Source organism: Acetobacterium sp. K1/6 (genome assembly GCF_034438075.1).
Lineage (GTDB): Bacteria > Bacillota > Clostridia > Eubacteriales > Eubacteriaceae > Acetobacterium > Acetobacterium carbinolicum.
The window spans coordinates 1-87,680 of sequence record NZ_JAXQGA010000015.1; the positions used below are offsets into that span (position 1 = coordinate 1).

75 protein-coding genes are annotated in these 87,680 nt (G+C 42.7%); 55 read left to right on the forward strand and 20 right to left on the reverse strand.

Annotated elements, in window-relative coordinates:
- Positions 1-346 precede the first annotated feature (346 nt).
- Positions 347-760: a hypothetical protein gene (locus U2P91_RS12845; RefSeq protein ID WP_162624533.1), complete on the reverse strand. Its 414-nt coding sequence runs from the start codon at positions 758-760 to the stop codon at positions 347-349.
- 138 nt (positions 761-898) lie between these two features.
- On the opposite strand from U2P91_RS12845, the gene U2P91_RS12850 reads away from it, so the two are divergent.
- The 4 genes from U2P91_RS12850 (at position 899) to U2P91_RS12865 (ending at position 6,319) form a co-directional block, all read left to right on the forward strand.
- A complete protein-coding gene (locus U2P91_RS12850; protein ID WP_204355415.1) occupies positions 899-1,072 on the forward strand; it encodes a hypothetical protein in 174 nt (57 codons plus the stop codon).
- 445 nt (positions 1,073-1,517) lie between these two features.
- Positions 1,518-2,990 (forward strand): ice-binding family protein, encoded by a 1,473-nt coding sequence (locus tag U2P91_RS12855; RefSeq protein WP_322519780.1) that lies wholly within the window; start codon positions 1,518-1,520, stop codon positions 2,988-2,990.
- A 272-nt stretch (positions 2,991-3,262) separates the two neighbouring features.
- Complete coding sequence (locus U2P91_RS12860) at positions 3,263-4,672, forward strand: glutamate decarboxylase (RefSeq protein WP_322519781.1); 1,410 nt, start codon at positions 3,263-3,265, stop codon at positions 4,670-4,672.
- A 180-nt stretch (positions 4,673-4,852) separates the two neighbouring features.
- Positions 4,853-6,319 carry an alpha-amylase gene (locus tag U2P91_RS12865; protein ID WP_322519782.1) on the forward strand — a complete coding sequence of 489 codons (1,467 nt, stop codon included), beginning with the start codon at positions 4,853-4,855 and terminating at the stop codon, positions 6,317-6,319.
- Between the two features lie 77 nt (positions 6,320-6,396).
- Here the strand turns inward: U2P91_RS12865 and U2P91_RS12870 are convergent, their stop codons facing one another.
- Positions 6,397-6,636 carry a CsbD family protein gene (locus U2P91_RS12870; protein ID WP_111888911.1) on the reverse strand — a complete coding sequence of 80 codons (240 nt, stop codon included), beginning with the start codon at positions 6,634-6,636 and terminating at the stop codon, positions 6,397-6,399.
- 395 nt (positions 6,637-7,031) lie between these two features.
- Here U2P91_RS12870 and U2P91_RS12875 point away from each other — a divergent pair, with 395 nt between their 5' ends.
- A complete protein-coding gene (locus U2P91_RS12875; RefSeq protein WP_322519783.1) occupies positions 7,032-8,867 on the forward strand; it encodes an alkaline phosphatase in 1,836 nt (611 codons plus the stop codon).
- 74 nt (positions 8,868-8,941) lie between these two features.
- On the opposite strand, the gene U2P91_RS12880 is transcribed toward U2P91_RS12875, so the two are convergent.
- Positions 8,942-10,855 (reverse strand): diguanylate cyclase, encoded by a 1,914-nt coding sequence (locus U2P91_RS12880; RefSeq protein ID WP_322519784.1) that lies wholly within the window; start codon positions 10,853-10,855, stop codon positions 8,942-8,944.
- Between the two features lie 433 nt (positions 10,856-11,288).
- Here U2P91_RS12880 and U2P91_RS12885 point away from each other — a divergent pair, with 433 nt between their 5' ends.
- From U2P91_RS12885 to U2P91_RS12995, 23 genes are all read left to right on the forward strand, one after another.
- Positions 11,289-11,819, forward strand: a complete 531-nt coding sequence (locus U2P91_RS12885; RefSeq protein WP_111888916.1) for a DUF2284 domain-containing protein — start codon at positions 11,289-11,291, stop codon at positions 11,817-11,819.
- An 85-nt stretch (positions 11,820-11,904) separates the two neighbouring features.
- Positions 11,905-12,390, forward strand: coding sequence for a hypothetical protein (locus tag U2P91_RS12890; protein WP_111888917.1), 486 nt, complete (start codon positions 11,905-11,907; stop codon positions 12,388-12,390).
- 127 nt (positions 12,391-12,517) lie between these two features.
- Complete coding sequence (locus tag U2P91_RS12895; protein WP_111888918.1) at positions 12,518-14,473, forward strand: FAD-dependent oxidoreductase; 1,956 nt, start codon at positions 12,518-12,520, stop codon at positions 14,471-14,473.
- Positions 14,474-14,965: 492 nt separating this feature from the next.
- Entirely contained in the window at positions 14,966-16,087 is a 1,122-nt protein-coding gene (locus U2P91_RS12900) for an ABC transporter ATP-binding protein (RefSeq protein WP_111888919.1), read from the forward strand.
- Positions 16,084-16,716 carry an ABC transporter permease gene (locus U2P91_RS12905; RefSeq protein WP_111888920.1) on the forward strand — a complete coding sequence of 211 codons (633 nt, stop codon included), beginning with the start codon at positions 16,084-16,086 and terminating at the stop codon, positions 16,714-16,716. Before U2P91_RS12900 ends, U2P91_RS12905 begins: the two co-directional genes overlap by 4 nt.
- Positions 16,716-17,321: an ABC transporter permease gene (locus U2P91_RS12910; protein WP_111888921.1), complete on the forward strand. Its 606-nt coding sequence runs from the start codon at positions 16,716-16,718 to the stop codon at positions 17,319-17,321. Before U2P91_RS12905 ends, U2P91_RS12910 begins: the two co-directional genes overlap by 1 nt.
- Positions 17,322-17,400: 79 nt before the next feature.
- Positions 17,401-18,315: a glycine betaine ABC transporter substrate-binding protein gene (locus U2P91_RS12915; RefSeq protein ID WP_111888922.1), complete on the forward strand. Its 915-nt coding sequence runs from the start codon at positions 17,401-17,403 to the stop codon at positions 18,313-18,315.
- Between the two features lie 374 nt (positions 18,316-18,689).
- The gene (locus U2P91_RS12920) at positions 18,690-19,787 is read left to right on the forward strand and encodes an iron-containing alcohol dehydrogenase family protein (protein ID WP_111888923.1); all 1,098 of its coding nucleotides are present in this window, start codon (positions 18,690-18,692) and stop codon (positions 19,785-19,787) included.
- A gap of 22 nt (positions 19,788-19,809) precedes the next feature.
- Positions 19,810-20,805: an ABC transporter substrate-binding protein gene (locus U2P91_RS12925; protein ID WP_111889787.1), complete on the forward strand. Its 996-nt coding sequence runs from the start codon at positions 19,810-19,812 to the stop codon at positions 20,803-20,805.
- 35 nt (positions 20,806-20,840) lie between these two features.
- Positions 20,841-21,740, forward strand: a complete 900-nt coding sequence (locus U2P91_RS12930; RefSeq protein ID WP_111888924.1) for an ABC transporter permease — start codon at positions 20,841-20,843, stop codon at positions 21,738-21,740.
- Positions 21,733-22,494 (forward strand): ABC transporter ATP-binding protein, encoded by a 762-nt coding sequence (locus U2P91_RS12935; RefSeq protein WP_111888925.1) that lies wholly within the window; start codon positions 21,733-21,735, stop codon positions 22,492-22,494. The genes U2P91_RS12930 and U2P91_RS12935 overlap by 8 nt, the downstream gene beginning before the upstream one ends.
- A 5-nt stretch (positions 22,495-22,499) precedes the next feature.
- Complete coding sequence (locus tag U2P91_RS12940) at positions 22,500-22,799, forward strand: cupin domain-containing protein (protein WP_111888926.1); 300 nt, start codon at positions 22,500-22,502, stop codon at positions 22,797-22,799.
- A 74-nt stretch (positions 22,800-22,873) separates the two neighbouring features.
- Positions 22,874-23,083, forward strand: coding sequence for a TOBE domain-containing protein (locus U2P91_RS12945; RefSeq protein WP_111888927.1), 210 nt, complete (start codon positions 22,874-22,876; stop codon positions 23,081-23,083).
- Positions 23,084-23,619: 536 nt separating this feature from the next.
- Positions 23,620-23,769: a hypothetical protein gene (locus tag U2P91_RS12950; protein WP_162624536.1), complete on the forward strand. Its 150-nt coding sequence runs from the start codon at positions 23,620-23,622 to the stop codon at positions 23,767-23,769.
- 30 nt (positions 23,770-23,799) lie between these two features.
- Positions 23,800-24,777 (forward strand): helix-turn-helix transcriptional regulator, encoded by a 978-nt coding sequence (locus U2P91_RS12955; RefSeq protein WP_111888928.1) that lies wholly within the window; start codon positions 23,800-23,802, stop codon positions 24,775-24,777.
- A gap of 27 nt (positions 24,778-24,804) precedes the next feature.
- Complete coding sequence (locus tag U2P91_RS12960; RefSeq protein ID WP_111888929.1) at positions 24,805-26,805, forward strand: dynamin family protein; 2,001 nt, start codon at positions 24,805-24,807, stop codon at positions 26,803-26,805.
- Positions 26,806-26,835: 30 nt separating this feature from the next.
- Positions 26,836-29,169: a dynamin family protein gene (locus U2P91_RS12965; protein ID WP_111888930.1), complete on the forward strand. Its 2,334-nt coding sequence runs from the start codon at positions 26,836-26,838 to the stop codon at positions 29,167-29,169.
- Between the two features lie 10 nt (positions 29,170-29,179).
- Entirely contained in the window at positions 29,180-29,734 is a 555-nt protein-coding gene (locus U2P91_RS12970; protein ID WP_111888931.1) for a hypothetical protein, read from the forward strand.
- A 109-nt stretch (positions 29,735-29,843) separates the two neighbouring features.
- On the forward strand, positions 29,844-32,981 hold the full coding sequence (locus U2P91_RS12975; RefSeq protein ID WP_111888932.1) for a helicase HerA domain-containing protein: 3,138 nt from the start codon (positions 29,844-29,846) through the stop codon (positions 32,979-32,981).
- Positions 32,978-33,580 carry an HNH endonuclease gene (locus tag U2P91_RS12980; RefSeq protein ID WP_162624537.1) on the forward strand — a complete coding sequence of 201 codons (603 nt, stop codon included), beginning with the start codon at positions 32,978-32,980 and terminating at the stop codon, positions 33,578-33,580. The genes U2P91_RS12975 and U2P91_RS12980 overlap by 4 nt, the downstream gene beginning before the upstream one ends.
- An 11-nt stretch (positions 33,581-33,591) precedes the next feature.
- On the forward strand, positions 33,592-33,999 hold the full coding sequence (locus U2P91_RS12985) for an SMI1/KNR4 family protein (protein WP_111888934.1): 408 nt from the start codon (positions 33,592-33,594) through the stop codon (positions 33,997-33,999).
- Positions 34,000-34,245: 246 nt separating this feature from the next.
- Complete coding sequence (locus U2P91_RS12990; RefSeq protein ID WP_111888935.1) at positions 34,246-34,548, forward strand: hypothetical protein; 303 nt, start codon at positions 34,246-34,248, stop codon at positions 34,546-34,548.
- Between the two features lie 48 nt (positions 34,549-34,596).
- Complete coding sequence (locus tag U2P91_RS12995) at positions 34,597-35,763, forward strand: GTPase (protein ID WP_111888936.1); 1,167 nt, start codon at positions 34,597-34,599, stop codon at positions 35,761-35,763.
- A 45-nt stretch (positions 35,764-35,808) separates the two neighbouring features.
- Here the strand turns inward: U2P91_RS12995 and U2P91_RS13000 are convergent, their stop codons facing one another.
- From U2P91_RS13000 to U2P91_RS13025, 6 genes are all read right to left on the reverse strand, one after another.
- Positions 35,809-36,330, reverse strand: coding sequence for a nucleotidyl transferase AbiEii/AbiGii toxin family protein (locus U2P91_RS13000; RefSeq protein ID WP_162624538.1), 522 nt, complete (start codon positions 36,328-36,330; stop codon positions 35,809-35,811).
- Positions 36,308-36,724, reverse strand: coding sequence for a nucleotidyl transferase AbiEii/AbiGii toxin family protein (locus tag U2P91_RS13005; protein ID WP_111888938.1), 417 nt, complete (start codon positions 36,722-36,724; stop codon positions 36,308-36,310). The genes U2P91_RS13000 and U2P91_RS13005 overlap by 23 nt, the downstream gene beginning before the upstream one ends.
- On the reverse strand, positions 36,711-37,325 hold the full coding sequence (locus U2P91_RS13010) for a DUF6088 family protein (RefSeq protein ID WP_111888939.1): 615 nt from the start codon (positions 37,323-37,325) through the stop codon (positions 36,711-36,713). The genes U2P91_RS13005 and U2P91_RS13010 overlap by 14 nt, the downstream gene beginning before the upstream one ends.
- Before the next feature lie 277 nt (positions 37,326-37,602).
- Positions 37,603-38,769, reverse strand: a complete 1,167-nt coding sequence (locus tag U2P91_RS13015) for an ABC transporter permease (protein WP_111888940.1) — start codon at positions 38,767-38,769, stop codon at positions 37,603-37,605.
- On the reverse strand, positions 38,756-39,883 hold the full coding sequence (locus tag U2P91_RS13020) for an ABC transporter permease (protein WP_111888941.1): 1,128 nt from the start codon (positions 39,881-39,883) through the stop codon (positions 38,756-38,758). Before U2P91_RS13020 ends, U2P91_RS13015 begins: the two co-directional genes overlap by 14 nt.
- Positions 39,884-39,892: 9 nt before the next feature.
- On the reverse strand, positions 39,893-40,825 hold the full coding sequence (locus U2P91_RS13025; RefSeq protein ID WP_111888942.1) for an ABC transporter ATP-binding protein: 933 nt from the start codon (positions 40,823-40,825) through the stop codon (positions 39,893-39,895).
- Positions 40,826-41,038: 213 nt separating this feature from the next.
- Here U2P91_RS13025 and U2P91_RS13030 point away from each other — a divergent pair, with 213 nt between their 5' ends.
- Both U2P91_RS13030 and U2P91_RS13035 read left to right on the forward strand, forming a co-directional pair.
- Positions 41,039-42,106, forward strand: coding sequence for a sensor histidine kinase (locus U2P91_RS13030; RefSeq protein WP_242988517.1), 1,068 nt, complete (start codon positions 41,039-41,041; stop codon positions 42,104-42,106).
- Positions 42,107-42,213: 107 nt separating this feature from the next.
- Positions 42,214-42,834, forward strand: a complete 621-nt coding sequence (locus U2P91_RS13035) for a response regulator transcription factor (RefSeq protein ID WP_111888943.1) — start codon at positions 42,214-42,216, stop codon at positions 42,832-42,834.
- Positions 42,835-42,937: 103 nt separating this feature from the next.
- Here the strand turns inward: U2P91_RS13035 and U2P91_RS13040 are convergent, their stop codons facing one another.
- Genes U2P91_RS13040 through U2P91_RS13050 form a run of 3 tightly spaced genes read right to left on the reverse strand, consistent with a single transcriptional unit; the run spans position 42,938 to position 45,046 of the window.
- Complete coding sequence (locus tag U2P91_RS13040; RefSeq protein WP_111888944.1) at positions 42,938-43,411, reverse strand: hypothetical protein; 474 nt, start codon at positions 43,409-43,411, stop codon at positions 42,938-42,940.
- A complete protein-coding gene (locus U2P91_RS13045; protein WP_111888945.1) occupies positions 43,411-44,028 on the reverse strand; it encodes a GTP-binding protein in 618 nt (205 codons plus the stop codon). The genes U2P91_RS13040 and U2P91_RS13045 overlap by 1 nt, the downstream gene beginning before the upstream one ends.
- Before the next feature lies 1 nt (position 44,029).
- Positions 44,030-45,046 (reverse strand): uroporphyrinogen decarboxylase family protein, encoded by a 1,017-nt coding sequence (locus tag U2P91_RS13050; protein WP_111888946.1) that lies wholly within the window; start codon positions 45,044-45,046, stop codon positions 44,030-44,032.
- A 379-nt stretch (positions 45,047-45,425) separates the two neighbouring features.
- Here U2P91_RS13050 and cls point away from each other — a divergent pair, with 379 nt between their 5' ends.
- The 16 genes from cls to U2P91_RS13130 all read left to right on the forward strand — a co-directional run bounded on the left by cls (position 45,426) and on the right by U2P91_RS13130 (position 63,883).
- Positions 45,426-46,952: a cardiolipin synthase gene (gene cls, locus U2P91_RS13055; RefSeq protein WP_162624539.1), complete on the forward strand. Its 1,527-nt coding sequence runs from the start codon at positions 45,426-45,428 to the stop codon at positions 46,950-46,952.
- A gap of 23 nt (positions 46,953-46,975) precedes the next feature.
- Positions 46,976-47,764 (forward strand): carbon-nitrogen family hydrolase, encoded by a 789-nt coding sequence (locus U2P91_RS13060; protein WP_111888948.1) that lies wholly within the window; start codon positions 46,976-46,978, stop codon positions 47,762-47,764.
- A gap of 126 nt (positions 47,765-47,890) precedes the next feature.
- Complete coding sequence (locus tag U2P91_RS13065) at positions 47,891-49,360, forward strand: helix-turn-helix domain-containing protein (RefSeq protein WP_111888949.1); 1,470 nt, start codon at positions 47,891-47,893, stop codon at positions 49,358-49,360.
- A gap of 275 nt (positions 49,361-49,635) precedes the next feature.
- Complete coding sequence (locus U2P91_RS13070) at positions 49,636-51,051, forward strand: APC family permease (RefSeq protein ID WP_111888950.1); 1,416 nt, start codon at positions 49,636-49,638, stop codon at positions 51,049-51,051.
- Positions 51,052-51,070: 19 nt separating this feature from the next.
- Complete coding sequence (locus U2P91_RS13075; RefSeq protein WP_111888951.1) at positions 51,071-52,435, forward strand: glutamine synthetase family protein; 1,365 nt, start codon at positions 51,071-51,073, stop codon at positions 52,433-52,435.
- A gap of 62 nt (positions 52,436-52,497) precedes the next feature.
- Positions 52,498-53,394, forward strand: a complete 897-nt coding sequence (locus U2P91_RS13080; RefSeq protein WP_111888952.1) for a glutamine amidotransferase — start codon at positions 52,498-52,500, stop codon at positions 53,392-53,394.
- Positions 53,382-54,104, forward strand: coding sequence for a glutamate synthase (locus tag U2P91_RS13085; RefSeq protein WP_111888953.1), 723 nt, complete (start codon positions 53,382-53,384; stop codon positions 54,102-54,104). The genes U2P91_RS13080 and U2P91_RS13085 overlap by 13 nt, the downstream gene beginning before the upstream one ends.
- Positions 54,105-54,109: 5 nt before the next feature.
- Entirely contained in the window at positions 54,110-55,414 is a 1,305-nt protein-coding gene (locus tag U2P91_RS13090; RefSeq protein WP_111888954.1) for an FMN-binding glutamate synthase family protein, read from the forward strand.
- A gap of 24 nt (positions 55,415-55,438) precedes the next feature.
- Positions 55,439-55,753, forward strand: coding sequence for a (2Fe-2S)-binding protein (locus U2P91_RS13095; RefSeq protein ID WP_111888955.1), 315 nt, complete (start codon positions 55,439-55,441; stop codon positions 55,751-55,753).
- Between the two features lie 12 nt (positions 55,754-55,765).
- On the forward strand, positions 55,766-57,352 hold the full coding sequence (locus U2P91_RS13100; RefSeq protein ID WP_111888956.1) for an FAD-dependent oxidoreductase: 1,587 nt from the start codon (positions 55,766-55,768) through the stop codon (positions 57,350-57,352).
- Positions 57,353-57,357: 5 nt separating this feature from the next.
- Positions 57,358-57,714 carry a (2Fe-2S)-binding protein gene (locus tag U2P91_RS13105; protein WP_111888957.1) on the forward strand — a complete coding sequence of 119 codons (357 nt, stop codon included), beginning with the start codon at positions 57,358-57,360 and terminating at the stop codon, positions 57,712-57,714.
- Positions 57,707-58,831 (forward strand): NAD(P)/FAD-dependent oxidoreductase, encoded by a 1,125-nt coding sequence (locus U2P91_RS13110; RefSeq protein ID WP_111888958.1) that lies wholly within the window; start codon positions 57,707-57,709, stop codon positions 58,829-58,831. The genes U2P91_RS13105 and U2P91_RS13110 overlap by 8 nt, the downstream gene beginning before the upstream one ends.
- A gap of 10 nt (positions 58,832-58,841) precedes the next feature.
- Positions 58,842-59,243 carry a Rid family hydrolase gene (locus tag U2P91_RS13115; protein ID WP_111888959.1) on the forward strand — a complete coding sequence of 134 codons (402 nt, stop codon included), beginning with the start codon at positions 58,842-58,844 and terminating at the stop codon, positions 59,241-59,243.
- Between the two features lie 151 nt (positions 59,244-59,394).
- The gene (locus U2P91_RS13120) at positions 59,395-60,312 is read left to right on the forward strand and encodes a gamma-glutamylcyclotransferase family protein (RefSeq protein WP_111888960.1); all 918 of its coding nucleotides are present in this window, start codon (positions 59,395-59,397) and stop codon (positions 60,310-60,312) included.
- A 141-nt stretch (positions 60,313-60,453) separates the two neighbouring features.
- A complete protein-coding gene (locus U2P91_RS13125) occupies positions 60,454-61,704 on the forward strand; it encodes a hypothetical protein (RefSeq protein ID WP_204355417.1) in 1,251 nt (416 codons plus the stop codon).
- Between the two features lie 379 nt (positions 61,705-62,083).
- The gene (locus tag U2P91_RS13130) at positions 62,084-63,883 is read left to right on the forward strand and encodes a PocR ligand-binding domain-containing protein (RefSeq protein ID WP_111888961.1); all 1,800 of its coding nucleotides are present in this window, start codon (positions 62,084-62,086) and stop codon (positions 63,881-63,883) included.
- A 79-nt stretch (positions 63,884-63,962) separates the two neighbouring features.
- On the opposite strand, the gene U2P91_RS13135 is transcribed toward U2P91_RS13130, so the two are convergent.
- Positions 63,963-64,889, reverse strand: coding sequence for a polysaccharide deacetylase family protein (locus tag U2P91_RS13135; RefSeq protein WP_111888962.1), 927 nt, complete (start codon positions 64,887-64,889; stop codon positions 63,963-63,965).
- A 291-nt stretch (positions 64,890-65,180) separates the two neighbouring features.
- On the opposite strand from U2P91_RS13135, the gene U2P91_RS13140 reads away from it, so the two are divergent.
- From U2P91_RS13140 to U2P91_RS13155, 4 genes are all read left to right on the forward strand, one after another.
- On the forward strand, positions 65,181-66,098 hold the full coding sequence (locus tag U2P91_RS13140; RefSeq protein WP_111888963.1) for an AEC family transporter: 918 nt from the start codon (positions 65,181-65,183) through the stop codon (positions 66,096-66,098).
- A 173-nt stretch (positions 66,099-66,271) separates the two neighbouring features.
- Complete coding sequence (locus U2P91_RS13145; RefSeq protein ID WP_111888964.1) at positions 66,272-66,808, forward strand: DUF2284 domain-containing protein; 537 nt, start codon at positions 66,272-66,274, stop codon at positions 66,806-66,808.
- A 462-nt stretch (positions 66,809-67,270) separates the two neighbouring features.
- Positions 67,271-67,900 carry a corrinoid protein gene (locus U2P91_RS13150; RefSeq protein WP_111888965.1) on the forward strand — a complete coding sequence of 210 codons (630 nt, stop codon included), beginning with the start codon at positions 67,271-67,273 and terminating at the stop codon, positions 67,898-67,900.
- A 67-nt stretch (positions 67,901-67,967) separates the two neighbouring features.
- Positions 67,968-68,945, forward strand: a complete 978-nt coding sequence (locus U2P91_RS13155) for a uroporphyrinogen decarboxylase family protein (RefSeq protein WP_111888966.1) — start codon at positions 67,968-67,970, stop codon at positions 68,943-68,945.
- A gap of 88 nt (positions 68,946-69,033) precedes the next feature.
- Here U2P91_RS13155 and U2P91_RS13160 read toward each other — a convergent pair whose 3' ends face one another.
- Positions 69,034-69,444, reverse strand: coding sequence for a hypothetical protein (locus U2P91_RS13160; protein WP_111888967.1), 411 nt, complete (start codon positions 69,442-69,444; stop codon positions 69,034-69,036).
- Between the two features lie 189 nt (positions 69,445-69,633).
- Between U2P91_RS13160 and U2P91_RS13165 the strand changes: the two genes are divergently transcribed.
- The 4 genes from U2P91_RS13165 (at position 69,634) to U2P91_RS13180 (ending at position 74,828) form a co-directional block, all read left to right on the forward strand.
- Positions 69,634-70,365, forward strand: coding sequence for a LytR/AlgR family response regulator transcription factor (locus U2P91_RS13165; protein ID WP_162624540.1), 732 nt, complete (start codon positions 69,634-69,636; stop codon positions 70,363-70,365).
- Positions 70,355-71,740, forward strand: coding sequence for a sensor histidine kinase (locus U2P91_RS13170; protein ID WP_111888969.1), 1,386 nt, complete (start codon positions 70,355-70,357; stop codon positions 71,738-71,740). Before U2P91_RS13165 ends, U2P91_RS13170 begins: the two co-directional genes overlap by 11 nt.
- A gap of 138 nt (positions 71,741-71,878) precedes the next feature.
- Positions 71,879-72,907, forward strand: a complete 1,029-nt coding sequence (locus U2P91_RS13175) for a 3-deoxy-7-phosphoheptulonate synthase (protein WP_111888970.1) — start codon at positions 71,879-71,881, stop codon at positions 72,905-72,907.
- A gap of 265 nt (positions 72,908-73,172) precedes the next feature.
- Entirely contained in the window at positions 73,173-74,828 is a 1,656-nt protein-coding gene (locus U2P91_RS13180) for an HD domain-containing phosphohydrolase (protein WP_162624541.1), read from the forward strand.
- A gap of 120 nt (positions 74,829-74,948) precedes the next feature.
- On the opposite strand, the gene U2P91_RS13185 is transcribed toward U2P91_RS13180, so the two are convergent.
- Positions 74,949-75,734, reverse strand: coding sequence for an alpha/beta fold hydrolase (locus tag U2P91_RS13185; RefSeq protein ID WP_111888972.1), 786 nt, complete (start codon positions 75,732-75,734; stop codon positions 74,949-74,951).
- Positions 75,735-76,786: 1,052 nt separating this feature from the next.
- Here U2P91_RS13185 and U2P91_RS13190 point away from each other — a divergent pair.
- On the forward strand, positions 76,787-77,833 hold the full coding sequence (locus U2P91_RS13190) for a DUF389 domain-containing protein (protein WP_204355418.1): 1,047 nt from the start codon (positions 76,787-76,789) through the stop codon (positions 77,831-77,833).
- A gap of 134 nt (positions 77,834-77,967) precedes the next feature.
- Here U2P91_RS13190 and U2P91_RS13195 read toward each other — a convergent pair whose 3' ends face one another.
- The 5 genes from U2P91_RS13195 to U2P91_RS13215 form a co-directional block, all read right to left on the reverse strand.
- Positions 77,968-79,443 carry a glutamate synthase subunit beta gene (locus U2P91_RS13195; RefSeq protein ID WP_111888973.1) on the reverse strand — a complete coding sequence of 492 codons (1,476 nt, stop codon included), beginning with the start codon at positions 79,441-79,443 and terminating at the stop codon, positions 77,968-77,970.
- 17 nt (positions 79,444-79,460) lie between these two features.
- On the reverse strand, positions 79,461-84,044 hold the full coding sequence (gene gltB, locus U2P91_RS13200) for a glutamate synthase large subunit (protein ID WP_204355522.1): 4,584 nt from the start codon (positions 84,042-84,044) through the stop codon (positions 79,461-79,463).
- A gap of 580 nt (positions 84,045-84,624) precedes the next feature.
- A complete protein-coding gene (locus U2P91_RS13205; protein ID WP_111888975.1) occupies positions 84,625-85,608 on the reverse strand; it encodes a uroporphyrinogen decarboxylase family protein in 984 nt (327 codons plus the stop codon).
- Positions 85,609-85,689: 81 nt separating this feature from the next.
- Positions 85,690-86,319 (reverse strand): corrinoid protein, encoded by a 630-nt coding sequence (locus tag U2P91_RS13210; protein WP_111888976.1) that lies wholly within the window; start codon positions 86,317-86,319, stop codon positions 85,690-85,692.
- Positions 86,320-86,681: 362 nt separating this feature from the next.
- The gene (locus tag U2P91_RS13215) at positions 86,682-87,374 is read right to left on the reverse strand and encodes a TetR/AcrR family transcriptional regulator (protein WP_111888977.1); all 693 of its coding nucleotides are present in this window, start codon (positions 87,372-87,374) and stop codon (positions 86,682-86,684) included.
- Positions 87,375-87,680: the final 306 nt, after the last annotated feature.

The window sequence follows — 87,680 nt, forward strand, 5'->3', positions numbered from 1 at the left end:
AAACTATGGATTTTCCATAATGCAACATTCTGTATTTTTAACTTGCAACTTTCTGCAAAAAGTACTTGCAAAAAACAATCACACTCTCCTTCAAACAAATGTTTGTATATATCATTTGATTTTATGTTTTTTGCAAGGCCCCCTCAACGAATATATCTTATGTAAATAATGGGATAAAGACTCAGTTTGGGATCTTGGATATAGGATATTCCTAGATTAAAGACTGCAATTACAGCACCTGTTTCCTGCCTAAAAGAGCCTTTTTTCTTTTAAGATACAATAGGTACCATCAGAACTTTCTAAGAATTTACTGGCTAGACCAGAAGATACGGTTGTTTGATGGACATCAAGCAAGTAGGCTCTTCACTTTGCCGCCGTTTAATCGAGCCAGAAGATACTCGATGTAAATTCGAGAATCGCTTAGCTGATCGGAACTTCTGCAGATAAACTGATATTCCCAATTTTTGATATGTCTTAGACCATAATATTGAATGGATTTTTCAATAAACATTTTAAAATTATCGCTGTAGAGTTCATAGCGCATCGCATCCATCCGAATAGTGATAATCAAATCCAGTTCCAATTCAGTAACTTTATCGATAAACAAATCGATGGCGCTCCACTCCGGCAGTTTTTCATTATTATCAGTCAAATTTTCCTGTGAAAATAAGTCGAATACGACAGCCATGGTGTTTTTGTCGTCACTTCTGAGCTCAAGCTCTTTAAGCAAAAAATACTGTTCGTATATCCGTGAATTCAACTTAATATCGGACAAATATGTTCTTAAAAATGATTCATTACGGTTATTTTAACACAAATTAATTTATTGTTCCAGAGAAATACTCAAAGTGTCACCTGGAATGAAACGATAGATAACGAACAATGATAGAGGCAAATTGTGAAAAAAGATAATAAATTAAAAAAAGACTCAATACTTGCTTCTGTTTATGTCATTCTTGAAGTTATAATGGAAGTCATTATTCCATTATTAATGGCATCGATTATTGATAACGGGGTAGAAAAGGGGGACATTTCCGATGTTGTTATCATGGGCTGTCGGATATGTTTTTAAATATTGCAAAATTGATTGTGTGGCGCTTTTAGTACTCATTGTTGTATCTGCTTTGACCCATGGAGCGGGAACGCTGTTCATGATATAGTAGTGCATTGGAACAGGATTAACAGGTAAGAAGCAAGCTGGGATCGAGAGAAACCAGCTTGCTTTTTTACCAAAGATTTCACTTTTAGTAAATGCTGTGTAAAGAAAGAAACAAAGTGAGCCGCTTGGTAGGCATTAGTTTGTTTAGGTCGAGGTTTCTTTAATGTTAATGGTGTTTATGGATTATTTTCAATAAAAATGAAATTCCGTTAATTTGCATGATATGATACATGGTATCGAAAGGAGAAAAATAAACAGTATTCGAAGAAGTTAAGATAGTTTTCTATCAAAAAAATGGTATCTTTACTGTCTTTTCGAGTTTCAAAAGACAAAAATATAAAAAACTAAGGAGTACAAAATGAAAAATTTCAAAAAAACGAAAGCATTATTATTAGCATCGTTCCTTTTATTTACTAGTTTCTTTCTAGCTGGAAACGTTTTCGCACAAGAAGATCAGCTTACCACCGAGGCTGCGAGTGACGTTGGTGTAACGTATCAAACTCATGTACAAAATCAAGGTTGGGACCAAGGCTGGGTCTCTGATGGAGAACTGTCTGGGACAGAAGGTCAGGGACTTCGGATGGAGGCTTTAAAAATTGAGTTGGTTAATGCTCCTGCCGAGGCTAGGATCGAATATAATGTCCATGTACAAAATCAGGGAGACCAGGCCGTTCGAAAAAATGGCGAACTGGCAGGTACTGAAGGTCAGGGTTTGCGTTTGGAAGCAGTCACCATGAATCTGCTCAACATGCCCGGATACTCAGTTGAGTACCGTGTCCATATTGAAAATCAGGGTTGGGCCCAGGGTTGGGTCCCTGATGGAGCATTAGCAGGCACCAGTGAACAGGGCTTAAGATTAGAAGCATTAGAAATTAGAATCATAAAAACAGATGAGGTTGTTCATCCGGTATCTGTAAGCCTGGATAAAGAAACGGCAAGTCTTTTAGTTGATGAGACACAAGCACTTACAGCAACCGTCTTACCAGTGGATACCACCAATAAAACCGTCACCTGGTCATCCGACAATACGGCTATCGCTACCGTCGATGAAAACGGCATCGTTACCGGTGTCAGTGCTGGAATTGCTACGATTATGGTAACAACAGTCGATGGCAATATGACAGACAGTTGTGTCGTAACCGTTTCGGCACCAAACCCAACCGTTACTGAACCGGTCAACCTTGGGACATCGGCTAATTATGCGATCCTGGCAAAAACAGGCATTTCAACCGTGCCAGATTCGGCAATTACCGGCGATATCGGCGTTAGCCCAATAGCTGCGTCAGCCATTACAGGATTCTCGCTGACAGCTGATGCGACGAATGTGTTTGCAACTTCATCTCAAGTTACAGGTAAAGTATATGCGTCAGACTACGCTGCTCCAACAGATGTTAACCTTACCACAGCGGTAAGTGATATGGAAACAGCATACGTTGATGCAGCTGGAAGAGCTGTCGATTATACAAACGAGTTTACTGGAGATTTAAGTGGTCAAACTCTAACCCCTGGCGTTTACAGCTGGGATAATGAGGTTTTAATCAATTCGGATGTTACCCTTAATGGTGGTCCTGATGATATCTTCATCTTCCAAATCGCAAAAGGAATCACTCAAGCCAGTGATACAAAGGTCATTCTAGCTGGTGGCGTACAAGCCAAAAATATATTCTGGCAAGCCGCAGAAACCGTTTCAATTGGAACGGGTGCCCATTTTGAAGGAATTGTACTTGGCAACACAAACATCGGTCTGGGAGATCAAGCATCGATCAATGGTCGTTTACTGACCCAGACAGCAGTTACTTTAATTCAGAGCACCGTTGTAGCTCCTTTATAAATCAGATCTAGATTCACTGATTTAGAAAAAAAACAATGCGTTAAATAATTAGTAAATGTAAGAAGGCTCCCTTCGTCACCGACAGCTAAAAACTGTCGGAAGCGAAGGGAGTATTATTTTTTGGATGATACCTGACTACTTTTCTGTGAGCGTTTGTATTAGAAGAATCGCTTCTTATTATTCCAGATTTCTGCTACAATTAATACTAAAAGTGAACGACTTTGAAATGAAAATAAAAAATAGGAACAGAAATATTTCACGAGGAGGGAAAAATGTTAGTTTCAAAAAAATCCAAAGAGGATCAACGAAAAAATGTTTATATCACCCCGGTTCTTGGTGCCGAAGCCTGTGACGAACCGATTCCGCAATTTTCTTTACCGGAAAATCCCTTAGACCCGGAAATCGCGTATCAATTGATTAAAGATGACTTAATTGATGAAGGGAATGCACGACAGAATTTAGCTACATTTTGCCAATCGTACATGGAGCCGGAGGCGGTGAAAATTATGTCGGAGACGTTGGAGAAAAATGCCATCGACAAATCGGAATACCCGCAAACAGCCGATTTGGAAAACCGCTGTGTTAACATCATTGCAGATTTATGGAATGCTTCTGATGCGGATGATTTCATCGGCACCTCAACGGTGGGCTCTTCCGAGGCCTGTATGCTGGGCGGTATGGCGATGAAGTTTGCCTGGCGAAAACGAGCACAAGAAAAGGGGCTGGATATTTATACAAAAAAGCCGAATCTTGTTATCTCTTCCGGCTATCAGGTCTGCTGGGAAAAATTCTGTGTGTATTGGGATATCGAAATGCGTTTGGTACCCTTGGATGAAAACCATATGAGTCTTAACTTAGACCTGGTATTAGATTGTGTCGATGATTATACCATCGGTGTTGTTGCTATCATGGGGATCACATATACTGGCAAATACGATGATGTAGAAGGTCTTGATCGCCTCCTTGAAGAATATAACAAAAGTCACGATCTACCGGTATATATTCATGTTGATGGAGCATCCGGCGGTATGTTTGCACCGTTTATTCATCCCCATTTGAAATGGGATTTTAGGCTAAAGAATGTCGTTTCCATAAATACTTCTGGGCACAAATATGGTTTGGTTTATCCTGGTGTCGGTTGGATTATCTGGAAGGATAAAAAGTATTTACCTTCGGAACTGATTTTTAACGTCAGCTATCTCGGCGGAAGCATGCCGACGATGGCCATAAATTTTTCGCGTTCCGCCAGTCAAATCATCGGACAATATTTTAATTTCCTTCGTTGTGGGCGTCAGGGATATATCAGTATTCATCAAAGAACCCAGGATGTGGCAGTCTATATTGGCAAAGAAATTGAAGATACGGGACTCTTTGAAATCTACAATGATGGTAAAAACATACCGATTGTTTGCTGGAAGTTAAAGGCAAACAAAGAATGGAGTCTGTATGATTTAGCGGATCGGGTCAGAATGAATGGCTGGCAGGTTCCAGCCTACCCATTGCCGGATAATTTAGCGAATGTCATCATTCAGCGGGTGGTTGTTCGTCAGGATCTGAATATGCAAAGTGCGATTCAATTTATCACCGACTTCAAGCATGCCATTAAGGAACTTGATTCGGCACATATTTTAATTCATGGCAAAGCGATGCAAAATAAAGGACCATCGGGATTCACGCATTAAGAAATTAAATGCCCCATCGATTGATTTAGGATCTTTTACCCTTAAAATTCTTGCAAGTTATTATTCGCTGTTGTTTTGGGTAATAAATAACAGTAGCAAAAATACAAAAATAAAAGGCAAGAATTCTTATAGATGGATATTAATTCGACATACATTTAATAAGAATGAGAGGGTTTTAAAATGGGCAAAAACGGAACAATGATACAGTATTTTGAATGGTATCTACCAGATGATGGTAACCTTTGGCAAAGACTGAAAGAGGATGCAAAACACTTAAAGGAAATCGGCATTAGTTTGGTGTGGATGCCCCCGGCAACAAAAGCAACGGGAACCAATGACGCGGGTTATGGTATTTATGACCTATACGATTTGGGGGAATTTGATCAAAAGGGGGCGGTGCGGACAAAATACGGAACCAAGGAAGAATATCTGGCCGCGATTAAGGCGTTGCATGATCAGGGCATTTTAGCAATTGCCGATATTGTCTTAAATCATAAGGCGGGAGCCGATGAATCCGAACGGTTTCCGGCCTACGAAGTCGACCCCAATAATCGACAAAATAAAGTTACGGATGACTATGAGATAGAAGGCTGGACCAAATTTACATTTCCCGGGAGACAGGGCAAATACTCTGAATTCCAATGGAACTGGAGCCATTTTTCAGGCGTCGATTTTAATCAGGAAAATGGTAAAAAAGCGATCTATATGATTAAGGGAATCGCTAAAGGATGGGCGGAAAATACCGAGGTTGACACTGAGTATGGGAATTATGATTACCTGATGAATGCCGATCTGGATTATGATCACCCCGATGTAAAAGACGAGATAAAACGTTGGAGTGAATGGTATATAAGCGAAACCGGCGTTGATGGTTTTCGGTTGGATGCGGTCAAACATATTGAAGGCGAATTTATTGATGAGTTTATCAAAAACATCCGTGCAAAAAAAGGTGATGACTTTTATACAGTAGGTGAATATTGGAAACAGAACTACGCAACATTGGAAGATTATATTGAGGATACCGGATGCAATGTGGATTTGTTCGATGTTTCTTTGCATATGAATTTTTCGAAGGCAAGTCAATCCGGAGATAGTTTTGACATGAGTAAAATATTTCACAATACCTTGATGGAGAAAAACCCCACAATCGCGGTAACCTTTGTCGATAATCATGATTCACAACCATCACAAGCCCTCGAATCATGGGTTGATGACTGGTTTAAGCCACTGGCTTATGGCATGATATTATTGCGCGAAAGTGGGTTGCCATGCATTTTTTATGGTGACTACTATGGGATTGCCGGAGAAAATCCGATTCAGGGCAAACAGGATCTAATCGACAAATTGTTATCGTTACGGATTGATTCTGCTTATGGTAAACAAAACGATTATTTGGATCATTCTAACTGTATCGGCTGGACCCGGGAAGGCGATAAAGAACATCCTGGTGGTATGGCAGTTTTGCTGACAAACAGTGAACAAGGGTATAAAGATATGTACATTGGCAAGCAACATGCCAGAAAAGATTATGTCGATTACTTAGGTAATCGTGAAGACACCGTGACAATTAATGAGGATGGAATAGGCAGATTTTTATGTGCACCAGGATCCATTTCGGTCTGGACAGAATTGGTGATAAAGCCATAAGCAGGAGTTAACAAAAACAGTGCCGCAAACCAGCGATTTGCTGGATTACGGCACTGTTTTTTTAATTGGTGTTGATCTTATTTGTCTTTATCGATGGCATCATTGATGGCATCATTGATGTTTTCGGCGACATCTTCGGTAAATTCTTCGGCCTTATCAACCATGTGTATTGCTTTTTCTTCCAATTCACCCTTCTTAGCCTGAATTTTACCCTTTAGTTCCAGCTTTTCGTTGCCGGTAACTTTTCCGACTTTTTCCTTGACTCCGCCCACCAGTTTATCTTTGGTAGACTCGATTTTAACTTTTGGATTTGACATAATTAAAGCCTCCTCTTTGATTTTATTTTGTTTTAAACCTCATTGCGTTATCATGAATTGTTTTTGCAATTACCATGTATAAAACGGATTTCAGATCAGAAAACAGCATCCCTTTTTAATAAATATACCCTGGATAACGCGTTCTAAACAACAATAGATTAACAATGATTGAGAAAATATAGATTATAATAAGACTTCGTCTTAAAATAAATCGGAATGCCCGGATTGATTAACGGAACATTAACGCTCTTTTAACAGAATCAACAATTACGCGGATAATTAGTGAGATATACTATACCATAGAGTGAAGATAATATAGATTGCGTAAGACCCATTGAGGGCAAGGGGTCGGGCACGTCGCAAATGCCGAAAAAACGATGGTGAAAAGGAGAGTTATGAACAAAAAAATGAAGCGGGGTATTGCAGTTTTATCAATGGCTGCAATGTTGGGGATGCAGATGACCACCGGGGTGTTGGCCGAGGAAGTAACGACCAATGCGAGTGGGGTACCTCTGGTATTTGAAGGAAATTGCAGTTATCAGACCCAGATTCAAAATGTTGGTTGGCAGGATTGGAAGTCAAAAGAATCACTTAGCGGCACTACTGGAAAATCGTTACGATTAGAAGGGATAAAAGTTAATATCAGCGACATCAAGAATTTGGGGGTTACGTATCAAACTCATGTTCAAAATGAAGGCTGGCAGGATTGGGTAACCGACGGAAATATCAGCGGAACCGAAGGTCAGTCATTGAGACTGGAAGCCATCCGAATTAAACTTACCGGAACAGAAGCACAAAACTATGATGTTTATTATCAGGTTCATGTTGAAAATACCGGCTGGATGAACTGGGTGAAAAACGGTGAATTGTCAGGAACAGAAGGAAAATCCTATCGTCTCGAAGGGATCAAGGTTGTCGTCTTACCGAAAGGCTCACCCGCCCCAGTTAATACCGGATCAATTAAAAATGTGATCTTAATGATCTCCGATGGTTGTGGATCCAATGAGATTCTGGCGACGAATTATTATACTGAGGGAAAAGCGGTAGCTCAGGTTTATGAACAATTTCCGACCAGTGTCAATATGAGTACCTATTCGCACAACGAATTGGGCATGGATGATGATTTAGCTAGTGTTTATGATCCGGCAACCATTTGGGACAGCTTTGATTTGTTGAAAAATCTTCCTACCGATTCAGCGGCAGCCGCTACGGCGATGGCGTCTGGAACTAAAACTTATAATGCCGCCATTGGTGTGGATGAAAACGAGCAGAATCTGGTTAATCTCAGCGAAGATTTTAAGGCTCTGAATCGGTCAACCGGGGTAATCAGTTCCGTTGAATTCAGTCACGCAACCCCGGCTGGGTTTGTCGCTCATAACGCCAGCCGACAAAATTATAGTGAAATTGCCAATGAAATGATTAATGACAGCAAAACCGATGTCATTATGGGAGCTGGACATCCGCTGTATGACAATAATGGCGAACGCCAAACAACGGTTGAGGACAAAAACTATCGTTATGTCGGCGGAAAAGATACCTGGGATAACCTGGTCGCTGGAAATCTGGGGAATGATGCGGATGACGATGGCGTAGTCGAAAACTGGAACCTCATTCAGACAAAAGAAGCGTTTGAAAGTCTCCAGACAGGAAATACACCAGAGCGAGTCATTGGCGTACCGGAAGTGTACGAGACCTTACAGTATAACCGCTCAGGTGATTTAGCAGCAGAACCATTTGCCGTAGCTGTCAATGACAATGTGCCAACCCTGGACGTGATGACAAAGGGCGCGCTAAATGTTTTGGACAACAATGAAGAGGGTTTCTTCCTGATGGTTGAAGGTGGTGCCATTGACTGGGCCGGTCATGGTAATTCTGGTGGACGATTGATTGAGGAAGAAATTGATTTTAACAACTCGGTAGAAGCTGTTTGTAACTGGGTTGAAACCAACAGCAACTGGTCGGAAACCCTGGTGATCGTTACCGGCGATCATGAAACCGGATATCTTACCGGTACTGCCGGTGTCTATGATGCGGTTGTAAATAATGGCAAAGGTGTAATGCCCACCTTAGCCTGGAACAGCCAGGATCATACCAACCAGCTGGTTCCTTTCTTTGCTAAAGGACCAGGAGCAGAGTTGCTTAAGAGCTATGCTAATGGGTCAGATCCTGTAAAGGGTGCTTACCTGGATAACACCGAAATAGCTCTGGCGATTCGGAACTTGATTAATTAGAACGAGAATTAAAAGAAGAATCCTCCGGGATTACAATAAAGAGACCCTGCCGGAAAATCGGCAGGGTCTTTTGGTTATTTATCCAGATAAACAACCTGGTTGCGGCCCGTTGATTTAGCAAGATAGAGGGCTTTGTCGGCAATTTTGACCAGATCTTCATGGTGACAATGATGATCGGGAAGAAGGGTGGCAACGCCGATGCTGATGGTGATACAATTTTTGATGATAGATCCCTCATGGAGAATCGCGAGCGCTTCAATTTTTTTACGTAAGCGATTGGCATTTTTGATGGCTTCATCTTTTTTGATTTCCGAAAGAAGCACGATAAACTCTTCGCCACCGTAACGAACGACCATATCAGTGGGACGGGACAAGGCTGTCCGAAGGGTATCACCGATTTTAATCAGGGTTGCATCGCCGGCCACATGGCCATATAAATCGTTATAGTTTTTAAAATAATCCACGTCAATAAACAGTAACGAAATGGGTCGTTGTTGTCTTAAGCAGCGCTGCCATTCCAGGACAATGGTTTCATCATATTTTCGTCGGTTCCATAGTTCCGTCAGGGGATCGCGTAGGGAAAGTCGCTGCAATTCGTGATTGATCTGCTCCAGTTCGAAATTCTGCTGTTCTACTTTTTGATTGGCAGTGGTCAACTCTCGGGTTCGTGTTGCGACCAGATCATCCAGATGATCATTTATTTCGCTGAGTTTTTCACCCATGCTGGTTCGATATTCCAGGGATTCTGAAAAGTTTTTAGCTAACAACAAGGAGTAAAGAACAGCAAAGATTAATTGTCCGGTGGAAGAGTTAGCATCGCCCTGGAAAATCATCATTAACAAGGGTGGCCAACTGTCATTAATCCAGGGACTTAGGGTAATGGTATCAATAAGAACGGTGGTGATCATGATCAGACCACCTAATACAATTAGGATACTATTTTTTTCTTTGTGCCCGGCGATTTTTAATAGCATGGCAAAGAGATAGATAATCAGAATAATGGTCCAGATCTGGTACAATGGGTTGATGGCAGTATAAATATTGGTGGGTGCCATGATTACGACTGCGGTATAGGCAATACTCAGAATCATCACCGTTTTGATAATTCTGAGATCGAAATAGTCGGGTAAAATGGCTCTGAAAAACAATAAAATCAGGGGTGCTCCCAAATAGTAGGTCAGAGTCTGTATTTTGCGCGCAATTACAAAGTCAAGATTGGGCATGGCAAAATAAAGAAAAGACTCACCAATCATTAGGGTACGGATTGCCACCAGTAGGCAGAACAGCCCGAAATACAGGGGTGCCCGATCCTTTTTGCGGAAGAAAAACAAAGCCAGATGATAAACACCCATCATCATCAGGGCTCCAAAAAGGAAAAGATTATAGGCAAGGCCATTATAGCGGAGAGCCAGCAGTGGTGCTTCACCACCAAGAAGGATACTATTAAGCAGCCCGCCGCTGGACATATAAAAATTGGACATCTGAAGAACAATCTCATTATCACCTGGAAGCGCCGCAAAGGAGACGATCTGGGGTAGATATTGTGGCACCATGGCATTCTGGCTTATCCCTAAGGTTCCGGCAGTAGCGATCAGGTTGCCATTGACAAAGAGTCGATAGGCGGTACGGACCTTGGGAATCTTAAGTGCCAGGATTTCATTTTCGGAAGCGGTAAAGGTCAGTTGGTAGGTTGCATATCCAGCGCCGGGAATATTTTTATCATCGATTTCATATTTATTCCAGGACGATGGAAAGGCGAAATAACCATCAAGGGCACCTTTTTCAATGCTGTTTGGCTCCAGAAGCTGGTTCCAGTAAAAGGCCCAGTCGCCATCCAGCGGAATGATTTGATTTTTTAGATCGTATTGCGTTAAATCAAGCAGTCCGTTTTCAGCTTTTTTTCCGATTTCAGTTGGTTGTGCAGAGCAGCCTCCCAGCAAAAAAAGCATGAGGATGATCGTCGGTAATAAGAGACGAGCTTTAATCATGAGAGGACTCCTTTCTAATGGCGATAAAGTGAAATGGATGTAAAAGTCAGATGGAGTCGTGATGGTCACGCCTCCATTTTTATAGCTACACACGTTTTGTTCGATCTGATGCCATGGCATTATCATCGGATGGATTATGTTCATGATTATTCCATTATACTATGCGGCGCGTAATCCCGTCAAATGAGACTTAGGGTAAGAAAAAGAACAAACGGATGAAGTTCTGTCAGGTGAAACAGGATCACAATCAAATTAAGTCAGACAATCAAGAGCTGGCAAATATCTTGCGCAGAAAAGAAATAATTGATAAGATAGATAATAGTTATAATGTTAAAACAAAAGATCACACAATAAAATAGAGTCGCAAAAAATCGGTTGCGATGCGTAACTGTTTTTTTTTAGGGAATAAATTAAATTGTAGAGGTAAACAAAAATGACAAAAGAAGATATCGAAAAGAAAATCTCTGCATATCCAATATTTGAATATGCGTTTTTAGACCCGTCAGAAATCAATTTTTATCAGGCGGTGCGTACCATTTGTGAGTTGGAATGCCCCCAATACGGCAAATCCTGGTCCTGTCCACCCGCAGTTGGGACGCTGGAAGAATGCAAACAGCGGTGCCTGAGCTATGATCATGGTTTTATTTTTAGCACCATCTCCGAAGTCAGTGACATTCTCAATATGGACGAAATGCTGGCGACCCGATGTGAGCATTTAGAAATTGTGGAGGAGATTAAGAATAATGTTTTTGGTGAGTATGATGACAAGCTAATTCTAACGGCTGAATCCTGTGCCATCTGTGAGACGTGCGCTTATCCTGATGCGAGCTGTAAGCATCAGGATAAAATGTATCCCTGCGTGGAAAGCCATGCCATCTCGGTGACCGATATTTGCGAGCAGCATAATTTGTCGTTTTTAAACGGCTATAATGTGATTACCTGGTTTGGGATGGTCTTTTTTTAACACCGGGCTTTTCGTGTTTAGCTAAATGGAAAGAACCTGATTGTCAGGTATGTTTAATAGGAGTAATCAAGAAAGCAGGAAAACGATGGATTTATCATTTTTAGGGACGATAACCAATCCGATCACGATTTTTACGCAAGCAGATAAGGCCGTTTATTTAAAAAATCCCGATGACATTGATGATGGCATCCGGGAACTGGTGGATGCTATTAATGCCGTTACGGTATTTTTTACCATGAGCGCTTGTCAGGGATTTTTGATTGAAGAGCAACGGGAGGCGCATTGCCCGGAAACCTATGTAGACTTTTATGTGACTGACGAACAGTATCCACTGGCCAGGCTGTTGCTGGGATCATTGGCCAGCAAGTTTAGTGCGAGCATCGATTGTAAGGTTGTTTATGAAGCGGATTTTGACATTACTGCAGCAGACGAAATCGTGGCCAATGGTATGGTCAAGCTGCGACACAGCATCGAACTCTATGAGTTACCGCCGGAATTAATGAAAAGCACCTATAGGGAGATGGTCGATCATATCCGCAAATTCGCGGAAGCGATAAATAAAACAATTTAAGAATGGTTTGAGGTGTCCACTTAACGACCGTAACAATTGTTAGTACGGGAATGTCCTTTTTAGCAGAATCGGTTTTATTTAGTTTATGAAGTTTGTAATTATCTGAAAATGAGAAAGCAGGGAGAAAATGGATAAAAAATTCAGTGCCCTATTTGAGCCATTCACAATCAATGAGATGGGACTTAAGAATCGACTGTTTATGCCAGCCATGGGAATTCCGACCGTCACTGAAAATGGTGCTTATACCAAAGAGGCGATTGCCTTTTATGCGGCCCGATCTAAAGGCGGGGTTGGTCTGATCATTACGGGTGCCAATGAAGTGAAAAATATAGGGGAAATAAAGACCGTTTGTACCAATCCGGTGCCATGGTTTAACCCCGATGCCTATATTTGTGCGGGGTTGGAAATGACCGAGGAAATCCATGCCGATGGTTGCAAAATAGTTGTTCAGTTGGCTGCCGGTTTGGATAATTTGACGAAAGACGCCCGGATCGAACAAATTAAGCACTGCCAGGCGATGACTACAGCGGAAATCCGGTTACTGGTGGAGTCTTTTGCCTACTCGGCCAAAATTGTCAAAGCCGCCGGTTATGACGGTGTGGAAATCCAGTCCGGCGAGTTGCTGGATGGTTTTACCCTGGCCCTTTTTAATCAGCGAAAGGATTGCTACGGTGGCGATCTTAAAAACAGATTTAGGATCGTGACGGAAATCATTGCTGCCATCAAGGAAGCCTGTGGTAGCGACTTCCCGGTGATTCTACGTTTGGCAATGAAAACGTATTTAAAAGCCGGGAGAGGGCAGGCTCTGCCCGACGAAGAATTTAAAGAACAGGGGCGTGATCTGGATGAAGCCCTGGCTGCGGCGCTTATGCTGGAAGCGGCGGGCTGTGACGGTTTTGACGTGGCGGCTGGCATCAGCACATTTGAGAAAGCTTCCTATTGGAAATACCCACCGGCCTATTTCGACAAAGGGGTTTATCTGAATCTCAGCGAGGCCCTGAAAAAAGTCGTTCAGGTACCGGTATTGGCAGCCGGAAAAATGGACGATCCGGATTTATCGGCAGATGCGCTTGAAAAAGGGCTGTTGGATGCGGTGGGACTAGGTCGGCCTTTGCTGGCTGATCCCGATCTTCCTCAAAAGTTAATAAACGGCCAGGTTGAAGCGATCCGGCCTTGTCTGGGTTGTAATGATGGCTGTCTGGCTAATAAAATCGCCGGGGGCGAAGCCTCTTGTACCGTTAACCCGGCTTGCAATCGGGAACTGTTGTTAAAAAGTGAAGCAGCCAAAACGCCTCAAAAAGTGGTCGTGGTGGGCGGCGGTCCGGCAGGAATGGAAGCCGCCCGAGTCAGCGCTTTGCGGGGACATCAGGTTATCCTGTTTGAAAAAAGCTATCGCCTGGGCGGCAAGCTTAAATACAGCAGCAAACGGATCTTAAAAACGGCAGACGATCGGCTGATTCATTGGTATGAAGCAGAGCTGGAAAACTTAAAGGTCGAAGTCCGCCTCGATGAACCGGCAACCCTCGAAAAAATAGCGACCATCAAACCGGATATTGTTTTTATTGCCCAGGGTTCAGAGGCCCGGAAGCTTACATTTCCGGGAATGGATAGCGAAAAGGTGACCAATGCGATCGATGTGATTAGTGATAAAACCTATGTCGGACCCCGGTGTCCAGCCATTGGCGGCGGTCTGGCAGGGTGTGAGGCGGCTCTTCATCTGGCCATGCATCGTCATAAAATGACCATCGTGGATGCCGCCCCGGATATTCTAACTGCCGGCATTCCCCTGGCCCCGGCCAACAAACAAATGCTTAAGGACCTGCTGGCTTTTTATCATAGCGAAATTATCACTAACGCAACACTCAAGGCAGTCACCGAAGAAGGTGCCGTCATTGAAGCAAAGGGTCAGCAACACCTTATCCCGGCCCATCATGTGATGATTGCGGTGGGATTTGAACCAGCACCTTCTTTATATGAGGAATTAAGAAACGACTACCAGGTATACAATATTGGCGACAGTCAGGTGATAAAAAATATCCGCGGCGCCATCTGGGCTGCCAACGAGGTAGCAGCTTTGATCTAAATAAACGTGATAAAAAAGTGATTTAATAGAAGAACAAAAAATAGCTAAAGACCATTGAAAAAGCAACCAGAGTGTTGAGTTTAGGTTTGCAATGTCTGCAAACAGAATCAACAGATAAAAAAATGATGTGAAGTTTAGTTACATAACAAAATTTGACAACTACGGAATAATAGGTTAGGATTAATAAATAATAATGGTTAAATTTGTTTTCAATGCAAAAAAAATATGTTTGGAACAGATAGATTGTGACAGTGCGAAATTCAGATACAGCGGGATTGAAGTAAATTAGCATTTAAACATTGAAATTATATTTTTTAGCAATAATTTTAATTTTCCACTAAAAAGCAATGTCATAAATGATGTTGGAAGAGATAGAAACACTCGTTGGTTCTAGCAATGACAACAACAGATAAGAGTTGCTTTTTTTTTAAAAATTTTTATCGATGTACATCGAAGCAAAACCGACGATCAAGAAAAGAGAGGTTCTATCTAATGATACGTTTTGAAAGCGTAAAAAAGAAATATGGAAATACCGTTATCCTGGACGATTTAAGTTTTAACATTGAACCCGGAGAATTTGTGGTGCTGATTGGTCCAAGTGGTTGTGGAAAAACGACGACTTTAAAATCGATTAACCGTTTGATTAAGCCGGAGCAGGGAAAAATATTCGTTAATGGTGAGGAAATTTCGCAAGTCAATCCCGTTAAATTAAGACGAAAGATTGGTTATGTCATTCAGCAAATTGGTTTATTCCCGAATATGACCATTGAACAGAATATCGGTGTTGTGCCGAAACGGCTGAAATACAGCAAACAAGAGATAAAAAAAATTACTAAAGAGCTGATGGAAATGGTTGATATGTCCTATGAGGAATATGCCCATAAGTATCCACCTGAACTGTCGGGTGGTCAGCAGCAGCGAATCGGTGTTTTAAGGGCTTTAGCCGCATCACCGCCGATCGTTTTAATGGATGAGCCCTTTGGTGCGCTGGATCCGATGACGCGAGCGACGCTTCAGAAGGAGATTGTGAAGCTGCATAAAAAACTTAAAAAAACCATTGTCTTTGTGACTCATGATATGAATGAGGCCCTGGACTTGGCGGATAAAATTATTTTTATGGAGCATGGAAAAATTATTCAGATGGCGACACCAGAGGAGATGCTGGCAAATCCGGCGAGTCCGTTGATTCGTGATTTTATGCGAAAATCATCGCTGGCAACAGACCCTTTAAATCTAACAGCAGCTGATTTTATGAGTGAGAATGTGATCAGCGTTCAAAAGAAAAAGAGCATTCGTGAATGTACCGACTTAATGGCACGACAGCATATCGACTCGTTAGTCATCAAGAATGAAGATGAGACCTATGCTGGCGTTGTAACCATTAAGGATATCAAAAAGCATGGTAAATCCTCAGGTAGCATTGGTGAAATCGAACCGTATCAAAATATCACCTCCGACATTTTAGAAAATGCCAAGGATTCGTTTGATAAACTTTATAATTCTGGTGACAATTATGTGGTCGTTTTGAACAGTGACCAAACCGTTGCAGGAATCATTTCAAAGACTAGCATGGCAACCGCCATGGCTGATACTTTGTGGGGTGATATGCAATGATTTTTCTCGAAACATATGGTGATCGCCTGATTACCGCTTTTCAAGTTCATTTATTTTACGTCCTTACTTCAGTGACTATCGGCTTTGTGATCGCATTGGTACTGGGCATTCTGCTATCTCGTGTTCCTCAATATGCAAAGATCGTAATGCCGCTACTTTCGGTATTTCAGACAATTCCTGGAATTGTGTTTATTGGAATCCTTTTTCTATACCTCGGGATGATTCCCGCAACGGTGATTTCTGCGCTGGCGGTTTACGCCATTTTTCCAATTCTTAAAAATACCTATACCGGCTTACTTGATGTCAAAAAGGAATACATTGAAGCTGCCAAAGGGTGTGGGATGTCGCCATTTCAGATCCTGATTGAAGTTGAACTGCCGTTAGCTTCGCCTTCTATTATTGCCGGATTAAGGATGTCAACCATCTACACTGTCAGTTGGGCGGTTTTAGCGGCAATGATTGGACTGGGGGGATTAGGTGAATTTATTTATATCGGCATTGCCTCGAATAATGATCAGTTGATTCTGGCAGGTGCCATTCCATCGGCAATTATGGCGATTGTCCTTAGTCTGCTAATTGATGTGCTTCGCCGTGTCGTTGTGCCCAAAGGAATAAGGAGTGTGAAATAATGGATGCATCAATTATACTGGAACACCTCTATCTTGTTATAATGACAGTAATATTTTCAGTTGTGGTGGGCTTGCCGATCGGTGTTTTGGCTTATTTAAAACCATCAGGAAGGAAAATCGTCTTATGGTCGGTTGAAATATTACAGACAATACCAGCCTTGGCGCTGTTAGGGTTGATCATCATTGCTTTGGGTCCGGGAAAAATGACCGTGATCTCAGGTCTGGTGCTGTATTCACTGTTGCCGATTGTTCATAATACCTGTGTCGGTTTGGAAAATGTTGATAACGGGATTAAGGAGGCCGGAAAAGGCATGGGATTGACGCAATTAGATCGTCTGATTTCAGTCGAAATTCCGCTGGCTTTCCCAATGATTTTTACTGGAATCAGGATTGCAACAGTGACCACGGTAGGGGTCGCGGTCTTTGCAACTTCAGTTGGAGGAGGTGGGTTGGGCAAAGTAATTTACCAGGGGATTCGAACGCAAAATATGAATTTAATCGTCTCAGGGACATTGTCACTGATGATCATGGCGGTACTATTTGATGTATTGATGATCGTGATTAATCGACGTTTAACAAAGGGAACCAACAATAAAGTATTTTAAAAAAGCATTTTAGCTGTTGGTATGTTGTGATGAGTGGAAAGAAAAATAGAATTTTTAGAAATGAAAGGAAAAGAAAAAAATGAAAAAGATAATGAGTTTACTGGTTGTTTTATTGTTGACAATGTCCGTTGCCGGTTGTAGTTCGGGAAAAGAAGAGGCCTCGATCATCATATATGATGGAACCTTTTCGGAAATGAAAATTATCAATCAGATGGTTAAAATGGTGGTTGAAAATCATACCGATGCAACGGTGGATATTCGCGATGAAATGGATGAGGTAAATACGTTTAAAGAAATGGTTGCCGGGAATGTTGATATTTTAAATTCATATGATGGGACCCTGCTGACCACCTATTTGAAGTTAGATACCACGAACATTCCAGAAGGCATGACCTTATATGATTATGCCAATGAAGTGGCCTCAACTGAAAAAGGTGTGCATATGTTGGATAAAATAGGATCTGAAAATACCTATGCCATCGGGGTACTTCCGGAAACGGCACAAAAGTATAATTTAAAAACCATTTCTGATCTCGCCGCTGTTTCTGATCAGTTGGTCTTTGGTGCCGAACATGGTTTCTATACCGAAGAAGGAAGTATGAAATATGGCCCATTTACCGAATTTTACGGTCTGAATTTTAAAGAGAACAAACCCCTTGATATGGCCTTGAAGTATTCCGCAATTGAAAGTGGTAATATTGATGTTACGATTGTTTATACAACCGATGGCATGAATAAAAAAACCGGACTGGTTGTTTTAGATGATGATCGAAATTTCTTCCCGGAATACAATGATGCTCTACTCGTCAGAAACGATTTGTTTGAACGATACAATGAAATTGCGCCTGATCTTGAAGCGGTATTAAACTCTTTAGGGGGACAGTTTACAAATGAAATAATGACAGACCTGACATATGAAGTGGACGTAAATGGTCGAACACCAGAAGATGTTGCTCATGAATTTTTGCTTAGTAAAGGTTTGATCTCAGAATAATTAAAAAAGAATCGATAGTTGAGACTTTACAAAAGCTATTTGAATATGGTATCATCTTAGACAACAGAAATAAACCTTTGATTGAAAGTAGTACCTATTGGAAAGATGCTAAAGTGAGTTGCAGATAGTGAGAATGCAGCAGTTATCGCAATCGGGAATGGATTCATGAGGGTGAAAAGAACGGCCGATGGCTTAGTAATGTTCAACGGGGATTCCGTCCGTTATCAAAGGAAAGCGTATGATTGTACGTATTAAAGTGGATGGATCTCAACTTGGTTTGAGGACATCAATTTAGGTGGCACCGCAGGAATTTAAACTCTTGTCCTATGTAAGGACAGGAGTTTTTTGTTTTTTAGAAAAAAAGGAGATACCAGATGACATACAGTGTTAATTTATCAAATTATACCGTTGGGCAGTCAAGTTATGATCACATTGATGCGATCTGCTCCCACTATGGTAAAAAGGTGGTGCTGATTGTCGGGGATCACGGCTATCAAGCGGCTAGAAACGTTCTCGATGCGGCGATTGACAAGAGTCGTCTTGAAGTGGTAAAAACCCTTCACTATGGTGGTGAGTGTACCTATGAAAATGTCGAAAAGCTGAAAAAAGAAATCGCTGCTACGGATGCCCAGATGATTTTTGCCATCGGCGGCGGACGGGTGCTGGATACCGGAAAATTTGTGGCCGAACAGGTGGCTAAGCCGGTTTTTTCATTCCCCACCATCGCCTCCAATTGTTCTGCCTGTACCAGTGTTTCAATTATGTATGGTTCGGATGGCGGCTTTTTAAGACCCGAGTTTTTAAAAGAACCGCCCAAACATGCCTTTATCCAAACCCAGGTGCTGGCTGAGGCACCAGTAAAATACCTCTGGGCCGGTTTGGGAGATACCTATGCCAAATATTATGAGGCCAGTATTTCCGCCCGAGGCGAAGCACTGAACCACGCCCTGACCATGGGCGTAAACATCAGTAGTCAATGTGCCGACGGAATCATCACGCACGGGGTTTTGGCACTCCATGCCAATCAGGAAAAAGTCGTCAATGAAGCTTTTGAGCAGGCTGTCCTGATCGTTATTGTCACCACTGCGCTGGTATCCATTCTGGTCACCCTGGATCATACCCCGGATTACAACAGTGGTCTGGCCCATGCCATCTATTATACCCTCACCACGATTCCCGGCTTTGATAATGAAACCCACCTTCATGGTGAGATTGTTGCCTTTGGTATTTTGATTTTGCTGCTGGTGGATGGCCAACGGGAAGAATTTGAGCGGGTTTATCATTTTAACTGTGAAACCGGGCTGCCCCATGCTCTGGCCGATCTCGATCTAAATTATAAACAGTTAGAACCTTATCTGGAATCCATCACCCAAATGGCTGATATCCGCCACAACCCCTACGAGATCACGCTGGAAATGCTAAAAGCAGCGTTTTTGGAGCTGGAAAATGTCAATAAAAACACCAATAAATAACACAAAAAAAGGAGAAAAAGAAATGAAAAAGAATGTTTTTAAGAAAATGACCGCAGTCGTTTTAACCCTGGCGATGACCCTGTCGTTAGCCGCCTGTGCATCATCGGGAACGGGCAGCACGACTGAGGATAAGAAATTAAAGGTTGGCGTGATTCAAATGATTGAAAACGGCGCCTTTGATGCCATGCGTGACGGCTTTATCAAACAGCTTCGGGATCAGGGATACACCGAAGATGACATGGAAATCGTGGTAAAAAATGCCCAGGGTGATACCTCGGCTCTTAATACGATTGCTCAGGAAATGTCCGACGGCAGTTATGATCTAGTCGCCACGGTGGCCACACCGGCATCCCAGGCTTTTGTCAACATGAAGTCCGAAACACCACAGGTGTTTATTGCGGTATCCGACCCGGTTAAAGCCGGGATTGTCACCACCATGGAAAAACCCGATCACAACGCCACCGGAACCTCCAATCCCATCCCAGTAGACAAAATTGTAGACCTGTCAAAAACGCTGACCCCGGGCGTTAAAACGTTTGGGATTATTTATAACACCAGCGAGGTCAATTCCGTCAGTACGGTTAACAAGGCCAAAGACTATATGACTGCCCAGGGTTATGAAATCAAAGAAGCCGTGGTCACCAATTCATCCGAAGTTAAACAGGCCATTGACAGCTTGTTAAGTCAGGTGGATGCGATCTTTATTCCTAACGACTCAGTGATTCAGAATGCCATGCCAACCGTTGCCGAAGCAGCCAAAACGGCTAAAAAACCAGTCTACGGCAGCTCCACTGTGATGGTAAACACTGGCGCGCTGGCCACTGTTGCCATTGGCGATACGGCTATTGGCGCCGCCTCAGCCGATATGGCCATTGAAATATTAAACGGCAAAACCCCGGCTGATATTCCGGCAGTAGCAGTAGAAGCGACCGAAACCGTGATCAACCAAACCACTTCCGACGCGATCGGCATTAAGCTACCGACTGATCTTAGCAATACCGCTGTGATTGTGAAATAACATTTAGACCGCCTGACCTTTAAAGGAGAAACATTATGTCATTAGCCATCGGTTCCCTGCAACTGGGCCTTATTTATAGTCTCATTGCCATGGGCATCTACATTAGTTTTAGAGTACTTAACACCCCGGATTTAACTGCCGAAGGAAGCTTTGTCTTTGGCATGGCCGTCATGACCATCTCAGCGGTGAACGGACATCCTGTTTTAGGGATTCTTCTTTCCCTGCTGGCTGGCGGACTGGCCGGTCTGGTCACGGCCCTGCTGCAGACCAAGCTCCGCATTCCTGCTATTCTCTCCGGGATTCTGACGATGACGGGCCTCTACACCATCAACCTGATGGTGATGCAGGGGTCTTCCAATCTGACCCTGTTAGGAGTCACCACTATTTTTGATCTGCTTGGTGGGCGATTGCCCATGGATTTCGATATGGCTAAGATTGTCATATCACTGACTTTTGTGGTGATTGCCATGGTGGTGCTGGTACTGTTTTTCAAAACAAATAGCGGCCTTTGTATCCGTGCCATCGGTGACAATGAAATGATGGCACGGTCCTCATCCATGAGTGTTGATCGTTATAAGATCCTTGGTTTGATGATCAGCAATGGCCTGATTGCCTTATGTGGGGGGCTGGTGGCCTGTGATCAGGGCTATGCCGATATGACCTCCGGTGCCGGAATGCTGGTTGTCGGTCTGGCTGCCGTGATTATCGGCGAAGCCTTTATTCGTCGCCGGACTATTTTGGCCGGGATGCTCAGTTGTCTGCTGGGTTCAGTGATCTACCGCTTTATCCTGGCCCTTGCCATCAGCACCCGGATCTTCCCAGCCTATGCCATGAAACTATTATCAGCCGTGATCGTCACCATTGCCCTGTCGATTCCGGCGTATCAGTATTACAAGGAAAACTATCAATTGAAAAAGAGGAACCGCCATGCTTAAGATTATCGACTTGAAAAAGAAGTTTACCATCGACAATGGGGTGGATAATCATATTCTAAATGGTCTTAACCTGAGCGTCGATGACAGCGAATTTGTCACGATTTTAGGCAATAATGGTGCCGGTAAGTCCACCCTCTTCAATTTGATCAGTGGTGCTATCCTGCCTAACGATGGCACGATCTACCTGGATGAGAAAGACATCACCTTTATGCCGGAACACAAGCGTTCCAAATTCATTGGCCGAGTTTTTCAGAGCCCGATGCGGGGAACCGCCCCCAACCTGACCGTGGCCGAAAACCTGGCTCTGGCCTATGGCCGACAAAACCGCAAGAATTTTAACTGGGCCTTAACCAAAAGCCTGAAAGCAATCTTCCGGGACAAACTGGCCGAGGCGGAGATGGGTCTGGAAAATAAGCTGGATTCCAAAATAAAAAACCTCTCCGGCGGACAGTGCCAGGTGGTGGCTCTGATTATGTGTACCATCAAACCCCCGGAACTGATTCTGCTGGATGAACATACTGCTGCACTGGACCCCAAGACTGCCGAAGACGTAATGTCTTTTACCAAACGGATTGTCGAGAAGGATCATCTGACGGCACTGATGATCACGCATCATCTGGAAGACGCCATTGCCTATGGCGATCGGTTAATTATGATGGATCGGGGTGTGGTGGCCCATGAGTTTACCGGAGTTGAGAAAACCAATCTCACGTCAGAAGAGCTGCGAACCCTCTATCATTTAAAAGAAGGCTGAGCGAGATGAAAATGAAATTGCCCCCAACCGTAATAAGAGAGATTCAGGTTTCTGAAAGCGAATGCGCACTGGTACGGATGACGGTGAAAGCCGGCACCATCCCACCCCTTCATGCCCACCCCCAGGCCCAGATCGACTACATGATCAGTGGCTGTGCTGATGTCAGCGTCGACGGAATCATCACCCATCTGGAGCCGGGAGACGCTATTTATATCCCGGGTGGCGTCACCCATGGTTTTCTGGTCAGTGAAGAAGATCAGGAATTTCTGGAGTTTTTTACGCCGGGGCGAGATGATTTAGAATGAATATTGTGGCGGTTGACTTTATAGCAGTAAAGTAATATAATAAATTTGAAATTTAAACCATAAGGAGGAAAAAAATGAAACTAAGTGCGAGAAACCAATTAAAAGGCAAAATTGCCAGTATTGAAGAAGGTGCAGTGAATGCGATTGTAAAAGTGGACATCGGAAACGGAAATATTGTTACTTCTTCTATTTCAATGGGAGCGGTTAAAGATTTGGGATTAACTGTTGGCGGTGAAGCAACTGCAGTGGTTAAGGCCACTTCAGTCATGATTATGGTTGACTAATAAATTAAGAAGAACTTCGCAAGAGGTTCTTTTTTTGATTTAAAAATTTTTCAGGCACACAATTTGCCATATCTTGAAATTTTCTAAGAGTCGTGGATGATAAAAGAGGCGAAGATAGTGTGGCGGTTGAGTCATAGAATATTCAAATGTTTGACATATGTAAAAGATTTATAAATAGTGATAAAAAGGCATAACTTTACACTAGAAAAGTTTTGAAATCGTTATAAAAAGGCGTATAATGAAAAAAGTATGGTTAATTGTAGAATAAAAATCAGCTCAACACTTGAAGAGTTTTATTAAAAAAAGAAGTTGCTTATAAATATCAGGGGCTTATTGGTTGTTTAATTCTACATTAAAGAAAGTTGATAATGGAATAATATCTATAGCGGGTAGCTGATCAATAGGGGACAAAGATGCGGGGTTAATTGAAATGCTGCACATGAAAATCGGATAATTGATAGGCTAGGACAAATTCTGTCCATACCATTCTGGTATAATCAGGGTAGCAAATCAATCCATTAAAAAAGGAAATGACTATGATGTATGAGAAAAAAGAACAGGCTCAGAAAAAGAATCAGAAAACACTATGTCAGATCTGCCATCAGAATCCGGCCACAACCACCATGCCAGGGCCACTTGGACCCGTGAAGGTGTGTAAAAGCTGCAAGAAAAATGTGCGAATCTAGAGCGGAGCTTAGAAAGGGTGGAACGGTAGGATGACATCACAACACGATGAAAAGAAAACCGCTCGGATTCTGGCCATTTATGATCAGATCATTCGGGGTGAGACCGTTAATAAACAAAAATGGGCCGAAAATCTGGGGGTCAGTGATAAAACCATTCAGCGGGATCTGAAGGAAATCGAAGACTATCTACAAGTGCTTTACCCGGAGAGCAAGGTTGCCTATGACCGGAAGTGTCAGGGTCACCGATTGTTCCGGGAAGGCAGTATGGCACTGTCGGATAACGATATCTTTGCGGTTATTAAGGTGCTGCTGGATGCCCGACCTTTTAACAAAAAAGAAATGGGAAAAATCCTTGATCATCTGCTGTGCCTGTCCTACAACCGCAAAGCCATTGAGCTGGCCATCGGGAATGAACGTCAGCATTATCAGCCAGTGAAACACGATGAAGACTTAATTGAACGGATCTGGTTTTTTAGTCAGAGTGTTCAGAACCATCAGGTGCTGGGTGTTCAGTATCAAAAGCAGGATGGCACCGTCAAGGCCTATAAAATCAATCCCCTGGGGTTATTGTTCAACGAGTATTATTTTTATGTGATTGCTGAGATCAATGGCAAGGAGAATCCCGTTTCACTGGTTTTCCGGCTGGATCGATTTCTAAATTACGCCTTTTATGGGGAGGATCAGCGATTTACTGTTGACTACGGCAACCGCTTCCAAGAAAGCGAATTCCGGGATCAAATTCAGTTTATGTATACCGGTGAACTGACCACCATCCGCTTCCGGTTTTCCGGCCCATCCCTGGAGGCGGTGCGAGATCGGCTGCCCACTGCCAAGGTGGAAAAAACTGAAGACGGCGTCACTACTCTTTCAGCTCGGGTCTATGGAGAAGGGGTCAAAAAATGGCTGCTTTCGCAAGGGGACTGGGTTGAGGTACTAAGCCCGCCAAGTTATCGCAAAGAGATGGTGGAGATGATTGAGCGGATGCGGGGGAAGTATGGGGAGGAATAAAATAAATTCAGATTGTGTGAGGTATCAATGATAGTAACAATTATCTATAATCCGTATATTAAAAAAAATCAAATAGTATACAATGGAAATGAAGTGAAAAATGACAGCATTCTTAAATATATCTGCAACAAAAAAAATCAGAATTGGTTTGAAGTTACATCTGGATGGCAGGGCATTTTTGAAGAATTGGAACAGAAATTTATTGATGAAAGACTTTATTTGGAATTTTGGGGAAGAATGATTGATTACAAGGAATTTGTGTCAAACTTTAAAAAATATCAAGGCGAACAAATCTCATTGATTGACCCTATTCTAATTGAAGATGAAAATATGTTGATGAATGAAATATCGGGATTTATCAATAAGTTGGAGAAGAACGACAAGCTATCTCGTGATCTTGCGGATGAATTCGAAAAAATCAACAGCAATAAATTTAAAATTTGCGTGATTGCCACCATGAGCAGCGGGAAGTCTACCTTGATCAATGCGATGCTGGGACGCGATTTACTGCCCTCAAATACGGCGGCCTGCACGGCAACCATCACTACCTTGACCGATAATGATGAGATGGAGTTTTTTGATGTATGGTGCTTTGATCAGAAAGGGAAACTTTTTATTGAGAAAAGGGATGTAACTCTGGAAGAACTGGAATTATATAATGAAAATGAGGCGATAAAAATCATCGATTTAGAAGGCCCCATCCCGGGAATTTCGACATCAAGGTTTAACTTACATCTGATCGACACGCCTGGGCCAAACAATTCGACCAATGATGACCATGAAAAACTAACTTTCGAAATGATTGAATCAGATGACTATGCAATGGTCATTTACGTAATGAGTCCTGAAACCATACAGTCTGACGATAACGATGAATTGCTTCAAACAATTGCTGAAACAATGAATAAAGCAGGGAAAAAAGCTGAAGAGCGGTTCTTATTTGTAATCAATAAATGCGATAATCTAGATCCGGAAGATGAAGATGATACCATCGAAAATGTTCTGGAAACCGCAAAGGCTTATCTTAAAAAAATTGGAATTGACGAACCAAATATTTATCCAGTTACGGCTGAAATTGCTAAACTGATCCGGATGAATCAGCGGGGGGAGAAATTAACCAGAAAGGATAGAAATGAAATTGATGACTGGCTGGAAATTTTTGAAAGCAGCACGCCTGAGGATCAAGAGTATCAACGACTTAAGAGTTTTGAACAGTTTGCTTCACTAACCCCGGAAGCACGACAGACGATTACCAGGCGATTAAAAACTGCGAGAAATGAAAAAAATACTATTGTCGAAGGTCTGATTCATACGGGGGTACCGGCGTTAGAAGAATCAATTGAAGAATACCTGGCGAAGTCGGTTTATCCAGCGAAAATCAATGATTTTATCACATGTGTGGATACATATTTAAAATTTCCGGTTTTAGCGGAAGCAATTGCTCATTATTTTGATGAGAAATTAAAATTGGTTAAGCATGGAAATGAAGTGTTTAAGAGAGCTGAATATATTGCGAAAACAGGAGAGGACAATTATGCTCAAGAAATATGTAAGATCCATGATCAGAGAAAAAAACTGACCGATGGGAAAAGTAGGATTGATCGGTTGTATGTAAATCAGCTCTTTGGTTTTTGCGATCCCTTAGAGTATTTAATTATAGAAATGCTAAATTCTAAAGGCCTGATTATGATTAACAAAAAATATTGTGATATAAATCCAATAGGAATAAGTAGTTTAAAATTAATGAAAATGCGGGATAAAGGCTTAAAGTATTTTGGTTCAGAAGGATTCAAATACAAAATACTGAAAGAATCAGAATTTAAAAATCTTGATGAAAAAGATTTATCGCGCATCATCTGGATGCCCAAAAGTTTGAAGATGAAGATTCAACATCAGCTGAATCCAATAGTCGAGCTTAGTGAGAAAATAGAAAATTTTAGTCAGATGATAAGTGATGAAATAATTGCGAAAAATGCTGAAGAATTATTGATATATGCACAAAAGCAAAATCATCCGATTTTTCAGTAATGTATAAAAATTGAATTGAGGTGTAACAATATGGAATTTAGAATTAACTACAACCCTTATGAATTACGATCGGAGTTTTTCTTGGATGGTGTGCGATTAACAGAGGATAGTCGTTTTTCACGGATCAAAGAAAAAAGGCTCCAACAATGGTTGAATAAAAATGGCGACTGGAATGGACTGTGTAATGAACTTCTAGAATTGACCAATAATGGCAGTATAGCAGTAAAATTTAAAGGTCGAGCGGTGGATTATGAGGATCTTAGTCTTTATCTGCAACAGGAGTGCACAAAAAAAATTACCTTAAGTGAACCGGAATTATCAAGTAATGATCAGAATATTATGACACAATTGGATGAGGTCATCAAAAATATTAATTTAAAAGCAAGAGAAGTTTTGTCCAAAGACCAATTAGATTCGATACAGAATTCTTATGAAAATGCAAAAAAAGCAGACTTTAAAGTTTGTGTCATAGCAACCATGAGCAGTGGGAAGTCAACTTTAATCAACGCCCTGTTAGGTCGTGACTTGTTGCCTTCAAATACGGCTGCCTGTACCGCAACAATCACAACGATCAAAGATCATGAGCAAATGGAAACCTTCGACGTCAAGTGCTTTGATAAAAATGGAAAGCTGGTTTCTGAAAGTAAAGATGTTGCTCTGGAAGCGTTGGAAAATTTCAACGCCGATACAGAGATTAAGCAGATTGATTTAATTGGCCCAATTCCAGGAATTGAGTCGGATAAAATGACGTTATTTTTAGTAGATACACCAGGTCCTAATAATTCAACAAACGATGATCATGAAAAATTGACGAAGGAGATTATTCATTCAGATGAAAATACCATGGTCATATACGTGATGAGCCCAGAAACAATACAATCAGATGACAATAACGAGTTACTCCAGTCGATTGCCGAAGTAATGCAGAAAGATGGCAAACAAGCTGAAGATCGCTTTCTTTTCGTAATTAATAAATGTGATGACCTCGATCCAGAAGACGAAGATGATACAGTTGAAAATGTCATTCAAACGACAAAAAATTATCTTGTCAAGAAGGGCGTTCATTATCCGAATTTGTTCCCAGTTACAGCCGAAATTGCAAAACTGATCCGGATGGATAAACGGGGTGAAAAAATAACCCGAAGAGATAAAAAAGAAGTTTCGAACTGGATTGAAAATTTTGAGAGTGAAGATTCAGAGGATCGCATGTTCCAGCGATTGTTAAGCTTTGAACAGTTTGCTTCCTTGTCACCAAAAGGCAGGGATAATATAAAAATTCGGATTGAAGAAGCCCGAGATAAAGAAGATTTGGATTATGAGGCACTTATTCACACCGGGATACCGGCATTGGAAGAAACAGTTGAGGAATACCTGGAAAAGTATGCCTATCCGATGAAAATTAATGATGCAGTGAAGGAATTGATTGAGATTATTGATCAGGAAGAAATGAAAAGTAAATTTCATAAGGAAATCCAGGAAAACACGGCTTTGCTTGAGCAGGTAAGAACGGATATTGAAAACAGCAGAAGCAAAGTTAATGAATTAAAGAATAAAAAAACAACAATTGAGGGGAAAATTGGCTCCTTTAAATTTGATATGAATTCAAGTCAGGTAAAAGGCGAAATCAACAGAGATCTGGCACGTATGACAGATGAATACAATGGTAAAACTGAAATTAAGAAAGAGGCAAGTGATCGGATTTTTAAAGAGTTTGCCCAAAAGCAGGAAAAATATCTGGTTGAATTAGAAAGAAAACTCTCGAATCAAATCGAAACTGAAATTGTGGCGAGAGGGAACGAGATGCTGAAAGAATTCAGAGTGTTTATGGATGAATTCAAGAATAGTATTAAAATCAATAACTTCAATTTCGAAAAAATTGTCAGCTTTAAAAACTGTGATGTCAAGGATCTTAACAGTTTGATAAAGGCCAATACCAAAGAAAAAAAGCATAAAGAGTATTATACAGTAAGTAATCCCGAGCGTTCAGGTTTTGTCGGTTTTTTTAAATTCTGGGAGCCTAAGCGTATTGAGAAAAGTAAAATGGTCAGTGACGGGGAATTTGTTAATGTTTATAAAACGGTTGAGACTGCTATAATGGGGTGGAAGACCGAATTGAATGAGCAGATTGAGCAGGTATTTAAACGGGCTGAAAATGAAGTGCGACGGCTTAATGAGTATTTCAAAAATAATATGGACGAAGCTGAGAAGGTTGTGAATGTGACCCTAAATGAAATTAATGATGAGATCAATAACAATTTAAATATGAAAAAGGAAGAAAAAGAAAAGGACTTGGAAGCGAATCAATGGAAAATAAGTTATATTGATAGTATTAGCCAACAGCTAAAAGAAATACTAAGTTTTTAGGAGGAATGAGATGAATAATTTTGAAGTAAACGAGTATTTAAGAGAGCATTTGGAAAAGAAAGAGGTTAAAAAAGTAGCAAGCGATCTGAGTGTGATGGTTTATACCGATCGAACCTTATCAGATGGTCGACTGATGGAGATGCTTAAATATATTAAAACAAGTTATTCGGATGTTTATGAGCAACTGATTGAAAAATGCGATGAATCTCAATATAAACGGCTCTCGCAAAATGGACAACTAATATGCAAAGAAATAAATGAAGATACTTTTGCTGATGCAGTTTTCGCACTTGAAAATAATTTTTGCTCTGAACGGATTGAAGACATTCGTGTTCTAGGAAAACATTTATATTCACAAAATGAAAGTGCTGAAAATAAAAAAGAGGTCACTGTACCGGTTGCTAAATCGAGCGAAAGAAAAGCAGTTGTACAACAAAAGGGCACAATACCCGTGGGGGAGCAGCGAAGGTCTCCGAAGAAAAAGAAAATCTCCGGGGGCCTGGTGTTAATTCTGGCAGGTTTAGCTCTGTTAGCAGTGGTAGCAATTGTTCTGACTATCAAGTAGTTAGTCTTGCGATCAGTATTCAAAAAAAAGTTGAGCTACAGATAAAAGTGGAAAAAGCCAATAAAAAAAATAGCCAGGTATACAATACGATAAAGGATAGGCAGCAATAATGATAAATGAATTAGATGTTAGAGATTATCATGATCTGTCCCGATCATTTATTTTGGCAAATGAAATCATAACGAAGAACTATTTAGCGAAACTGGAAAGCTATGAGATTGCAGAGTTGCCGAATGAACTGGGAATTATTGCTGAAGTATGCAAGTTTACCCGTTTGTATAAAATTTCAAAACTGGTTTATAACAAAGATGAGCTATTTTTAGATAAACTTTCGACGATCCTCAATGGCCTTTATACAATCAACAGTACCGTTGTAACGATCATTACCAGCGATGGTTGCAATGTCGACCTATACATGGGAACAGTGAATAAGTCGCAACAGGACACGTCGAACATGGGCAAATTCTTAAGTGGATCTTTTTGTGGCAATCTGCCGGGATCGGAGATGAAGAATATCGGTGCCGATGAGATGGCAGAACTTTTTGAAGATATTTTTAATGAGCGTTCCGTGGTATCGGCAGTGTCAGGTATTCCTTCGCTGCGAAATGAAGAGGAACAGAACAATGCAACCTATATTCAGGGAATTGAAAACATGGTTGATTCTTTGGCCGGGATCCAGTATACCCTTTTGACCATTGCAGATTCAGTTGAACCTGATCAACTGAATCAGTGCGAAAATAGTTTGGAAAATCTTTATACTCAAATATTCCCGTTTTTAAAATCAGAATTGAATTTCAATGAGAGTGAGGGTTTAAGTCTCACCGATTCGACTTCAAACAGTGTTTCAAAGGCGATCAATACTAGTGTCAGTGATACTCAAAACAGTACGATTTCAAAAGGCTGGAGCAAAGCTCACACTGAAGGCGAGTCGCTTACTGGAACTGCAACAGCTGGTTTTTTTGTAGGTGTCGCAGGTGGTGTTGCAGTAAGTAAAGGCAAAAACTCTTCCGACACTTTATCAGAAACAGGAAATACGAGTGACAGTTTTGGGGTGACCTATAATAGTGGTGTCAGTGATGTGATCGCCGATATTACTGGTTTTTCTTCTGGAACAACTGAGACAAAGGGGCGTTCGCTACAGATTTCAATGATCAATAAAAAGGCCGATAATATGCTGAAAAACATCGATCAGCAAATCGAGCGATTAAATCTTTGTGAAAGTTATGGTGCGTTTAATTATGCAACTTACGTGATAACAAAAGAACTTGGCGATAATAAACGGGTTGCCAGTGCGTATAATGCATTACTGAAAGGGGATACATCGTATCTGCAAACAGCCCATATTAATACCTGGAATAAGAATAAGAGCGGGGCGGTACTTAATTACTTAAAACGCTTTACCCATCCAAATTTTACGGAGCACTATTTAACAGAGACCTATGTGTCACCAGCTTCGCTGATCAGTGCAGAAGAACTGGCATTGTGTATCGGATTGCCCAAAAAGTCAATTATCGGTCTTCCGGTTATTGAGTGTGTTCCCTTCGGGAGAAGCATTCAGCGGTTATCTGAATCACAAGAACCGGAGCAGTCTATCAAATTGGGCAAGGTTCATCACATGGGGAAAACCTCGGATGATACTACAATTCAATTGGATCTCAATAGTTTGGGGATGCACACCTTTATTACCGGTTCAACGGGTTCAGGCAAATCAAACACAATCTACGGTATATTAAATAAACTGCAAAAAAACGATATTCATTTTTTAGTCATCGAACCGGCAAAAGGCGAATATAAGCATGTTTTTGGGAATAAGGAGGATGTTAATGTTTATGGTACCAATCCCAAGATAATGCCTTTATTGAAAATCAATCCGTTCAAATTCCCCAAAGAGATTCATGTTCTGGAGCACATCGACAAGCTAATTGAAATTTTTAATGTCTGTTGGCCGATGTATGCAGCAATGCCCGCTGTGTTAAAAGAATCGGTCGAACGGGCTTATGTTGCAGCGGGATGGGATCTCGATCTTTCGGAAAACGAAACGGCAGAAGCGTTATTTCCAAATTTTGCAGATATGCTGCTGGAACTTAATCAGGTTATTGGCGAGTCTGCTTATTCGGAAGAACTGAAAGGAAATTATATTGGGTCATTGGCGACACGGATCAAGTCATTAACCAATGGCATAAATGGTCGGATTTTTGGTTGCGATGAAATTGAAAATCAATTATTGTTTGATAGCAATACGATTGTTGATTTGAGCCGTGTCGGATCGATGGAAACCAAGGCCCTTGTTATGGGAATTTTGGTTATGCGCTTGCAGGAACACCGATTGGCACAGGGTGGCATGAACGCTGATCTCAAGCATGTGACGGTTCTGGAAGAAGCCCACCATTTATTGAAACGAACATCTACTGAGCAAAGTAGTGAAGGTTCAAATCTGCTCGGTAAATCAGTGGAAATGCTGGCGAACAGCATTGCTGAAATGCGAACCTACGGTGAAGGCTTTATTATCGCCGATCAATCACCTGGATTAATGGATATGTCAGTAATTCGTAATACCAATACGAAAATAATTTTACGATTACCAGACTTTTCAGATCGGGATTTAGTTGGAAAAGCGGCTTCGCTAAATGATGATCAGATCAAAGAACTAGCGAAACTGCCAACCGGGGTTGCCGCCGTTTATCAGAATGACTGGTTGGAACCGGTTTTATGTAAAGTCAATAAACATCAGACATTGAGTAATAAACAGTATATGTTTGAAGAACAACTACAACGTGATGGATCAAATGAAAAAAAACTAAGAACAGAAATTATCAAATTTTTAGTACACGGCCGTATTCCCGAGAAAATCGAACCGGATCTTGACTATATTGACCAGTATTTAATCAATTCAAACCTAGCGGCCAGCCACAAGCGATTAATAAAACAATTGACGGGCGAGTTTAAGAATACAGGTTCACTGGAGATTTGGACAACAGAAAAATTTAGGGATCTATCTCGTTGTGTCTCGGAAATTCTTGACAGTGATCTTCACGTTGGCAAGGGGGTTATGGAGTCAAACGATTATCAGGAATTGACTAAGACGATGATTGATCTGATCAATCACAGAATTGATGAGAATAATGAACAGGTGCTTTTAGAAACCTGTCACTGTATGTTGAGAAATATAATAAGAAATCATGAAACGGATTTCGGCGTTTATGCAAAATGGCGGGAACATGTGGAGAATGGAGGGATGCGTCTATGATGGAATTTGCTGGTGGAATCGGAAAAAGCATGGCTGAAAGCAAACTCAGTGAATTAGCAAAAGAGGTGCCTGCAACAAAACAGGATATTAAAGTGCTTGATAAACCACTGCAGTTCGGTGAAAGTAAGATAAGTGAAAAAAATTTTTTGAATGAAGATACTGAAAAAAATATTAACACTAACAATTTTCCCACCCGTAATCAAGAATTAGAGGGGAAGGAACATCCGGAAACAAACGTACCTTTCGAAAAAAAATCTGTTGAAAATAACAATGGGGAAATAATAGACGTTGTTGTGCCAAAATTCGACAGTGATTTCGATGCTCAACTACCATCAGAGCTTAATGAGGCATCTGATAAAGACCAATTTAATGAATGCAACAAACAATTAAAAGAAAAAATTGAAAAAAACCCTGAATTTGGTTCAAAATTTTCGAAAGAACAATTGGAACAAATCATGGATGGAGAAACACCGGATGGTTATACTTGGCATCATGATGCTGAAAAGGGGAAAATGCAGCTTGTAGATTCCACAGTACATGCAAAAACTGGTCATACAGGGGGCAAGTCCATTTGGGGCGGCGGAAGTGAAAAGCGATAAAGGAGAAAGAAATGAATGATTTAACATGGAAATATGTGAAGGAATTAGAGAATAAAAATGCCGTTGAGTTGTTTGAAGATGAGAATGATATCAAAATACCAACTGATATTGTGGAGTGCATAAAGATAAATAACGGAGGAAGGCCAAACAGAAAAGGGTTTGATACAGAGTGTTCTAAAGGACGTGTCGTAAAAAGTCTACTATCCTTCAATCCGGAAGACTTAGAAACAATTTACACTATTTTTGATGTTTTGAAAAAAGAGAAAAGTGAGCTAATTCCAATTTTTTCTGATCCATCTGGAAACTATATCTGTTATGATACGCTGAACAAAGAGATGGTATTGTGGCTTCATGAAACAAATACGACTGAAAAAATCTCAAATAGTTTTTCTGAATTTTTATCTTCACTATATGAGTAAGTGGGTATTTTATAAAGTGTGAATTATTAACCCCTTCAGTATTAAAACCGCTTCGGCGGTTTTTAAATTCCCCAAAATCCTCAAAAACATTTCAAATCTTCACCACCTACCCAATTTCTGTCCACCCACCTATCATATAATAATCTCAAGCCAGCAGCGGGCGGAAACGTATCCCTGCCAAACCTATACGGGTGCTGCATGTGCAACTGGTGGGGCTGGCTAAAAGAAATTATTTGGAGGTGCAACATGCAAACAATTTTCTACATCATTATTCTGATTATCAGTCTGGTTTCATCCTTTAAGATCTGCGGATTATTGAAGGTAATGATCTGGGGTGAAAATACCCTGGATCTGGGGATGAAGATTCTGTCGTTTTGGGCGATGATTTTCTTTTTCTGTCTGCTGTTCTGGGTCACTGTATTTGTCTATCTGGGCATTCCATTGCTGATCATTGGGGTGGTTGTGTTGGTAGCATCCCTAATTTTTGGCGGGAAAAGTGATGAAGCGGCGGTATCAGATGAGGACGAAGCGAAAGAATCAGAAGAATAAGTCAGCTGACGATGATAAAAAAATGCGAACAGCAAGGGAGGAAATGAAATGGAAATCGAATCTAAGGCAGATACCTTTGACTATGAAGCCGAATATGAAAAAATCAAGAATCAGGTGGTTACTTCTAATATTCTTTTGTGCGGCGCCACTGGGGTTGGCAAAAGCAGCCTGTTAAACTATATTTTCGGGTTGGAGCAGGAAAAGACGGCAACCGGTCGGCCGGTGACAACAGAAGGACTTTATCAGCATGCCTACGACTGTGGGATGGCCTTTACCATCAACATTTATGACACCTGGGGGCTTGAAGCCAATCAGTCTAAGCGCTGGAAAGATTTGATTGTGACGGAGGTAGAACGCCATGACTGTGAGCACATTGCTGAGTGGTTTCACACCATTATTTATGTTTTTTCGGCCAAGTCAGCCCAGATTGAAGGGTTCGAAAAAGCCATTATCCGGGAACTGATTGATCAGGGTAACCGGGTGATGACGGTGTTGACCCATTGCGATCTCCCCAATGTGGATGGTGCTATACATCAGATGGAAGCCATTCTTGAGGATCTGGGTATTGAGAAGCGCAATATTGTCCGAGCCTGTTCAGTCTCAAAAAAACTGCTGGGCGGGCTTGAGTCCGAGCCGTTTGGGTTGGAGGATGTCATCCATAATATTCGTAAAAACCTGTGGCAATCAATCTGTCTCAAGGTGCCGGGGAATGTCCTGATCCATGCTCAGCTGTTAATGGAAAGCTGGCGGAACGATGTGTATGACTATATCGAGGAAACGGCGACGATTTTTAATGCCTCATCACTGAGCACAGTGAACCGGATCAATGATTATGCCGGCCGCTCGGTTGAGATGGTTTATGGTGCCATCAGCCAATATGGCGAGGAAAAAATGGCTGAGGCCATTACCTATTATTGCCAGCTTGTCGACCAGCTGAATGCCCTGGCTGGAGAGCGTACTGGCAAGCCGGAATGGGACCGGCTTATGGATTTTGATTTTTCCCGGGATCGGGTCGATGTGGTCTGTGAATTACTGGCCAATCTGGTGGTGGGCCTGATTCCTTTTGCCGTCTTTTTCCTGTCCTCCAGCAACCAGGATAATCGGGTCCAAGAATTAAGGGATGGGATAGATGCCAGCTACAATCGGATTCTTGAAACCCTGAGCCAGGAGGCTCAAAAACTGGGAATTCAGCTGCTGCAGATGCAAGCAGCGTAAATGATCCCATCGTGCTATCGATAATCGTTGTCAATCTTCCTAAAATTAGCAATCAATGGCAAATAGCCGGGATTCGATTATTTTTCTTAAAGTCAGAATGACATCATCATAGGCTACCGGGTCATATAATAATTGCGATGTGATTTTTTCATAATCTCTCCGGTAAAAGTATTCCTCAATAATTTGATTTAGTATGCCATTTAGATCTTTGTCGGCTGAATGGCAACTGGAATTGTTGTGACGTTCAATCCGGACTTCAGCAATCAGTGGGACAAGGGATTCCAGATCATCCAGTCTGTCAATGATCATCGATATATCATAGAGATGCCTTGAATGTTCTGTAGGATTATTTTCAATGTAATAATCACAGACGGCGAAGACCTTATCAATAAAGGTACGTCCAATATCCTGAACGTAAACTGGGAAGGGTTCTAAATGATAGGTCTTGATAATTTCTGGAAATTGTTGTGCCTGAAGATAATTAGCGACCAAGGAATTGATTTTTAATTCCTGTACAGGAAAAGCCAGGGTGAGGAGTGTATTTTCAATGACACGGATCTCTAACAACAGTATGGTTTTCCTGATAGGTATACTGAACGAGAAAGCTCTGAAATTTGCGCTCGGACTTGAAATCAACAGCATTTAAATACTCAAATCCAAGATCTTCTATCGTCTGTCTAATTTTTCGGTTTGTTTCTTTGATTGTACTTTGTGTTACCTTTCCATTATTAATCGGATAATATGAAAGGTCAATATCTTCTGAAAATCGATTGATTGCTTTGTAACACTTAGATAAAGAGGTTCCGCCTTTAAAAATAAAATTTGGTAAATTTGTTTTCAGCGTTCTTAAAAAAAGCGTAACAAAATAATCCTTAACAATAATATCTGGTGCAATCTTAAAATATACACTGGTTCTTAAAATACTCTCTCTGAAATTGACTTCATCCTTATGCAAAATCATAAATCATCCCACTTTCAACCAATTTTTGATAAATTCGTTTTGGATAGGCGATGAGCACCTGATCGAGCAGGGACCGAGAAAAATTTTGGCTTTTGAGGTAGGTACGCAAATTATCAATCTGTTCGACGTTGTTTAAATCAATGCTCGAAAGGGCTTCGAGAAATTCAATGAGGGTTACATTTTCATTAGTGATGGGAGTTCGGGAACGTCTTAGAATCACCGGTTGACCGCCGATTTGAACCTGTCGCTTGCGGTTAGTTTCATTGTTTGTGGAAATTTCAATGACGTTGGGAACTTGAGTGGTCAGCCCCCATTTATTCAGCAAAGCCAGACCTGTCAAAACGCCATACTGATTTTTGTCATCGCTGAGGTATTTTCGACGGATCACATCAGCAGGATTGAGTGACGATTTACCAAAGATGGTTTTTTCAGGGATATAGTAAATACCCTTTTGAAACCGTCTGAGCTCTCCAGTCTTAGTCATCCTAGAGAAGGATTTTCTCAGCACATCGCTGGAAATTTTGTTTTTATTTTCCAGATCCGATAAAAAAATGGGCGTGTTGGGTTTAAATTTGGATTTAATTTGAGTAAGTGTTAGCATTGGAATCACCTCACCTATATTATAGAGGGTTTAAGTAAGATAGGCAAGTAATTATACTATTTATGTATAAAAATGTGACACCTCCTTAAGAAATAGACTTTGCTTTTTTAAAAACTTGACACCAGCAGCTACTATTTCTGTGCGGGAGGTGATCTTTCCTCTAACAAAAAATCTTTAATTATGAACAGGACCGGGACAAAATCAACGTTGTCCCAGTCCTGTTCTTATATGTATTAAATCAAATGATGAGCCTTGTTCTAAAACCCAACCATACTACTCAGCCTTCCACTCTTCTCTGTTTAATCAGTACCAGCGTCACGCCCAGCACCGCCACCCCAAAGGCCAGCACCAGCACCATACTGGTAAAAATCGACTGGAGATTGTTAGCATTGAAACTGACCGCTGCGGCGATTTCGTTATTGGCTTTGATATACCAGTAGGTGGGAGTAAAACTGGCAATGGTCAGGACATTGGCGCCTAGTAGTTCTTGAGGGACAAAGACGCCGCTGATAAAGCTGGTGCCAAGGGCAAAGACATTGGCGACGGCTGACATCGCGCCCCGGCTTTTGACCAGATTTGCGATTAAATAGCTGATACTTAAAGCGGCCAGGGTGAAGACAAAGGAGTTTAAGAGTAGCAGCAGGCCGTTGGCAGTAAACATGAAGCTGCCATACATGACAAAGCTGGCTGAGATCAGAACAAGCCAGGTTAAGATGGCAAAGCTGAGGTTGCCCAGAATCATCTGGAAATTCATATTGGCTGATCTTATCGGTGAACAGAGATTGCGCCGTTTGAGATCGGTATTATTAAAAACCAGCATTACTGAGCAGACGCCCAGAATCAGAATAGCAAACATTGAATAGGACAAATAATTAAAATAGTATCCGGATTTTTCAGCATTGGCGGAGTGGCTGCCGTTGCTGATCATCGTCACTTGGCTTTGTTCGGCCAGATCCTTGTCCAGGTATTGGGTCAGCTCAGCCTGGCTGAGGCCGGGCATGTAGGTGATGTAGGTTTGGGCGGTGTTCAAGTATTTATTGATCAACAGATCCATGTAGACATTGCTGGTGGAGTCCGGTACGATTGTTTTTTCCAACTGGACCTCCCGACCACTGAGCATTGCTTCGGTAAATCCATCAGGAACCCGAAGGATGTATTCCACCTGCCTAAAAAAAAGCGCATCCTGGAGTTTTTGGGGTTCATCGGGAAGATCCACCAGATTGGCATTTTCACTCAAATAAGTTTTGAGTCCGGCCACCAGCAAAGAATCATTATCATCATTGATAAAGGCGATATTGACCTTAACCTTGGAAAAATCGGTGTCCTGAGGCGGGTTATAGGTGTTGGTCAACAACAATGCCAGGACCATAAAAACCACCAGATAGATCAGGAGCAGGCCGCGGTTTTTCTTGATTACTTTGAAAAAAGCTTTATAAACTTGCATATTTCTGTCTCCTTAAAACTAAATACGTAATGGTGCTAAAGAGCAGTGTAAAAGCGCCCAACAGCAGGAGGTTCGTAAAAAACTGGGTATGGGTATTGTAGTAATACAGGGCATAAAAGCTGTCAGTGATCAGGCTGGCCGGGTTGAGGTAACTAAGAATCGGCACCTTGGTCATTACCAGATACTTGATATCACTGGACATCATTCCGGCCAGAAAGGACATGGTCATGGTGGACCCAATCAGAATACCGACAATGACACCCTCCCCTTTTTTAATGATAGCCGCAATACAGGCACCAAAGCTTACCCCGGTGAGGCTTCCCACCACACAGGTCAGGGCGATATAGAAAAGCTGATTGCCAAAACTGATGCCCAGTACCCCAGTCAGAAAGGCCAGCAGAAGCAGAAGTTCCAGCAATAAAACGGAGGTGGCGGCCAGCATTGAAGAAAGAAAGACGGTCAGTTTATTGGTGGGGGCCAGATTGACCCGGGCACCCACGGCCGAAAGATCAGCCTGAATCGCGACCACTTCCTTTACGCCCAGGAACCCGCCATATAAACAGGTCATCGCAATTAGCGTATAGAAATAATTGACCACCGGGTCCGGATTGGATTGGCTGGCAGAAACAGCACGCAGGTATTCGGTGCGACTGGAAACGCCAGTCAGAATGCCGTTATTCAGGGCGGCGGGGTTCTCGGTGATAATGGTGGTGATGGTGGCCGATGATTGTAAGAAATCATTCAGGAATTCTCGAATAATTGTTTGGTTAAGTCCAGATCGGTTCACCACCAGGCCCAGTTCTGGATCGAAAACGACATAGCCGTCGATCTGATTATCATTGAGCAGGGTATCGGCTTCGTCTCGGGTCGTATACTGAACGACGAACAATTCATCATTTCCGTTTATAGCCTCGGTAAAAGCCGGGTTCTGATCAAGTTCCTGGCTCTGGACCACGGCAACATTGACCTTAATAAATTCCTCGGCATTAGAAAGGTTGGAAAAGGCCAGGTTGAACAAGGTGGCTAATAGAACCGGAAAAAGAAAAGTCCAGAACATCAATTGCCGGTCGTTAAAGATGCATTTGAGGCGATAGCGATAATTAAATAAAAACATGACGTCCTCCTAATCTCTTAATTCTTTGCCGGTTATTTCCAGAAAAACATCGTTAAGGGTTGGTGGCTCGGAATAAATTTTACCGATGGTGATATTTTGATTTTTCAGGTGATCAAGAATTACAATCAGATTATTTTTTCCCCGACTTGATTTTACTACCAGCTGATAGTCGGTCAGTTCGGCTGAGATAATGTGTGGCAAGGCTTTGATTTCTAAGAGATTCAGGTTTTCAGGATTAAGCAGTTCAAGATTGATGTGCTCGCCGGATTTGATCATTTTCTTCAGCTCTTCATTGGTCCCCATGGCGATGATCTTGCCTTTATCCATAATGGCGATGCGGCTGGCGATTTGTTCCACCTCTTCCATATAATGAGAGGTGTAGATGATGGTGGCTCCCTGCTGATTTAACTTCTGGATACCTTCTAAAATATTGTTGCGGCTCTGAGGATCCACGGCCACGGTCGGTTCATCCAGAATAATCAGCTTAGGCTTATGGGCAATCCCACAGGCAATGTTTAGACGTCTTAGCAGCCCACCGCTGAGTTTTTTGGGGAAGAATTTGATAAAATCATTGAGCCCCACAAAATCAATGGCTTCGGCCACCAGCTTTTTACGGGTTTGTTTATCAGAAATGTAAAGACCGCAGAAGTAATCGATATTTTCATATACCGTTAACTCTTCAAAAACAGCCACGTTCTGCATCACCACCCCAATATCCCGTTTGAGATCATAGGCATCCGGGGACATCGGCGCATCGAAGATTTCAATGGTGCCCTTGTCGTATTTAAGCAGCGATAAGATGCAGTTGATGGCAGTCGTTTTCCCCGAACCGTTGGGGCCCAGCAGACCCAGGATTTCCCCTTCCTGGACCTCCAGATTGAAGTGATCCAGAGCGATGAGATCCCCGTAACGTTTGACCAAATTTTTTACATTGATAACCATAATTTGTTCTCCTTTATCGGTGGCCTGCTCCAATACTTGGAACAGACATCTGTTTTGTTTATCGATTGTGTTTATTTTACCCCATCGGCGACCACGTTGATAGTGATAAGCCTCCTGAATGGGTATGACAAATGTCACTATTTATGTTAAAGTAGTGATAAAATCGCAGGTTGATGGTAAAAAAACTCGAGACGATTCTGATAAGGGTTGGTAATGATGAATAAGCTGATTGATAAAATGATTATTTTTGTGTTCTGTCTGGCCTTGTATCTGACCACGGTGGAAAATGTGCTGCTGATTGCCCCGATTCTGGTGGCGGTAATTTTTGGTGCCGCCTTAAGTTTTTTTGAGGAAGGACCGTTAACAGTGGCTTTGTTTGTCGGCTATTTGGTGATCTGCTTTATTGAACCAGTTTATCTCCTGTTTGTGCCGCTGATTGGTTACGATATCCTTATTTCCCGCTACAAATGGCTATGGACTCTAGCATTGCTACCGGGTGCGACGGGTTTCACGGAGCTTAGTGGAATCACAGTGGTGTTAATTCCGATTTTTATGCTGGTGGCCTATTTTCTCAAAAAACGAACCCTCTCGCTGGAAACATTAAGAAAAAACTACAACGCCCTGCGGGACGCCACTCGGGAAACCGCTCTGCAGCTCGAAAAAAAGAATAAAATACTGATGGAACAACAGGACTATGAACTAAATTTAGCGACCTTAACCGAACGAAACCGGATTGCCCGGGATATTCATGATAATGTCGGACATATGTTGTCCCGGAGTATTCTTCAAACCGGGGCGCTGCTGGCGATCAGTAGCGAAGCCCAAACCCGGGAGGGCTTGGTTCAAATTAAAGAAACCCTTTCGGAAGCCATGGACAGTATCCGTGACAGCATCCATGATCTTCACGATGAGTCCCTGGATTTGCAGGTGGAGTTGCAGACGCTGATTAAAAATTTTGATTTCTGCCCCATAAAACTCGATTACGATGTGGAATCCCATCTGGAAAAAGAGCTGAAATACTGCTTTATTACAGTCGTCAAGGAAGCCCTTTCGAATATTATCAGGCATTCCAATGCCACCGAAGTCGCAGTGCTTGTCAGAGAACATCCGGCTCTTTTTCAGCTGGTTATTAAAGATAATGGAACAAGGCAGGAAAATACTGACGGTGCCGGCATGGGGCTTAGGAGTATTAAAGACCGGGTGGCAATACTCAGTGGCAACGTGAATATCACCGACGATTCGGGGTTTAGAATCTTTATCTCTATCCCCAAAAAGAAATAATCGGTCCTTGATGTATTGATATCATCACGTGAGCTTTGTAACCCGTTTCACAGTTGCTTAAATAATAGAACAAGTAATAAAGCAAATAATAAAAATAGGGGAGAATTATGAAAGTTGTTGTTGTAGATGATGATAAACTGGTGTGTGCCTCGCTAAAGACCATTATTGAGTCAGAGGGGGAGGTGGAAGTGCTGGGACTGGGATACAATGGCCAGGATGCCATTGCCTTATATAAGCAATTAAAACCGGATGTTTTGCTAATGGATATTCGGATGGATTTAATGACCGGATTGGAGGCCGCGGAGATCATCTTAAAGGAAGATCAGGCTGCGAAGATCTTATTTTTAACGACCTTTCTGGATGACGAATATATTATTAAGGCGCTTCAGCTTGGTGCCAAAGGCTATCTGATTAAGCAAAATTTCGAGAGTATTGTACCTTCGCTGCGGGCGGTAGAGGCCGGCCAAAATGTGTTTGGACAGGATATTGTGACGAAGATACCGGGGCTGATGACAATTGATCATCGGGAGCAGCCAAGCTATGATTTAAGCGATAAGGAGCAGGAGCTGATCGAAGGAGTGGCTCAGGGAATGAGTAACCGGGAGATTTCGGAAAGCCTGTATTTAAGTGAAGGAACGGTCAGAAATCGTCTCAGTATCATCCTGGAAAAGCTGAATCTCCGGGACCGAACCCAGTTGGCCATTTTTTATTATAAGAATTTGAAATAGAACCTAATAAAATCAGTTAGGGCATCATGGATAATGTGCCGTAACTGATTTTTTACGTTGATTTTATTTTGTTCTGCTTCTATTTTTATTTTGTTAAAGAAGCTTAACCGAGATACCTGCCAAAAGCGTTTTTAAGAATCGTTTCAAGTTGCAGAGGAAGAATACCAAAGACAATTACGACCCCTTCGACATGACATTTGGTAGCCCTTGAATAATGCTTATCGGATTCATCTTCGGTAATGGAGATCATACAACTGCTGGCTTCCGAACGGAGAAAGGCTTTAATATGACCAATGATCCCCTCCAGAGCCACCACTTCACGGGCTACCTGTTTGAGTAAAGCGTCGAGAATGGTTTCCGCTTCGTCAAAGGATACGTCAAGACCAAATTGGAACGAGCCCACAAGACTGGTGTCGTGGGTTTTGATGGTGACAAACGACTGTTGCTCGGCAGGATTGATACGGGGGTGTTCATTATGATGGTATTCACTGTGATGGTGCTCATCGTGATGATGGTGTTCATTATGACATCCGCATTCACAGTTTTCGTCATGGTTGTGGGTTTGTTCGTTGTTCATCAATTTATCCTTTCTGCTTCCATGTTCAGCATGGCTTCAAAAACAAGAGGTGATATTGTCTGGGCGGCACTGATTTTGAAGAATTTCGCCAGGCCGTTAAACGCTTTAATCGAGTCTTCCACGTCTAATAGGGTCTGTTGATCGACCTGATCAATCTTGTTGATCAGAATGATATCCGCCGCAGCCAGTTGACCCTCCAGCAGCATTTCCATGGGTCGAAGTAGCCGTTTCCAGCGCTTGGCGTCAGTGACGCAGGTGATGCTGCAATCAAGATCCGGCAGGGATTGATTAATGGTCTTTACAATATTGTGGGGATAGGCCACCCCGGAGGCTTCCATAATAATCAGTTCGGGGCTTATATCCTGGATGATACGATGTAAGCTGAGCGCCAATTCGCCGGACATGGTACAGCAGACACATCCTGAGAACAGATTGGCCACCTCATAGCCGCTATTTTGCAGCAATTTATCATCCACACTGACGTCCCCAATCTCATTTTCCAGGATGACGACCTTGGTTGAATCGTTAGAGCACTTGCTGATAAAGTGTTTGGCAAGTTGGAGGACCACACTGGTTTTTCCGGAACCCAGAAATCCGCCTAAGATAATGATTTTCATATTAGTTATAAACCGTCTTGCTTAGTTTTCTGGCTTCATCGGCAATCCAGCCATTGACTTCTTGAACCTTTGGATCAAAATAATCCAGGGAGGTAATCATGCCATTAAAAATAAAACCGCCGTTGGGTGCAAGTCGGTTATAAGTATCGCGAACCGTTTCCCGGACTTCTTCTTCATCAACCACAGGCCAGGTGCTGGGCATTCTGAATTCAAAACCGCCGTTGATGGCAAGTTTTGGACCGTATTGCTGTTTCATGCCAAGCAGGTCATTCTCAATCTGGGCGGGATCCCAAACGTTTACACCAATATCGATCATGGATGGCATCAGATCTTCACAACGGCCGCAGTTATGGTAAAAAATCGGAACGTTATCGTCCCTGACCAGATCCAGGCATTTTTTATAACGGGGCACAAAGATTTCTTCAAATAGTTTGGGAGAAATGAAGGGATTAAGTTTTGAAGCCGTATCATCCAGCAGGTAATAACCTTCTGGCTTATAATAATGCAGCAGGTTTTTGGTGATATAAAGGGAGTGTTCCAGCATGTAGTCCAGCAGTGCTTCAACCTCTTCCTGTTCTTCATAAATAGCACAAAGTCCTTCAGTGAAGCCCATAAAGCCAATAAACTGTTGGAATAAATCGGCATAGCCGCTGAGGACAAAGGCTGTCTGGTCGGGGTCTTTTACGTACTTCTGGCGGTCTGCCTTAGCGGCGGCTTCCCAGTCAAATCCGCTGTAGTCAGGGGCTTTGATCACATCGCGCCATTTTGTTATATCGGTCAAGATAAAATCGTTGGGTTTGGGTAGGGCAGCAAAGTTTATTTCTTCACCAGTGACAAAGGTCACACCCCAGGGATCAACACCCCCACCAGGTCCTCTAAAGCTACCGAGAATACAGGGGTCTGCCATGGTGAGCAGGGGCGCGTCAGGGCCAAAAAATGATGATACCGGCACGTATTCCGGCATCTCGCCTCGGGCGACCCGCAAAAAGTTTTCTTTCTGAGTTAAATGAGCTGTCATACTTGTCCTCCTTTAATTGTTGAATTATAACCAAGTTTAATATTCAATATTAGTTTTGTCAATACTTTTGTAATAATAATTATATTTACTATAATATCGTTTTCAGTTCAAGGAAGCCCACCAATATGAGCAGAGTCATTTCCAGACCACCCTCAAAAATACCAATGGTTCTATATTTTACAGTGCTTTTAACGACTTAGAGGAGTCTATCTTAAATATGTACAAAAATAGAGCAAAGTAAAATACGAATTTTATGACCGGTGAGTCGTCCTTCGGGACGAATGCAATTAAAAAACAGACCTAAATAATGTGACAAGCGGTTGTAACTGGCGCAAACATGGCATATAATTTAAAAAAAGAATATGAAAAAGAGGTAGTAATGAGAAGTTCGTCGGAGCATTTTCAAAGTATGTTCAGGTTTTTAGTCAATGTGGTTTTAATCGTTTTGCAATTGACCATCATCGGATTGATCATTCTGGAGTTTTCGGAAGATGCGGTGTATGGCTATTGGTTATTTGAGGGGTTGGCTATTTTTGTGGTGCTGAATATCGTGTATCGTAAAAAAACAGCGGCTTATAAAATTTCCTGGATTATTTTTGTGCTGGTTGTCCCGGTGGTGGGAATTGTGCTTTATTTTATCTGGGGACGGCAGCGGGTGCCCGGGAAATCAAAAAAACGATGGGATGAAATCAACTTGCGCACCTTTTTAAAACTAAAACAGAACCAGGCGGTTTTAGAATCCATTGACGATAAGGGGCTTAAAAAACAAGTGGAGCTGGTCCATCGGCTTAGTGATCTGCCGGTTTGGAAAAACACCAAAACCGAGTATCTGAAACTGGGAGAGGAGATGCACCGGGCCAACCTGGCAGCCATCAAAACCGCCGAGAAATTCATTTTTCTTGAGTATTTTATTGTCACTGGTGGGAAAATGTATGACGAGCTGATGGCAGTCCTCTATGAAAAAGCGGATGCCGGGGTAGAAATCCGGATGATGGTTGATGAAATGGGCAGTCTGTCGACCCTGCCCAAAGATTTTTATAATAACTGTGCCGCACATCACATTAAAAGTATTCCTTATAATCCCCTATCCCCGTCGCTGTTTAAATTTATCAGCTTCCGGGATCATCGCAAAATTACGGTTGTGGACGGCAGGGTAGCGATTACCGGCGGGATCAACATTGGGGATGAATACATTAACGAAAAGGTGCGGTTTGGCCATTGGAAAGACATGGCTCTGCGTCTGGAAGGGGACGCGGTTTTTAGTCTCACCACCATGTTTATTAACATGTGGGATTATGCCACCGGGGCGGTCACCGAACTGGACGCCTATAAGGGGACTGCCGCACTGGTAACAGGGGATGAATTGGTGATGCCATTTTGCGATGGGCCGATGAATCCCAGAAATCCGGCGGTCAATACCTATATGACCGTTTTTGCCAACGCCAAAGATTATCTTTATCTGACGACGCCCTATCTGATTCTGGATACCGATCTCACAAATTGCATTTTGCTGGCAGCTCGAAGCGGGGTCGATGTGCGGATTATCACCCCGGGCATTCCCGATAAGAAGCTGGTTTATGCCACTACCCGAGCTTTTTACGGTGATCTGCTGGCAGAGGGGGTCCGGATTTATGAATATGCACCGGGCTTTGTTCATGGTAAGGTTTTGGTAACCGATGATCAGGTTGCCATTGTCGGTTCCATCAACATGGATTATCGCAGTCTGACCTGGAATTACGAGTGCGGTACCTGGGTTTCCGGCTCAAAAACGGTGCTGGATATCAAAGCCGATCTGCTGGATTGCATCAAGGTAAGTCGGGAAGTGTGCTATTATGATTGGGAAAAAACCTCGTTTATGAAAAAGGTGGGACAGTCGGTGCTAAGAATTATGGCACCCTTGATGTAGATGAAAAGTGAGAGGAAACATTAATGAAAATATGTGCAATTCAAATGAAGGTGGCATTAAAACAAGTCGAACAGAATTATAAAAGCGCTGAGGTCTGGCTTCGAAAAGCGGCTGCGGCCGGGGCTGATGTGGCGGTGCTACCGGAGATGTGGAGCGGCGGATTTATCACCACCGATCTGGAACCGCGGCTGGCCGATGTCGATGGAAGGCGGGCCAAAGCTTTTCTGGAAAGACTGGCCGGGGAGCTTAGGCTAAATATTGTCGGTGGTTCGGTGGCAACAAAAAAAGGTGAAGATTACTTTAATACCTGTTACGTGGCCGACCGGCAGGGACACATTATTGCTGACTATGACAAAGCCCATCTGTTTAGTTTTGCCGACGAAAATAAGCGGTTTTCCGCTGGAGATCAATTGGTTACCTTTGCCCTTGATGGGGTTCCCTGTGGTATTATTATTTGCTACGAAATCCGCTTTCCCGAGTGGTCCCGAAAGCAGGCTTTGGCTGGAACTAAGATTCTTTTTGTCCCGGCCGAATGGCCATTACCTCGGGTAGGTCACTGGCGGGTTTTAAACCAGGCCAGAGCGATCGAGAATCAGATCTTTGTGGTGGCGGTTAACGGCTGCGGCGAAGCTGTTAAGGATATCCGAAACGCCGGGAACTCGATGATTATTGACCCGTTGGGAGAGCCGCTGGCCGATGCCGGAGCAGATCCCGAAGAAAAGATGATTATGGCGGACGTGGAGCTGGCACAACTGGAGCAAGCCAGAAAAAATATGACGGTGTTTCAGGATCGAAGAGTCGAACTATACTAGATATTGAGGTGAAAAATACCTTTTTCAGGCCAGTGGGGATACCATAAAATGAAATTTTATGGTATCCTCTTACTATATTTAAGCAATATTTAGGAAAAAAGCAAAGGGTCTTGGAAAAGAGGTTGTATGGCACCGGTAAATACGAGAATTAGTTATTTAATGGATATGTTGGGAATCAGTGGAAAAGAGTTGGCCTTGGCCATTGGAACAGACACCACGGCGGTGAGCAAATGGCGAAGCGGCCAGCGAAAATTAAAGGTTCGATCAAAATATAGTAAACGGATGGCGGCTTATTTTCTTAGTGATGCGTATGCACTTCAGAAACAGAGAATTGTGGCCCTGCTTACCAACGATCAATTAGAAACAGAGGACAAAACAGATCAGGAATTAATTGAAATGCTCAGTATCTGGATGACGGATGATGCCGGGGAAATAATCGTAAAAAGAGAAGTGGTGGACCGTGACCAACCAGAGGTGTCGGTGGAAGTTTATTCCGGATACCCGGGATGGAAACGGGCAGTGAAGATTTTTTGGAATGAGGTTGCTGTGCTGCCACCAGGTCAGACCATTTATGTGGGTGATTTTGGCGATGTTCAATGGGATATTCTCGGTACAGACTCGGTCCGGGAGATGGTTAGTAGTATCGAGCGAGCGATTCGAGCGGGTCATAAGGTTGTGATTATCGACAAAATGACTGATCAGTATAAACCCTATGTGGTGATTCTCCGTTGGCTGCCCATCTATTTAAAAAAAGAGGTGGAGGTACTTTACTTCCAGAAAGATATCAAGGAGTTTTACAAAAAGAGTATCTATGCCGTTGATCATCACATCGCCATGGTGGGGATGTGTCTGGCAGAAGGAAATAGTGAAAATCTGACGATGATTCATCGCGATCCGATCAGCGTCGATTTTTATCATAAAATGGTGGCGTCCATTGCCCAAAAATCCAGGCAGCTTATCTTTACGCTGGAATTGTCTGATGCCATGAAAATGGTGGAACTCATGGAAGAGAATTTTAAGCCCAATCAGCTGACCTATATGATCAACCACTTGCCAACCTTTCGGAATATGCCCCTGAATCTGCTGGAACGGATTTTGGTGGAAAATAAGGTGAGTGGTGACAAAATGGCAATCTGCCTGAAGGCAAATCGAAAACGAAAAGAATTACGAGATCAATTTAATTATCGTCAGATTTATGATCTGGACGCGATTGAAAATGCCCTGCAACAGGAATACATCATCGACTATGATTTGTCTCAGGTTATCGGAAAAGAAGCACGGGTATCGAATGCTTTTTTTAGAGAGCAATTAGAATATATTAAAAAGTTTAGAATAACCGAGAGTTATACCCTGGTTCTGACATCCTTTTGCGATCTGAATCTCAATGTCGATAATACGGCCATCGTGGTTCAGGAAAACAGCATTGTCATCGCCTGGAATTCAGAGTTTTACGATCGCCGAATGTATTGTAAAGAATTAACCGTGGTGGGTGGTTACTTTAATTATTTAAAAGAAATATGGAATCATATTCCGCTGATTTCGAAAAATGAAGCGTGGATAAAAGAACAGTTACAACGAATGATCGATTTAAAATGACAATTTAATGACAATATATAGATAAAAATAATATATTGACATAAAATTAGCGTTAATATATAATGAGCTCACCAAAAGGATGACAAAGACGTCACATCAATAAACCGATGTGGCGTCTTTTTTTCGTAAAGGAGGAACCAATTTCAAGCATGTTTGGAGCTGCAAAGGCGCACTACCAAAGATCACGAAAGTCCCTGGGATGATATGACTTTGCGAAAGATGTTATGGATGTCTGAGTTGAATCAGCGCCAAAAAAAGATAAGGAGAAGCTCATTATGAACGAAAAAGGAAAATTAGGATTAGGTAGTGCGGTTGCAGTATGTGTGGGTCTCATTGTAGCCACAAGTTGTCTATTGTCATTAGGGGTCGGAATGGGACAGGCCGGAACGGCTTTCATTATTCCTCTGGTTGTTGTGGTAATCTTAAATGCATTTGTGGCGATCTCGTTTTCAGAACTCCATTCATTAATGCCAAATGTTGACGGCGGAGTGGGACAGTATTCCCTGGTTGGTCTTGGACCAGTAGCCTCGATGATTTCAAATATTTCTGCTTATGTGATCACCATGGTTTTTGCATCATCAGTTGAAATTGCCATGTGTGGATTGGTCTTAAATGAATTTTTCCCCCAGATTCCGGCAGTGATCATCAGTGTCCTGGTTCTTGGTATCATCGCAGTGGTTAATCTTTTCGGCGTGGATTTGTTCTCAAAGGTGCAAAACCTTGTGGTTACACTGTTAATTGGTTCATTGATTGGGATGGGTATTATCAGCTTTTTTAAACTGGGAACCGGAACCGTTCTTACCGCAGCACAGCAAACTGCACCGGCTATCACTGGCATTGGTGGGATCATGGGTTTATCAGCGGTAGCTTTCTGGCTCTTTATCGGGGTTGAGTTTATTATCCCGGTAGCAAAAGAATTAAAAAATCCCAAACGGGATGTGTTTTTATCAATGATTCTGGCGTTAGTCTTATTATTTGTGGTCCAAGCGGTGTTAGGTGTTGGGATGACCAATTATGTCAGTTTGGAAGTACTTGCTTCTAGTCCTTTGCCCCACATGGTTTTTGCCGAAGCGCTACTGGGAAATGTCGGTAAGGTTTGGATGGGGATTGTAACCCTGTTAGCTGGAATCAGTACCTTAAATACGGTATTGGCAAGCTCGGCAAGAATTGTCTTTGGGATGTCAGAAGAGGGCATGATGCCAGCAATCTTTAAAAAAGTTAACAAAAAAAATGTGCCGGTAGCAGGGCTACTTTTAATGGTTATTGCGGACTTTGCCATTGTGGTCACCGGCTTTACCCAATCCAGCACCCTAACGAATATGATTTTGGCAGCATCATGCTTCTGGTTACTGTCTTATGTTTTAACCCACATCAACGTGCTGGTCTTGCGTAAAAGATATCCGGATATGGAGCGAAATAAAAAATTGATTTTATTTGGAATTCCGCAGATTGTTGGTATTTTAGGAAATATCTATATGGTTTGGAATATCAGTTCCGATCCCGCATCTAAACTCGCGATTTACCAGGTATTTGGCGTACTCTTTGCAGTGCTGGTCGCCTATTCACTGGTATGGGTTGTCGGGGTGATGAAGGTCAAACCCTTCCAGCCGGTGAGCATTGATCTTATCAATAACAACGCCATTGAGTTTGAAAAAGAAAACAAAAAAGTCGTGGCTGAACCAGCCAAGTAAACCGTGGAGGTAAACGAATATGCAAAAAGATTTATATACGGGGATGGAGAAACAATCCATCGATGAAATTAAACAAAAAATCAAAGAAAACAACGTCGAGATGATTCGCCTGGAATACACCGATATTCTGGGAGTAAACCGGGGAAAGCTGATGCCGGTTTCGATGGTGGATGAAATCTTTGGTGACGGTATCGCTTTTTGTACGGTCAGCCTGGCAATGGCTTTTAATAACGACATTGTTAGTTCCGAGTACTTTTCAGAAACAAACGATGATATGAAGGTCATCGGTGACCCCTCAACCTTTGTAATTCTGCCCCATTGTGATAAAACAGCACTGGTATTGGGGGAGCTTTACTACATGGAAGAACCGATGTTGCAGGCCCCCCGGGAGTTTTTAAAAAAAATGGTTCAGGAATACCACAAATTGGGACTCGATCCGATTGCTGCCAGTGAGTTGGAGTTTTATATCTACAATAAAATGGAAGATGGAACCCTGGAACCTTATTCCAAACAGCCCTGTACCTGTTATACGGCGAACCGACGGATTGATCCTAAACGATTTTTGTACAAGCTGACCAATACCTTTCAGACCATGGGTTTTAATGTGCTATATATGAACCATGAGTATTTTCCAGGACAGTTTGAATATAACTGGAAGCATTCAAAAATCGTTCGGGCAGCCGATGAAAGCTCCTTGTTTAAAGCACTGAGCAAGGATATTGCCGAAACCAATAACCTGATGATGACCTTTATGGGAAAACCCAAAAATGCCTCAGGCGGAAGCGGTTGTCATTTCCACATTTCATTTAATGATATAAAAACTGCGGACAATATCTGTCATGATGTAACCAAAGAGAATGATCTGGCCGATATTCTAAGATACTTTATTGGCGGCGTCATTAAGCATGCCAAAGGCCTCACCCCCTTTCTGGCGCCAACGGTCAATTGCTATAAGCGGTATCAGCCGGATTCCTTTGCCCCCATTTACATCGGCTGGGGATATGACAATCGAACGACCTATATCCGGGTCCCCCAGGAACGGGGCAAGGCCACCCGAATGGAAATCCGCGCCGGATCAGCCGCTGCTAATTCGTATCTGGCCCTAGGTGCGATTTTGGCTGCCGGGCTGGATGGGATAAAAAATAAGATTGAGCCGCCAGAAGTGGTTACCACCGACCTCTATCATGATGTAAAAAAACAGCAGGATAAGGTGCCCAACAGCTTATTTGCGGCGTTAAAGGCGCTGGACGAAGACAGCTGGTTAACCGAACACGTGGGAAAAGAGCTGGTGGATGTTTTTACCTCGCTTAAACGAAAAGAAATTGAAGAATATAAAAAATATGTCACCGACTGGGAGTGGGACACCTACTCTTACCATATTTAAAGGACATCGGAAAAAGCAGCAAAACTCACGACCGTTGGAGCGTGATAAAAAGGAGAAAAACAATGTGTGGAATAGCGGGAATTATTAGTAAACAACCAATAGACATTTCATCGAATCTATTGGGAATGCTGGGTTTGATTCAGCATCGGGGCCCGGATGCCAGTGGGATTGCCATTTTCCCGAAAGATGAGCAGGTTACCTTACGAATATCGATGAATAAGGAAGAACGGATTGGAGAAATTCGGGATCTGATTGGAAACTATGGAAAAATTAAAAATGAACGATTGATTTCCGCTGGAGAGAGTATTCCCATGGCAGAGTATCTTCTGGAAATGGATGATGACAAACTAAAACCCCTGCATTTTGCCATTAATGGGGTTGAGGGTTTAGCCGTTCATTCGCTGGGTGATGGCATTAAGGTTTACAAGGAAGGCGGGCATTTAAAGAACCTGCGCGACAAACATCAGATCGAAATGCAGAATTGTCGCCACGGCATTGGCCATGTGCGCATGGCCACCGAAAGTGTGGAAGATATCAATGCGGCGCATCCCTTTGTGTCCCCTTTTTATCCGGAGCTGGCGCTAGTCCATAATGGTCAGTTTACCAATTATTTTAAAATGCGGCGGTTTCTGGAATCAAAGGGTGTTAAATTTAAAACCATGAATGATTCCGAAGCGGCCAGTCATCTGATTGCCTATGCCATGAGCATTAACGGCGGTAATCTGGAAGCGGCTTTAAATGACGCGGCGGATCAATTAGATGGGATTTACTGTATTATCGCAGCCACCGAAAGTCAGATTGGTTTTGTTAAAGACAAGCTGGGAATTAAGCCCCTGCTGCTGGTGGAATCCGACGATTATATTATGCTAGGTTCCGAACAGATCGAATTTTCAGCGGTGAGTGAGGATCTCTTTGCCGAAGAAATGGAACCGGGGGAGGTGCGCGTATGGAATATTTAGATCTGGCCAAGGTAGAAAATGAAAAAGTCAATGTTCTGATTAAGGATAAACTTAAAGAAAGCAATGAACTGGTACTAAAAAATGTCAATTCGATGCACAATATCTGCGCCGGTTTATCAGGCGACTGCCAGGTAACCATCGAAGACAGCACCGGGTTGTATACTGGTAGTTTTTTAGAAGGACCGACCCTCCGGATTAAGGGTAATGTCGGCTGGTATGCCGGGGATGACATGATGTCCGGCGAATTGATTGTTGAAAAAAACACCGGTTGCAATATTGGGGCCTACATCAATGGCGGTACGATTGTCATTTATGGCAATACCGGCAGCCGGGTAGGCTATGGCATGAAGGGCGGTAACATCATCGTCTGCGGCTCAGCCGGAAGATGGGCCGGGGTGATGGCCATGGGCGGTGACCTGATCATTCTGGGGGCGCTGGGCAAAGAATGCGGCGAATCGATGTATTCCGGAAAGATCTTCACCCGCGATCCTGAAGCGGAATCGAAAATGGGCGGGAATGTTTTTTACGACACCATTACCGCCGCCGAAACAGAAAAGCTGGATCATTTATTTAGCCAATATGAGATTGCCGCCGATGGAAAAGATTTTCACGTGATCCGGCCGGTGCTCAGTGGCAGACACGAGTACGCGTTATTTAAACCGGATTTAAAACCGGAGCTGGCCAAAAAATATTTCGTAAAGAGAGGTTAAGGATCATGGCAGATAAAAAACAAGTAACCATCCATAATGCTCCAAAGGCAACCTGGAATAAGGAGACCCTATCAGAAATTGACTACAAGGCCACCAATGGAAAATATCGGATCCGCGGTTGCGGTTCACCCCGACCGATGCCGAAATTTGATGATCTGATGATTTTGCCCTCGCAGCTGACCCGGATGCCCATCGATACCTATCGGGAAGATTGCGAAACCCGAACTGTACTGGGGGCCCGATTTGCTAAAAAACCACTCATTATCGAAACCCCGGTGATGATTGCCGGGATGTCTTATGGGGCGCTCAGCAAAGAAGCCAAAATCGCTCTGGCCAAGGCCACCAAGCTCGTGGGAACGGTGATCAGCAATGGCGAAGGTGGCATTTTACCCGAAGAACTGGAAAATTCTTACCGTCAGTCGGTTCAGATTCTAGCCAGTCGGATGGGCTTTACCCGTCGAAATATGGAAGTGGCCGATATGCTGGAAGTGCTTTATGGCATTGGTGCCAAACCAGGACTGTCTGGTCATTTAATGGGTGAAAAAATCAGTGAAGAAATTGCTGAGGTCAGAAAAATTCCGATTGGGATTGATCTTCATTCCCATCCTCGGGCTGGGGATGCCTTTGGGGCCGATGATATGGTGGTTAAAATGCAGCAACTCCGGGAAATGACCGATTGGGAAACCCCGATTTTTTGCAAAATAGCGGCTGGCCGGGTGCGAGATGATATAAAAATCGCCATCAAGCTGGGCTTTGACGGCATTATTTTGGATGGCTGCAGTGCCGGAACCGGTGCTGCCCCAGTGATGGCGACCGATCACCTGGGCATCCCAACGATGCCCGCTCTGGTTGCGGCGGTCAGAACTCTGGAAGAAATGGGTGTCAAGGAAGAAATGAGCCTGATTGTCTCCGGCGGGATTACCAATGGCGCTGATCTCGCCAAGGCATTGGCCATTGGTGCCGATGCAGTGGCGATTGGGACCGCCGCCATGGTAGCGATGGGCTGTCGGGTTTGCATGAACTGTCAGACCGGAAAATGTGCCTTTGGCATTGGTACCCAGGACCCCGAACTGCGCCAGAATCTGGATGTTGATGAAGCCGCTGAGCGGGTGGCCAATTATATTAAAGCGATTACCGCCGAAGCGGTGCTGCTGGCCAAATCCGCGGGCAAAACCAAGCTTAAAAATCTCGAACGGGAAGACCTTCGGGCCTTGACTCTGGAAGCTTGTGCGATGACCGGAATCCCCCTGGTGGGCAGTGATCTGGTGATTGGCAAAGGATTTGGTTTTTCCGCTGATAACGGTCTATAAGAGTTGAAAACAGGAGGCAAGAACGTGCGTATTGAAGAGCATCCCATATTGGGGAAAATAGCAAAAGGAGAGAAGGTCATCTTTGAGTTTGATGGCAAACCCTTAGAAGGTTATGCCGGGGAACCGATTGCCGCCGCATTGCGGGCGGCCGGGGTGATGACCCATCGGCATACCCAGAAATATGGAAAGCCCCGGGGGATCTTCTGTGCCATCGGCCGGTGTACCGACTGTGTGATGATGGTGGATGGAAAGCCCAATGTGAGAACCTGTGTCACCCCGTTATCTGCCGGAATGAAGGTACAAACTCAAGATGGTGTGACCGCAAAAGAATCCAACTAGGAGAAGAGCAAAATGAAACGAGTAGAACTGATCGTAATCGGCGGCGGTCCAGCGGGTTTGAGTGCTGCCATTGAAGCCGCAAAAAGCGGTCTTAAAGTGGTGGTCTTTGATGAAAATGCCAAACCCGGCGGACAGCTGTTTAAACAAATACATAAATTTTTTGGCTCAAAAGAACATAAGGCCAAGGTAAGAGGCTATAAAATTGGCCAGGAGCTGTTGGCAGAAGCTGAAGAAACGGGTGTTGCGGTAGTCCTGGACGCAACCGTAATTGGAATTTATGAAGGCAAAGAAGTTACCGTGATGGTGGGCGATGCGATCGAGCATTACAAGGGTGATGCCCTGATTGTGGCCACCGGTGCTTCGGAAAACATGGTCACCTTTCCCGGTTGGACCCTGCCGGGGGTGATTGGGGCCGGAGCCGCTCAGACGATGATGAATTTGCATGGGGTTAAGCCTGGTGAAAAAGTACTGATGCTGGGCTCGGGCAATGTCGGTCTGGTGGTCAGCTTTCAACTGCTGCAGGCCGGTTGTGAGGTGGTGGCGCTAGTGGATGCGGCCAAACAGGTCGGTGGCTACGGCGTTCATGCCGCCAAGGTCGCCCGCTGCGGGGTGAACTTTTATCTTTCCCACACCATTGTTAAAGCCGAAGGTGACGACAAGGTGGAAGGGGTCATCATTGGTGCCGTTGATGAAAACTGGCAGCTGATTCCCGGCTCAGAAAAACATTTTGAGGTGGATACCATTTGTCTGGCAGTGGGATTATCACCGATGTCCCAACTCTTAAAGGTAGCCGGATGTGCGATGATTGAGGATCCTAAACGGGGTGGCACTGTTCCGGTGATCGATGAGCGGGGCGAAACTACCATCAAAGGTATTTTTGCCGTCGGGGATGTATCCGGCATTGAAGAGGCCAGCTCGGCCATGATTGAAGGACGTATTGCCGGGGCGGCGGCCGCCAATGCCCTGGGCTACCTGTCAAATGAAGATTTCAAAGATCGGCACAAAACCGGCGAAAAGGCCTTAGATGCTTTACGGCAGGGCATGTTCGGGCCGGAAAACAAAGGCAAAAAAGATTTGACTCTAACCGAAGAAGGGCTGTTATTATCCCAATCGCTGCTTCAAAAAGGGTATTTGGAGGAGCAAGAGATGGGGGCCTATCCCGGGGTGAAAACAGAAATCAAGGGTATTCATCCGGTGATTGAATGTACCCAGAATATTCCTTGTAATCCCTGTCAGGATGCTTGCGTGAAAGGCTGCATTAAGATTGGCGCAAACATCACGGCCCTTCCGGTTGTTGATACGCAGTTGGCTTGTACCGGCTGTGGGATGTGTGTGGCGGCCTGTTCGGGTCAGGCCATCTTTTTAGTGGATGATCACAGCGAACCGGGCTATGCGGCCATTACCATTCCCTATGAATTTTTGCCCCTGCCGGAAAAAGGGGCAATTGGTAAAGCCCTGGATCGCAGCGGCACCGAAGTCTGCCAAGCTGAGATTGTCGGCATAAAAAGTGCCAAAGTCATGGATCACACCAGTCTTTTGACCATGAAGGTGCCGGCTGAGATGGCCATGAAGGCCCGATTTTATAAGGCAATAGGGTGATTTTAATGAAAAAAATAATGGATCGTTCAATCGATTTGGGTGAGTTCCTCCCGCAAGCAGATGACGAGATGATTATTTGCCGTTGTGAAGAGGTAACCAAAGGAGAAATCAGGCAAGCCGTCCACGATGGGATGCTAACCTTAACCGAAATCAGACGCTATCTAAGAACTGGCATGGGCTTATGTCAGGGGCAAACCTGTGGCAAGCTGGTTAAAAATATCGTGGCCCGCGAATTGGGGATTGCCCCGGCGGAACTGGAAAGTGCCGTTTCCCGGGCCCCGGTCAGACCGGTGGAAATGCGGGTACTGGGAAATGAAGGACTGGAAAATGAAGTGCTGACAGGAGGTGGCGGGCATGTCTAATTGTTCGGATGTCTTAATTATCGGCGGTGGCGTGATTGGTTGTGCAACCGCCTATTACCTGGCTCAAAAAGGTGTGTCGGTAACAGTACTGGAAAAAGCCCAGATTGGCGAAGGGGGTTCCAGCCGAAACGGCGGTGGCGTTCGTCAGTCGGGTCGCGATCCCCGGGAATTGCCGCTGGCCATCAAGGCGGTGAAAAACCTCTGGCCGACTCTTTCCGAAGAACTGGGAATGGATGTTGAGTATTATAAAAAAGGTAATCTGCGGTTAGCCAAAACCGCCGGCCATATCAAAATTTTAGAAGGTCTGACCGAGCGGGCGGTGGCCAAGGGGCTGGATGTCAGGATGATTGACGCCAAGGAGGTTCGGGATATCTGCCCCTACTTGTCCGATGAGGTGATTGGCGCCAGCTGGTGTGATACCGATGGCCACGCCAACCCGATGTTGACAACCCTGGCCTATTATAAAAACGCCAGAAGACTGGGCGTGCGTTTTATTACCGGTGAAAACGTGGTTGAAATCCGCAAAATAAAGGGCGTAGCCCGACAGGTAATTACCGCAGACAATGTCTATGAGGCCCCGCAGATTATTCTGGCTGCGGGTTATGAGAGCCGCGCCATTGCCAATACCATTGGCATCGATATTCCGATGAATCGGGTGCTACTCGAAGCCCTGGTGACCGAGCCTCAGGTGAAAATGTTTGAGCAGATGCTGGGTACCGCCGAAGCTGATTTTTACGGTCACCAAAGCACTCATGGGTCCTTCGTTTTTGGGGGAACTTCGGGGATGGATGCTTATACCTCAGACTTCGACGTGCCGGTTAACAACAGTCGGACGGCTTCCTGTATTTGTCGGGGCATTATGAACTATTTCCCGATCTTATCAGAAGCCAAAATTGTCCGAACCTGGGCCGGCTGGATTGACGAATGCGCCGACCATGTGCCGGTGATCAGCTTTGTCGAAGAGGTACCGGGTTTAATTCTGGCCTGCGCCTTTACCGGCCATGGCTTTGGCATTTCGCCGATGGTGGGAACCCTCTTGTCAGAAATGGTGGTGGATAAAGAACCATCGATCGATTTAAGTGAACTACGTTATAACCGATTCAAAACTAAAATATAAGGAGAAAATTATGGAGTTAAAACGAACCAATTATTCATCAGGAGCGCCGCTGGAAGATAAGGCGGGCTACAGTCGAATTGTAAAAGTGGGACCCTTTGTTTATGTGGGCGGTACCACTTCGGTGCAGCCGGACGGCACCGTCTACGGTGAAGGTGATCCCTATGCTCAGACCAAATATGTGCTGGAAAAATTGCTCAAATTAATGGATAAAGCTGGTTCTAAAGCCAGTGAGGTGGTAAAGGTGAAGGTTTACGCCACCGATATGGGTCATTGCGGTGAGATTGTCCGGGCCTATTCTGAATTTTTCAAGGATATTCGCCCCTTATGCACCGTGGTGGGGACATCGGGCTTAAACCGGCCCACTCAGCTGGTGGAAATTGAATTAGACGCCGTTATTGGTGCTACGCTTTAGTTAGAGTCCGCTGATGTTTTGGGTTGATCGACCTTATTAGTTTAAATAAATATAAAAGCAAAAGGCGGGCATTTTAATAGAATGTTCGCCTTTTTGTTAAGATCGGATAAGTGCTATAATAAAAAGAAAATTGTTCGACAGGAGCGTTAAAATGAGCTATCTTTTTTCATATGGAACCCTAAAAAATGAACTGATACAACAAAAAATATTTGGCAGAGTGCTTAATAAAAGACACGGCGTGCTAGAAGGATTCTGTATAAAAGGTGATATCGACGGTTTTTATCATCTCGCCCCCGGATCGGGATTTGTTCCAGGAATGCTCTTGGAGGTGACGAAAGCAGACTTATTACGAGCCGACCAATGGGAAGAAGTTCCAGTTTACGAACGGGAAGAGGTGATTGTGATGGTGGATCAGAAACCACAAACAGCCTGGGTTTATTTTAAAGACTTGATTACTCAGGAAATACCTCTTGATTTGACTGAGTCACCAGCTTGTCTTTGTAAAGAAGAACTGGAAGCACTGATTGATGGGTTTTGTAGCGTCAGGGATGAACAGCTTCCCTTTGGCGATTTGTATTTGTTGATCCTCGGTGAAATAACAAACCCCTTATTATATGGTAAAATGGCTGAATTTAAGTCACCCATCAGAGACTATTTTTGCGAGAAGATTGGCCGGGCAGCTAAAAGTCTGGGTGATATGGTGGTAGTCTATCAGGACTATCCCGTGAAATTCAATATCTATTGGCTGGAGTCGGATTTAAAAAAGGGGTGGTTTTTGTGTGTCATGCCAGTGATCTTGGGACAGCCGGCGTTTTTTTTGGAGAACTTTGAAAAGACGTTATCGGAGTTTTCAAAAAAAAGAGGGATCGCGGTGGTCGGCAAAACCAGAGGGCATCTCTTTTCATGTAAGACCTGGAGAAACAGCTCAGGAATTCAAAAATATTTGATGCCAGAGCTGTTTAATTATAATTATCGGATGCGCATTGAGAAAGAAGTTGCATGTTTATCTTTGGTTATCACCAAAATGATCGAGGACAGAAGGCAAATCGCTAATAAAAAAAGATTTTAAATAATTTTATTTTTCAAAATAATTATGTTATTTATAAAAAAAGCGGGTAAAAAGAGTAATGTAATCTATTACTGTGTAATTTTACGCTAATCGGAGTGTGATGTACACAGAAACAATTCTCTTGAAAGGAGGAATAGTGAAGTGAAAAAAATGTCGAAATTGATGGCTTTGTTGCTGGTTGTGGTAATGGTGTTGATGCTTGTACCTGCGTCAGCATTTGCCGAAGAAGTGGTGGAAGAACCAACCCTGGTGGTATTAGAAGTTGAGGGTGCCCCAGTTGATGAGGTGCTAAATACTGCGGTTGAAGAACCCGTCGTCGAAGAACCAGTAGCTGAAGAAGCGGTAGTCGAAGAAGAATCGGCTGCAGTGGAAGAGCCAGTGGTTGAAGCAGCAGAAGTTCCGGTTGCGCAAGTACCTGTTGTGGATGAGCCAGTGGTTGAAACACAGGCAGCTGATGTCGGAACCATTGAAGTCAAAGCAGTTCCAGCATTAGGTTTATGGAGAGACGCGGTGACATTCATTGATGTGCTTCTTAACACTGTCGGTGCAGACTACTCTTACGATGCAGTCACGAATGCCTTGACACTGAACAACTTTATTGGAAAACAGCTTGTTGCAGCCGATATGGGAAGTAATTTCTCCATGATTATAAACGGAACAAACATCATTGCAAACGATACCGGCAGTGCCATTGAAGTCGTTGGAGACTTGACAATGGGTGGACCTGGCGAAATAATGGCTATTGGTTCAACAAGAGCGATTCGTGTAACAGATGGCGATCTCGTGCTTAATGATGGCGATTATGAACTGTTCGCCATGAGTGACATGGGCGACGTTGCAGCCGTTGATGTTGTAAACGGCGATTTAATTATTAATGATGGTTGGGTTGATGCAACTGCAATCAACACAGGAACCGGTGGAGCCTGGGGACTTTGGGCTGACAATGACGTTATGATCAACGGCGGCGATGTCGATGTCATTACCGAATCAATCAGCGGTCGAAGCATGGGTATTGGAGCTGGCGATGATATCATTGTCAAAGGCGGATACACAACGGTTAAATCGACCACCGAAACAGGTATGGCTAATGCATTACATGCAGACAGCTGGGTTGTAATCCGAGATGGTATCCTGGATTTAACTGCTGTCGGCGGTGTTAATCCGTTAGCAATCTATGCTGGTGATGGCGTCTACATCAGTCCTGCTTACGGCGATGTAGATCTTAGTGCATCTTCTTTGTATCTTGAACCATATTATGCAAAATACACAAAATCTGACAATCCCAAAACGGGTGCCCAGGACATGGGACAAGACGCTTTAATGGCTATAATGGGACTATTGGCACTGATGGGGATGGCATATCTGATCAGCAAAAAAGAAATCAAAGCATAGACATAATATTCAAAAAAACAGTGCATCAGATTAAAACCAGTGTTTTTATCTGAGCTGACGTGTTATTAAAAAAGAACTCCGATTTCGATCGATTCGTAAAGAAACGATCCGAAAAAGGGGTTCTTTTTAGTTTAGCTAAAAAAACAACATCCGGAATTGTTTAATAAAATGATTAAAAAAGGATTTGTTATGATTAGGACAGATCCTTTTTTGAGGGCACCCGATTGTAAACAAAAAAGTTTAATTAAAACAGGAAACAGTTAAATTGGGGGAGAATTTGTGTTATTATGTGAAAAAACAGACAGTTTTTAGACAAAGGGTATATAATAAGTTAATGCCATAGTTGTTAAGAAAGAGATAACTGAAAGGGTAAGATCACATGAAAGACAGTTTCTATAAATCTGTTGTTGAACACTCACCGGTGGGGTTTGCTTATCATAAGATTGTCTGTGATGAAGCGGGGAAGCCCTGTGATTACGAATTCATTGAAGTTAACAAGGCCTTTGAAAGGCTGACAGGCCTCATTGGCGCAGCCATCATCGGGAAACGCATAACCCAGGTTTTACCTAATCTTTTAGAGGACACATTTGATTGGATTGGGTTTTATGGTGAGATTGCATTACACGGTGGGGAAAAAGAGTTTGAACAGTTTGCCGCCGCCCTTGATATCTGGTGTCGGGTTACCGCATATAGCCAGGAGAAAGGATATTTTGCAACTCATTTTGTTGACATCTCAAAAGAAAAGAAGCAAATGGCGGAATTGAATAATTTTTTTGAATTGAACTTGGATTTTTTGTGCATCGCAGACATGGAAGGCTATTTTTTAAAGACGAATAAGGCCTGGGAAGAAGTATTAGGTTATACCCATGAAGAATTGACCCGAACAAAATATTTGGATTTTGTTCATCCTGATGATCTCTTAATTACCCGGGAGGTAATGAACAAACTAAATGAACAGAATCCGGTGATTAATTTTACAAATCGATACCGTGCCAAGGATGGAAGTTATCGCTGGATCGAATGGAGTTCCCGGCCTCAGGGTAGACTGATATATGCGGCGGCAAGGGATATCACCGATCGGAAAAAATTGGAACAAAGTCTGGAAAAACGAATGTTGGAACTAACCAGACCACTCGAAGCAGAAGTCGATATTAATTTTGAGGAACTGATCAACTTGGAAGATATTCAAAAACTGCAGGATGAGTTTTCGGATGCAACAGGGGTAGCGTCATTAATCACCGCTATCGATGGGAAACCAATAACAAAAACCTCGAATTTTACCCGGCTTTGTCAGGATGTTATTCGCAAAACCGCAAAAGGTAGTGCAAATTGTCAAAAGTCGGATATGGTTATTGGCGCCTATTCGGAAGAGGGTCCCATTATCAAAAGCTGTTTAAGCGGCGGCTTATGGGATGCCGGGGCGGCCATTACTGTTGGTGGCAGGCATGTGGCTAATTGGTTAATTGGTCAGGTCCGGGATGAAAGGCTAAAAGAAGAACAACTGGCTGCCTATGCCCGGGAAATTGGGGCCGATGAAACAGAAGCAGTACGAGCGTTTCGGGAAGTTCCACAAATGTCTTTCCAGCAATTTGAAAAAATAGCAAAACTACTTTATACAATTGCCAATCAGTTGTCAAATCTGGCTTTTCAAAATCTGCTTCAGGCCCGTTTTATCAATGAAAAAAGGCGAATAGAAGAAGAAGTGCTCTATCTTAGCTATCATGATTATTTAACCGGGCTTTATAATCGCAGGTATTACGAACAGGCACTAAAAAACCTTGATAAAAAAGAAAATTTGCCCCTAACCCTGTTGATGGGTGATGTTAATGGTTTAAAACTGGTTAATGATACCCAGGGACATCTAATGGGAGATGAGCTGCTCAAAAAGACAGCTGAAGTTATTCGTCAGGTGTGTCGAAAAGACGATATTATTGCCCGGTTGGGCGGGGATGAGTTTATTGTCATTTTACCCAAAACTGACGGCAACAAGATCGATCAAATCATCGCTAGAATGAAAAAATTAGTTGCGAAGGAAAAAATTGGCGGACAGGACCTATCCATAGCTTTTGGATATGAAACTAAGCAAAAAGAAGAAGAGGATATCGAAGGAATTTTTAAACAGGCAGAAGATAATATGTACTGCCACAAACGATGTGAAAGTACGGTCAGAAGAAGGTAATAAAAAAGAAACCCACCGTGAAAAAACGGTGGGTTTCTATTACTTAAGAGTAGCATTTATTTATTATAGATGGGTGATTTTATAGCTCTAAATGGCGTGGATAGGTATAATCGGCTTCCATATTCAAAAAGGTGTAACCTTCTTCCTGGAGCGTTTCTATCACAACTGACATGGCTTCCCGGCTGGACGATTTGAGTTCGGCGTGGGACAAAACAACCGAAACATCGTGTTGCCGGCAACTTTCAATAATTTTTTGAGCAATCACATCACTTGGTGGCGGATCGGCGCAGCCATCGCCGGAAGAAACATTCCAGTCACTATAATTATAGCCCCGGTCTAAGATACCTTGAATACAGGCTTCGTTAGAATTCATTGACCCACCTGGAAAACGGAAAATACGGCTGGTATTGTCTTGAACGGTTATCTTCTTCTGGAATTGATCCAGTGCATCGACGTCAGCAAAAAACGCTTCTGGCGTATCATAGAGACCGTAGTCGTGGCTACTGGTATGATTGGCCAGGGTATGGCCTTCATCCACAATGCGGCGATACATGTTTTTGGCATGATCATTGTCGTGAAGGGTTGTAAAGAAGGTTCCTTTTATATTGTAGTCAGCGAGGGTATCTAAAAGCTCTCCGGTATCGTCGCTGGGACCATCATCGAAGGTTAGAAAGACCACTTTGATTCCGTCAGTATCTCCGCTTCGAAGACGAGATTTTATATCAGCGAAGGGATCTGCATTATTCACCTGTGGTGGCGGATCGGCCTTGATATTTTTGTTGGTTGTATTGTTTGTGGTTTCTGATTTTGGCGCATTGGTTTCCGACGAATTAGCAGAAGAAGTCTGGAGGATTTGTGCTTGAGAGTGGAAAGCCGCGGCCATTTTTGTCATTAAAAAAAATAAGGACATCATAATCATTACGATCAGAATAAGACTCAAAACAGATAATGTCAGGAATCGGGGCATGTTTTTTACTCTTAATTTTGAAGAGGAGTTCTTTCTCATTGCGACCTCAGTTTTTTTTCAATCAGGTTAAAGTGCCAGCATCATCGATGCTGACCTGCCAATAACTAATTGTAGCAGAAAATGAACTTAATGTGCAATTGATTTCTCGCATTTTTACAGAAATTTAAAACGCGTCTGCATCCAAGGCCTCAGAATTGTGATTTTAATATCGTAAAGAATTAAGTCAGTCTGGTAAGATAAAACGAGTTCAAAAATAAACAAGGTAATTAATAATTGGTTGAATTTAAACTAAGCTTATGATAGCCTATCTTTTATTTGAAGGAGATGCTTATGAACATCAACGTAGTGATTAATCAGATGTTGGAGCTGTTTATAATTCTGACACTTGGCTATATTTCAGCAAAACGAAAGATTGTCAGCCCGAAATTCGGAGCCCAGCTTTCTAACTTTATTTTAAGCATTACCCTGCCATGTATGATGTTAGCTTCGGTGGCGTCAATGCCTAAGGATACAGATCATAAAGAGGTCGTAATGATGTTTGTAATTGCAATTCTTTTTTATATAGTGATGCCGTTCATTGCCTATTTTATTACAAGAATACTGCTAGTAAAGAAAGAAGACCGTCATTTATACATGTATATGACGATATGGTCTAACGTGGGTTTTATGGGTTTTCCGGTGATTGCATCAATTTTTGGTGCTGGTGCGATTTTTTATGCCACTATCTTTAATCTTATTTTTAATGTCAGCAACTTTACCCTTGGGATCATGCTGATGTCAAAGGAAGGAAGAAAAGCACTGGATGTAAAAAAATTTTTGTCCCCGGGAATAATGGCATCAATTGCATCAGTGATCATGTTTAGTCTCAAATTGCAACTCCCGGTGCTACTCAATGATACCGCAAAAACAGTTGGCAGTACCACGTCAGCTTTGGCTATGATTGTCATTGGCATCGCATTAGCAGAAATTCCGATTAAAAGTGTTTTTACGGAGATTCGGCTTTATCCTTACGTGATTATTAAGCAGATTCTGCTGCCTTTATTTGCCTGGATAGTATTAAAAAATGTGATTGTGAACCCTTATTTACTTGGAATTGTGATTGTGATTATTGCCATGCCCGTGGCAACATCGACCGTTCTTTTTGCCAACCAATATGAAAATAACGTTTGCCTGGCAACCAAAGGTGTATTTATTACGACCCTGGCATCAGTTGTTACCATTCCAATGATCAGTTATCTGTTGATGTAAGGCATTAAAATAAGTCAGTAAATTAACAGATGATAAATTTAAATATATTTAAGTGGCAGGGTATCAATTGTTATTTGAGAAAAGGCTATATTTATACGAAACAATATGCTAGAATAGTTAATAATTTAGTGGGAACTAAGAATAATTCTCACAGAAACCGGAGAAAATTTAAAATGGAATTAACAGAAGTATTAGATTTGGCAGACAAAAGCGGTTTTAGCCGAGCGGCGGAACTAAAGGTATCAACGATTGATTTAAATCCCCAGGTAAGACAAATGTGTGCTGATAATAAATGTAAAATTTATGATACCAATTGGGCATGTCCGCCGGGGTGTGGAACCTTGGACGAATGTGGTAAAAAGGTTAATAACTATCAGTATGGTGTGATTCTCCAAACGACTGGAGAATTGGAAGATAGTTTTGATTTTGAAGGCATGGAAGAAATTAAGGAAAAGCACAATGTGAGCTTTGATCAACTGGTGAATGCATTGTTTGACAAAAAAGCCGATATGCTTCCCTTGGGAGACGGCTGTTGTTCCTTATGTAAAAAATGCACCTATCCGGATGAAGCCTGTCGTTTCCCCGAAAAGGCCTTCTCATCCATGGAAGCCTTTGGGATTCTCGTCAGTGATTTGTGTAAATTAAATAATCTGGAATATTACTACGGACCGAATACGCTTACCTATGTGGGCTGCATATTATTTAATTAGCATATTGTTTAAGTAGATAGGTAGGTGAGCAAAGATAAAAAGTGCTCCTGATCTGAATAAGCAGATCGGGAGCACTCTTTTACGTTGTTTGCGCGTGCCGTTTGGGAGATAGAAACCAAATTGTTGGTTTAGTAAATGAAACCAGTTTCCTAATTAGTAAAAATGACAAAATTTATAAATAAAGGTTGACATAAACATTAAATTGATTTAAAATTTGTTTAGGTTGCGGTGTGTAGCCTGGTGACAAAAGAATCAGAGAAAATTTTGGGGCACCAAGTGTAATCGATATCAGGCTGCAAAAACGATTAGCGTTTAAATCATCGTTTTCGTTATGGTTTTACCTGAAAGCCCCTGAAAAAGAAGAACAATTAACCGTTCTCGCTCACACTGGCGGGAATCGTTAATGGAACTGATATCGTATTTCGATATCATCAATAAATAATCAAACAGGAGGAAAAAAACATGTCAAAAATTGAAGAAGTTAAAGCAAAGGTTGAAGCAGGAAAGTCTAAATTAGTACCAGGGCTGGTACAGGAAGCCCTTGATGAAGGCAGTGCACCAGGTGAAATTCTCCAGGCGATGGTCGATTCCATGGGTGTTGTTGGGGACAAATTCTCTTCTGGCGAAATTTTTGTTCCAGAAATGCTCATCGCTGCCAAAGCCATGTCAAAAGGGGTTGAGGTCTTAAAACCACTGATGGCTGGTGACGGCTCTGCCTCTCTGGGTACTTGTGTTATCGGTACCGTGGCTGGGGATCTTCACGATATTGGCAAAAATCTGGTATCGATGATGATCGAAAGTGCTGGGTTCGATATGGTTGATTTGGGTGTTGATGTACCGGCTGATACCTTCGTTTCCGCCGTTAAAGACAATGACAATGTGAAAATTGTCGCGTGCTCGGGTCTTCTGACCACCACCATGCCCGCCTTAAAAGAAGCCGTAGCAACGGTAAAAGCAGCTTGCCCGGATGTAAAAGTTATTGTTGGTGGAGCCCCGGTAACACCGGAATATGCCGCCGAAGTTGGTGCTGACGGCTATGCACCAGATGCTGGCAGTGCCGCTGTCAAAGCCAAAGAACTGGTATCGGCATAATAAGAATTAATAATTTGCCATAGGGTCCATTTATAATTGTTTAAACCAAAATACAGGAGGCTTAAAAATGTTAACAAAACGACAAAACCTATTAGAAACGATCAAAGGTGGAAATCCCGATCGATTTGTAAAACAATATGAGTTTATGAATCTTATCATGGAAGCGCCGCTGGGTGCGATGGTTGGTCCTGGACAAACAATCAAAAATGGTTGGGGAATTACCTTTACCTGGCCGGAAGGGCAATTGGGAGGATTTCCAGTCCATGATGATGAACATAAGGTATTAAAGGATATTACTGACTGGAAAAATCAGGTTAAAGCACCTACGGTTGAAACTTCTGATGAGGCTTGGGCGGCAGCGGTTGCACACGCCAATGCTGTTGATCGAAATGAAGAGTTCGTAACGGCCTTTGTGGCACCAGGAATCTTTGAAATGACCCATCATTTGATGAGCATGGAAGATGCGCTGATGGCCTTGTATGAAGAGCCAGAGGATATGCATGATCTGATTGACTATCTGGTTGAGTATGAACTGGCATATGCCAAAGAAATGATTAGCCGTCTTCATCCGGATTGTATTTTCCATCATGATGATTGGGGTAGTCAGATTTCTTCTTTCGTTTCGCCGGAAATGTTTGCGGAGTTCTTTGTACCGGCCTATAAAAAAATCTATGGTTATTATAAAGACAATGGTGTTGAACTGATTGTTCATCATAGTGACTCTTATGCTGCGAATCTGGTACCAGCCATGATTGAAATGGGAATTGACATCTGGCAGGGTGTCATGACGACCAACAACGTACCGGAGTTGATTAAAAAATACGGTGGTCAAATTTCCTTTATGGGCGATATTGATAGTGGCGTTGTCGACTTCCCTGGCTGGACTCCCGAGATCATTTTTGAAAAAACGAAAGAAGCCTGCGAGCGGTGCGGAAAACTTTATTTCATTCCCGGAGCAAGCCATGGTTTGAATTTTGGTTGCTTCCCGGGTGTTTATGAATCTAATGACGAAGCCATTGACAAAATGAGTGCGTTAATGTTTTAAAGATCCTGAAAATAAATAAAGTCAATAAACTAAAGCGAAACATAAAACCGCCGGAACAATTGTTCCGGCGGTTTTGATTTTTTGTGTTTTATTTGAAAGATGCGGTCGGGTTGCCATTATCAAGTTTCAGGGTGATTTCAGAAACTGAGAATAAATCGATTTTTGACCATTCAAAGGTTGTTCCCTCCGAATCAGCAATCATCAGATCCCAGTATTGTTCTTCTACCTCTGAATCGAAGACAATATCGGTAGTACTTCCGGTTGGCAAGGTATCGGTTGTTAGGATATCCTCGCCCCAGCTTTCTTCACCGGTTGGGGAAACAAAGACAGCGTAAATTTCAATCCCGGTTTCATTGACAATGGTGAAATCCTGGGAATAAACGGTATCTTTGTCAGTGGATGAAGAATCATTCGCTGCGGATGAACTGCCACAACCTGCGAAAATAAACACCGATAAAGCAAAAACCATGAGTACACTAAAAAATTTCATTCTTTTCATTTTTAACACCTCTTAAATAAATTTATGTTAGAACTATCATACCAACAAATAGTTTTGAGAACAATTCAATTTCACGAACAAAAACAGGGTTTCACGCCACAATTATGTTGCAAACAAATTGTTAAATAAGCTTCAATATGATAAAATTAGTAAAAATAGTTGATGATGAGTGGTCAGATGGAGGATAGCGTGGTTTATATCGCAGTTTGTGAAGATGAATTTGAGTATCAGAAAAAAATTAATCATTTCATAAATAATTACGGAGTTAGCAATGGTTGCGACTTTGAAATCACTTTCTTTTCTACGGCTGAAGATTTTTGGGAAAGTTTTCAGGCTAGCTATTTTAATATCATCTTTCTGGATATTTACTTAGAAAATGGTAACGGCATTGAAATTGGAAAGGAACTTAGAAGTCTGGGGGAGGATTGCCAAATTGTATTTATTACCTCAAGCAGAGACTATGCAATTGAAGGGTTTGAGTTAAAAGCACGACACTACATCATCAAGCCGATTTCAGAAGAAAAAATAGTTGAAGCATTAAATCGATGTCTGGCAATGCTAACTGAGGACTGCAAAGCGATTAAAATTCCGGTTGGAAAACTTGAACGCGCGATTCGATTAAAAGATATCATTTATGTGGAAGTTTTCAATAAGGTTTCCATCATTCATACCGCTAATGAAGAAATAAAAACGTATCTGCCCTTAACCCAATTGGAAAGCGTGCTGGGCGGGTCCCCTTTTTTACGCTGTCACCGTTGCAGTATTGTAAACATGAATTGTGTTGAGGACTTTACAACGACTGATTTTATAATGAAAAATGGCGACCGGGTCGGGATACCCAGAAGTAACAGCGTAGCAGTTCGACAGCAGTATCTGGACTTTGTGTTTTCAAAAGTACGAGGTGACATAAGTGCTAAATAGTTATCTTAACATTGCCTGGGGTATTGGTTTGTCGATACTCCCTTATTTTATTTTGGCCTTTATTCCGGTATGGAATCAGCTTCGGTATTCAAAAAAAACGGTTATTACCGCTGGAACCCTGTGTATGCTACTAAACATCGTTTCAGTTATCCTAATTATTGAGTGGGTGCCGGATTGGAACAGTCTGCGCTTTTTTCACAGTGTTGTTTTTTTGCTTCTCTATGTAGGAGTTTACACGGCGGTGGTTAAGGGAACCCCATCAAAGTTGGTGTTTATTGCCTTTCTGGTAAAAAGCTATGCCGATTTTATTGTCAACATGGCCAAGTTTCTGGAGGTTTCTTACCTTACCTATGGTTTGCACAAGGTTTATGTCCAGACCTCCTATTCTTTTTATTTCAACTTGTTTCAATGCGTAATCCTAATGGTGACCTATCCGCTGGTATGGATTTTTTTCAGAAAAAAAATCAGTAAGGTCATGCAGACCCATAACAAAGCATGGCGTTATCTGTGGATTATCCCGATGGTCTACTACATTATCAGCTTGTCATTCGGGGCCATGAATGCAAAACTGATTGCCCAATGGCAGTTTCTGGTGTTTAATACGGTAGCATTTTTGGGATTTTACCTGATTTATTATGTAGTTATTGAAATGCTGGAACAATCCCAGAAAAATATGATTTTAACGGAAAGCAATGAAATCATCAAACAGCAGCTCTTGTTCCAATCAGAATACTATAAAAAATTTGGTGAGTGTATTGAAGAAACCCGGAAAGGTGAACATGATCTGCGGCATCATCTAAACACTGTGCTGGGGCTGATCCAGCAACAGAATGACAACAAGGCTGAAAGATATATTTTCGAACTGTTAGGAAACCGATTGAGCATTTCGGATGTGCTCTACTGCGGGAATGATGCGGTTAATGCGATCCTTAGTTATTATGCCAATATCTGTAAGTCAGAAGCCATTGATTTATTCATTGAAACAATGGTTCCCGGGGATTTGGAAATTGATGAAACGGATTTATGTGTTGTTTTTGGGAATGTGCTGGAAAATGCCCTGGAAGCCTGTCGATGCATCATCTCAGGAGATAAAATTATTAAACTGTCGTCCCAATTTATTGGCAACAAGCTATATATTAGTGTAGACAACCGCTATGCCGGAGAAGTTCACATTAAAAATGGGGTTTTCCTTTCCAACAAAAGAGCGGAAGCTTCCGGCATTGGCATTATTTCGGTGACGGCCATTGCGAAGAAGTATGATGGGGAGGCGCGCTTTGAAGCGGGTGATCAGGAATTCAGGGTTTCTGTAGTTTTGTCCAATCAGGATCACACAAAACAGAGGAAAGCCCGAACCTTACGACCGGTTTTGGATTAAATAATAAGTCTTGTCAGGTCGGTAATTAATCTTTATAATAAATATAACAAAAACGTGGCTTATTTTAGAGCCAAGGTGAAATGGTGATCAGAAACCAGATTGTGTGAAATACGAAAAAAATTAAAAAGGGAGTAATAAATGAGTTTTGAGTTAATCCAGGAAATTCCGTCACCCCGCGAAATTTTTAAAATGATGCCACTGTCCGAAGCGGGTAAAAGAATAAAAGTCCAACGGGACCAAATAATCAGAAATATTTTCGAAGGAAAAGATGACCGTTTTATTTTAATTATTGGGCCCTGCTCCGCAGACAATGAAACGGCAGTAATTGATTATGTGAACCGTCTAAGTGTTATTCAAAAAGAAGTGGAAGATAAGATTGTGATAATCCCACGAATTTATACCAATAAACCGAGAACGACCGGAGAAGGTTATAAGGGAATGCTTCACCAGCCGGATGCCAACAAGAAGGCTAACATGGTAGAAGGGATTAAAGCGATTCGGCAATTGCATATCCGCTCCATTGAAGAAACGGGTTTGTCCTGTGCGGATGAGATGCTGTATCCGGAAAATTATGCCTATCTGGAAGATCTGCTCAGTTATGTGGCGATTGGGGCCCGGTCGGTTGAAAACCAGAAGCACCGTCTCACTGTCTCCGGACTGGAAATCCCGGTGGGAATGAAAAATCCAACCAGTGGCGATATCACCGTGATGCTAAATTCGATTCAGGCCGGTCAGGCAGAGCATACTTTTATCTACCGGGGTTGGGAAGTGAAAACCTCTGGAAATCCCCTGACCCATGCCATTATGCGTGGATCAGTAGATCAGCATGGACGCAATTATCCGAATTATCATTATGAGGATATCATGCACCTGATTAGACTTTATGAAAAACGTGATTTTTCCTGTCCAGCAATTATTATTGATTTAAATCATGCCAATTCCAACAAGTGTTTTGGTGAGCAACCCCGGATCGCCCGGGAAGTACTGCGTAATCGCCATTACGATACCGATTTGAAAAAATATGTTAAGGGTCTAATGATCGAAAGCTATATAGAAGAAGGCAATCAACCGGTTGATGGTGGGGTATACGGAAAATCGATTACCGATTCCTGTCTGGGCTGGAAGGCTTCACATGAGCTAATTCGGACCATTGCAGAAAAAGTATAACAAATAAAAAAAAGTGGCAACGTCGTCAAGCCTTTATTATTAAAGGTCTGACGGCTTTTTTTATGGAAAAATAAGGAGACATCCTGGCTTAGTGACTAAAATAGGGAACGTGGGGTATCTAATAGACAAACCCTATTGTTAAAATGATTGAAAATAGTTGCTGAAAGGGTCATGGAATATGAATAATATCCGTAAACAAAAGATCGACAAAGTGACGGGATTTATCAGAACGTTATTTAGCCACCTGAAAAGGCAAACTGTCAGAATGAAAAATAATGGCGCTGGTTACCAGGATCTTAACGACTTAAAAAATCACTTGTTTTACATAATCACTTTTTATTTTATTTTGTTGGGCCCGGTACTCTTTTTTTATGGCGCCTATTTATTTTATCAAGAAGGCGAGTATGTAACCGCTACTCTTGAATTTTGTCTCTATTTTGTCGCGGTTTTTGTTCTGTTGAACTGGAAAATTAATCTTCGCTTTAAAAAACTGTTCTTCCTGCTGATTTGTTATTTTGTCAGTGTGCTGGTACTTTTTGTGGCTGGACCAATGGGGGCCGGAATGGTGTGTGTAACAGTGGTACTGGTTTTATCGGGATCTTTGCTTGACAGACGTTGGGTGCTGAAATTCATTACTTTTAATCTGTTTACTTTTGTACTCATCACTATTTTGTTGGATCGCGGTTTTTTTAATGAATTTGCCATTGCCGATTACGGTTCGATCTGGCTGATCGTTGCCGTCAGCAGCCAGGTTCTTGGCATTGGTTTATTGTTTATTATTCAAACAATCGATGATGAGCTGGACAAACAGTCAAAAATTGTAGCCAAAGCTAAAGAGAAGCTGGAAATCAGTGAGCAGAAATACCGCTATTTAAGCTATCATGATCACTTGACCGGAGTTTATAATCGACTGTTTTGGGAAGAAGAGCAAAAACGGATTGGTAGCGAGAATCAGCTGCCCATCTCAATCATAATCGGGGATATCAATGGGATCAAACTAATAAACGATGCATTTGGTCATGAAGCCGGGGATCGGATTATTATAGAAACAGCACGAATTATGAAAAGCTGTTGTCATGATGATGCGTTGATGGCCAGAACCGGTGGGGATGAATTTAGTATTCTAATGCCAAAAACATCCCGGGAAACGGCTTTAGAACGAATGGATGAAATTAAAGAGGCGTTTATTTTGCATAATCGCCGGATTTTGAATGAGGCTTTTCATATCAATGTGGCATTGGGATCGGGCACCAAAGAAAAGCCCCATGGCGATTTGAAGCAAACCATTAAAAGAGCTGAGCTATATATGAATAGCCGTAAGTTACTGGAACAACGAAGCTCCCACAGTACAATTATTTCATCAATCAAGGCGACAATGTATGAGAAAAGTCATGAAACGGAGGAACATTCCGAGCGGTTGGCAGCCCTGTCCCGCATGGTTGGTGAAGCCTTAAAGCTGTCGCAGATTGAACTGGATCATCTGGAGCTTCTGGCGACCCTTCACGATATTGGCAAGGTGGGAATTGATGATCGGATTTTAGGAAAACCGGGAAAATTGACAGATGAAGAATGGCTTGAAATGAAAAAGCATCCTGAAATCGGCTACCGGATTGCCGCGGCTTCTCCCGAGCTGGTATCAATCTCAGAGTTTATTCTTAGTCATCATGAGCATTGGGATGGCAGCGGTTACCCGAAAGGTTTAGCGGGTGAGGCGATTCCCTTACTGTCTCGGATCATTGCCGTGACGGACGCCTATGATGCGATGACGGAAAATCGTGTTTATCGGAAAGCGATGGATCGCGAAAGTGCGATAGCAGAAATCAAGAACAATGCCGGAACTCAGTTTGATCCTGAGATTGCAAAATTGTTTGCCGGAATGATGAAACAAACAGAAGAACGTATTATCGGAAGAATTGATTAAATGAGTTAGAAAAATGCGGCAGATTCTTTAATTTAAGAACGAACCGCATTTTTTAGAATTTTGTATAATTGAACAGCATCACTGTGAATTCACGAAGTTAAGAAAATCGATTTAAATGGCTCATTGATCCAGAAACAGATTGATAATTAAATGAAACTTATCCGGGTTTTGAAACATCAGACCATGTCCTGCTTCGGCAATTAAAACGAGTTTGGAGTTGGGTAGCTTGCTGGCCAGATATTGGGCATTTTCCGAGGGCAAAATAAGATCGTCTTTACCGTCAATAACCAGGGTTTCATGCTGGAGAAAGGGGATTCGATTGCAGGAACCCTCCCATTTATTGATAGCCTCGGCCTGTTTGATTATCGCATCGGGATTCATGGTCCCCAGTGGACGATAAAATATTTCCCGAATCCGATCCTGATTGTTTTTTATCCACTCTGATGGAAAAATAAGTCGTAACCATTCATGAACCTTTTCAGAAGGGGAGCTCAGGGTGTTTTCAAGTTTGGAAAGTACCTTTGGCTCCGGTGGAAAAATTTCCGGATGACAAAGCGAAGCGTAAAGGATCAGCTTGTTAACAATTTCAGGATGCCTCAAGGCTAATTCTTGGGCAATAGAGGCACCCATGGACCAGCCCAGCACATGTGCTTTTTCGATCTTTAAAGCAAGCATGAATTCATAGGTGTCCTCGGCAAATTGTTCAATCGTAAAATCCTTGTGACCAGAACTGGTTTCTCCCATGCCGCGATTATCAAAAACAATGACTTTGTATTTTTTCGCCAGGGAACGAAGAAGCCGTTCCTCCCAAAGGTTCATGGTACCGCCATAACCCATAATTAAAAGCAGAGGATACCCGTCTCCGTAAGTGCGATAGCTCATATTGATGTCTTCAACTCTTACCATAACAACACCTCTCTTTAAGAAATTAATGATCGTATATTTAATACCCACAAAGAAGGAGTTTATCAGCCTCTTGCTATAAATATTTGAAAAAACAGAGGGGAGTCCTGTTTCGAAAATAGCAAAATAGACCGGATTGCATATTTACAAAAGAGTTACAAACGTTTACAATGCAGCTATTTACTTATGACAGAAAGATGATACAATATAATTGAATCAAGGATCAACCAATCCTTTTCCAATTGAATGACAGGATCATTAAAAAGTAAATAAGCACTTGACTGAATGATAAGATCAAGGAGAAGATTATCCGATTATAATAATAACTCAGAGATAAGCCTCGAGGATCTGGTTTTATCGATCATAGACTCTACAATGGAAAAATTCTCATCACTATGAGAATTGGTAAGTACATTGTTAATCACAATCAGATTTATTGGAGATCGGTATTCACATTATGATACCCACATAAAAAAACTGTGGTCATAATAAAAATAATAGATCAAGGATAGGTAATCGATGCGAGAAGAGAAGATGATTTTCAATTGAAATTCAGAGAAACAAAGGGAAAAATTTGGACGAAAGAACAGATTGTTCAGAAATTTATTTCACTTGAAAACCCCCAATGAGCTAGCTGCCAATAGGTAATAGAAGCGAAAATAAAAAGTAAGATAATCCTCAAACAAGTAGCAGATTTACAATGGGAAAGTGAAGAGGAAGATTTTTGAAAAACAGAAAGGGGTGAGTCCCCAAAAATGACAGCTGAGATTGCAAGCTGAGGCCGATTCTACATAAATAATTGTGGAATCGGCTTTCAGCTTTTTTGCGAAGGAAATAGAATTCAAGCTTGAGAATAGAGATAATCACAGGAACTCCTACAATAAAGAGCGAACATCAAGGTGTGAGTTGCTTAAGAATAAAACAAATAAGCACTAAGAATGCATAGAATTCAAGCACCAAATTTGATATAATTAGCTGAAAATAATCTGGCGTTTATTTAATCGGCGACTGGCAATTAAATGACACAGTAACAAATTGGTGCGAGGAGATTTAGGATGATTGATTATTTGAAAAACAGTGTGTTTGACATAAAATCCGATCAGATGGATGCGGAGGCCATACACACAAGTATTGTTTCAGGGGTACGGCTAAAAGGAGCGCCTCTCATTATTCTCTTTTGTGCGATCATTGTCGCATCGGTAGGTTTAAATACGAACTCAACAGCGGTGATCATCGGTGCGATGCTGATATCACCTTTGATGAACCCTATTATTGCAATGGGTTATAGTATCGCAACCTATGATGGCCTGCTGCTTAGAAATGCCGCGATCAATTTCATCACTCAGATCATTATTGCATTAATTGGTGCCTCGATTTATTTTTTCCTGACGCCTGTGCATGAACCAACCAGCGAACTGTTGGCGCGAACCGGGCCATCCTTTTTTGATATGCTGATCGCTTTCTTTGGCGGAACGGCAGGGGTTATCGGGATAACGCGAAAAGAAAAAACAAATGTTATTCCAGGGGTTGCCATTGCCACGGCGTTGATGCCTCCGATGTGTACGGTTGGTTATGGAATAGCGAATGGCAATGTTGACTACATTTTTTCGGCAGCTTATCTGTTTACGATCAATGCTTTTTTTATTGTTGTTGCAACCTTTATATTTTGTAAATTGCTCCAATTAAAACAAGCCGATGTTGTAAAAGAACGGTATAATAAAATTATCAAAAGATCAATCATTATCGGTGTAATTCTGATTACGATTCCAGCAACCGTTTCGGCGGTTTATGTTTCGGCGGTTTCAATTCAAAAAAACGCGATTTATTCCAGTGTGAAAACCTTTGTAAATGGCGAGGTCAATTCATCCACTACGACTACGATGCGTGCAACGATTGACCCAGATGCAAAAAAACTACGATTGGATTTAGTGGGAGATATCTATACTTCAGATCAGATTGACGAAATTAAGGGGAAACTGAAGGATTGTGGATTGGAAGACTACAGATTAGAAGTGATTCAGGATATTCGGACGACACTTTTTAGCTATTTCGAAAATGTGAATGGCCAAGGCATTCAAGAAAGCGAAATTGTGATTGTCTAAAAAGGGCAGATTAATTTAAAAAACACGATCACATGAGGGCAGAAAAAGCGACCTCAAATAAGTGATAACGGATAAAACAGAACAGCCACAAACCTGATTGGCAGGTTTATGGCTGTTTTTTTACTTTGGTAGCATTATTTTGTTTTTAGATAGTGATGGCAACTTCTGGCAGCTTCCCGGCCTTCATTGATGGCCCAGACAACCAGGCTCTGACCGCGACGGATGTCGCCGGCAGCAAAGATGTTATCGACACTGGTCTGGTAAACGCCGTAATCGGCTTTGACATTGGAGCGGGGATCCCGTTCCAGACCCAGTTGGTCAACTAACAGGTCATCCGGTCCCAGAAAGCCCATCGCCAGTAAAACCAGGTCAGCGGGCAGAACTTTTTCAGTTCCGGGAATTTCTTTCATGATCATGCGTCCGGCTTCGTCGGCCAGCCATTCAATTTCCACGGTATGCACTTCTTTGACGTGGCCGTTGGCATCACCGACAATTTTTTTAGTGGTGGTGCAGTATTGGCGGGGGTCGTTGCTATATAGGGCAACTGCTTCTTCCTGACCATAATCCAGTTTATAGGTTTTAGGCCATTCCGGCCAGGGATTATTGGCAGCTCGAGTGGCCGGTGGTTTGGGCATAATCTCTAATTGCAGCACGCTTTTGCAGCCGTGACGGATGGATGTGGCAACACAGTCGGTGCCGGTGTCGCCGCCGCCGATAATGACGACATGCTTATCCTTGGCCGAAGTATAGTTGCCATCGGCCAGGTTGGAGTCTAACAGGCTTTTGGTATTGGCTGACAAAAAGTCAATCGCAAAATCAACGCCTTGCAGTTCTCGGCCTTCTACTGGCAGATCGCGGGGTTTGGTGGCGCCGCCACATAAGACAACGGCATCGTAATCGGCTGTTAAAGCGGCTACCGGATAGTCTTTACCAACCTCGGTACTGGTGACAAAGTTGATGCCTTCAGCGGTCATCAGGTCAACCCGACGCTGAACCACGTCGATTTTATCCAGTTTCATGTTGGGGATGCCGTACATTAACAGTCCGCCAATCCGGTCAGCCCGTTCGTAGACGGTGACGTTGTGGCCGGCTTTGTTCAGCTCGGCAGCACAGGCCAGTCCCGCCGGACCGGAACCGACCACGGCAATTTTTTTGTCAGTTCGATGTTTGGGGGGGGTGGGGGTAATCCATCCTTCTTTGAAGGCATGATCGATAATCGTGCATTCATTGACTTTAATGGTAACCTGAGGTTCATTTAGTCCCACGGTACAAGCCCCTTCACAAGGTGCCGGGCAAACCCGACCGGTGAACTCAGGGAAGTTATTGGTATTAAGCAGGCGGGCCAGCGCTTCCTTCCATAATCCTTTATAGATCATGTCATTCCATTCAGGAATTAAGTTATGAATAGGGCAGCCCGAGGCACCACCAGCAATCATCATGCCGGAGTGGCAGTAAGGTACACCGCAATCCATGCAACGGGCACCCTGGAGCTGTTGCTTTTCTTCGGGAAGTTCCAAATGAAACTCCGCCCAGTCTTTAATCCGTTCGAGCGGGGCCCGATCCTTTGGTACTTCCCGGTTATATTCTAAAAATCCTGTTGATTTTCCCATATTCGTCTACCTCCTCACTAATTTCCGCTTACCCGGGACAGATCCCGGTTATTTTCGTCAAAAGCTGCCATTAAGGCTTCATCGCCGGTAAGACCAAGGGCTTTAACCCGTTCCATGGCATCCAGCATTCGTTTATAATCGCGCGGTAAAACCTTGGTAAACTGTTTTGCATAGGTATCAAAGTCATCAAGTATTTTTTGTGCCAGTAAACTGTTGGTGTAATCCCGGTGTTTTGTTATTAAATCTTTTAACTCGGCGCGTTCAGTGGCATCGGTAATTTTAACCAGATCGACCATCTCAGCATTACAGGATTCACAGAAGTTTTCGTCCAGATCCAGCACATAGGCGACGCCTCCGGACATCCCGGCCGCGAAGTTTCGGCCTGTTTTTCCCAGGATGACAACCTTTCCGCCGGTCATGTATTCACAGCCATGATCCCCCACTGATTCAACCACGGCAGTAACCCCGCTGTTACGAACGCAGAAACGTTCGCCGGCGGCGCCCCTAATATAGGCTTCACCCTGGGTTGCGCCATAGAAGGCAACATTTCCAATGATGATGTTCTCTTCAGGGACAAAGGTGGCTTGCTTGGGCGGATAGATCACCATTTTTCCGCCGGATAGGCCTTTGCCGAAATAGTCATTGGCATCGCCTTCCAGTTTAATGGTGATGCCCTTAGGGATAAAGGCCCCTAAACTTTGGCCCGATGAACCCGTCAGGTTAAGCGTGATGGTATCCTCAGGCAAACCTGCTTCGCCATAACGCTTGGACACCTCATTACCAATGATGGTACCAACGACCCGATTGACATTTTTAATGGTGGTGGTGATCTCCACCTTCTCAGCTTTTTCCAGAGCCGGTTGACACAGATCCAGTAACTCGGTTAGATCCTTGGATTTTTCGATGTTGTGGTTCTGTTTGATTTGACAGTATAAACCGCCGCCTTCGGGAACTTCTGGCTGATATAAAATACTGGAGAAATCCAGACCCTTTGTTTTCCAGTGATCAATAGCGCGATTCATTTCCAGTTTATCGGAGCGGCCGACCATTTCATCAATGGTTCTAAAACCAAGTTCAGCCATAACTTCCCGGAGTTCCTGGGCAATAAACTTCATGAAATTGACAATGTGTCCGGGATCACCGATAAACCGTTCACGCAGTTTAGGGTTTTGAGTTGCTACCCCAACCGGACAGGTATCCAGATGACAGACCCGCATCATTACACAACCAAGAATAACCAGTGGGGCGGTAGCAAAGCCATACTCTTCGGCACCTAGCAGGGTGGCAACTGCTAAATCTTTACCAGTTAACAGTTTCCCGTCAGTCTCGACTTTTACCCGGGTTCTTAAGTTGTTAAGTACCAGGGTTTGGTGGGTTTCAGCCAGCCCCAGTTCCCAGGGCAGACCGGCATGACGGATACTGGTTCGCGGTGAGGCACCAGTTCCGCCGTCATAACCACTGATTAGAATGACATCAGCTTTGGCTTTGGCGACCCCGGCAGCGATGGTGCCAACGCCGACTTCAGAAACCAGTTTAACATTGATTCGGGCTTCCCGATTAGCGTTTTTTAAGTCATGAATCAGTTCCGCCAAATCTTCAATGGAATAGATATCATGGTGGGGTGGTGGTGAAATTAGACCAACACCGGGTGTAGAGAACCGTGTTTTGGCGACCCAGGGATAAACCTTACGTCCTGGCAGTTGACCGCCTTCTCCCGGTTTGGCACCCTGAGCCATTTTAATTTGAATTTCCTTGGCACTGGACAGGTAATGGCTGGTAACACCAAAGCGTCCGGAGGCGACCTGTTTAATGGCACTGAGCCTGGAGTCACCGTTGTGCAAAGGAATGTGGCGTTCAGGATCCTCGCCGCCTTCGCCGGTATTACTCTTGCCGCCGATACGGTTCATGGCAATGGCCAGGCTTTCGTGGGCCTCGCTGCTTAAAGAGCCATAGGACATCGCACCGGTTTTAAAACGGGTACAGATACTTTCTACCGATTCAACCTCATCAATTGCAATCGGCTGACGGTTTTTAAAGCTCATTAGACCTCTTAAGGTACAGGTGCGTTGACTTTGTTCATCGATCAGGGCGGTGTATTCCTTATACGTTTGATAGTCGCCCATTCGACAGGCGTTTTGCAGTTTATAAACAGCTTCGGGATTGTAGGTATGATATTCACCATCGGCCCGCCATTGGAAATTTCCGCCGGATTCTAGCGCATTGGCATCGGCAAAAGGATTGTGGTAGGCTTCGTCATGACGCATCTGGGATTCCCGGGCAATTTCATTAATCCCGATTCCTTCGATTCGCGATGGGGTGCGGGTAAAGTATTTGTCAATCACATCTGAGTTGATCCCCACGGCTTCAAAGATCTGGGCCCCATGATAGCTCAAAATGGTAGAAATTCCCATTTTAGAAAGCACCTTGATAACACCCTTGCTGACTGTTTTGATATAGGTTTTAATGGCTTTTTCATAGCCTACATCGGTTAACAAGTCGCGATCAATCAGATCTTCCACGGTTTCAAAGGCCAAATAAGGGTTAATGGCGGTGGCGCCATAACCGATTAGCACCGCAAAATGATGAACCTCACGTGGCTCACCAGATTCTACAATCAGGCTAACCCGGGTTCGGGTTAGATTATTGATTAAATGATGATGGAGACCGGAGATGGCCAACGCCGAGGGAATGGGAAGCATATTAGCGTTAACACCACGATCAGAAAGGATAATAATGGTGTTTCCGTCGGCAATGGCTTTGTCAGCGGCAACAAAAATATCTTCCAGAGCTTTTTCCAGACCATCACCGCCGGTGTTACTTTCAAATAAGGTTGAAAGTGTAACGGCTTTTATCCGTGGGTCATCCAGTTCCCGGATCTTTTCCAAGTCTTCATTACTGAGAATCGGCATGTCCAGGCTGATCTGATGACAACTTTGCGGTAAGGGGTTAATCAGATTACCTTCACCACCAAGATAAACCTCGGTACCTGTGATCAGTTCTTCCCGAAGGGCATCGATGGGGGGGTTGGTTACCTGAGCAAACATCTGCTTAAAGTAATTAAAAAGCACTTGAGATTTATCCGATAAAACTGCCAATGGAATATCATTACCCATGGCCCCAATAGGGTCGACACCGTCTTTGGCCATCGGTATAATCAGGGCTTTTAAATCTTCATAGGTATAACCAAATGATTTTTGACGTTGAACCAGGGTTTCTTTATTGGAGCTTATTTTTGTTTTTGGTACGGGCAACGTATCCAGAGTAATATTATGCTCTTCGATCCATTTGGCATAGGGTTCCTGACATGCAACGGAATGTTTGAGATCTTCATCATTAATGATCTCGCCTTTTTCAGTATCGATCATCAACATTCGACCAGGCTTTAAACGCTCCTTACAGAGAATGTTTTCAGGCGGAATATCTAAAACGCCGACTTCAGAAGAGAGGATAACCAGATCATCTTTGGTTACATAATAACGGGATGGTCGCAAACCATTACGGTCAAGAACCGCTCCCAGTCGAATACCATCGGTGAAAGCGATGGCGGCCGGGCCGTCCCAGGGTTCCAGCATGCGGGAGTGATAATTATAGAAGGCTTTTTTCTCTGGGCTCATGGTAGTATGTTTGGACCAGGGCTCCGGGATCATCATCATCGCACTATGGGCCATGGAACGGCCAGTTAAGCTTAAAAATTCGAAGGCGTTATCAAAAATGGATGAGTCACTGCCATCGACATCAACCACCGGAAAGGTTTTTTCCAACTCATTGCCAAAGAGATCACTTTGAAGCAGGGATTGACGGGCATACATCCAGTTAACATTGCCCCGGAGGGTGTTGATCTCACCATTGTGGATCACGTAGCGGTTGGGATGGGCCCGTTCCCAGCTCGGGAAGGTATTGGTACTAAAACGGGAATGAACCATGGCAATAGCGGTGGTGACATCCGGGTCTTTAAGATCCTGGTAGAACTGACCAACCTGATCTTCAGTCAGCATCCCTTTATAAACGATCGTGCGGGAAGAAAAGCTGGCTGCATAAAAAGACAGCCCTTTCTTTTTAGTTGCCTTGTCAACCTGTTTACGAATGGTATAGAGCTTTCTTTCGAAAGCCATGGAATCAGTGATTGCCGGATTTTTCTTGATAAAGACTTGTTTAAGAAACGGCATGCTTTCAATTGCTGTTTTTCCCAGGTCGCAGAGATCTACTGGGACATCCCGCCAGCCCAGCAAGGTTTGTCCTTCTTTTTTAATCGTCTCTTCCAGAATGGTTTCGCACTGTTTTCGCTGGTCGGCATCGGTGGGCATAAATAACATCCCCAAACCGTAGTCCCCGGGTTGGGGCAGGATAAAGCCTTCTTGACGGGCGGTTTTTTCCATAAACTGGTGCGGGATCTGGATCAGAATCCCGGCACCGTCACCGGTATTTTGTTCGGAGCCCCGTCCGCCCCGGTGCTGTAAATTAATAAGCGTTGTTAAAGCCTGCTTGACAATATCGTGGGATTTCTTTCCTTTGATATGGACAATTGCTCCGATGCCACAGGCATCATGTTCAAAAGTGGGATCATAAAGTCCCTGTTTTGGGGGTAAATTAGTGTGTTTCATACGCATTTTAACCTTCCTCAGAAAAATCTATTAATTAGTGAAGATAATAGGATGGGCCAATTGAATGTTGAATTGATTGATTGTTTTTTAACAGGGCTTTTATTTTCTTCTATTATATACACCATCGTCAAAGAAATAAAATTTTGCAAAATTGACCGTTGACACATTCCCTATTGTAATAAATAAGATGGAGTTTTATAATTATACTATAAAGTTCGACAATTATCACATAAATTTCATGGTATTATCAGATAAAACCAAATTTTTTTGTAATGTATTTTGCAAATTAATGCAATTGTTGTTTTTACATCGCGTTCAATTGTTTTCCTAAACCGCACAGTTATGCCCTGCATTGGTTTGCAACAATCATCTTGCTGATGTCAATGATGGCTTTATTAAAGGTTAATGTTTTTTTAAGACTTTATGGGATAGAAATAGCTCTACCTCAATTAGAAATGGGATTGTTTCCTAATCGGGATAGAGCTTACCTGGCTTGAGCAAATTCTTTATTCAATTGAGAGGTGCAGTAACAGAATGACTAGCTTCATTTTGCTAACACTACGGTGCAAGAACGCGTTACTTAGAACATTTCCCTACTGAGCTGGTCAATCACGTCGCTGGTTGCTTCATAAACCCCAGGGAAAGAGCTGATGTTTAAACCCTGACTTAAGCATGGAATAAAATAAAGCTTGCCACATTCTTCACAGGCTTTTTTTGTATCCGCATAGATTTTTTCTCGGGTCCAGCCGGGGAAATCAACGCGGCCACTGTCGATATCACCCATAAAGGTGATTTTTTCGCCGTATTTTTTAATCAGCTCCGGCACATTGTTGGTTGTCATCACACCCTGCCAGATATCAATACCCATTTCAATCATAAAGGGAACCAAATTGGCAGCATAGCTGTCACTATGGTGAATAATCAGTTCGACACCATTTGCTTTCCAGAATCCATAGACCTTCTTGTAGGCGGGAACGATGAACTCATCAAACATTTCAGGTGAAATAAAAGAAGAAATTTGGCTGCCCCAGTCGTCATGATGGAATAATGCATCGGGATGAATGTGCTTGACCACTTCTTTCGCATAAGCCAGCTCATAGTCAACAACGTAATCAATTAGCTCTTTCATTGCTTCGGGTTCTTCATATAAGGCCATCAGGGCATCTTCCATGCTCATTAAATGATGGGTCATTTCAAAAATCCCTGGGGCGCAAAAGGCGGTGACAAATTTTTCATTTCGATTCACTGATTTTGCATGCGCTTCGGCGGCGGCCCATTCTTCATCGGTATAAAAGACAGAAGGCGCTTTGACTTGATTTTTCCAATCTGTGATATCTTTTAGTGCCTTGTGTTCTTCATCGTGCATCGGAAAGGAACCGATTTGATCGGCAGGCCAATCAAAGGTGATCCCCCATTTGTTTTTAACCCGGGTGCCGGGAGCCGGAGCCAGGGGAAGATCCATAGGGGCCTCCATAATTAGATCCATAAATTCGTATTGATTGACAAATCGGTCCGGATTTCCACCCTTTATTACTTCCATCAAGTTTTGTCTTTTTGTTAACATTGCAATACCTCCTAAAATTTTGGTAGATTGATTTAAATAAATTTTGTATGAAATGCGTTTGTTTAAGGGAGCAATAGAGACTTAAGCGGTGGCCAGTTCCTTGGCTTTAACAGCCGCACTACCGGCATCTGGGGCATAACCGTCAGCACCGACTTCGGCGGCGTATTCCGGCGTTACCGGGGCCCCGCCAACAATAACTTTAACATCCGGGCAAGCCGCTTTAACGGTTGCCACGGCTTCTTTTAAGGCGGGCATAGTTGTGGTCAGCAGACCCGAACACGCGACAATTTTCACATTGTCATTATCTTTAACTGCTGAAACGAAGGTATCGGCTGGTACATCTACACCGAGATCAACCATATCGAATCCGGCACTTTCGATCATCATCGAGACCAGATTTTTGCCAATATCGTGAAGATCTCCGGCCACGGTACCGATGACACAGGTGCCCAGGGAGGCAGAACCATCGCCGGCCATCAGTGGCTTTAAGACCTCAACCCCTTTTGACATGGCTTTAGCAGCGATGAGCATTTCTGGAACGAAAATTTCGCCAGAAGAGAATTTGTCCCCAACGACACCCATGGAATCGACCATCGCCTGGAGAATTTCACCTGGTGCACTGCCTTCATCCAGGGCTTCCTGGACCAGACCAGGGACCAATTTAGACTTTCCTGCTTCGACCTTTGCTTTGACTTCTTCAATTTTTGACATGTTTTTTCCTCCTGATTTGATTTATTTGTGATATCAGATGATATCAGCTTTAGATTAGTCATTTTCATGTGTGTGCATGAAATTTGCTAATAAATGCCTTAAGCTAAGGGGTGTTTACTTGAAGTTTGTCTGATATTTTTTAACAGATCCCATAATTATCATTTTTCAATTACCTCACAGGATAAAATTAAGCACGTTGCGTCTAAATTTTGAGGCTACATTACGATGTTGCTTGTAAGCAATTTAAATATAAAACATCAAGAGCAAAAAGTCAATTAAATTCGTAAAAAAATATATATAAACTAAAAACAGACTTAAGAAAACGATTAAATACTGTGAAAAATAAAAAAAAGAAGAAGCTCCTATTGTTTGCAAACAATAGGAGCTTCTTCAATATATAAATAATTATTAACTTCCTTGAGTTGGGGATACTCTTCTAGTAATCGATCAATGGTGCAGTTAGCAGAACTGAGCAACGATTTAAGGAACAGGCTATTGTAATCAAATTTCAAGGAATAAAACATTTGATTGATGCACAGATCGAAGAGTTCTTCTTTTGTGAGGAGGATTTCTTTTTCATACTGCTTCATGGTCAATGCTCGAATAACCCCAAAAGATGCTGTTACCGCACAATCACAGAGCCGTTCTTTATCCGCTGTTTTTATTTGATCGTTCTGGTTAACCAAGGTTTTATAAAGCTCAAAGAGATTTCCATCTCGGGTCGCTTTTTCCAGCAGATCAAATTTGTTCATCTCGTAAATAAATCGATCGTAATGTGCGTCAATTTCGGTTAATTTAAAATGTAACTTAAAAAAAGTTATCAATTGCAACAGTTCATCGTCAGTGGGAAGATATTTAAGCAGATGCGAGTACAGTGTTTCATAGTTATTATTAAGCATGTCGCTGGCGATGATATCTTTGGTCTTAAAATAATAGGTGACTAAACCCAGATTGACACCAGCTTCTTTGGCAATCATGGTGTTTGGGGTGTTGGCGTAACCATTTTCCAGGTAGAGCCGTTTGGCGGTGTTATATATTTTGTCTCTTGTGTTCATGATCTGGTTATCCTCATTCTCTTGTTTTATAGTATAATAGCATAAAAAACAAAAGATCGTCCATGTCTAATTTATTTTCAGTCAGAAGATCCTAATGAAAAGTTGGTATAAATGAATAAGTTTAAACAGGGCTGATAAGTCTGTCAGAAGCAGGCGGAAAAAGAAAATGATTGATTAGTTTATAATTGGGTAATAAAATAAAACTTAAATCGGGCGGTAACAGATTCTGTATAATGTCCACAAATAGTTGGACACAAAATCCAGAAAATAAGATAAACTATACACATGAGTAGAAAACGACGAACC

Excerpts from the sequence above, each read along its gene's own strand:
- U2P91_RS12855 (WP_322519780.1), top strand. The coding sequence starts at position 1,518 with ATGAAAAATTTCAAAAAAACGAAAGCATTATTATTAGCATCGTTCCTT.
- U2P91_RS12860 (WP_322519781.1), top strand. The coding sequence starts at position 3,263 with ATGTTAGTTTCAAAAAAATCCAAAGAGGATCAACGAAAAAATGTTTAT.
- U2P91_RS12865 (WP_322519782.1), top strand. The coding sequence starts at position 4,853 with ATGGGCAAAAACGGAACAATGATACAGTATTTTGAATGGTATCTACCA.
- U2P91_RS12870 (WP_111888911.1), bottom strand. The coding sequence starts at position 6,636 with ATGTCAAATCCAAAAGTTAAAATCGAGTCTACCAAAGATAAACTGGTG.
- U2P91_RS12875 (WP_322519783.1), top strand. The coding sequence starts at position 7,032 with ATGAACAAAAAAATGAAGCGGGGTATTGCAGTTTTATCAATGGCTGCA.
- U2P91_RS12880 (WP_322519784.1), bottom strand. The coding sequence starts at position 10,855 with ATGATTAAAGCTCGTCTCTTATTACCGACGATCATCCTCATGCTTTTT.
- U2P91_RS12885 (WP_111888916.1), top strand. The coding sequence starts at position 11,289 with ATGACAAAAGAAGATATCGAAAAGAAAATCTCTGCATATCCAATATTT.
- U2P91_RS12890 (WP_111888917.1), top strand. The coding sequence starts at position 11,905 with ATGGATTTATCATTTTTAGGGACGATAACCAATCCGATCACGATTTTT.
- U2P91_RS12895 (WP_111888918.1), top strand. The coding sequence starts at position 12,518 with ATGGATAAAAAATTCAGTGCCCTATTTGAGCCATTCACAATCAATGAG.
- U2P91_RS12900 (WP_111888919.1), top strand. The coding sequence starts at position 14,966 with ATGATACGTTTTGAAAGCGTAAAAAAGAAATATGGAAATACCGTTATC.
- U2P91_RS12905 (WP_111888920.1), top strand. The coding sequence starts at position 16,084 with ATGATTTTTCTCGAAACATATGGTGATCGCCTGATTACCGCTTTTCAA.
- U2P91_RS12910 (WP_111888921.1), top strand. The coding sequence starts at position 16,716 with ATGGATGCATCAATTATACTGGAACACCTCTATCTTGTTATAATGACA.
- U2P91_RS12915 (WP_111888922.1), top strand. The coding sequence starts at position 17,401 with ATGAAAAAGATAATGAGTTTACTGGTTGTTTTATTGTTGACAATGTCC.
- U2P91_RS12920 (WP_111888923.1), top strand. The coding sequence starts at position 18,690 with ATGACATACAGTGTTAATTTATCAAATTATACCGTTGGGCAGTCAAGT.
- U2P91_RS12925 (WP_111889787.1), top strand. The coding sequence starts at position 19,810 with ATGAAAAAGAATGTTTTTAAGAAAATGACCGCAGTCGTTTTAACCCTG.
- U2P91_RS12930 (WP_111888924.1), top strand. The coding sequence starts at position 20,841 with ATGTCATTAGCCATCGGTTCCCTGCAACTGGGCCTTATTTATAGTCTC.
- U2P91_RS12935 (WP_111888925.1), top strand. The coding sequence starts at position 21,733 with ATGCTTAAGATTATCGACTTGAAAAAGAAGTTTACCATCGACAATGGG.
- U2P91_RS12940 (WP_111888926.1), top strand. The coding sequence starts at position 22,500 with ATGAAAATGAAATTGCCCCCAACCGTAATAAGAGAGATTCAGGTTTCT.
- U2P91_RS12945 (WP_111888927.1), top strand. The coding sequence starts at position 22,874 with ATGAAACTAAGTGCGAGAAACCAATTAAAAGGCAAAATTGCCAGTATT.
- U2P91_RS12950 (WP_162624536.1), top strand. The coding sequence starts at position 23,620 with ATGATGTATGAGAAAAAAGAACAGGCTCAGAAAAAGAATCAGAAAACA.
- U2P91_RS12955 (WP_111888928.1), top strand. The coding sequence starts at position 23,800 with ATGACATCACAACACGATGAAAAGAAAACCGCTCGGATTCTGGCCATT.
- U2P91_RS12960 (WP_111888929.1), top strand. The coding sequence starts at position 24,805 with ATGATAGTAACAATTATCTATAATCCGTATATTAAAAAAAATCAAATA.
- U2P91_RS12965 (WP_111888930.1), top strand. The coding sequence starts at position 26,836 with ATGGAATTTAGAATTAACTACAACCCTTATGAATTACGATCGGAGTTT.
- U2P91_RS12970 (WP_111888931.1), top strand. The coding sequence starts at position 29,180 with ATGAATAATTTTGAAGTAAACGAGTATTTAAGAGAGCATTTGGAAAAG.
- U2P91_RS12975 (WP_111888932.1), top strand. The coding sequence starts at position 29,844 with ATGATAAATGAATTAGATGTTAGAGATTATCATGATCTGTCCCGATCA.
- U2P91_RS12980 (WP_162624537.1), top strand. The coding sequence starts at position 32,978 with ATGATGGAATTTGCTGGTGGAATCGGAAAAAGCATGGCTGAAAGCAAA.
- U2P91_RS12985 (WP_111888934.1), top strand. The coding sequence starts at position 33,592 with ATGAATGATTTAACATGGAAATATGTGAAGGAATTAGAGAATAAAAAT.
- U2P91_RS12990 (WP_111888935.1), top strand. The coding sequence starts at position 34,246 with ATGCAAACAATTTTCTACATCATTATTCTGATTATCAGTCTGGTTTCA.
- U2P91_RS12995 (WP_111888936.1), top strand. The coding sequence starts at position 34,597 with ATGGAAATCGAATCTAAGGCAGATACCTTTGACTATGAAGCCGAATAT.
- U2P91_RS13005 (WP_111888938.1), bottom strand. The coding sequence starts at position 36,724 with ATGATTTTGCATAAGGATGAAGTCAATTTCAGAGAGAGTATTTTAAGA.
- U2P91_RS13010 (WP_111888939.1), bottom strand. The coding sequence starts at position 37,325 with ATGCTAACACTTACTCAAATTAAATCCAAATTTAAACCCAACACGCCC.
- U2P91_RS13015 (WP_111888940.1), bottom strand. The coding sequence starts at position 38,769 with ATGCAAGTTTATAAAGCTTTTTTCAAAGTAATCAAGAAAAACCGCGGC.
- U2P91_RS13020 (WP_111888941.1), bottom strand. The coding sequence starts at position 39,883 with ATGTTTTTATTTAATTATCGCTATCGCCTCAAATGCATCTTTAACGAC.
- U2P91_RS13025 (WP_111888942.1), bottom strand. The coding sequence starts at position 40,825 with ATGGTTATCAATGTAAAAAATTTGGTCAAACGTTACGGGGATCTCATC.
- U2P91_RS13030 (WP_242988517.1), top strand. The coding sequence starts at position 41,039 with ATGATGAATAAGCTGATTGATAAAATGATTATTTTTGTGTTCTGTCTG.
- U2P91_RS13035 (WP_111888943.1), top strand. The coding sequence starts at position 42,214 with ATGAAAGTTGTTGTTGTAGATGATGATAAACTGGTGTGTGCCTCGCTA.
- U2P91_RS13040 (WP_111888944.1), bottom strand. The coding sequence starts at position 43,411 with ATGAACAACGAACAAACCCACAACCATGACGAAAACTGTGAATGCGGA.
- U2P91_RS13045 (WP_111888945.1), bottom strand. The coding sequence starts at position 44,028 with ATGAAAATCATTATCTTAGGCGGATTTCTGGGTTCCGGAAAAACCAGT.
- U2P91_RS13050 (WP_111888946.1), bottom strand. The coding sequence starts at position 45,046 with ATGACAGCTCATTTAACTCAGAAAGAAAACTTTTTGCGGGTCGCCCGA.
- cls (WP_162624539.1), top strand. The coding sequence starts at position 45,426 with ATGAGAAGTTCGTCGGAGCATTTTCAAAGTATGTTCAGGTTTTTAGTC.
- U2P91_RS13060 (WP_111888948.1), top strand. The coding sequence starts at position 46,976 with ATGAAAATATGTGCAATTCAAATGAAGGTGGCATTAAAACAAGTCGAA.
- U2P91_RS13065 (WP_111888949.1), top strand. The coding sequence starts at position 47,891 with ATGGCACCGGTAAATACGAGAATTAGTTATTTAATGGATATGTTGGGA.
- U2P91_RS13070 (WP_111888950.1), top strand. The coding sequence starts at position 49,636 with ATGAACGAAAAAGGAAAATTAGGATTAGGTAGTGCGGTTGCAGTATGT.
- U2P91_RS13075 (WP_111888951.1), top strand. The coding sequence starts at position 51,071 with ATGCAAAAAGATTTATATACGGGGATGGAGAAACAATCCATCGATGAA.
- U2P91_RS13080 (WP_111888952.1), top strand. The coding sequence starts at position 52,498 with ATGTGTGGAATAGCGGGAATTATTAGTAAACAACCAATAGACATTTCA.
- U2P91_RS13085 (WP_111888953.1), top strand. The coding sequence starts at position 53,382 with ATGGAATATTTAGATCTGGCCAAGGTAGAAAATGAAAAAGTCAATGTT.
- U2P91_RS13090 (WP_111888954.1), top strand. The coding sequence starts at position 54,110 with ATGGCAGATAAAAAACAAGTAACCATCCATAATGCTCCAAAGGCAACC.
- U2P91_RS13100 (WP_111888956.1), top strand. The coding sequence starts at position 55,766 with ATGAAACGAGTAGAACTGATCGTAATCGGCGGCGGTCCAGCGGGTTTG.
- U2P91_RS13105 (WP_111888957.1), top strand. The coding sequence starts at position 57,358 with ATGAAAAAAATAATGGATCGTTCAATCGATTTGGGTGAGTTCCTCCCG.
- U2P91_RS13110 (WP_111888958.1), top strand. The coding sequence starts at position 57,707 with ATGTCTAATTGTTCGGATGTCTTAATTATCGGCGGTGGCGTGATTGGT.
- U2P91_RS13115 (WP_111888959.1), top strand. The coding sequence starts at position 58,842 with ATGGAGTTAAAACGAACCAATTATTCATCAGGAGCGCCGCTGGAAGAT.
- U2P91_RS13120 (WP_111888960.1), top strand. The coding sequence starts at position 59,395 with ATGAGCTATCTTTTTTCATATGGAACCCTAAAAAATGAACTGATACAA.
- U2P91_RS13130 (WP_111888961.1), top strand. The coding sequence starts at position 62,084 with ATGAAAGACAGTTTCTATAAATCTGTTGTTGAACACTCACCGGTGGGG.
- U2P91_RS13135 (WP_111888962.1), bottom strand. The coding sequence starts at position 64,889 with ATGAGAAAGAACTCCTCTTCAAAATTAAGAGTAAAAAACATGCCCCGA.
- U2P91_RS13140 (WP_111888963.1), top strand. The coding sequence starts at position 65,181 with ATGAACATCAACGTAGTGATTAATCAGATGTTGGAGCTGTTTATAATT.
- U2P91_RS13145 (WP_111888964.1), top strand. The coding sequence starts at position 66,272 with ATGGAATTAACAGAAGTATTAGATTTGGCAGACAAAAGCGGTTTTAGC.
- U2P91_RS13150 (WP_111888965.1), top strand. The coding sequence starts at position 67,271 with ATGTCAAAAATTGAAGAAGTTAAAGCAAAGGTTGAAGCAGGAAAGTCT.
- U2P91_RS13155 (WP_111888966.1), top strand. The coding sequence starts at position 67,968 with ATGTTAACAAAACGACAAAACCTATTAGAAACGATCAAAGGTGGAAAT.
- U2P91_RS13160 (WP_111888967.1), bottom strand. The coding sequence starts at position 69,444 with ATGAAAAGAATGAAATTTTTTAGTGTACTCATGGTTTTTGCTTTATCG.
- U2P91_RS13175 (WP_111888970.1), top strand. The coding sequence starts at position 71,879 with ATGAGTTTTGAGTTAATCCAGGAAATTCCGTCACCCCGCGAAATTTTT.
- U2P91_RS13180 (WP_162624541.1), top strand. The coding sequence starts at position 73,173 with ATGAAAAATAATGGCGCTGGTTACCAGGATCTTAACGACTTAAAAAAT.
- U2P91_RS13185 (WP_111888972.1), bottom strand. The coding sequence starts at position 75,734 with ATGGTAAGAGTTGAAGACATCAATATGAGCTATCGCACTTACGGAGAC.
- U2P91_RS13190 (WP_204355418.1), top strand. The coding sequence starts at position 76,787 with ATGATTGATTATTTGAAAAACAGTGTGTTTGACATAAAATCCGATCAG.
- U2P91_RS13195 (WP_111888973.1), bottom strand. The coding sequence starts at position 79,443 with ATGGGAAAATCAACAGGATTTTTAGAATATAACCGGGAAGTACCAAAG.
- gltB (WP_204355522.1), bottom strand. The coding sequence starts at position 84,044 with ATGAAACACACTAATTTACCCCCAAAACAGGGACTTTATGATCCCACT.
- U2P91_RS13205 (WP_111888975.1), bottom strand. The coding sequence starts at position 85,608 with ATGTTAACAAAAAGACAAAACTTGATGGAAGTAATAAAGGGTGGAAAT.
- U2P91_RS13210 (WP_111888976.1), bottom strand. The coding sequence starts at position 86,319 with ATGTCAAAAATTGAAGAAGTCAAAGCAAAGGTCGAAGCAGGAAAGTCT.
- U2P91_RS13215 (WP_111888977.1), bottom strand. The coding sequence starts at position 87,374 with ATGAACACAAGAGACAAAATATATAACACCGCCAAACGGCTCTACCTG.